The organism is Actinomycetota bacterium (genome assembly GCA_016700055.1).
Classification (GTDB): Bacteria; Actinomycetota; Acidimicrobiia; order Acidimicrobiales; family Ilumatobacteraceae; genus Kalu-18.
Genome location: CP064997.1, coordinates 2,564,690 through 2,678,250, shown reverse-complemented (window position 1 = coordinate 2,678,250; position 113,561 = coordinate 2,564,690). Strand labels below are relative to the sequence as shown.

The following is a 113,561-nucleotide window of genomic DNA, read 5'->3' as shown; positions in this document are numbered from 1 at the left end:
GAGCTGGTCACCGAGCTGTGTGAGCTCGCCACATGGGCGCCCTGCCACAAGCGGACCTGGCCGTGGCGGTTCGCGCTGTGCACCGGCGATGGCCGCGCCCGTCTCGGCCGCGTCGCCGCCGAGGCGATGGCGGCACGGGGTGACGACCCGGCCAAAGTCGACAAGACGCGCACCAAGTACCTGCGCACGCCCGCGGTGCTGGTCGTCGGATCGGCGCCTGGCGATACAACGCTGCGGACCGCCGAGAACCGCGACGCCGTCGCGGCCGGTGTGCAGAACGCGCTGCTGGCGGCCACCGCGGCCGGGCTCGCGTCGTACTGGTCGAGCTGCCCGAAGGGCGCCGGCGAGCCGGTGGCCGCGCTCTGCGGGTTCGAGGCGGGGACGGAGATCGTCGCCATCGTCTACCTCGGCTTCACGACGGGACACGTCGAAGCGCCCGCGCGGCCGGCTGTGGAGCTGACGCACCTCACCTGACGCACGCGCGCCGGCGGGCTCAGCGTCCGGGGTGGTAGGTCCCGAACACCTCCCGCAACGCGTCGCTGATCTCGCCGAGGGTGGCGTCGGCGCGCAGCGCCTCCTTCATCGGGAACAGCAGGTTCTGGCTGCCGCGAGCGGCGGCGGAGACGTCGGCGAGACGCTCCGCGAGCCGTGACGCGTCACGCGCGGACTTGTACTCGCCGAGCCGTTTGCGCTGGCCCCGCTCCAGCTCGGGGTGGATGGGGAACAGCTCGGGCTCGGGCTCGTCGTCGACGGTGAACTTGTTCAGCCCGACGATGACGCGCTCGTCGTTGTCGATCGACTTCGCGTAGTCGTAGGCGGCCTGCTCGATCTCGTCCTGCTGATAGCCGACCTCGATCGCGGCGACCGCGCCGCCCAGCTCGTCGATGCGGGCGATGTACTGCAGGGCGAGGGCCTCGACCTCGTCGGTCAGGGCTTCCAGGAAGTAGCTGCCGGCCAACGGGTCGGGAGTGTCGGCGATGCCGCTCTCGTAGCCGACGATCTGCTGGGTGCGCAGCGCGATGCGCGCCGCCCGCTCGGTGGGCAGGCTCAGCGCTTCGTCGAAGCCGTTCGTGTGCAGGCTCTGCGTGCCGCCCATCACCGCCGCCATCGTCTGCACCGCGACGCGCACGATGTTGTTCTCCGGCTGCTGCGCGGTGAGCGTCGAGCCGCCGGTCTGGGTGTGGAAGCGCAGCAGCTTGCTGGCCTCCTTCTTCGCGCCGAACCGCTCGCCCATCAGCCGGTACCAGATGCGCCGCGAGGCCCGGAACTTGGCGATCTCCTCGAAGAAGTTGTTGTGTGCGTTCCAGAAGAAGCTGAGCCGCGGCGCGAATGCGTCGACGTCGAGCCCGGCGTCGATCGCCGCTTCGACGTACGCGATCCCGTTGGCGATCGTGAACGCGATCTCCTGCGCGGCGGTGGAGCCTGCTTCGCGGATGTGGTAGCCGGAGATCGAGATCGTGTTCCACTTCGGCACGTGCTTGGAGCAGTACTCGAAGATGTCGGTGATGATCCGCATGCTCGGGCGCGGCGGGTACACGTACGTGCCGCGGGCGATGTACTCCTTCAGCAGGTCGTTCTGGATGGTGCCGGAGATCGCGTCGGCGGCCACACCCTGCTCCTCGGCGACGAGCTCGTACATCAGCAGCAGGATCGCCGCCGTGGAGTTGATCGTCATCGAGGTCGTGACCTTGTCGAGGGGCAGGTCGGCGAGCAGCAGGCGCATGTCGGCCATCGAGTCGATCGCCACGCCGACCTTGCCCACCTCACCCTCGGCGCGCGGGTGGTCGCTGTCGAAGCCCATCTGCGTCGGCAGGTCGAACGCGCAGCTCAACCCCGTCTGGCCGGCCTGGAGCAGGAACTTGAAGCGCTCGTTCGTGGCCTCGGCGGTGCCGAAACCCGCGTACTGGCGCATCGTCCAGAGCTTGCCCCGGTACATCGACGGGTAGACGCCGCGTGTGTACGGCGGCCCGCCGGGTACGCCGAGCTTCTCGCCGGCGTCCCACCCGGCGAGGTCCTCGGCGGTGTAGAGCGCCTTCACCTCGATTCCCGAGTCGGTCCACTTGCCGTCGTCACCCATGGGGGCAAGCGTACGACCACCCCGTCCGCCGGGCCTAGTGGGGGTTCACCGCGCGGCGACGATCGCGACCTCCAGCCGCCATGCGGGCCTGGCGAGCGCGGGCACCGTGACCAGCGTGCTCGCGCTCTTGTGCCCCCCGAGTGCCCGGTCGCGGGCAGCCATCACCGCCGCGAGGTCCTCGCCCACCACGACATACGTGGTCACCGACACCACGTCCGACGTCGCCAGGCCTGCCTCGGCCAGCAGCGCGGTGATGTTCGCCCACACCAAGGCCGCCTGCTCCTCCAAGGAATCCGGCACCGTGCCGTCGAGGGCGACGGGCACCACGCCGGACGTGTGCAGCCAGAGCTGGGGGCGCTCCACCACCACGGCGTGGGCGTAGGCGGCAGCCGGCGGGGCCATCCCTGCCGGGGAAATCTCGCGCGGCATCGTCATATCGTCCCACGTGAGCCGACCCCTCCGCCGTACCTCGGTCCCGACCGGGGGGGACCTTGGACCCTGCCGACTCTGCACGACCCGACCGTACGGTGCCGCCCATGAACCGGCGCCGTTCCTCCCTTTTCGCCCTCGCGTGCGCTGCGACTCTCACCGTCACGGCTTCGGCGTGTGCAGACGACGAGCCGGACGCGACCCCCACCACGTTGGCCCCGACCGACACCAGCGGCGGCGCGGCCGGCGCGACCAGCGGTCCGGCGACCACGCTCGGCCCCTACGTCGAGCCGCTCGGCGACATCGTCGGTGAGGCCGTCACGCAAAAAGGCGAGTTCACGGCCTTGGCCGGCTACCTGATCGAGGCCGGTCTGGTGCAACCGCTGCGCGGCGAGGGTCCGTTCACGGTGTTCGCACCCGTCAACGCGGCGTTCGAGGCCCTCCCCCCTGCCACGCTGAGCGCCGTCTACGAGGACAAGGAACTGCTCACCGCAGTGCTGACCTACCACGTCGTGCCCGGCGAGTACACGGCAGAGAACCTGACCGACGGCCTGGAGCTCGAGACCCTTCAGGGCCAGTCCCTGACCGTCTCCGTCGCCGGCGACACCATCTCGGTCAACGGCGTCGAGCTCGTGGCCACCGACGTCCCCGCCTCGAACGGCGTCATCCACGTCATCGGCGAGGTGCTCGTCCCCGAGTCGTGACCGCCTGAGTACCCTTCGGGAATGACCGTCACGCACCAGTCCGACCCGCACCAGTCCGACTCGGCACCGGCGGCACCGGGCGGGGCGACGATCGACGGTGTTCCGCTCACGGCGAAGCAGGTCTCGATCGCCGGGCCGCCCAGCTTCGATTCGGTCGAGGAGGAACGCGCCTACCGCAAGCAGAAGCTCGCCGGCGCTCTGCGCGTGTTCGGCCGGCTCGGCTTCGGCGAAGGGGTCGCCGGCCACATCACCGTGCGCGATCCCGAGTTCCCCGACCACTTCTGGGTGAACCCGTTCGCGATCAGCTTCCGCCACGTCCGCCAGAGCGACCTGATCCTCGTCAACCACTCCGGCGAGGTCGTCTACGGCAGCCACCCGGTGAACCGCGCCGCGTTCGTCATCCACTCGGCCATCCACCAGGCCCGTCCCGACGTCGTCGCCGCCGCCCACTCGCATTCGCCCTACGGCAAGTCGTTCAGCTCGCTCGGCATCCCCCTCGACCCGTTGACCCAGGATGCGTGCATCTTCTACGAAGACCACGTCGTCATCGCCGAGCAAGGCGGCGCCGTCGTGTTCGAGGTGGAGGCCGGCCGTGAGCTCGCCGCCCTGTTCCCCAAGGGCAAGGCCGCGATCCACCAGAACCACGGCTTGTTCACGGTCGGCCAGTCGGTCGACGAGGCCGCGTTCTGGTTCATCTCCATGGAGCGGTCGTGCCAGGCCCAGCTCATGGCGATGGCCGCCGGCACACCGCAGCGCATCCGCCACGAGTACGCGGCCTACACCGCGCAACAGACGGGCTTCCCGTTCGCCGGGTGGCTCAGCTTCCAGCCGCTCTGGCAGGAGATCTGCCGCACCGACCCGGACCTGTTCGAGTGAGCACCGGGACCGGGAGAGCATCCGGTCCCCCACCCCCTGGAAGGGTTGCCCCGGGCAACGGGCCGGTGAGCCGCTTCCTCGACACCGCGTCGCCAGAAGCGCTGTTCGTGCTCAGCGCGACGGCCCAGTACGTGGGGGCGGTGATCGCCGTCGGGCTGTTCGACGAGGTCGCGCCGCGCACCGTCGCCTGGCTGCGCGTGGTCGGTGCGGCGGCGGCGCTCACCGCCGTCTCGCACCGCCGGATCCGCGAGCGGTGGAGCCGCGCCGAGCTCGGGGCGGCCGCGCTCTTCGGCGTCGCGACGGCGCTGATGAACCTGTTCTTCTACCTCGGCATCGACCGCCTTCCGCTCGGCAAGGGGGTGGCGATCGAGTTCATCGGGCCGATCACGGTTGCCGCCGTGCGCACGCGGACCCGCCGCAACGCGGCCGCGCTCGTGCTCGCTGCCGTCGGGGTGGGTGTGCTGTCCGGTGTCGAGCTCGACGCCGAGCCGCTCGGGCTCCTGTTCATCTTCCTCGCTTCGGCGATGTGGGCGGCGTACATCGTCGTCGGAGCAAGGGTGGCGCGCCTCGATCGGGGCGTCGCCGGGCTCGGGATCGGGCTCGCCATCGGTGCGCTCGCGATCACGCCCATCGGAGCCCCTGGCAGCGGGCCGGTCTGGGGCTCGCCGAGGCTGCTCGGCGCGTGCCTCGTCGTCGGCGTGTTCTCGAACGCGATCGGCTACGGCATCGACCAGCACGTGCTGCGCCGCATTCCGGTGCGCCGCTTCAGCGTGCTGCTCGCCCTGCTCCCGGTGACCGCCACCGTGGTCGCCTTCGTCGCCTTGGACCAGCGGCCGACGGCGCTCGACCTCGTCGGACTGGTGCTCGTGCTCGGCGGCGTGGTGCTGCAAGAGCGCGAGAAGCTGGTGAGGGAGACCGGCGGCGAGCCGCCCGCGTGACTGGCCGCGTCGGACCGCCGGCTCAGGCTGTCTGCCAGACCAACACCTCGGCCCCGTCGGCGCCGGCCTCGAACCGGCGGTCGGCGCCGGCCCGGGTGAGGCGCACGGCGTCGCCGCGAGCGAGGGCCTCCTCGCCGTCGAACCAGCCCCATCCGCTGGTGACGAACAGGTGCACGCGACGGTCCTCCGGCACCGCCACCGACTCGCCGGGGCGCAGCTGGCCGACCCACAGCACGGCCTTGCGCTGGCCGATCGACACCGCACCGTCGTGGCCCTGACCGGACACCACGGGGATCAGCCCTCCGGCGATGAGCGCCGCGGTGACGTCGCGCTGCTCGTACGAAGGCTCCACTCCGCGTGTGTCGGGCAGTACCCACATCTGGATGAAGTGGACGGGCTCGTCGTTGCTCGCGTTCTTCTCCGAATGGGAGACACCGGTTCCCGCAGACATCCGCTGCACCAGACCGCGCCGCAGCACTCCGCGGTTGCCCTCCGAGTCGCGGTGCTCCAACCGGCCCGAGACCACCCACGTGACGATCTCCATGTCGTGATGGGTATGGGTGTCGAAGCCGCAGCCCGGCGCAACCGTGTCGTCGTTCAGCACCATCAGCAGCCCGTGACGCGTGTTGTCCGGGTGGTAGTGGGGACGGAAGCTGAACGAGTGCCACGAGTCGAGCCACGGCAGCTGGGTGTGGAACCGGTCTGCCGCGCGCCGGACGTCGATCACGGAAGCGCTCATGGCACCAGTGTTACAGGGAGCGACGCTCCCGCGGAGGCTCTGGTGCGTGGCGCGGCGTCAGTGGTCGAGCCACGGCGCGCACGACCCCTCGAGATCACGCACCTGGATCCGGTCTCGCGCGTCGTAGGTGACCGCGTTCGCGGGATCGGGCCTCAGCTTGAAGATGCGGAACGACATCTCGGTGGTGTCGATGGCGAGGATCCGCCCGATCAGGGGGTCGCCGAGGCCGAGCAGCAGCTTCAGCGTCTCGAGCGCCTGGATCGAACCGACGATGCCGGGCAGCACGCCGAGCACCCCGGCCTCGGCGCAACTCGGCGCGAGCTCGGCGGGCGGAGGCTCGGGCACCATGTCGCGGTACGTGGGGCCGAGCAGGGGATGAAAGACGCTGACCATGCCCTCGAAGCGGAAGATCGAGCCGTGCACCACGGGGATGCCGAGCTTGACGCTCGCGTCGTTCAGCAGATAGCGGCTGGGGAAGTTGTCCGCACCGTCGACGATCACGTCGTAGCCGGAGATGATGTCGATGATGTTCTCCGCCGACAGGCGGGTGTCGTAGGTGACCACGTCGACGTCGGGGTTCAGCAGGGTCAGGGTCTTCTTCGCCGAGTCGACCTTGCGGTCACCGATCCGGTCGATGTTGTGCAGGATCTGGCGTTGCAGGTTGCTCCCGTCCACCTCGTCCATGTCGACGATGCCGATCGTGCCGACACCGGCCGCAGCCAGGTAGAGGGCTGCGGGTGAGCCGAGACCACCGGCGCCGAGCAGCAGCACCTTGCTGGCGAGCAGCTTGGCCTGGCCCTCGACCCCGACCTCGGGCAGGAGCACGTGGCGCTGATAGCGATGGCGCTGCTCGGCGGTGAGGGTCACCGGCGTCTTCCAAGGACGGCCCTCGTCCTTCCACTTGCCAAAGCCTCCCGCCATCGAGACGACGTCGGTGTAACCGAGCTCCTGCAACGTCTTCGCCGCGAAGGCGCTGCGCACGCCGCCCGCGCAGTAGACGACGACCGGCACCGACTTGTCCGCCACACGCGCCTCGACCTGAGCCTCGAGGTGCCCCCGGGCGATGTGGAGCGCTCCGGGGATCGCCCCCTCGTCGTACTCCTCGGGCTCACGCACGTCGAGCACCACGACGCCACCGGCGTCGATGACGGCCTGCGCCCCCTCGGTGTCGATCTCTTCGATCTGGGTCTTGGTCTGCGCGAGGAGGTCCCGGAAGGTGGGCATGAGCCGAAAGTCTACCGAAATGATCGGGTTTCCATCCGGTGGCCGAAAAAGGACGCTCAGGCACCCACGAGCGTGGGGAGCAGCTCGCCGATCGGGCCGATCAGCAGCGCGTCGGCGAAGCCATCCATCGCGGTCGGCTCGCCGTTCAAGATGACCACCTTCGCCCCCGCCGCCCTGGCACAGGGCACGAGCGAGGCCGCCGGGTAGACGCTGAGGCTGGACCCGACCGCGAGCAGCACCTCACACGCCTCGGCGGCAGCGAACGCCCTCTCGATCACCTCCGGGATCAGCTGCTGGCCGAAGCTGATCGTGTCGCTCTTCAAGATCCCGCCGCAGACGAGACAGGGCGGATCCTCCTCGCCCGCCTCCAGTCTCGCCAGGGTCTCGGCCATCGGGCGGCAGTCGCCGCACTCCCAGCACCGCGTGCGGCGTACGGTGCCGTGTACCTCGACGACGCGGGCCGGGTCGTTGCCCGCTTGCTGGTGAAGCTCGTCGACGTTCTGGGTGACGAGCGCGTGCAGCTTGCCCGCCCGCTCCAGCGCCACGAGCGCGAGATGGCCACTGTTCGGGCGCGCGTTCCACACCGGGTTCGAGAGCCGCAGCCGCCACGCCATCTTGCGCACCTCGGGATCGGCCAGGTACACCCCGATCGTGGAGGCTGCCTCCGCGGCCGGGTCCTTCGTCCAGAGCCCGTTCGGGCCGCGGAAGTCGGGAATGCCCGAATCGGTCGAGATGCCGGCACCGGTCAGCACCGTCACCCGCCGCGCCGCGGCGATCCAACCGGTGGCCTCCTCGAGCGCGGAGCCCTCGACCATGCCGCCGCTGCCCACGCCGTCGTCCACGCGGTCGTCCACGGCGAGAAGTGTGCCCCAATGTGGCGCCGCCGTCTTCCGCCGCGGTGCGTCTCGCGCCCACACACCTGGTGAACGGCTTCCCCGAGGACCACGTTGCAGAGCCCACTGCCCCCCGACGGAGGCCCGATGACACCCGTCCCCCAGCCCGCCGACGCCGCGACACGAGACAGCCGTGAGGCGAGAGCGCTCACGATCATCACCTGGCGCGACGAGCTCGTCGAACGGGTCGGCTACGACGTCCACGGCGAGTATGTGGAGCGCTTCTGGCTCGGCATCATCGGCCCCACCGCCACCTGGCTGCTGCGGCACCTCGTCGCCGGCCTCGCCGCCTCACCTCAGGGATTCGAGCTCGACCTGGCCGCAACTGCCGGTGCGCTCGGCATCGGCTGGGAGCTCGGCCGGGCGAACCCGTTGAACCGCGCCGTGCAGCGCCTCGTGATCTTCGGCCTCGCGCGCTCGAGCGGCGCCACGCTCGCCGTGCGCGTGCGCGTTCCTCCCCTAGCCGGGCGGCAGCTGGCGCGGCTGCCCGAGCCGGTTCAGGCTCTGCACGCCTCGTGGTGCCGCCCGGTCACGGGCGGCTGAAGCCGAGCGCGGTCTCCAGCAGCAGGCGGGCACCGAAACCGGTGGCCCCCTTGCCGATCCATCCCTCGTCGGCCTCCGCTGCCATCGGTCCGGCGATGTCGAGGTGAGCCCAAGGGGTATCGCCCACGAACTCGTCGAGGAACAGCGCCGCCGTGATCGTGCCCCCGTAAGGCCCGCCGATGTTTCGCAGGTCGGCGACGTTCGAGTCGAGCAGCTTGCGGTACTCCTTCGCGAGCGGGAGCTGCCACACCTGCTCGTCGGTGCGTTCGGCGGCGGCCTTCAACTGGTCGACGAGCGCCTGGTTGCTGCCGAGCACCCCGGCGATCTTGGTTCCGAGCGCGACGACACAGGCCCCGGTCAGGGTGGCGATGTCGACGACGGCGTCGGGTGCCTCTTCCACCGCGAGCACCAGCCCGTCGGCCAGGGCGAGGCGCCCCTCGGCGTCGGTGTTGTGGATCTCGGCCGTCTTGCCGTTGCGGAAGCGCAGCACGTCGCCGAGCTTCATCGCGCTGCCCGAGGGCATGTTGTCGGTGCACATCAGGTAGCCGGTCACCTTCGTGCGGCAGCGCAGCTCCTTCAGCACGCTCATCGCCGCGAGCACCGCCGCGGCGCCGGACATGTCCATCTTCATGTTGACGTGCATGCCGTCGGAGGGCTTCAAGCTGATCCCGCCGGAGTCGTACATCACGCCTTTGCCGACGAGGGCCAGGTGGCCGGTCGGGTTGCGCGGCGAGTAGACCAGCTTCACCACCCGCGGCGGCTCGACAGAGCCCTGGTTGACCCCGAGGATGCCGCCACAGCCCATCACCTCGAGCTGATCGCGGTCGTACACCTCGATGCTCAGACCGCTGCCCGCCGCGATCTCGCGGGAGCGATCGGCCAGGTCACGAGCGGTGAGGTGGCCCGGGGGTGTGTTCGCGAGGTCCCGGGCGAGCACCGTGGCCGCGGCGGAGGCGATGCCGCGCTGCACCCCGGCGGTCGTCGCCGCGGCGTTCGCCTCGCTGCCGACGAGCGTGAGCGCACCGAGCCTCGGGCGCGACCCGGTGTCTGCCTTCAGCTCGGTGTAGCGGTACGACGCGAGCAGCACACCCTCGACGACGGCTTGGGCCGCGGCGCGCACGTCGGCACCGCCGAGCTCGGCGAGCGACGTCGCCAGATGGGCGCGCCGGGGGACCGCCCGCGCCATGCTCGCTGCCGCGTTGCGCAGGACGGCCGGTGTCAGCTCGCCTGGAGCACCGACGCCGACCGCGACGACGGTGGCCCCGTCGGCAGCAGGGATCACGAGCGTCTGGCCGGGCTTGCCTTCGAACCCGTGCGCGGCCAGGGCGGCGCGGCTGATCCCGAGTGAGCGGGGAACGGCGCCGACGCTCGCCACGGCCACGCCCACCGCGTCGGCGGATCGGGGGATGGTGCGGGCGACGCCGACCTCGATCGACGACAGAGACTGCACGGACTTGGGCGGCGACACGGTCGGCATGGGCGCAGAGTCTGGCCTACCCGCACGCCCTAGGCGTCACGCACCGTCAGGCTGGTGCCCTCCTGCCAGCGGGCCATGGTCCACATCAGGTCGGAGAGGCGGTTCAGGTACGGCCCCGCGTGTGAGGGCGCCGGGGCGGCAGCCAGTGCGTGGCGCTCGGCCCGGCGCACGACGGTGCGCGCGAGGTCGAGCCAGGCAGCGATCCGGTTCCCACCGGGCACGACGAACTCAGTCGGCGGGTCGAAGCGTGTGTCCAACGAGTCAATCAGCTCCTCCAGCCGGGCGACCATCTCGGCCGACACCGCGGTGGCGCCGGCGGTCAGCTTGGAGCGGTTCTCGGGCAGCGTGGCCAGCTCGGCCATCAGCACCCAGAGGTCCTTCATGATCCCGACCAGCATCTGCTCCAGCTCGTTCGCCTCGGGCGCGCCGGACACAGCGGCCTCGGCCCTCGCCAACCCGAGCACCGCCTGGGCCTCGTCGACCGTGCCGTACGCGGCGGGGAGCACGTCGTCCTTGCGCACTCTCCCGCCGTACAGCAACCCGGTGGTGCCGTCGTCGCCACGCTTGGTGTAGATCCGCTCCCTTGCCATCGCGCCGGACGCTATCCCCGACCTGTTGCCCGGTGGGGCACGGTAGCGTGGCCGATTCGATGGCCCGGCAGCCCTTCCTCGACGCGGCGAACGAGCGCGTGATCGTGTTCGACGGCGCATTCGGCACCTTCGTGCAGGAGCTCGATCTGACGGCTGACGACTTCGGCGGCGTCACGCTCGAAGGCTGCAACGAGATGCTCTGCCTCACCCGTCCCGACGTCATCGCCTCCATGCACGAGGCTTTCTTCGACGCGGGTGTCGACGTGGTGGAGACGGCCTCCTTCGGCAGCTTCTCCACGGTCCTTGCGGAGTACGACATCGCCGATCGCGCCCACGAGCTGAACGTGGCCGCGGCGCGCATCGCCCGCGACGTGGCCGACGGGTTCGAACGTGGCGACGGCCGACCCCGCTACGTCGCCGGTTCGATCGGGCCCGGCACCAAGCTGCCGAGCCTCGGCCACATCACGTTCGCCGCCCTGCGCGACGCCTACGCCGAGCAGGCCCGCGGACTGCTGGCCGGCGGCGTCGACCTCTTCCTCGTCGAGACCTGCTACGACCTGCTCCAGGTCAAGGCGGCGATGGCGGGCTGCCGCAGCGCGATGCGGGCCGAGGGGCGCGCCGTGCCGATGCAGGTACAGGTCACGATCGAGACCACCGGGCGGATGCTCGTCGGCACCGAGATCGGCGCCGCGCTCACCTCGATCCTGTCGATGAAGCCGGACGTGATCGGGATCAACTGCGCCACCGGCCCGGCCGAGATGCAGGAGCACCTGCGCTACCTCAGCCAGTACTGCCCGGTGCCGGTCAGCGTGCTGCCGAACGCCGGCCTCCCGAGCGTCGTCGACGGCCGCACCCACTACGACCTCACCCCCGAGGACCTCGCCAGGTTCCACCGGCACCACATCGCCGACCTCGGGATCACAGTCGTCGGCGGCTGCTGCGGCACCACACCCGCGCACATGCGGGCGGTGGTCGAGGCCGTGCGGGGAGTCGAACCTGCGCGGCGGTCACCCACGTACGAGCCGTCGGTGAGCAGCATCTACAGCCCGGTGACGCTCCACCAGGACAAGTCGTTCCTGATCATCGGTGAGCGCACCAACGCGAACGGATCGAAGGCGTTTCGCGACGCGATGCTGAACGCCGACTGGGACACGTGCACCAAGATGGCCGCCGACCAGGTGCGCGAAGGAGCCCACGTTCTCGACGTGTGCGTCGACTACGTCGGGCGCGACGGAGTCGCCGACATGGACGAGATCGCCAAGCGGTTCGCGACGGCCGCCACCGCACCGCTCGTGCTCGATTCCACCGAACCGCAGGTGATGGAGGCCGGTCTGCAACGTCTCGGTGGCCGGGCGATCCTCAACTCGGCGAACTTGGAAGACGGCGAGCTGCCCGGCAGCCGTCTCGATCGCGTCTTCTCCCTCGCTCGCGAGTACGGAGCCGCAGTCATCTGCCTGCTCATCGACGAGCGCGGCCAGGCCCGCGACGTGGAGTGGAAGATGGAGATCGCGCATCGGATCCACGACATCGCGTCGGAGAGGTACGGACTCGACGCGAGCGACTTGATCTTCGACGCTCTGACGTTCCCGCTGTCCACCGGCGACGACGACCTACGCGCCGACGCCAAGCACACCATCGAGGCCATCGGGCGGATCAAGTCCGAGATCCCTGGCGCGTTCACCACCCTCGGTGTCAGCAACGTCAGCTTCGGGTTGAAGCCCGCCGCCCGCCACGTGCTGAACAGCGTGTTCCTGCACGAGTGCACCACGGCCGGGCTCGACTCGGCCATCGTGCATGCCGGAAAGATCACCCCGCTCGCCCGCATCCCCGAAGAGCAGCGTCAGGTCTGCCTCGACCTGGTCTACGACCGGCGCAGTCCCGGATACGACCCGCTCACCAAGCTGCTCGAGGTGTTCGCCGACGTGCAGACCACCACTGCCGTTCGCGAGGACCGCTCGGGGTGGCCGGTCGACCAGCGGTTGAAGCAACGGATCATCGACGGCGAGCGCGACGGGCTCACCGACGACCTCGACGAGGCACTGGACGCCGGCATGCCTGCGCTCGAGATCGTGAACGACGTGCTGCTCGAGGGGATGAAGGTCGTCGGCGAGCTGTTCGGCTCGGGTGAGATGCAGCTCCCCTTCGTGCTGCAGTCCGCCGAGACGATGAAGGCCGCCGTTTCCCATCTCGAGCCGCACATGGAGCGCGTCGGCGACGCCACGTCGAAGGGCCGGCTCGTGCTCGCCACGGTCAAGGGCGATGTGCACGACATCGGCAAGAACCTGGTCGACATCTTGTGCACGAACAACGGCTACGAGGTGCACAACCTCGGGATCAAGGTCTCGATCGGCGACATGGTGGCGAAGGCGAAAGAGGTCGACGCCGACGCGATCGGCATGAGCGGGCTGCTCGTGAAGAGCACGATCGTGATGCGCGAGAACCTGGAGGAGCTGAACGCGCTCGGGCTGTCCGAGATCCCGGTGCTGCTCGGCGGCGCGGCGCTGAACCGCACGTACGTCGAACGTGACCTGCGTGAGGTGTACGAGGGCAGGCTGTTCTACGGCCGTGACGCCTTCGAGGGTCTGGCCACGCTCGAGCGGCTGCTCGCGATGAAGCGCTCCGGCGACTGGGACGCGGACTTCGGCCGCGTGCCCTCCGGCCGCCAGCTCCCCGCTCGGAACACCCCTACCTCCGCCGACGCCGAGGTGGAGCGACCCAGCCGCTCCCCTGACGTCGCGGCGGACAACCCGGTGTTCCGCCCGCCGTTCCTCGGGTCGAGAGTGGCCAAGGGCGTCGGCCTCGACGAGATCGCGGCGTTCGTCAACGAGACCGCTCTCTTCCGCAACCAGTGGCAGTACCGCCCCGAGGCAGGGGCAGACGGTCGCGTCGAGACCGACGACGAGTTCAAGGCGCGCATCCGTCCTTTGCTGCGCGAGCAGATCGCTGCCGCGAAGGCGTCGGGTGTGCTCGTGCCCCAGGTCGTATACGGCTACTTCGCCGCGAACGGCGAGGGCGACGAACTCGTCATCTGGGCCGACGAGCAACGCTCGGCCGAGCTCACGCGCTTCCAGTACCCCCGGCAGCGTTCGGCCCCCTACCTATGCATCGCGGACTTCTTCCGCCCGGTGGATTCCGGCGAGATCGACTACGCGGCGTTCCACATCGTCACCATGGGCGCGCAGGTGAGCGAGGAGACTGCGCGGCTGTTCGCGGCGAACGAGTACCAGCAGTACATGCGCCTGCACGGTCTCGGTGTGGAGATGACCGAGGCCATGGCCGAGCTGTGGCACCGCCGCATACGCGAGGAGTGGGGCTTCGCCGGCGAGGACGGCCCGACCGTGGCCGGGCTCTTCCGCCAGCAGTACCGCGGCGGCAGGTACTCGTGGGGCTATCCGGCATGCCCAGACCTAGAGGACAACGCGAAGGTGGCCGCCCTGCTCGGCGCCGACCGCCTGGGCATCGAGGTGTCCGAGGAGACGGGCTGGCAGTACCACCCTGAGCAGACCACCTCGGCGCTCATCTGCCACCACCCTCAGGCGAAGTACTTCGTCGCGCGCTGACCGTCCGCGCGGCCGACCGGTCACAGGTCGCTGTCGTTGTCTTCTCCGTCGCTGTCGTCGTTCGCTTCGTTGTTGGCTGCGTCTTCGGCGGCTTGGGCTTGTTGGTTGCGCCAGCGGATGAGGGCGCGGAGGCGGTCGAGGTCGTCGATCGTCCTGTGTGGTTGGGGTTTGACCTGGTGGTGGTCGCTGACGTCGGGGTGGCGGTTGTGGAAGGCACACAGCAGTCGTCCGTTGAACTGGCTGGTCGGTCCGCCGTCGCGGTAGGGGGTGATGTGGTCGACGTCGCAACGTTCCACGGTCTGATAGCAACCCGAGCTGTGTTGGCAGCGGCGGTCGCGGACTTCGATCGCGCGGCGTAGGGCACCGGTGAAGCGTCGTTTGTGGGTGACGGCGATGACGGTGGTCTTGTTGTCGAAGATCACCGATTCCACTAGTGCGTCGTTGACCAGTCCGGCTGCTTGGCCGGGGGTGATCACCGTGCCGTTGGACAACTCACACATGTGCCGCAACGTCTCGTCGCCGACGAGCACGGTGATCAGCGGCCTCTGCCGACCGGTCTTGGACGCCGCTGACCGCTTGGCCATCTCCACCAACGCCGCCGCCCGCCGCTGCGCAGCGGTTCTCACCACCAGTTGCGCCTTGTCAGCCAGCAGCAACTGGCGCTCCAAACGGTTGAGTTCGTTGGTGAACACCGCCCCTGATATCGCGTCGAGCTGCCCGTTGATCACCACCGTGCCGTCCAAGGTCGCGGACGCGTGCAACGTGTTGGCGCTCTCGTTGCGTTCGGCCTCGTCCTCGGCGGCGGCGGCGTCGGCGCGTTGACGCCAGTACTTGACGAGCCGTTCGGCGTCTTGGAACGGCAACCGGGCGCATTGGTCGACGAGCCATTGCTCGCTGTCGGCGAACGCGGCTTGGCAGGGTTCCTTGCGTGCCTTGGCGAACAGGTACACGTGATCCAACGACAGCTGACCGGCGGTGATCGCCGCTGCGGTCTTCGTCATCACGGCCAGATCCCGCGCCCTCGCGAGCTCCACCCGAGCGGAGTGCGTGGAGGTGTTCGTCTCTCGGGCCAGGCGGTGAGCGGGGCTGCGCGAACCGTCTGCGGCCCACACCCCCCGCGTATCCCAACGGCGGACGACAGCGGCGCGGGCCACACCCAACCGGGCGGTGCAGCGCTGCACGGCGATCGTCAACGCGTGCAATCTGTCGTCAGACAGCTCGACGAGCTCGAGCCGAGAGAGCGCATCGACCCCGGCGTTCAAAGCCGCCAGCGCCTCTTCCTCGACCCCTACAACCCCGACTACGGGTTCCATCAGACCAGTATACGAACATATGTTCGTCTCGTCAACCCGGCAAATAGGAAATCTTCCGGTGATCCCAGGCCAGAAGTGGCTACGCAGACGGCTCTGGGCGGGAACGGGCCCAGGCGTCGGCGAGCGCGGCGTAGCGCCCGCCACGGGTGACGAGCTCGTCGTGGGAGCCCAGCTCGACCAGCTCGCCGTGGTCGACGACTGCAATCCGGTCCGCGCGGCGCACCGTCGAGAGCCGGTGTGCGACCACCACCACCGTACGTCCCGCCATCAGGTGCTCCAGCGCTTGCTCCACCTCGAGCTCGGTACCCGGGTCGAGGTTCGAGGTGGCTTCGTCGAGCACCATCACCGCCGGGTCGACGAGCGCCGCCCGGGCGAGGGCGGCGAGCTGGCGCTCGCCCGCCGACAGCCGTGAACCACGTTCGCGGACGTCGGTGTCGAGCCCTTCGGGAAACGAGCGGAACCGCTCCAGCGCGCCGATGGACTCGAGCGCAGCCTCCACCTCGGCATCGGTCGCGTCGGCTCGGGCGATGCGGATGTTGTCGCGGACGGTACCGGCGAACATGAACCCCTCTTGGGGGACGACGACGATCCGCTGACGCAAGGAAGCGAGCGTCGCGAGTCGCAGGTCGGCACCGCCGAAGCTGATCGCTCCCTCGCTCGGGTCGTACAGGCGGGCGGCGAGCTTGGCCAGGGTCGACTTGCCGGCTCCGGTCGGCCCGACGAGCGCGAGACGCTCCCCCGGCGCGATGCGTAACGACACGTGTTCCAGCGCGGGGCGGTCGGCTCCGGCGTACGAGAACGAGACGTCGTCCAGGTGCAGTTCGCCCGACGCGGGGAGCTCGACCGCCCCGGGAGCCTCCGTGATGTCGGGCACCTCGTCGACGAGCGCGAACAGCTTGTGCAGCGCCGCCGCCGCCGACTGCACGGTGTTGTAGAGCTGGGAGAGCTGCTGCACGGGGTCGAACAAGTTCGCGAGCAGCAGCACGAAGGCAGCCACCGTGCCGAGCGTGACCTCGCCGCGGTGCACGAGCCAGCCGCCGACGCCGATCAACGCACCGGTGGCGGCGATGCCGACGAACTCGACCAGTCCGAAGTACCAGGTGCTCACCCGCACGGCGTGGAGGTGGGCGTCGTACAAGGCTCGGTTCGACTGCTCGAAGCGCTGCCGTTCGACCTCTTCGCGGGCATGCGCCTGGATCACCCGCACTCCGCTGATCCCCTCCTGCAGTGTCGACAGGTTGTGGCCCACCTTGTCGCGCACTTCTAGATAGGCGCGGTTGGAGAGGCGCTGGAAGCGGATCGACGCGACGAGCAGCACCGGCACGACGGCCAGCGTGACGAGGGTCAGCTTCCACGACAGCAATGAGAGCAGCACCAGCGAGAAGACGAGCAGCAGGCCCGCCTGGACGAACTGCAACAGGCCGAACTGGATCAGCTCGCCCATCGACTCGATGTCGGCCGTCATCCTCGATACGAGCACGCCGGCCTTCTCACGGTCGAAGAAGGCCATCGACTGGCGTTGCAGCCTGTCGAACACGAGCACGCGCAGGTCGCGCAAGAAGCCTTCGCCGGCGCGGTTGATGGCGAGGTATTGCTTGCGGGCGATGACGTACCCGACGACCACGACCACGAGGTAGGCGATCACCGACTTCTGGAGCGCGCCGTAGTCCCGGTCGGCGATGCCGTGGTCGATCGCGTAGCGCACGATCGTCGGCCCGGCGAGAGCGGTGAGAGTCGTCCCGACGACGTACGCGAGCGCCAGGTAGATCGTGGCGTGGTACGGCCGCGCCACTGCGAACGATCGACGCAGCACGGTCGTGGTCTGGGCGCGGCCGAGACGGTCCTCGTCGCTCAGAGCCATCTGCGCCCGCACGGCTAGGCCAGTCCTTCGTCCCGCTCGGCGTCGGGGCCTCCGGCGTGGACCACCGCCGCGTCGGCCTCGACCGGGGGCTCATCGCCGTCGCCCACCTCGTCGCGTACTGCGAGAGCGGCAAGCACGCGCCGGTACTCGGGCACCGTCGCCAGCAGTCGGTCGTGTGGCCCACGCGCGGCGACCCGGCCGCCGTCGAGCAGCACCACCTCGTCGGCCAGCGCGATGGTGCCCGGCCGGTGGGCGATGACGAGCGTCGTCCGCCCCTGCATCACCTCGGCCATCGCCTCACGGATCTCGTGCTCCTTCGCCGGGTCAACCGCCGACGTCGCGTCGTCGAGGATCAGCACGCGGGGGTCCGCCAGCACTGCACGGGCGATCGCGATGCGCTGGCGCTGGCCACCGGACAACGAGTAGCCGCGTTCGCCGAGGACGGTGCGATAGCCGTCGGGAAGCTCGCTGACGAAGTCGTGCGCTCCGGCCAGGCGGGCGGCACGCTCGACGTCGGCGATCCCCGCGTCCGGACGGGCGAACGCGATGTTCGCGGCGACCGAGTCGTGGAACAAGAACGTGTCCTCGAACACGACCGCGACGCAGCGGCGCAGCTCGTCGAGGCGGAGCCTGCGCACGTCGACGCCGTCCAGCATCACCGCACCGCGCTGCACGTCGTAGAAGCGCAGCAGCAGTCGGGCGACGGTGGACTTGCCCGAGCCGGTGGCTCCGACGAGGGCCAGCGAGCGACCCGGCTCGATCGAAAGGTCGAGACCGTCGAGCACGGGCCGCTCCGGCTCGTAGCCGAAGCTCACGTCGCGAAAGCGAACCGCACCGGTCGGCGCCGAACCGATCGCCGGCAACCGCAGCGCATCCGCCGGCGCGTACACCTCGCTGGGAGTCCCGAGCACCTCCTGCACCCGCATCAGAGCGACGGCCGCCCGTTGGCCGAGCGCGACCGTCATCCCCACCGTGCGCAAGGGCTGGATCAGCATCGTGATGTAGGCGTTGAACTTCACCAGCTCACCGACCGTCATCGAGCCGTCGATCACCTGTCGACCGCCGATCGCCAGCACCGCGATCAGGCCGAGCGCGGGCAGCAGGTCGATGCCGGGCACGAACGCGCTGCGAATGCGGGCGGCGCGCATCGACACGCTGCGGATGTCCGCAGCCTTCGCGGACACCAAGCGGGCCTGCACCGCCTCTGCCCCGAACCCCTTGATCACCCGTATTCCGGAGACCGTCTCCTCGACGACCGTCGCCAGCTCGGCCTGCTCGGCCTGGACGGCCAGCACCGCCGGGTGGATCCGGCGTGAGAAGCGGTTGGCGAGGATGTTCACGAGCGGGAGCGGGGCCAGCGCGACGAGCGCCAGCATCGGCTCGGCGCTCACCAGCAAGACGGTGACGGTCACGACGAGGGCCACGTTGGACAGCGTGAGCGGGATCATCACCACGAACGCCTGCACCTGCTGCATGTCGCTCGACGCGCGGCTCATCAGCTGGCCTGTCTGCGTGTGGTCGTGGTACCCGACGTGCAGGTGCAGCAGGTGCGCGAAGAGCTGCTCGCGCAGCCTCGTCTCGGTCCACCTGCTCTCCCGGAACGCGAAGTAGCGGCGCAACGCGGTGAACACCCCGGCGACTACGCCGGCGGCGACGATCAGGCACGACCACAGCAGCAGAGAACCATCGCCCTCGATCCCGCGGTCGATGGCTGCCTCGGTGAGCAGCGGCACAACCACCTTGCCCGCCGTCCAGGCCAAGCCGACGGCCACGCCTAGCCCGATGCCGCGACGCTGAGTGCCGAGGGTGCGCCGGAGCAGCCTCCAGCCCTCGCGAGTGGCGCGCGGCTCTTGCCCTCCCGTCACCCTCCCCCTTCCCTCACACCAGCGAACCCCAGACGGCGTCAGGGTAGCGATCCGATGCTCCGCGCCCGGGGCCGGGGCAAGGCGTACCGTGCGGGTATGAACCTCTTGGCGTGGATTGTCGTCGGTTTCATCGCCGGGGCGCTGGCGCGTTGGATCGTGAAGGACGAGCGCACGGGCTGTCTCTACACCGTGGTCGTCGGCGTGCTCGGCGCCGTCGTCGGCGGAGGGCTGATGAGCCTGGCCGGCGGTGATGGAGTCAACGACTTCTCGTTGCGCACGGTGCTCGTCGCGGCCGTCGGCGCGGTGCTGCTCTTGCTGTTGCTGCAAGCCATCGCCGGCCGACGACGCGCCTGAGATCCCCGCCGCGCGGAGCCTCGCTCCGTGCGGCTAGGGGGAGCTCAGCAGATCCTGCACGCGTTCTTTCGGCCGGCCGATGATCGCTCGATCCTTGGTGACGACGAGAGGCCGCTGCAAGAGCCGCGGGTGGCGCACCAGCACGTCGATCACCTGCTCGGGTGACTCGACGTCGGCGTCGGAGAGGCCGAGCTCCTTCCAGTGGTCGTCACGCCGGACGAGATCGGTGACCGGGTCGACGAGTCGGTCGATGATCGAACGCAAGGTCGCCGCGTCGGGAGGGGTCTTCAGGTACTGCACGATCTCGGCATCGACCCCGAGCTCGCTCGCGATGCGAACGGCATGCCCGGACGAGTTGCAGCGGGGGTTGTGGTAGATGGTCACCTTCGGGCTCATCCGAGCAGTGTCACACCCCTCGGGCATCATCGACTACATGCCCGACACCACCACCACGATCCCCACCAAGGTGGGGCCCGAGCAGATGACGTTGCTCGACGCCTCCGCACATCCACTCCAGTTCCGCATCGACGCCGCCACCCGCCGACGCGGCCTGGTCCATGTGGCCGAACTGCGTCGCGTGCTCGACGCCCAGTCCCGCCGACTCGGCCTCTACTCGTCGAGCACCATCTCGGGGCGGACGCGCGATGTCGCCGCCTGAGCCGCTCAGCCGGCCGAGGGCGACAGGTCGCGCACCGCCTGGCGCATGTCCAACTCCGGGTCCAGCGCCAAGATCGCGAGCGAACTAGTGGTCACGCCGTTGTCGAAGTACGCCTGGATGGTCGCCCGGCACTCGGCCGGTGAACCGTGCACCACGAGGTCGTCGACGACCTCGTCGGGGATCGCCGCCAGCGCAGCCTTGCGATCGCCCGCCTTCCACGCCTCCCACATCGGGGTCAACACCTCACCCCGGCCGAGCCACTCGTGGAACGCGGCGTACACAGGCACGTTCATGTAGGCGGCGATCGCGAACCGGGCAGCCTGACGCACCACCTCGGTGTTCTCGCTCGGGCACACGAATATGCGGGCGACGATCTCGCGCGGCTCCCCGCCCGCGGCCTCGTTCACCACCGCGGCCACGGTCGACACGTCGCGCGGCGACAACCAGTTGATGATCGCTCCGTCGGCCTCCCTTCCGGCCAGGCGCAGCATTCCCGGCCGCAGCGCGGCGACCAGGATCTGCGGCTTCTGCTCGGGCCGCACGCCGAGCCGGAAGCCGTTCACCTCGAACGTGTCGTATTGCTTGGACACCTTCTCGCCGCTCAACGCGTCGTTCAAGAACCGCACCACGTCACGGACCTTCTTGTACGGCTCCACGAACGGCACGCCGTTCCAGCGCTCGACGATGACGTTGCTCGACGAGCCGATGCCGATCGCGAACCGTCCCGGTGCCGCGTCGGCCATAGAAGCCACGCTCTGCGCGAGACACGCCGGCGCTCTCGTGTACGCCGGCACGATCGCCGTGCCGAGGCGCAGCCGCGGCTCCCAAGCCGCGGCCAGGGCGAGGGGGGTGAACGCATCGGCACCGTCGGATTCGGCCGACCAGATGTCGGTGTAGCCGAGGTCGGCCAACTCGTTCAGCCGCTCGCGGTGCGTGTGCAGGTGTCCTGGCAGCGGCACGGTCATGCCCGGTCGCTGCGGAAGCTCGTTGGTCACCGATTCCCCCTAATCGTCGGCGTCACGCGTAGGCGTGAGCCCCTTCCAGTAACGCACGATGCAGCTCTGGCTCGCCGTCGCGAGCAGTGTCCCATCCTCGGCGAACATGTGCACCAGGCCGTGGCCGAAACCGCGCTCGACGCCGTGCACCCGGATGTCGAGCAACAGCCACTCCGTTGGCACCAGCCGGCAGAGGCGCAGCGTGTTGTCGAGGCTGTTCCCGCCACCGCGGATGCCGAGACTCTGGCCGACCCCCATCGGCACGAAGTCGCCGAGGATGGCGAGCGCCGTCGCGTCGATGCCCTCGACCAGCTCGGGGATGCGCGCCCACAGCACCACCTGGCCGTCGCCGGGCGTGCCGTCGAGACGCTCCATCGGGCGACCCTTCACGAACCGCTGGTCCATCCGCTCGCTGATCGTGCCGGTCCAGTCGTTGTGGTGCGGCCGCGTCGGGCAATCCTCCGGGCGGGGCAGGTCGGTGGGCATCGTCTCCCACTGGCCGCGGTCGTCGAGGGGTCGATCGCCGAGCGCGGCATTGACGGTGAGGATCTCACGCTCCCCCACGTGGCACACCGCGCGGGCCTGGGACACCTGGTGGCCGTCGACGGCGACGGTGACGTCGATGTCCATGTAGGTGCCGGGCTTCGCGTAGCTCAGGTACTGCGCCGTGGCCCACACGCACTGACGCCCGCTCGTGCCCTCCATCGCCGCGATCGCCGCACCGAGCCCACACCCGCCGTACAAGAAGTGCCCGCCGGTGCATATCCCCGGCGTCACTGGCAGCACCCACCGGTACGGGTTGTGGGTGGGCTCGAGCCCGAGGAACGCGCGGCTGTCCATGTCGAGGGCGAACTCTAGGGTGAGCGGCCGATGACGTTCTCCATCAGCTACTCGAACTCGCTGAAGTGGCTCTTCTGGTTGCTCGGCCTGGGGCCGCGGTGGTCGCGCGTGGTGGTCGAGCCGGCAGTGGTGAGGGTGCGCATGGGCTGGGGCTTCAGCACCGTCGTCCCGAGAACGTCGATCGTCGCCGTCACACGCTACGAGGGCAGGGTGTTCACCTGGGGCGCCCACGGGTGGCGAGGACGCTGGCTGGTCAACGGCTCGTCCAAGGGCGTCGTCGTGGTCGACATCGCGCCCCGTGCTCGGGCCTACGTGGTCGGGATACCCGTGCGCCTTCGCCAGCTCGCCGTCAGCCTCGACGAACCGGAGACCTTCATCAACCTGCTCGCGGTGCAAGTGGGCTCGTGACGTCGAGCAGCTCGCTTCGTTCGCCCGCCGACCGCGACTCGAGGAATCGGCCGCTCGCCGCCGGTCTGGTACTCGCGGTGACCCTGGTCGCGTTCGAGACCACCGCGGTGATCACCGCTCTGCCGACGATCACCGACGAGCTCGGCGGCGACTCGCTCTACGGCGCCGCGCTCGCCTCGTACCTGCTGGCCGACCTCGTCTCGCTCGTCGCCGCAGGGGAGATGGCCGACCGCCACGGACCCCGGCGACCGTTCGTGCTGAGCGTCGTCACATTCGTCGTCGGCCTCGTGGTCGCCGCGGCCGCCTCTTCGATGCTCGTCGTGGTGCTCGGGCGCGTCCTGCAGGGCGCCGGCGCGGGTGGCCTGGCGTCGATCTCGTACGTCATCGTGCGCCGGGCGTTTCCGGAGGCGCGCCAGCCCGGCATGTACGCGCTGCTCTCGGCCGGATGGGTGCTGCCCAGCCTCGTCGCCCCCGCCGTGTCCGGCCTGCTCACCGACACCGTCGGCTGGCGGTGGGTCTTCCTCGCGCTCGTGCCTCTCGCTGTGGCGGTGGCGGCCCTGACGGCGAGAGCGATGGCGCACCTCGAGGCCGACGAAGACGCCGGGCCGCCTGCGCCCTCACGCATTCCAGCCGCGGCACTGCTCGCGGTCAGTGTCGGCGTCGTGATCGCGGGGCTGCAGACGGGCCGGCCGCTCGTCGCCCTCCCCCTCGCCATAGCCGGTTCCATCGCCGCGGCGCCGGCCTTCCGTCGCCTGACCCCGCCCGGTGTGGTGAGAGCACGGCGCGGCCTACCCGCAGTTCTGGCCGTGCGCACCCTTGCCACCGCGACGTTCCTCGGCGTCGACTCCTTCGTCCCCCTCGCCGCGGACCGCGTCCACGGCGCGCCCTCGGTGGTGCAGGGCTTCACCATCGTCGGCGCGGCGCTGATGTGGACTGTCGGCCAAGCCATCGCCGCCCGCCGGCGCGACTGGAGCGCGAGCAACGGGGCGACGATCGGGTTCGTGCTGCTGCTCGCCGGAGTCGTCATGGTGGCCCCGGTGCTGCGGGCAGGATGGCCGCTGCCTGCGGTGTTCGCCGCCTGGGCCGTCGGCGGGCTCGGGATGGGCATCCTGTTCAACCCCACGACGGTGGCGGCGATGACGTATGCCGAGGTCGGGCGCGAAGGCACCGTCGCCGGCCAGGTGCACCTCGCGGATTCGCTCGGCTTCGCGCTGATGGGCGGCATCGGCGGGGCCACCGTGGCGTTGGCCGACCGCACCACGTGGAGCCTCACCGCCGCGCTGGCCACCAACTTCGCGCTCGCCGGGGCATGCGCACTGGTCGGCCTCTTCGCCAGCCGCGGGGTGCGCGGCGCGGGCTGAGCACAGCTCGACACGCACGCCGGCGCGCCGGCAACCGGACTCAGCCGGCAAGCACCGCCCGGGCGACGAGATCGGTGCCGAACGCAGTGAGGATCGCCAGGTAGAGCAGACCCGTGGCCGCCATCACCGCCGAGTAGGCGCGCTCGCGCAGGGCGGCCTTCGTGACCCAGCACAACACGCCGGTGGCCACCGCGCAGGCCAGCCAGAACCACCCGAGCTGGCCTCCCCACCCGTCGTCGACGTCACCGCGCAGAACTGCAAGCATGCCCGTCGGCAGCAGCATCACGAGCACCTCGAGCGGCCAGATCCAGAGCACGGCGCGCACGATCTCGTTCAGCAGCTTGCGGGGAAGTCCCGGCTGCACCAGGTACCAGTGCCCGAGCAACATCGCGTTCGTGATCGAGCCCAAGAACGCGGCTCCGACCAAGGTGCGCAGCACGGCCACCGTGGTGTTGCCCCCGGCGTCGACGGCTGCGGCGATCAACCCGATCGCGCCGGGCGCCACGGGCACCAGGTCGAGCACGGGAGGGAACTCACGACCACCGCGCCCCTCCGCGGCCGCAGGCCTCTCCTCGCGTTCGATACCGGTCATCGCGGCCACCCGCTCGCTACGCCGGTCGTGTTCCACCTGCTGGCCGCTGACACCGGCGCGTCGCCGGACGACGCTGACCACCAGGGCGACGAACGTGGTGACCGCGACGCCGGCCGAGCCCGCCTCGCGCACCGGAACCGAGCCGAGCGCCATGCCCGCAGCGAACGCCCCCACGGCCATCGCCATGTAGATGCCGCGGAGCAGCCAGCCGTAGCCGAGCCCCACCTCTCGCCGGCGAGTGGTGAACCAGCAGAAGGCCATGCCTCCAGTCGCCCACTGGAGCAGCACCATCGCAGCGTCGAGGCGGATCACGGCGCCCGACCTTACGGGTGAGGCGCTCGACGCCCCAACAGCCACGCCGACCCGTACGCTGAACTGGTGCCCCGCCGACCGACTGCACGTGTGGCGCGCCCGTCAACGCGTGGTCTCTTCGCCGTCCTCCTCGCGACCTCCCTGCTGCCGGCCTGCTTCGCCGGCGAGCGCCCGTCGTTGATCGACGATCAAAGCCCCACCCTCACCGGCGACGCAGCCGTCGACGCGGTGCTCGAGCGCCTCGACACGCAGGCATCGGGCCCGCTGACCGCGAGCTACACCGTCGTCACCAAGTTCCTCGGCGCGCAGACGTCGGCCGTCGTCGCCATCGCGACGGACGCCGGTCACAGCGTGACGATCGGCGATGTCCGCTACCTGACCGGGCCGAGCGGCAGCTTCGCCCGCACCTGCGCGCTGGCCACCGAGACCTGCGTCGACGGCATCGACGAGACGAGGGTCTCCGACACGCTGCTCACCTCCACCTTCTTCGCGTCGGCACCGGCGGCACGCCTGCGACAGGACTTCGAGGTGCGTACGGGGCCGCCCGTGGCGAGCACCGAGACGATCGCCGGGCAGGCCGCGACGTGCGTCGCGGTGCCGGTCACCGGTGGCACCAAGACCTATTGCGCGCTCGACTCGGGTGTCGTCGCCCGCATGGACACCGCGGACCTGTCGATCGAGCTCACCGACTACACGTCGAGCATCGATCGGTCGTCGTTCGAGGAGAGCGCTTCCTTGCCGGGGTGAGCCGGGCGCCTCAGCGCGCGGTCACGGTGGAGGTGTCACGTCCCGAGCGCAGCAGGGAACCCGGCCGAGCGGGGAGCAGCTCCTCGCCCCGCACGCACGGCACCCCGTTCACGAGCACGTGATGGATGCCCTCGGCGCCGCCGTATACACGGCCTGCGCCTCCGGGGAGGTCGAAGCGTGTGTGCACCGGCGCCGGTCCGATCGTGTCGGGATCGAACACCACGATGTCGGCACTCCACCCCTCGCTCAGGCGGCCTCGCCCGTCGAGGCCGTACAGGCGAGCGGGCCGGTCGGACAGCAGTTGCACGGCCTCTTCCACCGACACCAGCCCGTGCTCACGTACCGCCTTCGAGATGAGCGTGGTCGCGAACGAGAACGAGTCGATCATGTCCAGGTGGGCGCCCGCGTCGGAGGCACCGACGACGGCACGTGGGTCGCGCCACACCTCCACCCGGCGCCGCCAGGTCTCGTCGTCCTGGCCGCGGTCCTGGTTGGCGATCACCGTGCGCAGCTCGTCGGCGACGACGATGTCGGCCAGCACGTCCCACGGCTCACGGCCGAGCTCCTGGGCGATGTCGCCGACGAGACGTCCCTCGTACGGCTTCCACTGCTCGCTGAACGTCTCCAGCACGTAGTACCCGGCCCAGTTGGCGAGCGCCCGCACCGGCCCTTCCACCGACTGGGCGGCGCGGTCCCACTCGGCCCGTTCTGCGGGGTCGCGCAGCTGGCGCAGCTTCTCGTCGACGGACAGCGCCATCAGCTTGTCCCAGCCCGGCAAGATGTCGAGCACGAACCCGCTCGTGAAGTTGAGTCGCATGCGGAACGAGTCGGGCAGGGTCAGAGCGAGCACCTTGCCACCCCGTGCGGCGGCGATGTCGCCACCCGTGAGCTGGTGCTGCACGATCTCCCACGACTGCGCGTACACCTGGAGCAGGTTCCAGTTCAGCGGTCGGTTCGCGGCCGCCGACATGTCGGCCATGAGCTCGAACGCGTCCTGCGAGAACTGGCCGACGGCGGGGATGAACTCGAGTGTGGTCCCCGGGTACTCACCGACGACGCTGCACAGCGAGATCATCTCGTCCCTGCTGGCGTGGCGAGACGGAACGGGCGTGCCGGTGTGGTCGTTGTGGCTCGGCGACCAGGTGGACGAGAACCCGAGCGCTCCGGCGGAGAGCCCGTCGCGCAGCAACTGCTGCATGTCGGCGATCTCGGCCGGCGTTGCCGCGCGCCGGGTGGCGTCGTCGTGCATCACCACGCGCCGCAGCGCCGAGTGCCCGACGAGGAAGCCGGCGTTCGGCATCAATGTGCCGTCGAGCAGGTCGAGGTACTCGGCGGTGGTGCGCCAGTTCCACGGCACCCCGACGGCCAAGCTCTCTAGCGGCATGCCCTCGACGCGGGCGAGCATGCGCATCAGGTAGTCGCCGTCCTCGGGTGTGAGTGGAGCGATCGTGAACCCGCAGTTGCCGCCGACGACGGTGGTGACGCCGTGCAGCGGCGAGGGACTGAGCGTCGGATCCCAGAAGGCCTGCGCGTCGTAGTGGGTGTGGATGTCGACGAAGCCGGGGGCGACGACGCAACCGCCGGCGTCGATCACCTGAGCCGCGTCGTCGTCGACCGCCCCGATGGCGACGATGCGTCCGTCGCGCACGCCGACGTCAGCCGTGCGGGCCGCTGCTCCAGTGCCGTCGACGACGATGCCACCTCTTACGACGGTGTCCAGCATGTCGATCCCCTCTCGTGACGCGGGCCAGGTCTCGCGAACCTAGTTCGCCGCCGGGCCTCCGGCCGCTGGCGGGCAGCACCTGGCAGCGGACACTGCTTGCACGAACGCGAGCTGAACGCCCACCTCGGGACCGGCTGCCGGACGGTGCCGGCGCACGTGATCGAGGGCCTCGTCGAGGGGCATGTCGAGCAGCACCATCAGCGCGACGGCGACAGTGCCGGCACGCCCGATGCCGGCTCCGCAGTGCACGACGAGGCCCTGGCCCGCCCGCAGCCTGGTCTCCAGGTCGGCCAGCAACTGCGCGCCCTCCGTCGAGTCGGGGGCGTGGAAGTCGTGGACGGGGAACCACAGCGCCCGCTGCCCCGCATTGGCGTCGAGCCAGGTGGTGTACGTCGGATAGCGACCGCTCAGCTCGTGGCGTTCGGTGAGGCACACGACCACGTCGGCGCCGACGGCCTCCAGCACGCGCTCGGGATCGGGCCCGACGACGTGCTTGCCGCAGAGCCACAGCCGTCCCGGCACGGCGTCGACGGGGATCTCGTGGATGCCGCCGTCGAGGCTCAGCGCCGCGTGCCGGCGGTGCTCACGCATCGACGGACACCAGGGCGCGGTCGGTGTCGTTCATCGTCTGCGGGCCGGCGTCGGTGGCGACGACGATGTCCTCGAGCCGCATGCCCCACCGCCCGGCGACGTAGATGCCGGGCTCGACGCTGAACGCGTGGCCGGGCTCCAGCGGCAGGCGATTGCCGCTCACGATGTACGGCTCCTCGTGGGCCTCCATGCCGATGCCGTGGCCCGTGCGATGCAGGAACTGCTCGCCCCAGCCGGCGGCGGCGATGATCCGCCGCGCCGCCGCGTCGACCTCTTCACACGGCGTGCCGACCGTGGCTGCGGCGACCGCGGCCTGCTGGGCCTCGTGCAGCACGGCATATGCGTCGGCGATCTCGCTCGTCGGCCGGCCTGTGTAGACGCAGCGGGTGGTGTCGCTGCAGTACCCGCCCATCGTGCCTCCGAAGTCGGTGAGCACGATCTCGCCCGCCCGGATCACCCGCCTGCCGGGGTGGTGGTGCGGGCTGGCCGCGTTCTCGCCGGCAGCGACGATGGCGAAGTTGACGACATCGTGGCCCTCGGCGATCAGCCGCGCCGAGATGTCGGCCGACACTTCGGCCTCCGTGCGCCCGACGAGGGGGATCTCGCCCCCGTGGAGCTGCCGGGCGACGCGGTCGGCCGCGGCGCCCGCGGCGCGCAGGGCCTCGACCTCGGCGGCGTCCTTGCGCATGCGCAGCGGGCCGACCACGTCGACCGCGCGGCGGAACTCGGTGCCGGCCATCGGTGCCAGCAGCTCCACCAGGAAGCGAGCCCACATCTGGTCACCGACCGCGGCCACCTTCGGGCGGGCGGGCTCGGCGGCGAGCGCCGCGGTGATCGCCACCGGGTCCTGCGTCTCGTCCCACGTGATCACGTCGAAGACGCCGGGCTGCTCGACCACCCTCGGCGCCTCGAGGCGGGGCACGACCAGCTTCGCATCGCCGTCGCGGGGGACGACGAGCATCGTCAGGCGCTCGAGCGGCATCGCCTCGTAGCCGCTGAGGTAGGGCATGTCGTGGCCGACCGAGACGAGCAGCACGTCGACGCCCTGGGCGGCCATCTCCGCCCTGACGCGGGCCATCCGGTTCAGATAGACGCTCGTCTCTCCCACCTGGCCCATCCCGGCAACGCTAACGCCGCCGCCCGGTAGCGTCGGCTGCCATGTCGAAGGTGCTGACCTCGCTGCCCAAGGGCGAGCGCGTGGGCATCGCGTTCTCCGGGGGGCTCGACACCTCGGCGGCGGTGGCCTGGATGCGTGAGCGGGGCGCGATCCCCTACTGCTACACCGCCGACCTCGGCCAGCACGACGAGCCCGACCTCGCCGGTGTGCGGGAGCGAGCCGCCGTCTACGGCGCCGAGCAGGCGCGCCTCGTCGACTGCCGTACCGAGCTCGTCCACGAGGGGCTCGTCGCCCTGCAGTGCGGGGCGTTCCACATCGGCACCGGCGGGAAGACGTACTTCAACACCACTCCCCTCGGCCGGGCGGTCACCGGCACCATGCTCGTCACCGCGATGCACGAGGACGGCGTCGACATCTGGGGCGACGGCAGTACGTACAAGGGCAACGACATCGAGCGCTTCTACAGGTACGGGCTGCTCGTCAACCCGCACCTGCGCGTGTACAAGCCGTGGCTCGACGAAGACTTCGTCGCCGAGCTCGGCGGTCGGGCGGAGATGAGCGAGTTCCTCCTCGCGCGGGGCCTGCCGTACCGGGCGAGCAAGGAGAAGGCGTACTCGACCGACGCGAACATCTGGGGAGCCACGCACGAGGCGAAGCTGCTCGAAGAGCTTGCGACGTCGATGGACATCGTCGAGCCGATCATGGGCGTGGCCCACTACCGCGACGACGTGTCGATCGAACCCGAGGTGGTCAGCGTCAGGTTCCACGAGGGGTGGCCGGTGGCGCTGAACGGCCGCGAGTTCGACTCACCAATCGAGCTCGTCACCGAGGCGAACGCCATCGGCGGGCGTCACGGGCTCGGGATGAGCGACCAGATCGAAAATCGGATCATCGAAGCGAAGAGCCGCGGCATCTACGAGGCGCCGGGGATGGCGCTGCTGCACGTCGCCTACGAGCGCCTCGTCACGGGCATCCACAACGAGAACACGATCGAGAACTACCGCACGATGGGCCGCCGTCTCGGCCGGTTGCTGTACGAGGGCAGGTGGTTCGACCCGCAGAGCCTGATGCTGCGTGAACCGCTGTTGCGCTGGGTGGGCTCGGCGATCACCGGTGAGGTCGTGCTGCGCCTGCGCCGCGGCGACGACTACACGATCGTGGCCACCGATAGCCCCAACCTGACGTACGCACCAGAGCGGCTGTCGATGGAGCGCGTCGACGACCAGGCGTTCGGCCCCCTCGACCGGATTGGGCAGCTGACGATGCGCAACCTCGACATCGACGACACCCGGGCGAAGCTCGACCTGTACCGCAACGTCGGCACCCTCGACCCCGGCGGAGTCCTCGCCGTCGAGCGCGGCGCCGCCGACTGAATCACCCCCCAAGCAGCAGCCTCCGCGGCTTCCGCGATCGCTTTCGCGGCTTCCAATTCGCGGCTTTCGCGGCTTCCAATTCGCGGCTTTCGCGCCAATCTGGCGCGATACCTGCGGCCAGCGCAGTTTCGTTGACAGATTGGCGCGATACCTGCGGTTTGGGGGCTACGGATTTCGGAGGTGGGTGACGATGCCGGCGACGAGGAGGGCTCGCTCGGACATCATCGCCACGTCGACCCATTCGTGGTCGGCGTGGGCGCCGCCGCCTACGGCTCCGAGGCCGTCGAGGGTCGGCACCCCGATCGCCGCGGTGAAGTTGCCGTCGGATCCGCCGCCGACCGCGACGCCGTGGATGCCGGGCAGGCCGAGCTGCTCGGCCACGCTCACCGCGACGGGCATCAGCGTGGCCGACGACGACTCGTGCATCGGCGGTCGGCTGACGGCACCGGCGACCTCCAGGTGGATCCCGGGCAGCACCGGCGACAGGGTGCGCATCAGCTCCTCGACCCGCTCCCGCTCGTCCGCTGACGTCACCCTCACGTCGACGGTGACTCGGGCCTCGGCGGGCACGACGTTCTCCGCGGTGCCGGCGGCGGCGATCGTCGGCGTGACGGTGGTGCCCACCTGGTGCCGCTCGAAGGAGACGATGCGCAACACCTGCTCGGCGGCCTCGACCAGCGCGTTGACCCCCTTCTCCGGCTCCAACCCGGCATGGGCGGCGCGCCCGTGGACGACGACCTCGAACGTGCCGGTCCCCTTGCGGGCGGTCTTCAGCGCCCCGCCGTCGGCGCTCGGCTCGAGCACCAGCACCGCGCCGCAGGCGCGCGCCCGCTCCTCGATCAGCGCCTTTGAGGTGGCCGAGCCGACCTCCTCGTCGGCAGTGAAGAGGATCTCCACCCCTGTTGGGTCGTCGAGGGCGGCGATCGCATGGATCGCCTGCACCACGCCGGCCTTCATGTCGAACACCCCCGGGCCGGTGGCGCGCCCGCCTTCCACGGCGAACGGGCGCGCGGCGAGCGTGCCGAGCGGAAAGACGGTGTCGTGATGGCCGAGGAGCAGCACTCGTGGCGCCCCGGGACCACGCCAGTGCACGTGGGTGCCGGCCGGGCCGTCGACGAGCTCGGGCCGCGAACCGAGCCGGGCCGCGAACACCCGGGCGATCGCCTCGGCGCTGCGCGCCAGCGCAACGGTGTCGTGTGACGGCGACTCGACGCCGACGAGCGCGCCGAGATCGTCGAGCATCGGTGCGAGCGCCAGTTCGATCCCAGGTCCGATCTGCATCCGTGACATCGTCGCGCGCTGCACCGCCATCGGCACCCGTCGCCGATCGCGGCCTAGCATCGGCGGGCGCGGGCTGGTCCCACGTGTTGTCGAAGAGCGGAGGAGCCGTCCATGCGGGGTCGTCGTGAGATCGGGGCCGTGGCCCTCGCATGCGTTGCCGTGGCCGTGTCGTGCTCCACCTCGTCGGACAGCGAAGACACCACGCCCGCGAGCCTCGAGAGCCTGGCGCCGACCACTACGGCCGCCGCGCCCACCACCACGGCCGCCCCACTGCCCGAGGCGACGTTCACGCTGCGGCCGGGGGTGCTGCAGCTCGCCGTCCTCGACGCGCCGGCCGGCGCCCCGATCGAGGTGGTCGGCGACGACGGCGCCGTGGTCGCCACCGGTTCGATCGACGCCGCGGGCAGCTACCTGGCCCGCAACCTGGAGCCGGGCACCTACGCGGTGCGTACGGGCGGCGATTCGGCGCAGGAATCGGCTCCTGTCGAGGTGATGGACGTCGACGAGGCGCCGCCGGCCGCCTTCTACGCCGAGCAGGTCCTGCCTGCCCCCGGCTTCGGCTACATCACCACCCGCGACGGCACGACGCTCTCCGCGAACATCGTGCTGCCCGGCCCCGCCGACGCCGGGCCGTACCCGACCGTGGTCGAGTACTCCGGCTACTCGCCGAGCAACCCCGACGACGCGACGTTCGCCCAGTTGTTCACCACGCTCGGGTACGCCTACGTGGGCGTCAACATGCGCGGCACCGGCTGCTCGGGCGGCTCCTTCCGCTACTTCGAGCCAGTGCAGTCGGTCGACGGCTACGACGTCATCGAGGCCGTCGCCGCCCAGCCGTTCGTGCAGGGCCACCGGGTGGGGATGGTCGGCATCTCCTACCCCGGCATCTCCCAGCTCTACGTCGCCGCCACCCAGCCGCCGAGCCTGGCCGCGATCACGCCGCTGTCGGTGTTCGACGATGCCTTCCGGTCCACGCTCTACCCCGGGGGGATCCTGAACACCGGGTTCGCGGTGGAGTGGACCGCGGCGCGGATGGAAGAGACCAAGCCGTTCGGCCAGGAATGGACCGGCGCGAGGGCCGACGCCGGCGACGACGTGTGCGCCGCCAACCAGGAGCTTCGGCTGCAGAACCCCGATCTCGTGGCCGAGATCCAGGCCAACCCCTACTACACCCCCGAACTCGGCGACCAGCTCGCCCCGGCCACGTTCGTCGACCGCATCGAGGTGCCGGTGTTCCTCGCCGGCGCCTGGCAGGACGAGCAGACCGGCGGCCGCTTCGCGGTGATGCTCGACCGTTTCACCAATGCCCCGCACGTCTACGTCAGTCTGCTCAACGGACTGCACACCGACTCGATCAGCCCGGCGGTGTTCCCCAGGTACGTCGAGTTCCTCGACCTCTACGTCGGCGAACGCACGCCGTCGCTCGCCGCCGCGCAAGCTGTCGCCCCCGTCTTGACGACGGGCATCTTCGGGGTGTCGACGTCCATCACCGCCGCCGACAGGTTCGCCGGGCTCTCCCACGAGCAGGCTCTGGCCGCGTTCGAGTCCGAGCCCCCCGTCCAGGTGCTGTTCGAGCAAGGCGCGGCCGACCCCGCGGTGCCCGGCGCGCCGCTCGCGCGCTCGACCGCGTCGTTCGAGAGCTGGCCGATCCCGTCCGCGGCGGCCACCAGCTGGTACCTCACGGCCGCCGGCGGGTTGAGCGCGACGGCCCCCACCGCCGAAGGGACCGCCGCTGGCACATACGTCGCCGACGCGTCGCTGCTGCCCGACACCTTCTACGAAGGAGACGGCAGCGGGATCTGGCGCGCCGACGTCGACTGGAACTGGCTGCCGCTGCCGGCGCGCTCGGGACTCACGTACACGAGCGAACCCCTGGCCGCCGACACCGTGGTCATCGGCTCGGGTTCGGCCGACCTGTGGATCAGCACGTCCACCGGCGACACCGACCTCGAGGTGACGCTCAGCGAGGTGCGCGCCGACGGCAGCGAGGTCTACGTGCAGAGCGGCTGGCTCCGCGCCAGCCAGCGCGCCCTCGACGAGGACGCCTCCACCGAGCTCCGTCCCGTCCACACCAACGCCGAGGCCGACGCCTCGCTGCTGCCAGATGGCGAGCTGACGCCCGTACGGGTGGAGATCTTCCCGTTCGCCCACCCCTTCCGCGCCGGCTCTCGGCTGCGGGTGCAGATCGACGCACCCGGCAACAGCCGTGGGGTCTGGGTGCTCGACACCATCGCTGCCGGTGAGACCGTCACCGTCGGCAACGGCGCCGAGACGCCGTCGCGGGTGGTGCTCTCGGTCGTGCCCGGAGTAGTGGTGCCCCCCGGCGCACCGGCCTGCGGGGCGCTGCGCGGCCAACCCTGCCGCTCTTCCGGCTGATCGCGATGGACCGCCGCGCGGAGCTCGCCGACTACCTGCGGGCGCGTCGCGCGGCGGTGCAGCCCGGCGACGTCGGGCTGCCGAGCTCACCGCGTCGGCGCACCAAGGGGCTGCGCCGCGAAGAGGTGGCGATGCTCGCTGGGGTTTCGGTCACCTGGTACACGTGGCTGGAGCAGGGCCGGCGGATCAACGCCTCCCGGGAGGTGCTCGAATCGCTCGGCCGGGCGCTCTGCCTCGACGCCGCGGGTCGCGACCATCTGCTCACCCTGGCCGCGCTCGGTCCGGCGCCGCTGTCACCTTCCGCGGCCGACCTCGACCCGCCCGACGCGCTCGTCGACCTGCTCGACTCGTTGACACCGGCACCGGCCTACATCCTCGGGCCGAGGTGGGAGTTCGTCGCCTGGAACCGGCCCCAGGCGCTGCTCTACCCGGCGATCGAGCAATTGGAGGCAGAAGACCGGAACCTGGCGTGGGTCGTCTACGCGCGGTCCGACACACGAGCGTTGATCGTCGACTGGGAGGCCGAGGCGCGTCTGCTACTCGCGGAGTTGCGCTCCGACCTCGGTCAGCTCGGCCACGACGAGACGGCGGCGAAACTCGTCACGCGCCTGCGCGCGGCGTCGGCGCAGTTCGACACGTGGTGGAACGAGCACGACGTCGCCCGCTTCCGAACCCGACTGCGCCGCTACCGCCACCCGCGCGCGGGCGAGCTCGTGTTCCAGTACCAGGTGCTGACCCCGGCCGAGTGGCCCCACCTGCGGGTGGCGGTGCAGCTGCCCGTGCCCGGCGACGACAGCGCCCAGCGGCTGAGCGCCTGGCACGACGTCGTCTAGCGCTCAGGCCGACGCCTTCGTGCGGCGCAGCACGGGCTCGGCCACGCCGAGCGCGCGGTCGGCAATGCGCAGCACCCGCCCCGGCGCCCCGGGGGTCGCGGAGTCCACCAGGTTGCCCATCACCTGCAGGGTCAGGTTGGCCATCCACTGGCTGGCCAGCGCCAGCCGCAACCCGCCGCGCAGGATCCACGGGTGCCCGATCAGGAACGAGAACCGCCTGCCGGTGCGCAAGAACTCGTCGAACCGCTCGCCGATCTGACGGTCGTACTCGGCTGGGGCACGAGCGGGATCGGCGAGGAAGAGGTCGGCGGCGAGCATCCCCGACTCCAGCCCGTAGTCGATCCCTTCGCCGTTCATCGGGTTGATCAGCCCGGCGGCGTCGCCCACCGCCACCCAGCCCGGGCCGTGGCGGCGCTGGCTGCTCATCGGCAGCCGCCAGGCGCGGGGCCGCTCGAGGTACTCGCCCACCTGCCACTCCTCGCGCACGAGGTCGCGGTACCGGTCGACGAGGCGGTTCAAGTTGAGCTGGCGGAAGCCCTTCATCGTGGACAGGGCCCCGACGCCGAGGTTCACCGTGCCGTCGCCGGCGGGGAACATCCAGCCGTATCCCGGGATCGGCGTGCCGTCGGGGGCGCGCATCGCGAGCGAGGCCTCCAGCAGGCGATCGGCGTGACGAGGACTCTCCACGTAGGTGCGGATGGCGATCCCGTACGGCTCGACGGGCACCCGGTCTGCCCCGAGCATCTTCGCGACCGCACCGGGCGCGCCGCACGCGACGACGACCAGGCCGGCCGACCACTTCTCCGACTCGGTCTCGACCCCGACCACCCTGTCGCCTTCGATCACCGGCAGCGCGGTGGAGTGCCAACGCACGTCTGCGCCTGCCTGTTGCGCCAGCTCGACCAGCCGCGCGTCGAGGTGCCGGCGGGGCCACACCGCGCCGTGCGCGGGGAAGCGGCCGCCCTGCGGCCAGGGCAGCTCACGCCGGGTCCCCCCGGCGATCATCCGCAACCCGTCGATGCGATGTGCGCCGTCGACGAGACCGACTTGGAGCGCGTCGAGGGCCGCGACAGCGCGCGGCGTCAGCCCGTCGCCGCAGACCTTGTCGCGCCCTTGCCCGCCGCGTTCGAGCAGCACCACCGAAGCGCCGCCGCGGGCGGCCGTGATCGCTGCTGCCGCCCCCGCCGGGCCGGCACCGATCACTGCTACGTCCACGCGCTGCATGAGCAACAGCGTGCCTGATCCACCACCAGAACCGGCCAACCGACTCGCGCCGACGCACCGCGTATGGTGGTCGTCGGGGGCAAGTAGCAGCCCAGTCTTTCGAAGGGGGGAGTCGCAGTGGCTCAGCAGGTTCGCGGTGTCGTTGCTCGTGCAAAGGGCGCGCCGGTCGAGATCGAGACGATCGTCGTGCCCGATCCGGGCCCGGGGGAGGCCGTCGTGCGCGTGCAAGCGTGCGGCGTCTGCCACACCGACCTCCACTACCGCGAAGGTGGGATCAACGACGAGTTTCCGTTCCTGCTCGGCCACGAGGCCGCCGGCGTAGTCGAGTCGGTCGGTTCCGGGGTGACCAACGTGGCACCGGGCGACTACGTGGTGCTCAACTGGCGGGCCGTCTGCGGGAACTGCCGCAGCTGCCGCCGCGGGCAGCCGCAGTACTGCTTCAGCACCGCCAACGCGACGCAGAAGATGACCCTCGAGGACGGCACGCCACTGTCGCCCGCGCTCGGGATCGGTGCCTTCGCCGACAAGACGCTCGTCGCCGCCGGCCAGTGCACGCCCGTCGCCGCTGCTGCTCCGCCGACGACGGCCGGCCTGCTCGGCTGCGGCGTGATGGCCGGTCTCGGAGCGGCGATGCTGACCGGTGGTGTGCAGCGCGGCCAAACGGTGGCGGTGTTCGGCTGCGGCGGCGTCGGTGACGCGGCGATCATGGGTGCCAAGCTCGCCGGGGCGACGACGATCGTCGCCGTCGACCTGGACGACCGCAAGCTCGCGTGGGCCCGGGAGTGCGGCGCGACGCACACCGTGAACGCGCGCGACGTCGACCCGGTTGAGGCCGTGCGGGCGGCGACGGGCGGTTTCGGCGCCGACGTGTGCATCGAGGCGGTCGGTCACCCGGCAGTGATGGAACAGGCCTTCTACGCCCGAGATCTCGCCGGGACGCTCGTCCAGGTGGGGGTGCCGACGCCGGACATGCGCATGCCCGACATCCCCATGATCGAGTTCTTCGGCCGCGGCGGCGCCCTTCGGCCGAGCTGGTACGGCGACTGCCTCCCGAGCCGCGACTTCCCGCTGCTCGTCGACCTGTACCTGCAAGGGCGGCTCGACCTCGACAAGTTCGTCTCCGAGAAGATCACTCTCGACGGCGTGGAGGACGCGTTCCACAAGATGGAGCGGGGCGAGGTCCTGCGCAGCGTCGTCGTGCTCTGAATGCGTCGTCTCGAAGTGTGATCGTCGCCGGGGTCGGGTAGGAACAACCACGGTTCGATCCAATCCATCCCACAAGGAGAAGACGATGGCCTTCAAACTGGCTCCCCTGCCCTATGCCCAGAACGCGCTTGCGCCGACGATCAGCGAACGCACGATGAGCTTCCACTACGGCAAGCACCATCAGACGTACGTCGACAAGTTGAACGAGCTGATCGAGGGCACCGAGCACCAGGGCCAGACGCTGGAGGAGATCATCTGCTCCGCCGACGGGCCGCTGTTCAACAACGCCGCCCAGGTGTGGAACCACACCTTCTTCTGGAGCTCGATGTCGCCCGACGGAGGCGGCTCCCCCGACGGTGAGCTGGCGAAGGCGATCGAGTCGAGCTTCGGTTCCTTCGACGCGATGTCAGAGGAGTTCGCCGAGACGGCGAAGACCCACTTCGGGTCGGGCTGGACATGGTTGGTGAAGGGCGCCGACGGCCTATCGGTGAAGTCCACGTCGGACGCCGATCTGCCGATGCGCCATGGCGAGACGGCGCTCTTGACGCTCGACGTCTGGGAGCACGCGTACTACCTCGATCACCAGAACGACAGGCCGGCATTCGTCGCCGCATTCCTCGAGCGCCTGGCGAACTGGGATTTCGCGGCGAAGAACTTCGCCGACGCCTGACCCCGGTTGTTTGAGCCCCGCGCCCGCGGGGTACTGCGGCTTCCACACGGTCGACGACGACCCGGACGAAAGCGAGCAATCCACATGGGTGCCCTGAGCGTTCTTCTCATCGCCGCCGGCGCAATCTTGGCCTTCGCGGTCAACACCGCCGTCGACGATGTCGACCTGACTGCAGTTGGAGTCATCCTGATGGTGGTCGGTGGCATCGGTCTCCTCGCGGCCATCGTGCAGGGTTCTTTCCTCGGTTTCCGCTCCACCAGGACCCGCCAGATCTCCGACGACGGCCGAGTGGTCGTCGACCGGGAGCACATGAGCGGCGTCTGACGACCAGACGCATTTCTTCACCCCGTCCCAGTTAGCCCGGCAAACCCCCCAGACCCCCCAATACCCGGCCCGCAGCCAGCCCGAACACGGCTGGCTGCGGGCCGGGCCGCGTCCGTCTGCACCGAAGCGCCACCGGTTAGGTTCAACCCGGCCGTACGGGAGGCAGGTGTGGCGATTCCGAGCGTTGACTACTCCGACTGCGAGGCGCGCGACGAGGGTTGGTGGCAACAAGACGTCAACGCGTGGACCTCGCTCGGCTTCGTCGCAGTGGCCGTCGTGCTGGCGCTCGCCGTGCAGCGCCGCCGTATGCCGCGTACGGTCCTTCTCCTCGCCGCCCTCGCCGCCGCTGAGGGCGTTGGCAGCCTCGTGTACCACGGCCGCTCCGGCGACGCAGGCCACCTGCTGCACGACCTCGCGCTGATCGGCCTGCTCGGCTACGTCGCCGGTTGGCACGTCGGACGACTCGGCGCGCGGCCTTGGCAGGGTGCACTCCTCGGCACGTCGACCGCTCTCGTTGCGGGCGGCGTCGCGTGGTCGTTCGCCGAGGCGGCGACGAACGTCGTCGCCGCCGTAGCGGTGGTGGTCGTCGTCGCCGCAGAGGTGCTCGCCCGACGGCGTGGGATGGCGCCGGTGTGGGGCGTCGCCCTACTGGTGCTCGGAGCGCTGGCGGTCGGCGCCTGGCTGATCGGCACCTCCGCCAGCCCGGCGTGCGACGCCCGCTCTCTGCTGCAACCACACGGCCTGTGGCACCTGATCGCCGCAGTGCTCGTTCTGGCGTGGATCGACCGCGCGGCCGGCGTCGCGGACCCGGCTCACCCGCCTCGCCTGTGGAGGCGTGGCATCGACGCCGCACTCGGGCTGCTGTGCGTCGCCCTTGCACTCGTGTTCCACCGCTCGATCGAGATGATCGGACGGCAGAGGATCCCGACCGACAAGCCGGTGCTGATCGTGGCCAATCACGCCAACGGGTTCGTCGACCCCATCCTCGTCGCGGCGCTGCTGCGCCGGCTGCCGCGGTTCCTCGGCAAGGCCGCGCTGTGGAAGGTCGTTGTCGCCCGGCCGTTCCTGGCGTTGGCCGGCGTGCTGCCGGTGTACCGCGCGTCCGACGGCGATCGCCCGACGGGCAACCGCTCGACCTTCGCGGCCAGCACCCACGAGCTGTCGCTCGGAGCGACGGTGGCGATCTTCCCGGAAGGCACGACTGGCGACCGCGGCGGGCTCGACCGCATCCGCACGGGGGCGGCCCGGATCGCGCTCGGCGCGCTCGGCGAGGTCCCCGACCTGGTGCTCGTCCCGATCGGCTTGGCCTTCGAGAGCCGCGTCGAGACCCGGCCGCGGGCGGTGGTGATGGTCGGGGAACCGATCGCCGTGAGCGACCATGCGCCGCACCTCGCCGAAGGCACCGTCGTCGATCCGGACCACCGTGACGTTCGTGCGCTGACCGAGGCGATCACGAGCGCACTCGAGTCGGTATCCCCCGACTTCGAGTCGGTCGAGCAACGCGACGTGCTGCGCGGCGCGGCGCGCACGCTGACAAGCGTTTCGGCCTCCGGGCCGGCCACCTTCGGCGAGGTCGAGGTGCTCGCCCGCCGCCTAGCCGCGACTCCGCCCGAGCGGCGAGCGGGCATCGTCTCCGCCTACCGCCGATACGCGTCCAGCCTGTACATGAGCGGGCTCGACGAGCAGGAGATGAACGAGACCAGGCCTCGGCTGGGCCGCATCGTCGCCTCGGCGGCCGCACTCGCGCTGCTCGGGTCGCTCGTGCTCACCGCCACCCTCATCCACCTGCCGGCCCTCGGCCTCGTGGTCGGCGCCACAGCGCTCGTGCGCTCCACCGCCACGAAGGGCACCGTGCGCCTGCTCACCGGGCTGGTCGCCGGGCTCGCCACGTGGGTGGTCGCCGGGATCGTGCTCGCCGACGGTGTGGCCGCGTTCGTCGCCGGTGCGGCGGTGGCCGTCGGCGGGGCGCTCGCGTTGGCGGTCTGGACGCCGCTCGTGCGCACCGCCACCGCTTTGCGGGGCCGCTGGCGAGCGCGTGACCGGGCAGGCTTGCTGCCACCGGTGCTCGCCGACCGCGCCGCGCTCGTCGACGTGGCCCAGACGGCACTCGACGAAGCTGCCGGGGCCGACCGGGTGCGGCCTAGCGTGGGCCCGTGACAGACATCCCGGCCACACCGACCACCGCATCGTCAGAGCTCTCCGACGACGGTGCCGGGTCTGCCGAGACGCTGCCACCGGCGAAGCGACCCTCGGTGTTCAAGATCGTGCTACGGGTGGTGGTCGTCGTCGTCGCCCTCGGCATCTCGGCCGTTGTGCTCATGAACGTCTTCGACGACCTCGACCTCGCCGAGATCCGCTCCGCGCTCGGTGCTCTCGACGATGCCGAGGTGCTGTCGCTGCAAAGCATGTGGCTCCTCTGGCTCGCGGCACAGGGGCTGCTCACCGCGTCGCTCATCCAGGGGCTACCGGTGCGGAGGGGGGTGCTTGCCTACCTCGGCCCGGCCGCGGTGACGTCGGTGGTGCCCGGCCCGAGCGACTTGCCAGTGCGCCACCGCATGCTCACCTCGTGGGGGCGCAGCTCCCAAGAGGCCACGCTCGCGGTGGCTGCGGGAGGCCTGTTCAGCATCGGGATCAAGCTGCTGCTACCGATCGTCGCCGGCCTCGGCCTGCTGATCTCCGACGCCCCGCTCGACGGACCGCTGCGCACCGCGGTGTACATCACGGTCGTCGTCGCCATCGTCGTAGCGGTCATCGCATTCGTGTTCAGCTCGCCCACGCGCACCGAGCGCGTCGGCAGGCTGATCGCGCCCGTTTGGCGCGGCGTGCTGCGCCTGCTGCGCAGGTCCGGCGGGCGTGAGCACACGAACGACGCGCTCGCCGACCGGCTGGTCGAAGTGAGGACCCGATCGCTCGAGACGCTGGAGGGGCGCTGGAAGACCGCCGCCTGGGCGACGCTGCTCACCGCGGCGACCCGTTTCGCGCTGCTCTTGATGTCGGTGCGCTTCGTCGACGTGGCCGAGGGCGACCTGCCCTGGACGCAGGTGTTCGTGGTCTTCGCGCTGGTGCAGGGGCTCACCGTGTTCCCGATCACCCCCGGCGACGCGGGTGTCAGCGAGGTCGCCTTCATCGGTTTGCTCACCGCCGCTGCGGGCAGCCAGTACGTCAACGAGGTGACCGCAGCCGTGGTCATCTTCCGCGTGCTCACGTGGCTCGTGATCATCCCGGTCGGTCTGGCGACGCTCGGCTTCTGGCGGTACTCGCTGCGCCGCACGGCTCGCCAGACGCAAGTGCAGCAGGTGCCGACATGACGACCCCGTTCGGTTACCTCAGCGTCGCTTCACCGCTCCACGACGAGACTGCGGTCAGTCGTGTGCTCGCCCCCACGCTCGCCGTGCTGCACGACGAGGGCGGAGTGCCCCGCAACGCCGCAGAGGACGAGCCGCGCTCACCTCTCGTGATCGTCGTCGGCACAGGCGGCACCGAAGCCGCGATTCTCGACCACGTCCGCCGGCGGCGGCTCGCCGCACCGTTCGAGCCCGTGCTCCTCGCCACACATCGGTCGCACAACAGCCTCCCGGCTGCTCTCGAGGCGATGGCGCGAGTACGCCTCGACGGTGGTCGTGGCCGCATCGTGCAGGTCGACGCCGCCGACCCCGCGCAATTGCGCACCGCGGTGGTCGACGTCGCCGCGATCCACCGGATGCACGCGGCGCGCCTCGGGCTCGTCGGCATGCCGTCCGAGTGGCTCGTGGCCAGCGTCCCCCAGGCGAAGCTCGTCCGCCAGCGCTGGGGCGTCGAGCTGGTCCCGATCGACAACGCGCTGCCGATCGCCGCCCACCCCCATGTCGACCCCGGAGCTGCGCGTGAGGTGGCGGTGCACTTCGCCGGCACCGCGGAGCCCTCCGCCGACCTGCTCAGCGCCGCCGCGCTGCACCCCGCGCTGCTCGACGTCATCGAGGGCGCCCACGTCGATGCCGTCACGGTGCGCTGCTTCGACTACCTCGGTGAGCTCGGCACGTCGGGCTGTGTCGCCCTGGCCCAGCTCAACGATGCCGGTGTCGTCGCCGGTTGTGAGGGCGACGTGGCAAGCGCGGTGGCGATGCTCCTCGTGCGCTCGCTGCTCGACCTGCCGAGTTGGATGGCGAACCCCGCTTACGTCGACGTCGACGGCAACCGTGTGCTGCTGGCCCACTGCACCGTCGCCCCTTCGCTCGTCGAAGACGTCGAGCTGCACACCCACTTCGAATCGGGCATCGGCATCGGCCTCCGGGGACGCTTCGCCCGCCAATGGGTGACCCTGCTGCGCCTCGGTGGCTCGGCGCTGGAGCGCTTCTTCGTCGCCGAGGGCGAGATCGAACAGGCGGGCGAGTCCGACGACCTCTGCCGGACCCAGGTCACCGTCCGCCTCGAGGGCGTGCGGGCCGGCTCCCTGCTGGAGGATCCGCTCGGCAACCACCTGCTCCTCGTGCCGGGGCGGCACCGGGAGCGTCTCGAACGCTGGTGGCAGCTGGCCTTCGGCTGATCCTCGTGACGCGGGTCAGGACCTGCGCAACTCCACCAGGTTGAGCAGCAGCACCGAGAGCGCGGCGAGGAGCAGTACGGCCACCACGGTGAGGCGCCATTCGGTGATCATCCCGACGATCAGGGCGACGACGACCGCTCCCCCGACGAGGAGCGCCACGAGCCCGACGAGGAAGGCGAACAGCCGGCCCCGCGCGATCGCCTCGAGTGTCGTGATGACGAGGACGCCCGCCAATCCGACTCCCGCCACCGAACGCCCGAGTGGCATGAACATGAGGGCCACCGCGACGAAGACGAGCGGCGTGCTGATCGCCGACCACACCTGCAACACCCGCTGACGGCCGTCCATCGTCGCCGGCAACGGCAGGTTGCGGTGCCGTAGATGGGCGTGGGGGTCGGCGATCGTCGGAGCCGTCGCCGAGACGCGCTGCAACCGGCGCCGCGCGTCCTCGAGCGCCACCCGTTCCGCCGTCAGGTTGCGCACACCTGCCTCGTCGACGCTCGGGTTCACGTGCCCGGCCGCGACCTCGGTGCGCAGCTTGCGCCGCAGCACCACCTGATCCTTCGCCATGACGGCGATCTGCTCGTCGATCTCCGTCACCCGCTCCTCCACCAGGCGGCGACATTCGCCCTCGTTGGGGGCGACCTTCTCGAGGCCGGCCCAGCCGACGGGGTCCGCCCACGACGCGCGAACGATCCCGCCGCGCTCGTAGCGCGGGCCGGCCGGGCCGCGCTCGCCGCCGAAGGGGTCTTCGGTGTCGTTGCCCCACAGCCCGAAGTAGCCGATGACCCAGTCGGTGTCGTCGTCGATCGGCACCGGAGTCCACGAGTGAGTGCACCCCGGCCCGATCGCGCGGCCGTCGCCGCGGGAGTAGTCGACGTACGGCACACCGAACCGCTCGGCAGCCGTACCCCGCAGCCAGGGGAGCACGAAACGCGACAGCTGCCGGCTCCAGCGCAGCGCGGCGGGCAGCGACGCGGGGTCGACCGAGATCAGGTAGTCCCCGGGGAGGTACGCGCCCGAGTGGGACCCGAGCCCGGCGAACACCACCGGATGGTCCCCCTCGCGCGTCATGTCGGGGTCGTCCCAGCGGCGCCTCAGGTCGTCGCCCACCTCGTCGTGAGCAGAGAACGCCACCCATGCCGGCCGGGCAGGGCCGTCGTCCTGCTCGGCAAGGAAGATCGTGACCTGCTCCCAGTCCCCCTCGTGGTCGTTCACGCCGTGAGCCCGCGAACGCCAGTCGTTGAAGTAGTAGAAGTACCAGTACTGGAGCACCACGTAGCCGGCCTGGTGCACGACACGGCCGTAGTAGGGGTGGTGGTCACGAGCCGACGCGTCGGCGCGGTACAACATCTCGGCGGCGGCCTCCGAGCCCGATCCGACCTTGCCGCGCACGATCAGCGACGCCCTGTTGAAGGCGTCGACCAACCTGCTGAGCACCCCCACCTGGCCGAGCCGAGTGCCGGCCCTGAACCGGGGCCGGTCGCGTCGAAGGCGCCAGCGGATCAACTCGATGCGCGAGGCCGGCTCGCCGACGAGGGCGAGGAACAGCTCACCTGACGTCTTGGCATCGAGCTCGACCAGCCCCTCGAGCGCGAGCTGACCACGCTCGGCGACGATCCGCCGCCGCCCACGCGCGCTCGTGGTCCACAACGCGCTGGATCGCACGTACGACTCCACCGGCGCGGGGAAGAAGTACTCGCCCTCGGTGAAGCGAACGATCGGCTCATACCTGCGCAGCAGCTCGAGGTCGTGGGCGTCGTCGCGAGCAGCATCCTCACGGTCGGCGTCGCGCGCGATGTTGTCCGGTTCGCTCATCTACCCGTCCGTACTCCGTTCGCGACTGGCCGCCCACCCTACCCACCGGTCGACTTGGCAAGAGCCAATCCGGCGGCGGTGACCACCTCTCGCGCCGCGCGGCGGATCTTCGCCCGCAGCACGTCGTCGATCAGCTGTTCCGCCGCCGCGCGCTCCATCTGCACCGCGAGCACACCCGGCTCCGAGCGCGACACCTCGGCACCCACCTTCGTGAACACGGCGAGCATCGGGCTGTTGTCGACGAGCACTTCAGCTTCGAAGACCTCGATGCCGGCCGGCTGGGCCGCCACCGCAAGGGCGCCGAGCAGCAGCGTGCCGAGGCCTCGTCCGTGGAACTCGTCGACCACGCCGAACGCCACCTCTGCCCGCTTCGGGTCGGCGTGCCGGCGCACGTAACGACCCGTCGCCAGTGCTGTTCCGCCGGGGTCGGTGGCGACCCGCCAGGCGAAGTGGTCGACGTAGTTGATGTTCACCAGATGGTCGATCACCCTCGCGCTCGGACGCCCCGGGGTGAAGAACCGCCTGCGCAGCGACTCCGCGGAGAGATGGTTCAGCGCCTCTTCGAATTCGCCGCGGTCGGCGGGCACGAGAGGCCGCAGCTCGACGGCCGTACCGTCGCGCAATCTGGTGTGAACGGGGCGTACGTTCTCGGCCAGGCGCCGGGCGGTGATCGCCGTGATCCGATCGTGCACCGGGGTCACCTCGAGCAAGGCCGCGAAGGCGGCCTCGTCGCCCTCCGCGACGCGGGCGTCGTCGACCGCGGTGACGCTTGCCCGCCGCACTCGGTTGGTGAGCATCGACATCTCGCCGAGGATCGAACCCGGCCCGAAGGCACCGAGCGCGTGGACTTCGCCGTCGTCGCCGAGCCGGGTGACTGCGACGGTGCCGTCGAGGACCACGAAGAAGGAAGACCCCGGCTCCCCCTCGCGGACCAGCTGCTGGCCCGCCGGCACCGACCGGGCCGACATCGCGGCCGCGACCCGGCGCAGACTCTCGGCGTCGACTCCGGCGAACAGCTCCAGGAGCCCGAGCTCGGCGTCCAACTGCCCGGTCATCGGCCCGCTCCCACCACGTTGTCCACGATCGCACGTCCGAACTCGGTGCCGCGAGTCGAGGGCGGTGGCCCGGGCGGATCGAGATCATCCGAGCCGCGCTAGGTTCCCCCTTCGTGGGGGCCAGGCCGACGGTCAACAGGCAGGTCGTGCTGCGCGAGCGGCCGCGCGGTGCCGTCAGCGAAGATTGCTTCGAGATGGTCGAGGCGCCCGTCCCGGCACTCGGTCCCGGCGAGGCACTGGCCGCGGTGCGCTACCTCGGCATCGATCCGTCGATCCGCGGCTGGCTCGACGAGCGCGGCAACTACATGGCCGGCATCGGCATCGGCGAGGTGGTGCGGTCCAACGGGCTGGCGGTGGTGATCGAGACCAACGACCCCGACAAGTATCCGCTCGGGCGGGCGTTCATGGCCCTCACCGGATGGCAGGAGTACCGCGTGCTCGCCGCGCAGGAGCCGTTCCCGGTGACGCTGATCGGCGAGGACGTCGAGCTGCTCGACGCGCTGAACGTGCTCGGTCACGTCGGGCTCACCGCTTACCTCGGCGTCACCGAGGTGGCCAGGCCCGAGCCCGGGGAGACGTTCGTCGTGTCCGCGGCGGCAAGCGGGGTCGGTGCGGTCGCGGGACAGGTCGCGAAGCTGCGCGGTGCGCACGTGATCGGCATCGCGGGTGGTCCGCAGAAGTGCGCGTGGATCGTCGACGAGCTCGGCTTCGACGCGGCGATCGACTACAAGGCCGAGGACGTCGCCGCGCGCCTGAAGGAGCTGGCGCCGCGGGGAGTCGACGTGTACTTCGACAACGTCGGAGGCGAGTTGCTCGACACCGTGCTGCGGCGGCTGGCGCAACACGGCCGTGTGGTGATGTGCGGCGACATCTCCACCTATCAGCTCGTCGGATCCCCGCCACCGCTGCACAACCTCCGCTACGTGATGGGCAAGCGGGCACGTCTGGAGGGGTTCAACACCCTCGACCACTGGGGAGCGTACGAAGCGGGCTCCGCGCAGCTGGCGGCGTGGCTCGCCGAGGGCAAGATCAAGCACCGCGAACACGTGCTGCAGGGTCTCGATCGGGCTCCAGAGGCCCTGGTCCGCCTGTTCGCCGGCGACCATGTCGGCAAGCTCGTCGTTCAGGTGGCCACCTGAAGGCGCCTGCTCAATCGGCGTTGCGGGTGACCACCGGGCACGGCGCCCGCCTGACGACGTAGTCCGACACCGAGCCGAGCATCGCCCGGCGGATTCCGCCCCGGCCTCGCGTCCCGATCACCAGCACTGATGCCGGCAACGACTCGGCGAGGTCGCACAGCGCCTGGCCCGGAGCACCGACGAGGATCTGCTGCTCGGCGTCGGCCAGGCCCAACCTGGAGCACGCTGCCTGGAGCGCCTCACGCGCCGCACCCATGCGGTCTTCTTGCAGCCGGTCCATCTCCGAGGGCGAGATCACCCCGCCGGCAAGACCGGTGCCGACGACGAGCGTCGGATCGGCAGGCTCGATGACGGTGGCGACGACGACCCGATCGGGGTGGCGCAGCACGGCCAGCCCCTCGGCAAGGGCGGCCTCGGCCAGGTCGGACCCGTCGGTGCAGAGCAACACGGTGAACGGCATGCACAGATGCTGGCAGACTTTCGTCGGCGAGCGTTGACGAACCCAGATGGCGGGTATCGGTACACCATGACGAACCGACTCGGGCGCCACTGCCTGGCGGCGGCGGTGACCTCGGCCTTCTTGGCAACCGCGTCGCCGCCTGCACCAGCAGCGGCGGCGAGTGTGGGGTTCTCCTTCGCCTCGGGCGGGACGGCCGGCACGCTCGGAACGATCGGCGTGGACGCCATCTACGGCGGCGCCGGCGGTGGCGGCGACTACGACGCCCGCTACGTATGGCGCCAGGACGGCTCCCTGAACGTGGAGCTGGCCAACTACCGCCCGGGTGCGCCGGCGACGGCGCTCCAGGTACCAGGTTCGCCCACGGCGGTGAGGATGGAGCTGTACCCGAAGCCGGAGAAGAACTGCTCCGGAGACGGCACCCAGCCCTGCTACCTGCTGCCCTACGACCCCTGGAAAGGCGACGTCGGCGGTCTGCACATCGAGCGCAGCCCGCGCGACGGCCCCGACTGGCTGTCGGTGCAGGGTGTGCACCTACCGGTGCAGGGCCGAGGCGGTGCGTTCCGCATCGAGGGTTCGATCGCTTCCAGCACCGCGGTGCCCGACGGCCGGGTGCACATCGACCTGTTCCAGTACTGCGCGGGCGGCGTAGACCCCTGCCCGAATGTCCCCCGCACCGCCAACGGCGCTTTGCAGGGTGCCTTCGCCAGTTCGCAGAGCCGGGGAACGCGCTGGACGGGGTCGATCGGCTGGCCGGGGCGCTACATCGTGTTCATCCGCGACACCACGACCGGCCGCCGCACACAGGGGTTCGTCGACATCGCCCCCGGCCGCGTCCCGACCATCGACCTCGACGCGGTGTGCTTCGGGCTCCACACGTGCAACTACCTGAGCGGTGCTCCTGCCCCGGCGATGGGCGGGTTCCACCCGGTGAACCCGACGCGGATCCTCGACACCAGGCTGCGTGTCGGCATCCCGAACGGGCCGGTCCGTACCGGCGACGGCCGGGTGCGCCCCGATCTGGCCAACTCCCTCTTCAGCCTCGACGAGCGGCTGAACCACGAGGTCCAGGTCACCGGCGCGGCCGGCATCCCTGCGTCGGGTGTGTCGGCCGTGCTGCTCAACGTCACCGCGGTCGAACCTCCCGCCGACGGCTTCTTGTCGGTCGTTCCCCGCCCACCGGCGCTGACCGGGGAGTTCTGGAACGACCAGAGCTCTTACCTCTTCCACCCGTCGACGTCGAACCTGAACGTGCGCAGGGGTGAGACGATCCCGAACCTCGTGCTGGCCCGTGTCGGCGCCGGCGGCAAGATCCGCATCTACAACAGCACCTGGCCGATGCACGTCGTCGCCGATGTCGCCGGCTGGTTCGACACCGCAGGTGCGAACGCCGGCGGGCTCGGGTTCACCGGGGTCGTCCCGACGCGCGTCGCCGACACCCGCAGCGGGGCGGGGGGCATCGGGGGTCGCTTCGCCGCCGGCGACGATCGGTCGCTGAGGGTCGCCGGGCTGGCCGGAGTGCCGAGCGACGCACGGTCGGTGGTGCTCAACATCACCGCTGCCAGCCCGGGCGGCACCGGCTATGTCACCGCCTACCCGGACGGCGCCCGGCGACCGAACGCGTCGAACCTCAACCTGGTCTTCGCGCAGGATCGACCGAACCTGGCCGTCGTGCGCGTCGGCGCGGGAGGGCGCATTCGCCTCGCGGCAGCGGAGACATCGACCCACCTGATCGTCGACGTGCTCGGCTACTACGGATCAGATGGCGGGCAGACGGTCGCCGTCGATCCGGTGCGCATCTTCGACACCCGCGGCGGTGTCGGCACCGCGGCGCGAGCGCTCGGTCCCGGCGAGACCCGGCAGGTGCAGGTGGCCGGGCGTGGCGGTGTGCCGAGCAACGCCACCGGGGTGATCGTCAACGTCACCGTGGCCGGCACCACGGCGAGCAGCTACCTCTCCCTGTGGCCAGCAGGTACGGCACGGCCGACCTCGTCGAACCTCAACTGGACGGCCGGGCGGACCATCCCCAACCTGGTGATGACACGGCTCGGTTCCGGCGGCGCACTGTCCATCGCCAACGCGTCCGGCCAGGCCCACGTCATCGTCGACGTCATGGGCTACGTCCGCTGATCGGTTTCCTCCGCGCCGCTCGCGGGTAATCGCCCCGGCAGAATCCGCGAATCGCGAGGGAGGACGGAGCGTGAGCACTGGGGCGTGGGCACTCGGGGTAGCCACCCTCTTGGCAGTTGCTTGCCTGGTGTTCCTGCTCTGGACGCTGGCCCGCAGCATCTGGGTGGGACGGTCGCGCGAGCGCGGCGTCTGGCGCGAGTTCGGGCTCGGCCTCGGGCTTGTCTTGCTGTTCTTCGGCACCTGGGTGGGCCACGCGATAGCTCAGTGGCAGACGTTCACGGACGCACAGCGATCCCTCGGCCAAGAGGTCACCGCGGGCGACTTCTTCGCCGACTTCGCGCAGTCCACGCTCGAGAACTGGCAGTCGGAGTTCCTCCAGCTCTTCGCGTTCGTGGTGATGGCGTCGCTGTACATCCACAAGGGCAGCGCCGAGTCGAAGGACGGGACCGAGAAGGTCGAGGCCTCGCTGCGCCGGATCGAAGAGCACCTCGGGACCCTTCCCCCCGATGCGCCAGACGACGAGGCGGAGAGCTGGAAGCTGCCCGACACCCCGCTTCAGCTCCAGTGAGGGTGGCGTCGGGCCAACGGTACGATCGCAGGCCTGAGGAGGCCGTGATGAGGGTGTGGATCGACCAGGACCTGTGCACCGGCGACGGACTCTGCACCGACCACTGCCCGGAGCTGTTCGTCCTCCTCGAAGACGGCATCTCCTACGTGCGTGACGAGCTCGGCGTGGGCAACGATCCCGGCGGAGCCGGCAGCGCCGTCCACGTGCCCCTCGGGTTGCAGCAACGGGCGATCGACGCGGCAGACGACTGCCCGGGCGAGTGCATCTTCATCGAGGCAGCGCCGCAGCCGCGGCAGCGAGAAGACTGAGCCGATGCTGAGCATCGGCAGCGTCGTCATGGGCGTGCACGACATCAATCGCGCAGTCGAGTTCTGGTGCGCTGCGCTGGGGTACGTGCCCAGGCGCACGCTCGCGCCGGAAGACGACTTCACCATCCTCGTACCGGCGAGCGGCGATGGGCCTCGCCTCGCGCTCGACGTCAGCGAGAGCCCGGTGCAGCAGCACCCGCGCGTCCACCTCGACCTGTGGGCCGGCACCGTGGCCGACCAGCAGCGCGAGGTCGAGCGGCTGGTCGGGCTCGGGGCGACGCGTGTGGACTGGGACCTCTACCCGGCCGACCCCGACTTCGTCGTGCTCGCCGACACCGAGGGCAACCGGTTCTGCGTCATCGGTGCCGACGACTGACCCAGCGTCGGGTTCAGCGGTGGCCGGGTGCCATGTAGAACCAGAACGGGAACGGCGCGCCCTGCTCCTTCATCGCCGCCCGGGCGGCGAGCACCACCTTGCCGGCCTCGGTGCGCTCGAAGTACCAGGCCTCGGCGGCCCGACCTCCCGGCGGGGGGCCGTCGACGAGCTCGATCGCGGCTTCTTCGTAGTACGTGCGCACGTCGTTGCAGACGGCGATGGTGTTCTTGCCGGGAATCGACACCTCGGTCCACGGCGAAGCGCCGCTCGCGATCTGGTGGAGAGCGCCCAGCGCGTCGGGCACCTGTTCGGGAGCTATCGCCGCGCCCACCGACGTTCGCCCCCGTCGGGCGCGACCGCGCTCGTACGCCTTGCGCAGGCCCTGGGCCTCGTCGACAGCCGGTGGCAGCGAGGCGTCGAAGCGCGGTGGCAGCGCGCACGCCAGCGGCTCCTCGTCGGACTCGACCACCTCGGGGTAGTCGGCCAGCGCCGGGCCGCTCGGCGCATCGAGCAGCGCGAACGCCTCGGCGAGCACGTCGAGCTGGAAGGTGGCGTCGCCGGGCTTGCCGAGCGGGCGCCCGAGCGGGAAGTCGCAGTAGAGCGCGCGGGGCGGGCGCATCCGCTCGACGACCGAGCGGTTGGAGGCGAGGACCACGGTGGCCAGCCCTGCTGCTTCGAAGACGTGGGCGAGCGTACTCACGGTACGCGTGCAGAGCGGTCAAACGGGTGTGAGCACGACCACGTCGACGCCGTCGCGGCGTAGCACGGCGGCTGCCGCGGGACCGGTGTCGAGCCTCACTGTCGCCACGTCGTCGGGCTGGTTGCCGGCGAACGCGATGTGCCGAGGTGCAACTGCACCGATCTTCCCGGTCGCGGCGAGGTCTTCCAACCGGTCGATCGGGTACACCACGTCGAGATCGATGGTGAACCCGGTGCGGTCGAAGTTCGGCGACCAGTGCCCGAGGACGAGATCGCGCTCGGCACGCTCGATCACCCGGAAGCTCGTGTCGGTGGGGGTGAAGTGCTCGTGGCCCTCGCGATGAAGCGCGGCCGAGGTGCAGATGGCCACCGTCGCCTGCGACAGGGGCGGCGGCACCGTCCACGCCGTCTCCTCGAACAGCGGCACCGGGAGCTGGTCCCCCAGCGCTCGCATGGCCTGATCGCCTCCGGACATGCGCAGCACCATAGAGTGAAACGGCTACCTTCCGGAGATCGACGCCGACCTGCCGACAGCCATCGCCGGCCCGCCGCCGCTCACGCTGCGCCGACGCTTGACGACACCGCCGTCTGTGGGCTCGTGGATCGGGGCGCTGGTGCTGTGGTGGCTCTCCCTGCGGCCATCGCTGCTGCCGCGCTCGTCGCTGATCCAGGCACTGATCAGCACCATCTGCCTGGTCGCCGGCTACGGCGTCGGCGGGCTCATCATGCGGTTGTTCGCCCGGAACCGCCCGGCCGCGCTCCAAGCCGGTGGACGCACCGCTGCTGTGCTCGGCGCTCTGACCGCGATCGCGGTGCTCGTCGGGTCGATGCGCTGGCTCGGATGGCAACGCGACCAGCGCCCGCTCGTACGGCTCGGCCCGCTGTCGTGGACGGCGGTTCCGGTGATGCTGCTGCTCACCGCGCTGCTCAGCCTGGTGCTCATCTCCGTCGCGCGCCTAGTGCGGCACGCGGTCGCGCGCGTCGATCGATGGGCGGCGACGCGGATGCGCGAGCGCACCGCGCGCTGGGCTGTGATCGCCGGGGTGACCGTGGTCGTGCTGCTGCTCGCCGGCTTCGCCGGGCGGCGCTTCGCCTACTGGGCCGACACGAACTTCGGCTTGTTCGACAATACGACCGCCGATGGGGTCGAACCACCGACGCTGCCGACGGCGTCGGGCAGTCCGGAATCACTCGTCGAGTGGGACGAGCTCGGCTTCCAGGGGCGCAACTTCGCCGCCGACGCCTCGACGGCGGAAGAGATCGAGTCGTTCGACCCGAGCGTCGCCGCACTCGATCCGATCCGGGTGTACGTCGGTTTGGACTCGGCGACGACGATGGACGAACGGATCGACCTCGCCGTCGACGAGCTGGAGCGTACGGGCGCGTTCGATCGTGAAGTCCTCGTCGCCGTGGTCCCGACCGGCACGGGTTGGGTAGACCCGGACGCGGCACGCGCCCTCGAATACATGTACGGCGGCGACACGGCGATCGTCTCCGTTCAGTACTCGTTCTTCCCGAGCTGGATCGCCTTCCTGCTCGACACGAAGAGCCCACGGGAACTGGGCTTGGCACTGCTCGACGGCATCCACGAGGCATGGGCCGAGCTGCCCGCCGACGACAGGCCGACACTGCTCGCCTTCGGGCTGAGCCTCGGGTCGATGGGCGCCGAGTCCGCGTTCTCCGAGGCGAGCATCGCGGAGTCGATCGCGTCGATCACCTCGCGCTACGACGGGGCGCTGTTCGGAGGGCCCACCCGCAACAACGCGATCTTCGGCGCGCTGGTCGACCAACGCGACACGGGAAGCATGTCGTGGAGGCCGGTGGTCGCGGCCGAACCGAACGTGCGCGTCGTGAACCAGATCGGCGATCTCGATCCCGAGGACTCGACATGGCAGTTCCCGCGGGTGCTCTGGTTCCACCATCCCTCCGACGCGATCGGGACCTGGAAGCTGTCCAACCTGTGGAGCCCACCAGGATGGGCAGACGATCCCGCGCCGTACGACGTGCCGCCCGCGGCGACATGGGTGCCGTTCGTGACGCTCGTCCAGGAGACGTTCGACCTGATGGCCGGGTTCTCGGCGACACCCGGATTCGGACACGACTACCGCACCGCCTGGGTCCACTCCTGGGCCGCGATCGCGCCACCCGAGGGTTGGACGACGGCCGACTCCGACCGCCTGCGCACCCACCTCGAGCTAGACGGCGGCCCCTGACCGCGGCGTCGCGGGCCGCCCCGCGCCGGGCAGGCGCCGCGGTGGCCCGGCGGGCCGGCGGCGGGAAGTGCGATATCTCGTGACACCCGTCTGCTCTGAGATATCGCACTTCCGGGGCCCGCGGCGGAAGTGCGATATCTCGTGACACCCGTCTGCTCTGACATATCGCACTTCCCGGGCGGAGCGACCGAGGCGTCGATCAGAGGCCCTTGAAGCGCGCGGGTCGGCGCTCGAGGAACGACGCGATGCCCTCTTGGAAGTCGTCCGTGCTCTGCACTGTCGCAGCCATCGCGGGGATCGCCGCGATCGCCGCGGGCTCGTCCTGCTCCAGCGCCAGCCGAGCGTTGGCGATGGTGTGGACGAGCGCCACCGGTGAGCACGCCAGCAGCTCGCGGGCCAACTCGACGGCCCGGTCGATCTGGCGGCCCGGTTCGACCACCTCTTGGACGAGGCCGATCCGGTAGGCCTCGGCGGCGTCGAACTCGTCCGCGCGCAGCAGGTGGTACATCGCGTTGCCCCACCCCGCGCGCTGCACGTAGCGCACCGTCGCCCCACCGAGGGGAGCAAGGCCACGCTTGGGTTCGAGCTGACAGAACCGCGTGTCCGACGCGGCGACGACGATGTCGCCGGCAAGCGCGATCTCGATGCCGATCGTCAAGGTGATCCCCTGCAGGGCGGTGATCAGCGGCTTGCGCAGCCGGCGACCGAGCCCGAACGGGTCGACGGGCTCCGACGTCTGCGCCGCCTTGCGCCGCGCCGCTTCCGCGCGCGCCTCGTCGGTGAAGAACAACGGCATCTCCAAGCCCGCAGTCGTGTTCGGCCCGGCGAAGCTGAGCACACCGGCGAACAGGTCGGGATCGTCGTCCAAGCGGGTCAACGCATCGCTCAACTCGTCGGTGATCTTCGGGGTGAAGGCGTTCTTCTTCGCCACCCGGTCGACGGTCAACACCAAGATGTGATCGTCGACGACCTCGGCACGTACCTCGCCATGTGGATGAGGTCCGCTCCCTGATGCTGCTGTTGCTGACGGTTCCATGATGCAACCGACCGTAGTTCGTCCAAGTTTTATCATGCAACCTGGCCGTCTAGGCTTTACGGTGTGAAGCGCACCGACACCTCCGCCTGGCCGTGCACGATCGCGCGCAGTGCGGCCGTGCTCGGCGACCACTGGAACCTGCTCATCGTCCGCCAGGCCTGCCTCGGCACCCGCCGCTTCGACGACTTCCAGCGTGAGCTCGGCATCGGGCGCAACATCTTGACCACCCGGCTGAACCTTCTCGTCGACGAGGGCATCCTGCGCCGCGCCGCCGTCGACGAGACCTCGCCACGCCACGAGTACCGCCTTACGCAGAAGGGCCGCGAGGTCTACCCGATCCTCGCCGCGATGGCCGCCTGGGGTGATCGCTGGCTCACCGGTCCCGAAGGGACCCCGCTGGTGCTGCACCACACCACCTGCAAACATGACATGCACGCGGTGGTCGTGTGCAGCGAATGCGATGCAGCCCTCGACGTCGGCGACATCCGGGCCACGGCGGGGCCCGGCTACCCCGGCTCGCGCAGCCCCAGCGCGAAGCGCAGGTCGTCGGCCGGGAGGTCGTGATAGACGGCGCCGATCACCCCGGTGGGATCGGCGGCGCTCACCAGCTCGCCGGACCCGTCGGCTACGTAGAAGACCGCTTGTGAGCTCAGCGGCGTGGTGTAGGGGAACTCCTCGCTGTCGCCGCTGACCAGCAGGAGGATCACGTGTTGGCCGATCTCGAGCGGGGCGACGCCGTCGACGGTGATCGGGGTCCCGTCGAGCAGGCCGGCCTCCTGTTCGACCACCACGATCGGCGGCACCTCGCCGGTCGTCTCGGCGATCAGTTGCACCTCCACCTGCGCCAGTTGCGTGCGGATCCCGGTGTTCGAGTCGGTCGAGCCGCTGATCACCCGGCCGTCCTCCACGGCGACGACCGCGCCTTCGACGATCAGGTCTGCCGCCGCGGCGAGGTCCTCGACGTTCTCGAAGCGGGTCGCGTCGGAGCGCACGCCGATCGGCTTGGGCGGCGCATCGTCCTGCGCGAAGTAGGCCACGGCGACCACGACCGCGACGACGGCCACGATCAGCAGCGGCACCCATCGGGCGAGGCGATGCACGTCAGTCCCTGACGGCCGGTTCGAGCGGCAGCACGTAAGCCGCCGACGGTGCCCATCTCGACACGGTGACGAGATCGACGGTCGGGTCGATCATCCGTTGGCGGAGCCTGCCGTTCATGGCGACGAACGAATCGGCGTACACCTGGACGCCGCGGTGACCGAGCGAGGCGAAGTGCTCGGCGACGAACTGCGCCGTCTGCAGCGCGAGCGGTGGGCGGGTCTCGGCCTCCGCGATCTGCCATTCGGCTAGCACCAGATCGGGACTCACCCGCCACCGCCGACCGGTGGCCGGCTCGACCACGTCGAACTCGAGGAACCCGGAGCGATCGGTCAGCATCACTCGCCACGACAGCTCGTAGCCATCGTCGTTCCAGCGCACGTTGCCGTCGGCGAGCCAGTGGCGCAGCGGCAGCACGACGTTCATCGCGGCGAACACGGCCAAGAACGCGGCCAACGGTCGCCCGACGCGCCCCGCATCGTGCCGCACCACCGGCCGCACAGAGGGGCGGTTCCGGCGCAGCAGTCGGGTCGGCCAATCGGGAGCGAAGAAGATCGGGGTGAGGGCGATCATCACCCACGGGAACACTCCGATCTGGAACAGCATCGCCGTGGCCAGGTGGAACACCACCAGCACCGCGTACGCGTACGGTCGGCTGCGCCGCCACAGCAGCCAACCGACGATCGTCAGGTCGAACACAGCGCCGGCCCAGCTCGCGCCGAGCGCGACCAGGGGCTCGTCGAGCAGCGGACCGATCAGCGGCCGGTCGGTGCGGGCAGCCAACCACGTGTGCAGCGGCTCGCCGTGGAAGAGCCAATCGGGGTTGAGCTTGGCGATCCCGGCGAACGTGTAGACCACGCCGAGCTGGAAGCGCAGTGCCCAAACCGTGATCGCCGGCACGGTCCGCGTCGCCGTGTCGCCACGCGGCGACGGGCCGGGAAGCACGGCGAGCAGCACCGCGGCGAGCGTGACGAACCAGTAGTGGTTCAGGTAGAGGGCGCGGTCGATCAGCTCGACGTAGGTGAAGGCGACGGCGAAGATCGCCGCCGCGACCCGCGTGCATCTACCGGACGCGATCAGCAGACCGAGCACCGCCAGGGCGGCGACGTGGAGATGCATCCACGGCGCCGGCCACGCCTGCACCCACTCGAATCCGGGGTAGGTCAGGTGGTGCTCGGCGCCGAGGTAGAACTCGTCGACCCAGCCGCGCCAGAGGAAGCGGATCGAGCTGTAGGCGACGAGCAGGCCGAACGCCACGCGGAACGCGACCGTCGAGGCCGCCGGCAGCTCGGTGCTCGCCCGGGCGAGGAGGTCTCGTCGCCAGCCAGGCCCGCGGGCGCCAGGAGACGCCGGGAGCGGTCCCGATGCGGATCGCGCGAGCGGCGGGTCAGCCGTCGCCGTCTGCATCGGAGAACTTCACGGTGATCCCCAGATCGCCGGCGACGTTGGTCTTGATCGTGCGCTCGAGGGCCATCTCGGTGTCGAAGCTCGGCTGCGCGGCGTGGGCGTCGAACTCGGTGGTGAGCTGATCGACCACCGAGGCGTCGAGCAGCGGGGCGATGCCGCGCGCACCCCCACCGTTGTCCGTCGCGCCGTCGTCGCCGAGCATCGCCCAGCGGGCGCCGGCGAGCTGACCGACCGCCATGGGGTTGTCGCTGCTCGTGAGCGGCAGCGCGAACAGGGTCTCGCTCACGATGTCGGTCAGCGCGGCGTTGGCGGCCGCGTCGTCGACGGAGAGCGTCGGACCGAACTGGTCCCAGTCGGCGGCCAGCCCGGTCGTCTCGTCGGCGACGAGAGTGGCGGCCGAGACCAGGTACTCGCACTCCCGGTCGCCGGGATCGTCGGTGGCGAGGATCTCGATCGCGCCGAGGCCGCGCTGGTCGGCTCCGACCAGCTCACGAAGCGAGTCGGGATCGACCGGGGTGTCGCTCGCGGCCAGCTCGGCGACATCTGCGGCGTCGGCCGGGTAGTCGACCAGGCTTCTCGACCGGCGATCCATCGCCGGGCCGAACCAGAACGGGCGCAGCGCCGCCCACCGGTCTCTGACGGCGGACACCTGGCCGAGCAGCGCAGCGGGATCGGATCGATCCCCCTCACAGAACGTCTCGGCGCCGGTGTGGAGCTCGGCAGCCGACACCGCGAGCTCCTCGAACCGTGTCGGCACCAACTCGTCGGTCAGCGCGCCGACCACCTCGGCCCTGCTCGGCGTGTCGTTCCCACAGGCCGGCAGCGTCGCCGCGGCGACCACCGCGCCGGCGGCGAACACCATGTTGCGCATCCGTTGGCTGGGCCGGTTCACAGTGACTCCAGGAACTCGAGCAGGTCGGCGCGCACGTCGGCCGGCGCGGTGCGGAACGCCTCGCGTGCACTCGTGGCCTCGCCACCGTGCCAGAGGATCGCTTCTTCGAGGCTGCGGGCGCGGCCGTCGTGCAGCAAGAAGCGCTCGCCGTTGACGACTTCGATCAGCCCGATCCCCCACAGCGGCGGGGTCCGCCACTCGGATCCGCTGGCCGCGAAGTCGGGACGGTCGTCGGCGAGGTCGGGCCCCATATCGTGGAGCAGCAGGTCGGTGTACGGGAAGATCTGCTGCTCGCTCAACGCGGCGACGGCGTCGGAGCCGGTCGTGTGCGCGGGCGTGTGGCACGACGAGCAGCCGAGCTCTGCGAACGCCTCGGCGCCGCGCCCGACGCCGGGCTCGTCGACGTTGCGCATCGCCGGTACGCCGAGGGTGCGCGAGTAGAAGGTGACGTTCGCCAGCCGTTCGTCGGTGACCTCGGGCTCGCCGCCATCGGGCGCCTGCCCGCACTCCGCCTGCGCCTCGGTGCATGCCTGCCCGGGTGAGAGCGAGGAGGTGATCCCGATGTCGCCGTTGAACGCTGCCGCGGCCTGCGCCTGCACGGTCGGCGCGTTCGCCTTCCACCCGAAACGGCCGAGCTCGATCTGTTCGCTGGCCGGGTTCCAGACCCGGTTCGGTCGCCCGGAGATGCCGTCGCCGTCGTCGTCGTCGGGATCGGCGGCCGCGAGCAGGTCGTCCTCGGGGATTCCTTCGAGCAGCCCCATGCCGATCACCTGCGGAGCCAGGCGCGGCGAGATCATCAAGTCGTCGGGCAGCTCCCCGTGCGCCGGCGCGACCAGGTGGTAGGTGGGGACGCGCAGCGAGTACGGCGTGCCGTCCGCGAACGTCCCTGGTTGCTCGGTGTAGCTGATCACCAGCTCCGCTTCCGCGGGCACGCCGAGGATCGAGCGGTCCTGGAGCTGGTCGCCGTACACCGGGTGACCGAGCGGACCACCGGTAGCGGACTCGCCGGGCACGGACAGCCTGATGATCAAGCCGAGCCCCCCGTCGCCCGTCGACGCCGGGATGCCGCGGCCGTCGCGCAGGTGACACGACGCGCACGCCTGGGCGTTGAAGATCGGGCCGAGACCGTCACGGGCGTCGGTCGACGCCGGCGCGATCACCCAGTTCTGGGTGAAGAAGCTGTCGCCGATCTCGAACGCGTGCCGCTCCTCGTCGGTCAGCGTCGGGGCCGGAAACGAGAACGCGTTCGGGCCGGCGACCTCTCTCGTCGTCTCCCCGCCGAGCTCCTCGGCGAAGACGGTCGACTGCTCGTCGCCGCCACACGAAGCGGCGACGACGAGCAAGCCGACGACGAACAGATGGCGTGTGTACAGGGGGTGCTCCGCTCAGGAGACGTTGATCTGCAGGCCGAGCGCCTCTGCGCCGGCCACGATCGTCGGCGTCTGGGCTTCGAGCGCTTGGATCCCGCTCAAGATGCTGGCCCGGCCGGGGTCGCTGTCGGGCACGCCCTCGCTCAGGTGCTGATCGAACGGCGCCGGGACCGCCGAGACCGCAGCGACGCTCGCGGCCACCTCGGCCCGGAGCTGCTCGGCGATGTCCTCGTCGACCGCCGCGATCGCGTCGAGCACACCTGGTCCGGTCGCTCCCGGGTACTCGCCGGTGAGCACCATCTCGATCCCCTTCGCGTTGGCCACCAGGTCGGCGGTGGTGTTGTCGGAGAAGCAGGAGTGCTCGTCTTCTTGGGAACGCTCCGAGTAGGCGACGTTCATCCGCTCACCGGCCAGCTCGCCACGGCTCAGCTCGCCGATGCCGGTGATGATCTTGGTCATCGCCTCGTCGGGGTCGAGCGCCAGGAACTCGGCGCGGTAGTTGTCGTCGGTGTCGGGCGCCCACGCGACGACGAGGCCGTTCAGATGGGACAGCAGCAGATCCGACGCCACGCCCAGGTACGTGCCACGACGATCGGCGTTCGCCGCATCGGTGTAGTCGGACGCCGGTCGTTCGCCGGGGCCGTCGGCGGACAGGTCCTGGCCCCACAGCAGGAACTCGATCGCATGCCAGCCGGTGGAGATGTTCGTCTCCCCACCTGCCTCGTTCAGCTCGGTGAGCAGCGCGGCGTCGATCGTCGGATAGGTCGCCGGATCGTTGACGATGCCTGCCTCGGGGCTCCCCTCGACGTAGTCGACGTACGCCTCGTCCATCGGCCAGGCGTTGATCAGCCCCTCCGGGCCGGTCTCCTCGTCGTCGATCGGGCCGCTGTAGAAGCGGAACGCCTCGGTCAACCCGTAGTCGTCGCGAGCATCCAGCCACGCTTGCCTCGCGGCGGCGAGGGTGTCGTCGGTCGGAGCGGCCAAGAAGGCGTCGATCGACGCGTCCATCGCCGTCGCCGACGCGGCGCTCGCCGAGTACGCAGCATGCACGCCCGTCGCGTACGCCTCCACGGCGTCGGCCACGACCTCGTCGCGACTGCCACCGGCTCCGCCGCCGTCGTCGCCACCGCAAGCGGCCACCATCGCCACCGACGCCACCGCCAGGAACCCACCGACCCGCCTGCCACGCTTGCCATGCATCATGAACGGCGAGTGTAAGGGATGCCTTACATATCTGCCAATCGGGCTATCCTGGGGGGACATGCTCGAGCACGTCTTCCGGCACCATCCGCTGCTCGGCACGCTGGTCGAGGTGCGCATCGGCTCGGCCACGGACCCCGCATCAGCGGCGCGGCTCGACGAGCTGATCGTCGCCGAGATCGCCAGGCTGGAGAAGGTCTTCAGCGCCTTCGACGCGTCGAGCGAGCTCGAACGTTGGAAGCGTGGGGAACTGGCCGAGCCGAGCCTCGACTTCTGCCGCGCGATGCAGCTCGCGCTCGAGTGGCAGCAGCGCTCGGCCGGAGCGTTCAACACCGCATCGGGAAGGGTGACCGCGCTGTGGCGCGAGGCCGAGGCGCGCGGTGAGCCGCCCTCCGCGCACGCGCTCGACGCCGCCGCCCGGGCGATCGCCGACCCGCTCTACCGTGTCGACGACGACGGCATCCCACGACTGCTGGGTGACGGCACGGGGCTGAACCTCAACGCGTTCGTCAAGGGCTGGATCGTCGACCGCGCGGTCGAGAGGTGCGTCGCCGAGGCAGAGACCGTCGAGTTGCTGGTCAATGCCGGCGGCGACCTGCGGCATCGTGGTGACCAGCCGGTCCCGGTCGGCATCGAGCACCCGTTGCGCCCGTACGACAACGAACCGCCGATCGCGACGATCGCCCTCGCCAACGCCGGCCTGGCCACCAGCGGGCGGGCTCGTCGCGGGTTCCGGATCGCCGGGCGTTGGTACGCCCACGTGATCGACCCTCGTACCGGGCGCACCGTCGACGATCTCGCCTCGATCAGTGTCGTCGCCGGGGACGCCGCCACCGCCGACGTGCTCGCCACGGTCGCCGGGCTGATGGCACCCGCCGCGGCGGTGGAGTACGCAGCCGGATTCGGTGCGGCGTGCCTGGTGATCGGCACCGCCGGCGAGCTGACCGCCAACGAACGTTGGCGGCAGCTCGAGTCGCGGGCGTGAGACGAAGATCGGGCTAAGTCAGCGTGTAGGCGACCAGCCCGACGACCACCACGGCGCCCACTGCAGCGCTGATCAGAGCCGAGCGGCGACGCTTGCGGAGGAAGAGCTGCATCACCAATCCGGTCAAGGAGATGACCACCAAGAAGCCGGCCGAGATGTCGATCACCCACTTCCAAGCCGTGCCCGTATCGCGGCCCTTGTGCAGGTCGTTCATCACGGCCACCCAACCCTGTTGCTCGATCGTCAACTCGAACTCGCCGGTTTCGACGTCGAAGAACAGATCGGCGGAGTAGCCCGGGTTCTTGTACGCGATCGAACCCTCACCGTTCGTGAGATCGAACGAGTTGACGCTTCCGGTGACGCCGAACTCCTCGCGCACGTACTCCGAGATCGTCAGGAAGTCGACGCTGCCGTCCTCCATCGTGGTGGCTACCGGCAAGATGCCTGACTCGGTGGTGAGCTCCACCTGATCGCCGAACGTCCACGTCGGGTGGTTCAGCGTGATCCCGGACACACCGAAGAAGAGCACGATCACGAGAGCGATCATGCTGCTGTAGACGTGGAGCACGCGGGCCCAGCGATGCAGGCCGCGTTTGCGCTGACCGTTGTCGGTGAGGGACTTGCGGGTGGCGGTCGCCGGCGGTTCACCGTCTACGGGGAACGGGTCGACGACGTCGGGAATCTCGCGAATCTCGGTGATGCTCATGATTGTGCTCCTGATGCTCCAGAACTGGACTCAGACCGTCAAGGTCGCGGTCAGACTGCTCAGCTCGCCCTCGTCGGCGAGCGTCACGCTGAAGGCGTCGCTGCCGAGAGTGATCGACGTGCTGGTGATCGAGTACGGACCGTGCTCTCGGGCTGCCTCGACGAACAAGACGTACTCGCCAGGGGCGACGGAGCTGCCGTCGGCATCCGTGCCGTCCCAGACGACGGCGTAGGTCCCGGCGCTGCGGGTGGCACCAGAGGTGGCGGCGTCGACGTTGCCGCCGGTCGCCGAGTACCAGCTACGCAGGTCGTCCAACCACTTCGTCCCTTCGCCGGACTGTTTGAACCACACGCTGATCGTGTCGACGAGGTTGCCCTCGGTGTCCTCGACCCACACGGCGATGTAGGGGTTGCGAACCCGTTCGGCAGAAGACGTGGCCGAGTAGGTGAACTCGACGACCATCTCGACGGTGGCAGGTACCGCGGTTTCGGGGGTAGCGGCGGCAATAGTGGTCGTTTCCGCGGTGGTGTCCGCGGTGGTGGTCGCGGCGGTGTCGGCGGTGGTGGTCGTCGCCGCGGCGTCCGGCGACGTCGTCGACGCAGATGCCGAGTCGAAGACGTCAGCCTCACCGTTGCCGCAGGCAACGGGCAGCAGCACGATCGCGCCGGCAGCGGCGAGCCTGGCCAACTGCGTCCGCCGGGCCAGGCGCAGGTAGCGGAATCCTGAGTACTTGGTGGGGAACATGGCGGCAACGTACGAAACGTTCCTGAGAGTCAGCTGAGGGCTCGCCGAGCATCCGCGCAGCATCTACGGCTTCGTCGATCGCACTGCCGAGGGCTACGCATCCTCCCGGCGGGTTCTCAGCCAACTCCCAGGTGGACGCGCGATGCTCGTCACATGTCCGGACAGCACCTCATGATCGTGGACGACGAGGACAACCTCCGTTCGATGCTCGCCGCCGCGCTCCAGCACCACGGCTTCCGCGTCACGACGGCCGAGAACGGCCGTCAAGCCCTCGACCTGATCGATCGCGAGCACCCTGACCTCGTGCTGCTCGACGTGATGATGCCCGACATCGACGGTTTCGAGGTGTGCCGCCGGTTGCGCACCGCGGGTGACCGCACGCCGGTGCTGTTCCTCACGGCACGCGATGCCACCGAGGACAAGGTCCGCGGCCTGACGCTCGGCGGCGACGACTACCTGCAGAAGCCGTTCAGCCTCGACGAGCTCGTCGCTCGTGCCGAAGCGGTGCTGCGCCGCACGGGCGATGCCGCCGGCTCGTCCACGGTCCACGAGTGCGCGGATCTGCGCATGGACGACGACGCGCACCGTGTCCAACGTGCCGGGGTCGACGTCTCGCTCTCCCCCACCGAGTACCAGCTGCTCCGCTACCTGCTCGTCAACCAGGGGCGCGTGCTGTCGAAGACGCAGATCCTCGACCACGTCTGGAAGTACGACTTCGGCGGCGACGGCGGGGTGGTCGAGACGTACATCGGCTACCTGCGCAAGAAGATCGACCACCGCGACCCCAAGCTCATCCACACGATCCGCGGCATCGGCTACACGTTGCGTGTGCAATGAGCACCCGGTCGACGATGTCGCTGCGGGCGCGGCTCGTCGCGGGAATGCTGTTCGTCGCGGTCGTGCTCGTCGTCGTGTCGGTGTTCATCACCGTCACCACCCGGCAGCAGCTGATCGACCAGGTGGATGCCAGGCTGGCGGCGTTCTCCCCCGGCGGGCGCGACGGCGACTTCGGGCGCTTCCCGGAGACGCCCGAGGGCGAGGTGCAGCTGCCCCCACCCGACGGCGGACCGGAGCGCCAGAGCGACGCCTACCAGGGCTTCGTCGACGCCGACGGGGTGCTGACCACCTTGTTCGTGCCCAACCTCGGCGACGAGGAGTACGCGGCACCCGACTTCGAGCCGAGCGATCTGCCGACCACCGGGAGCCGCTCGTTCACCACCGAGTCGGTCGACGGCGCCGTCACGTACCGGGTGCTCGCGGAGCGCGTCGGCGAGTTCACCGCGATCACCGCCCTGCCGATCGACGACGTCCAAGCGACGATCTCCCGGCTCGTGTGGTTCGAGGTGATCGGCTCGCTCGGCATCCTCGCCGCGCTGGGGCTCGTCGGCTGGTGGGTGGTGCACCTCGGCATCCGTCCGGTGAAGGAGATGACGCAGACCGCCACCCGGATCGCCGACGGTGACCTCGCCGTGCGCGTCCCGGAGACGGCGCCAGGGACCGAGTCCGGCGACCTCGCCGTCGCCCTCAACCGGATGCTCGGCCAGATCGAACAGGCACTCGACGCCCGCGCGGCGTCGGAGGATCGGCTGCGCCGCTTCGTGGCCGACGCGTCGCACGAGCTGCGCACGCCGGTGACCACCATCCGTGGGTACGCCGAGCTCTACCGCCGCGGCGGCCTCGGGGAGGGGACCGCGCTCGACGACGCGATGCGCCGCACCGAGCAGGAGGCCACCCGCATGGGCCGCCTGGTGGAGGACATGCTCGCGCTCGCCAAGCTCGACGAGCAGCGCCCACTCGAACTGCGCGAGCTGGACCTCGCAGTCGTGGCGCGTGACGCCGTCGCCGACGCTCGCGCCTCCGATCCGGACCGCCCGATCACCGCCGAGGGCTGCGACGAGCCGGCCCTGGTCGACGGGGACGAGGATCGCCTGCGCCAGGTGGTCGCCAACGTCGTCGGCAACGCGCTCGTGCACACCGACCCCGGGGTGCCGATCACCCTGCGGGTCCGTCGCGACGACGCTTCGGTGACGCTCGAGGTGGAGGACCGCGGCGCAGGCATGCCGGTAGAGGTCACCTCCCGGGTGAAGGAGCGCTTCTTCCGTGCCGATCCGGCACGCTCGCGCCATCGAGGCGGCAGCGGGCTCGGGCTCTCGATCGTCGATGCGACGATGTCCGCGCATGGCGGCAGCGTCGCGATCGACAGCGAGCCGACCATCGGCACCACCGTGCGCCTCACCCTCCCGGTCCCCCCAAGTTCTCGGTCGGATTTGTGACACATAGCGCGACTCATCCGACCGAGAACGCGAGGTTGGCGAGCAACTGGGTGTCACGCGTGGCGGGGTGGGGCGGCGTCTCACAGTTGAATGCTGGAGATCGACGAACCGACGACCGCGCCCACCATGGACGAGCTGTGGCGGGCCCACGCAGCTGAGCTGGTGGGCTTCGCGACCGTGCTGGTCGGGCCTGCCGACGCTCACGACATCGTCGTCGAAGCGTTCCTGCGCAGCTACGGGGCCGTCACCACCGGTCGGGTGACGAGACCGCGCGCCTACCTGTTCCGCGCCGTGGCGAACCACGCCAACGATCTGCGGCGAACCCGCAGCCGCCGTTGGGCCCGCGACCTCTCCGCCGTCGGGCCGGCGGCCACGGCCGGCCCGGACACGTTCCTCGACGTGCGACGTGCCGTGGCGGGCCTCAGCGTGCAGCAGCGCGCCGTCGTGTACTTCGCCTACTGGGAGGACATGCCCGAGCGGGAGATCGCCACCGTGCTCGGCGTGTCTCCCGGGACCGTTCGCCGCCACCTCGTCCGCGCCCGCCTCAACCTCCGAAAGGCTCTCCGATGAACGACATGACCGCCATGGACGACCAGCTCGACCACGCTGTCCGCAGCGCCCTCGCCGACATCATCGACACTGCGCCCGAGCCCGCCGAGCAGCCGGCACGTGTCCTCAGCCTCGCTCCACCGCGCCGATCGGGGCACGGCCTGCTGCTCGGAGCGGCCGCCGCCGCGCTCGTCGCCGTCGGCGTCGGCGCCGTGGTGCTGCTGACGAACCGCGGCGACGACGAGGCGACGATGCCGGAGGGTCAGCCCGTCGCCACCCCGGCGCCATCCCCCACCAGCGTCGCCACTCCCGAGAGCGTGCCCTCCACCGGCCCACTCGCGTGCTCCGACGACGGCTGCACCCCGTTCGATTCGATGCCCGTCGCCCAGGGCGCCACCGACTTCTACGTCGGTTCGGCCGACCTCGGCACGCCGACCATCCACCTCGACTGGTTCGACTCCCTCACCCGCTGCGTCGAGCTGAGTGAGGACTACACCACATGCGCCAAGATCGAAGGCATCGCCGGGGTCAACCTCGTCGGCTATGCGACGGCAGACGGTGAGGTCGCCATCGGCACCACTTTCACCGATCTCACCCCGACCGACTACGCCAACACCTGGGGTCCCGCACAGAGCGACCCGAGCATCGGCCAGGAGCCGGCACGAGTTCGGGGCCACGACGCCATCCGCCACCTGACCGACACCGGGCCTGCCGTCGTCTGGCAGGAGCGATTCGGCGTGCTGGTGTGGGTGGTCGTGCCCGCCGGCAGCGACCTCGACCCGGTCGTCGTCGCCGAGGGGGTCCAGCTCGCCGACGGGCCGGTGACCATCCCGCACCGGGTGATCGTCCCCGCCCTCTCCCAGCCGTGGGATGCGCAGGACAACGACGGCGACGGGCTCGTGGCGGCCACGTCCAACGGCGAGGAGTGCGTCGGCCTGAACTACGTCGAGACCTGCGGCGCAGAGATGAACGCCCGTACGATCGTCCGTGTCGGCTCGGACGGCGCCACCGCGGTCGCCGGCTCCGCCACGGCGGACGTCGCCAGAGTCCGCATCGGGATCACCGGTAGCGCGCCGATCGAGGTCGAGACCATCTCCTTCGCCAACTACCCGAGCCGCTACTACTCGACGGTCGTCGCCTCCGGTGCCGTCGAGTCGATCACCTGGCTCGCCGCCGACGGCAGCGTGGTCGCCGACATGGCCGTCACCCTCGCCCCGCCGGACACGGACGCGACCACGCTGCCCGGCGCCGCGACCATCCCGACCACGCCCCCAGTTTCTCGGTCGGATTCGTGACACATAGCGCGACGGATCCGACCGAGAACGCGAGCTTCGCGACGGATGGCGGGGGCGATCCCTAGAAGAGGACCTCGGCCTCCAGGCCACCGTTGGCGCCGACGACCACGACCATGCGGGACATGCAGGGCATGCAGTACACCTTGTCGCCGGGGCGAAGCTCTCGGGTGGAGCGGATCACCACCTTGCAGACGGGGCAGATCACCTCGTTCGGAGCGAGGGAATCGCCCGGGCCTTGCCAGTGGCGGTAGAAGCGCCGCCACTTCTTCGGCACCTCCAAGAAGCCGGTCTCGTCTAGCTCGTAGCGCCGACGGGGCGCGGCGTCGGGGCTGTCGTTCCCGGTGACCGTGTCCAGTTCGCTCATGTGAGCTGTAGCCGATCGACGGCGTCGATGTAGTCCTGCGCGAGCGGCGGGCGTTCCCCCGGCGGTACGCCGAGGTCGGCGAGGGAGCCCTCGAACACGGCAACCACCAGCGGGTCGAGCCGCCGGCGCACCTCTACCAGGTGGCTGCGCCCCTTCGGCTCCTCGGCGAGCCAACGGCCGAGGTGGTTCTCGCCGAAGCCGCTGTGGCGGCGCTCGTCAGAGATCACGCCGCGGAGCACTTCGCTGGTGATGGCGTCGGTTGCGCTGGCGTGGAAGCGGAACACCGTGTACTCGAGGGTCTCCAGCACGACGTTCTGGGCGAACACCGCGGCCGGCCAGTCGCCGGCGGCGACGAGCGAGAGCAGTTCGTCGCGGAACTCGATCAGGGCGGGATGAGCCCGCCGCGCGATCTCGCCCTCGGGATCCTCGACGCCGAGCTCACCCAGACGGTGGAGGAACACCTCGAGGTGGCGGGCCTCGTCGACCACCTGGGTCGCCAGGAAGATCTTGGCGTTGCGAGTAGGTGCCTCGCGCACCAGGCTGCTCGCCCCGTCGAGAGCGGCCGTCTCACCCATGCAGTAGTTGCACAGCGCGGTGACGAGGCGGTCGACGCGCTCCGGTGGGAGCGCAGGCTCGGCGATGTCGACCGAGCGCCCGTAAGGGCGATCGCTTAGGTAGCCCTCGACGGAATCGAACCAGAACTGGAACGAATGCACCTCGTCGAGGAACTGCTGGTCCTGCAGGTCGTGCAGGTCGGCATCGCCGAGCCCCGCGGGCATCAGGCGGGCACCTTCGGCTGGCGGTAGTTCAGCCCGATGCGCCCGAGTCGCGTCTTGAACTCCCCTAGGACCGTGTCGGCGAGCAGCGCCTCCATCTCCTCGGGCGTCGCGGTCGACAGCTGGACGCCGTGCCACTCGGTGTCGCCTGCAGCTGCGGGCTCGACCGGAGGCGGCGGCGACTGCGAGAACGAGTCGGCGAAGGCGGCGAGCATGTAGAACGCCATCTCCTCTTGCATCTTCTCGATCTCGTCCTTCTTCTCCGGATGCTCCCGGATGAGCGAGCCGATGCGGTTCTCGCCGAAGCCGACATGGCGACGCTCGTCCGCGATGGTGCCCGTCAGAGTGTGCGCGAACTTCGGGTTGAGCTGGCGGCTGCCTGCTTCCATCATCTCGAAGACGCTGAACGCCATGCCCTCGAGCACGATGTTCTGCCCCACCACGCCGGCGATGAAGTCGCCGGCCTCGACCTTGCCGAGCAGTACCTCGGCGAACTTCACCAGGTTCGGGTTGGCGTAGCGGGAGATGGTGCTCTCGAGGTTGTCCTTCTTGACGCCGAGGTCATAGAGCCGCTGCGTGAAGATCTCGACGTGGCGGGCCTCGTCGAGGGTCTGCGTGGCGAGGAAGCGCTTGCTCGGGTGATCCGGGGCGGCGTTGATCAACCCCGACGAAGCCGCCAAAGCGCAGCGCTCACCGACGACGAGCTGCACGGTCGTGCGGATGGCCGCTTCGAGCTGGACCTCGTCGGCGAGCAGCTCCTCGGGCTCGATCTGGCCGGGCAGGTGCCCGTACACCGTGTTGTCGAGATAGCCCTGCGGGCACGCTTCGAGCCACCGCTGGATCGAGTACTGCGAAAGAAACTCCGTCATGTGATCTCCCCATCGTCAACGACGCCGCCGACGAAGTCCGTCGGCGACGATCGGACGAGATTGACGTGAGAGGCACCCCACCTCGCCAGGGCCAGAGGTCCCAAAGGGCTCGACGGGCGAGTGCCCCTCGTCACACCCGTCGCGGTCGGCGGGCCAGGCGGGGGCGGAAGTGCGATATCTCAGAGCACCCGTCTGTAACGAGATATCGCACTTCCGCCTTCGTTGCCCACGCGGCACGCTCCAGCGACCAGACTCTCGCCATATGAAGATCGCCAACGTCAACGGCCGTGCCGCGCTCGTCATCGGCGACGAGATCACCGACATCGCGTCCGCATCGAACGGCCGGTTCGGCCCCGACCCGATGGCGGTCTACGCCGACTGGGACGAGTTCACGTCGTGGGCAGCAGGCACGACGGCGGGTGACGGCCCGCTCGATCGAAGCACCCTGCGCAACCCGGTGCCGAATCCCCGCCAGGTGTTCGCGATCGGGCTCAACTACCGCTCGCATGCCGAGGAATCGGGAATGCAGCTCCCCGAGGTGCCGGCGACGTTCACCAAGTTCCCCACCTCGCTCGCGAGCCCCGATGCCGACATCGAGGTGGTCGGCCCGGCCATCGACTGGGAGGTCGAACTGGTCGCGGTAATCGGCCGGCACGCCGACCGCGTCGCGGTGGAGGATGCCTGGCAGCACATCGCCGGCCTGACCATCGGCCAGGACGTCAGCGACCGCCACCTGCAGTTCGCCGCCAGCGCCCAGTTCTCGCTCGGCAAGAGCCGTCGCGGCTTCGGGCCGATGGGCCCGTGGCTGGTCACCCCCGACGAGTTCTCCGACCGCGACGATCTCGCCCTCGGCTGCTCGGTGACGGGCGAGGTGATGCAAGAAGGCCGCACCAGCGACCTCATCTTCAACGTGCCCCAGCTCGTCGCCGAGCTCTCGGCCGTGCTGGCGCTGCTGCCCGGCGACGTGATCTTCACCGGCACCCCGTCGGGCGTCGGGGCCGCCCGCAAGCCGCCACGATTCCTGCAGCCCGGCGATGTCGTCGAGTCGTGGATCGAAGGCATCGGGTCCATTCGCAATCGGTGCGTATAGGTACATTCGCCGCATGCGGATCAAGTACCTGACGGTCGCGTTCGATGCTGCCGATCTAGAGGCCGAGAGCGCGTTCTGGGCTGGGGTGCTCGGCGGCGAGGTCGACCGCGAAGAGGACTGGCACAGGGTGACCGTCGACGGCGAGCCACGCATCGGCGTGCAGCTCGCACCGAACCACGTACCACCCGACTGGCCCGACGGCGCACCACCGCAACAGGTCCATCTCGACCTCTGGGTCGACGACTTCGCCGCCGCGCACGAGCACGTGATGCGGTTGGGAGCCCGGGTCCTGAAGCCCGCTCAAGGGGCAACAGAGGGAGACGACTTCCAGGTGTACGCCGACCCCGCAGGCCACCCGTTCTGTCTGTGCTTCCTGGTCGGCGCCGGCCGGGCCTGACACCCGGCGCACCATTCAGGGAAGGTCGAGCAGCACGGCGATCGTCTCACGGATCTGCGCGAGAGCTGTGCCGCCGACGTTGCCACGGACGTCGAGGATGCGCCGGGGTGACACCGACCGGACGTGCTGACACTGCGCGGCCGACTCGACGGTCAGGCCGTTTCCCTCGTCGGGCACGAGGACGATCTCGGAGTGGAACTGCCGGATCGTGGATCTCAGCGGAACCACGTGGACCACCGACGGCGACGCGTCGAGGATGCGCTGGGCGGTCACGACGACAGCTGGGTGCCGGAAGCCCGCCTCGCGGCTTTCGGGCACACCGAGATCTAGGTCGACGACATCACCCGAGCTCGGCATCGAGCCAGGCCGCTTCGTCGTCGCGTAGCGGCGACTGGAGGTCGACGCCGATTCGCTCCTGCCGAAGAGCACGCACCGCCAGCGTCACCGTGTTGCCCACGGTCGTGTCCAGCTCAGCGGCGAGCCGCTTCAGCTCCTCGTGAGTCGATCCGTCGATTCGCACACTCGTGCTGTGCATGCGAATCAGCATACACCGACCACGGACGGTGGCCTGGGCGGGGGTGGGCAAGAATGCCGACATGCACATCGTCGGCCATCCATTCACGCCGGATCGGTGACCGTGGGCACGAGCCATGGCTTCACCCGACTCACCGCCATCTCGGTGCTGCTGGCGATGGTGCTCGCCGGCTGCGGAGACGACAGCAACGACCCGTCGGACACGACCTCGTCGACCACCGGGGAGCCGATCACGGTGCAGCAGCTCGTCGAGCGGTCGGCCGACACGCCGATCGCGGTTCGGGGACTCCTGATCGACGACGGCGGCGGCCCCCGGTTCTGCGATGCGATCCTCGAGAGCTACCCACCCCAGTGCGGCGAACCGTCGGTCGAGCTGGCCGACATCGACGTGGCGTCGGTGGAAGGTGCCACCACCGACCAGGGCGTGTCGTGGAAGGAGGCCGCGGTGCTCACCGTGCAGCGTGCCCCCGACGGCGTCTTCGTCGTCCTCTCCATGTAGTCACTGCGGTCAGCGCTTGTGGCGGCGGAATATCGCGGCCGCCTCGATCCGGTTCGCCGCTCCGAGCTTGCGCAGGATGTTCGACACGTGGACGCTCGCCGTCTTCCTGCTCACGAAGAGCTGCTCGCCGATCTCTCCGTTGGAACGGCCGTCGGCGACCAGGCGCAGCACCTCCAGCTCGCGCGCCGTCAGCCCGAACGGCAGCTCGGTGCCGACTTCTTCATGCTGGGCGTCGTCGCTGGGCAGCACCAGCCGCGCCCGCCGGGCGAGATCTGTCGCCTCGTGCAGCAGCGGTTGGGCGCCTAAACGTTCGGCGGTTCGGATCGACTCGCCGAGGAGCGCCGCGGCGGTGGCACGGTCGCCGGCGACACGGCCTCCGGTGGTGGTCAGCAAGGCGTCGGCAGCGCGGTAGCGCGCGTCGGCGGCGAAGAAGGGGCAGGCGAGCCCGTCCCAGCGCGACGCCAGGTCCGACCACGACACGGGCGAGGGTTCGCGGCGGGCGGCCGCGAGCTCGGCGCGAGCCTGGTCGAGCCAGGCGTGCAGCACCGGTGGTGCCGACACATAGTGGTCGTCGGCCGTTCGCTGCACGTGGTCGATCCAGCCCTGCACCGCCTCCACCGCCCGCTGGTGATCCGGAGCGGACAACGGAGGCACGAGGTGGCGCGCCGCGACGGCGACGAGACGCGCGGTCCACGATGCTTCGGTTGCCTCGATGGCGTGCACCCACTGGTCGACCACGTCGATCGACACCGGTGGCGCCTCGCCGGCCGCCGCCACCTCGATCAGCCCGGCACCGAGCTGAGCCAGGTCTCCGGCGTAGTAGCCCGACGACTGCAGCTCGAAGCCGCGGAGGTATCCGCGGGCGGCCGAGGAGTAGTCGCCGCGGTTGACCTCGATCTGCTGCCAACCGACGAGCGCCGAGGCCCAGCGGTGGACGCTCTCGGCGCCGTGGCGGCGGGTGATGTCGTCGACCACCCGTTCGGCGTGCTCCCATCGCCCCAGGGGCTCCAGCGCCTGGAGCCCGTTGCCCTGGGTGAGCAAGCCATGCAGCGCCATCAGGCCGTGCCGCTCGGCGATGCCCACACCGCGCTCGCACACCTCGGCGCACTCCGCATACCGGCCCATGAACACGAGCGCGTTCGTGAGGTTCACGGCGATCTTGGCGGCGATGTCACCCACATCGTGGCTCAACGCGAGGTCCCACGACGCGTACACCTCCGCAAGCGCGTGCTCGTCACCGAACACAGCGGCTTCGTACACCAGCGTCGAGCGCGCATCGGCCTCCACGCCGGCATCTCCCAGCAGGCGGCCCGCGTTGGCCGCTCGGCGAAGCAGCACGGCAGCCTCGCCCACCTCACCCCGGAGACGCAGACGGTTGGCACGCCGGATCTCCATCCGAGCCCGCTCGACCGACGGAGGGTCGACCGGGAGCACCGCGAGCGCCCGGTCGATCACGTCGTCGAGACCCGGCGCACTGGCGTTCCACATGTACTGGGCGAGCTCGTAGAGGATCGCCCCTTCGTCGTAGGGATCGTCGCCCTGCGCAGCCGCATCTGCGGCCATCCGGGCGAGCTCGACCGCTTGGTCGAAGTCCCGCGACTTGTCGGCGGCGCGCGCGGCGCGGCGCAGCAGCTGCTTGTGTGAGCACGACGTGATCTCGGCGGCCCGCTCGACGCGGTGCCAGATGTCGAGCGCCCGGCGGTAGCACTCGCTCGCCTCCGCCATCGCTCCGATCGCCTCGGCCGACTCGGCGGCCGCCATCGATGCCCGCAACGCCTCGTCGAGCTGCACCGCGGCGTGCCGCAGGCGGGCGATCTCGCCGAGCCGTCGTGGTTGATGTCGATCGAGCGCGTCCGCCGCCCGGGCGAACAGCGCCGTGCGCTCCCCCGGCAGCAACTCGTCGAGGAACACCTCCCGCACGAGGTCGTGCCGGAACCGCAAGCCCGATGGCGTGTCGACGAGGAAGCGCTCCCGGAACAGCTCGTCGAGTGCCGTGAGGTAGCGCTCGTCGTCGAGGTCGAGCGTGGAACGCAGCACGGCCGCGTCGATCGGTGCGGCCAGCGTCGAGGCGGCTTGCAGGCAGCGGGCGGCGTCGGCGCCGAGCGCCTGGCTGCGGGCCAGCACCACGTGGCGCAAGCCGGCGGACAACCCCGCGCCGCCGGCTCCGGCCGCCAGGATCTCCTCGGCGTAGAAGGGGTTGCCGCCACAGCGGCGCGACAGCTCACGACCGGCAGCTTCGGTCACCTGGTCGCCAACGATCGCCCGCGCCAACTCGGTGACCTCGCTCTCGGGGAGAGGGGTGAGGTCGATGCGCTCACAGCGGACGCTGCGCTCGATCTCGGCGAGAAGCGGAAGCAGAGGATGGCGGCGGTGCAGCTCGTCGTTGCGGTAGGTGGCGACCAGCAACACCCTTTCGAGCCCACGCGCCCGCAGCAACGACACGAGGAGCTCGCGCGTCGTCTGGTCTGCCCAGTGCAGGTCCTCGATGGCGACCGCGAGCGGCTGACGTTCCGACACGTCGCGCAGCAGCGTCCGCACCTGCCCGTCGAGGAGCGCCGGACGCTGCGACAGCGCCGTCGTCTCCCCGGCGCGCGCTCCGCTCACGAGTGGAGCGAGCTCCGGGTCGACCGAGACCCCTAGGGAGGCGGCGATCGGCACCAGCTCGGCCAGGATCTCGGCGACTGCGTTCAGCGGCCGCACCTCACCTCCGTGCTCGAGGCAACGGCCGAGCACCGCCAGCACGCCTCGCCCTCGCGCGTCTTCGAGCACTTCCTCGAGCAGGCGGCTCTTGCCGATGCCGGCCTCGCCGGTGATGAGCAGGAGCGGAGTGCGTCGCGCAGGGTCGCTGGCCAGCAGGGCGTCGACCGTCAACCGGCCCACTCTCATCTCCTCGCCCCGCCCGACGAGCCTGTCGCTCGAGACACGCCTGGCCATCACTCGCATCATCGCAGCGGATCGTGCCGACCGACAGGCCCGACCTGCATCGGGCGCCGTACCTCAGATGATCCGTGAGGTACCTCAGATCCCGATCTGAGGCAGTTGCAGGGCGGCGACGCGGCGTGAGCCCGATGACGCAGTGCTCGCGTGCCTTCACCATCGGCCCATGACCGATCACATCACCGAGCCGCCGGTCGCACCCGGCCGTGACGACGACACAAGCCGCATCAACGGCGCGCTCGTCCGGCTGGAGTCGGCGCTCGCATCGAGACCCGGCTTCGGTCGCGCCACCCAGTCGTCGGAGACGACGCTCGTCGACGGGGTGCGGTGCCGCAGCGAGGAGCACGGGTTCGCCGTGGACTGCGACCTGCCCGCCGGCCTCGGCGGCACCGGCACCGGTCCCTCACCGAGTGTGCTCATGCGGGCGGCGCTGGGCAGCTGTCTGGCGATGGGTTACCTGCTGCGCGCCGCCCGGCGAGGCGTCGCCGTGCAGTCGATCCGGGTCGTCGTCGAGACCGACTCCGCTGTCGCCGGCATGCTCCGCACCGACGCCGCCGAGCCGGCGGGGTTCCTGGCCGTCCGCTACCACGTCGAGATCGCCTCCGACGCTCCTCGTGAGGACGTCGTCGCGCTCGTCGACGAGGCCGACCGGCTGAGCCCGATGCTCGACGCGGTCAGTCGCGCCAACCACCCCGTCCGGTCGCTCTCGATCGTGGAAGGCACCCGCTGATGGACGCCCGGCAGCAACGCGTGATCCAGCGTCGAGGGTGGGACCGGGCCTCGGCCTGCTACGAGCAGTACTGGCAGCGCCAGCTTCGTCCCGCCCAGGACGCCTTGCTGGAGGACGTGTCGCTCGCCCCGGGCGACGACGTGATCGACGTCGCCTGCGGAAGCGGCGCGCTGACCATGGCGATCGCGACAGCCGTGGGTCCGGCAGGCCGCGTGCTGGCGACCGACCTCTCACCGAAGATGGCCGCCGCCACCGAGGCGCGTGCCGTCGCCGCCGGAGCCCACAACGTGGAGGCTTCCTGCGGTGACGCCGAGGATCTCGACGTCGACAGCCAGTTCGACGTGGGCCTCTGCTCGCTCGGCTTGATGTACCTCGCGAACCCCTCGGCCGCCGTCGCCGCTCTGCACCGAGCAGTGCGCCCCGGTGGGCGCGTCGGGGTCTCGGTGTGGGGCGAGCGGTCCCGGTGCGGGTGGGCCGGCCTGTTCGGCATCGTCGACGCTCGCGTCACGAGCGACGTATGCCCTCGCTTCTTCGCCCTCGGCGGACCGGGCGTGCTGTCGGGCCTCCTCGAGCGGGCCGGGTTCGTCGACGTCAACGAGACCCGACTCGACGTGCCGCTCGACTACCGCGACCACGCCGAAGCACTGGGCGCGGCGTTCCTCGGCGGACCAGTGGCACTCGCCTACGGCATGTTCGACCCCACCACTCGCCAGCAGGTGTCCGACGAGTACCTGGAGTCGATCGCCGCGTTCCGCTGTCGCGACGGCAGCTACCGCGTTCCCGGCGAGTTCGTCGTCGCCTCAGGGCGACGGATCTCCAACACCAACACCAACCAAAGGAGCAACACATGACCATCACCGACCGTCCCGTCGACAACGGCGTGAACACCGCCGCACTGCTCGGCGCCCGCACCGCGCTGACCGAGGCGCCAGAGGCTGCCGCCTTCAACTGGCGAGCGACGTGCTCGTGGGTGCACGGCACGCACAGCACCTCGATCGTCGACGGCTTCTCCGGCCTCGGCCAGGACATGCAGCACCGCACGCAGTACCGGTTCGAGGTCGACCACCCCGAGTGCTTTGCCTCCCAGGATCTGGGCGCGACGCCCGTCGAGTACGTGCTCGTGGGGCTGGCCGGCTGCCTCACGGCGGGTGTCGCGGCGGTCGCCCAGCACCGCGAGATCCAGCTGCGATCGGTCACGGCCACGATCGAGGGCAGCATGAACGTGCTCGGCATCCTGGGTGCCGACCCCGCCGTCCGCAACGGCTTCGACGACGTCCGCGTCCGGTTCGAGATCGGCGCCGACGCCCCGCGCCCCGAGATCGAGGCGATCGTTGCCCAGTCGCAGAAGCGGTCCGCGGTGTTCGACATCGTCACGAACCCGACCAACGTGACCGTCACGGTCGCCTGACCACCACTGGCCGAAGTGCACGCGACCGTCGTCGTCATCGGTGCCGGGCACTCCGGCCTAGCCGTGAGTCGCCGCCTCACCGAACGCTCGATCGACCACGTGGTCCTCGAGCGTGGTGAGGTGGCGAACTCGTGGCGCACCGAGCGCTGGGACTCGCTGCGACTGCTCACGCCGAACTGGCTGACCCGGCTGCCCGGGAAGCCCTACGCCGGCAGCCAGCCCGACGGGTTCATGAGCTCCCGCGAGGTGGCGGCGTTCGTCGACGAGTACGCCGGCGAGATCGTCGCTCCCGTGCACACGTCGACGGCGGTCACCCGCGTGCGGTTGGACGCGGGCGGGTTCGAGGTGTCGACCGACCGCGACCGGTGGACGTGCGCCGCCGTCGTGATCGCCACCGGGCCGTGCAGCGTGGCGAGCGTGCCGGCATCGGCGGCGACCGTGCCACCCTCGGTCTGCGTGCACACGGCGATGAGCTACCGCTCGCCCGATTGGCTACCCGACGCCGGGGTGCTCGTCGTCGGCGCGTCGGCTACGGGTGTGCAGCTCGCCGACGAGATCCGTCGGTCCGGACGACCCGTGACGCTCGCCGCCGGCGAACACGTGCGCCTGCCGCGCACCTACCGAGGGCGCGACATCTTCTGGTGGACCGACACCGGCGGCATCCTCGACGAGCGCCACGACGAGGTCGACGATCTCGTGCGCGCCCGGCACCTGCCGTCGCCGCAGCTGATCGGTTCGCCCGAGCGGCGCTCGCTCGACGTCAACGCGCTCGTCCAGCAGGGCGTTGCGGTTGTAGGCAGGTTCGCCGGCGTCGTGGACGGCGTCGCTCGGTTCTCCGGGGCGTTGGCCAACACGTGCGCGCTGGCCGATCTGAAGATGGACCGTCTGCTCGACCGGCTCGACGAGTGGGCACGCCGCACCGGCGCCGACGTCGGCCCGCCGGAGCGCTTCCGCCCCACGGAGGTAGGGAGGCCGGCGCTCGAGATCGACCTGGCCCGGGCCGGCATCGGCACCGTCGTCTTCGCCACCGGGTACCGGCCCGACTACCCGTGGCTCGACCTCCCGGTGCTCGACCGCCGTGGGCGGATCGTGCACGACGGCGGCGCGGTCACCGCCGCGCCCGGCTGCTTCGTGGTCGGCCTCAACCTCCTCCGCCGCCGCCGCTCGAGCTACATCAACGGGGCCGACGCCGACAGCGCCGACATCGCCTCGATGCTCCACCGCCACCTCGACACTGCCGCGAAGTCGTACCCGTCGCGCGCAAACTGAGCGCACGTCGGCGGTCGGGCACGCGACACTGACGTCGTGGAGATCGCGATGACCCCCATCGGTGTGGTTCGCAACGAGCGGGCGGGGGCGGTGGACGACGACTGGGACCGCGTCGACAGCCGCATCGAGCTCGATCCCGCCGTGCTCGGCCCCGATGCCACGCGCGACCTGCGGTCGTTCTCGCACGTCGAGGTGGTGTTCGTCTTCGACCGCGTGAATCCCGACGGCGTCGAGCGCAACGCTCGCCACCCTCGCGGCAACCCGTCGTGGCCGGAGGTCGGCATCCTCGCCCAGCGAGCCAAGGATCGCCCGAACCGGATCGGGACCACGGTGTGCGAGCTGATGGCCGTGCGTCCCAACGGCGTGGTGGAGGTACGCGGCCTCGACGCCATCGACGGCACCCCCGTGCTCGACATCAAGCCCTACATCGCCGAGTTCGCCCCACGCGGCGACGTCGTGCAACCGGCGTGGGCCTCAGAGCTGATGACCAGCTATTGGCGAGCCGGCGACGACGCCCACCCGACGCCCGACGCGGAAGCCTGGCTAACCGAAGTGCGCCGCTCCCCAGCCGACCACGGTCGCCTCGAGCTGATCGTGCGGCGGCCGAAGGCGAACGAGCGCGAGGTGCTCGACGTCGGCGAGCTCGACGTGGAGAAGGGCCTGCTCGGCGACAACTGGCTCGTACGGGGCAGTTCCAGCGCGAAGGACGGCAAGGCCGATCCCGAGGCCCAGCTCAACATCATGAACATGCGCTGCGCCCGTCTGGTCGCCGGAGTCGACGAGCGCGTGCCGCTCGCCGGCGACCAGCTCTTCGTCGATCTCGACCTGTCGCCGGACAACCTGCCGGCCGGCACGCGGCTCCAGATCGGCACGGCGGTCATCGAGGTGACGGCCAAGCCCCACACCGGCTGCTCCAAGTTCACGAAGCGCTTCGGCCTCGCCGCGCATCGGTGGATCAACGGCAAGGTCGGCAGAGGCGAGCGGCTGCGCGGGATCTGCGCCAAGGTCGTGCTCCCCGGCACCATCTGCCAGGGCGACGAGATCGTGAAGCTGGTTCAGGGGTGCGATGGCGACGGAGGTGCGTCGTCGATCTCGAAGAACAGTTCGTCGGGGTAGCACCACCACCAGTTCTCGCCCGGTTCGTATGAGCGGATCAGCGGGTGGTCCGGGTGGTCGTGCCAGTGGGCGGTGGCGTGCCGGTTCGGCGAGTTGTCGCAGCAGCCGACGTGCCCGCAGGCCATGCACAGCCGGAGGTGGACCCATCGGCCGCCGATGCGCTCACAGTCCTCGCACCCGCTGCTGGATGGGGAGACGTCGGTGATGGTGTCGAGGTGGGTGCAGGTGTCAGCCATGGAGATCAGTTCCATTCGGTCGGTCGAGCGCTATCCGGTCCCAGGCTGCGGTCGTGGCCGCGGCGTCGTAGGTGGACTGCAGGAAGGCGAGCAGGGTCGCGTCGGGGTCATCGGCGGTCCGCACGAGCTCGTAGGGCAGGATGAACTCGGCGAGATCATCGTCCCAACGCGCACCGGCTGGTTCGACGACGGTGTCGCGGTAGCCGGGGGGCTCGGGGTACGCGTAGGCGTAGAAGATGCCTTCCTCGCCGGGTGGTCCGGGCCAGTAGCCACAGCTGCTGACCTCGTGCGAGTAGGCCTCCCACATCACGTGGGGTCCGCAGTTCGGCACGCCGCCCGGATGCGCTGGCGCGGTGCGGCCGGAGAAGCGGGTGTACGCGAGGTCGAGCGCTCCCCAGAACAGGTGCACAGGGCTGGCCTTGCCGACGAACCGCCTCCGGAACGCGGCGAACACCCGCTGCATGTCGACCAGCGCGAGCCAGAAGCGGTGCACGGCGTCGGGGTCGTAGCGGACGTGGGTGCGGTCGTCGGCGAACGGGATCGCGTCGGCGATCTCGACCGGCACCGGCCAGATCGGTGTCGCCAGCCCGAGCTCGTCGAGCATCGACATCACCGCCTGGTAGAAGTCGGCTACCGGTCGATCCTCGAGCGGCAGTGACCGTCGGCCGCCGTCGACGGTCACGATGTCGAGACGGTGGGCGCAGAAGTCGAAGTCGATCTGGAACGCGGGCCCGGTCGGGTGCGGCATCAGCGACGTGGTGAGACCGGTGGCGCTCACGTACAGGGTCGTGTTCCACCAGTGATTGAGGAGTGGTTCGTCGGCGAGGCGGATCTTGCCGACGACCTGGGTGTACAGGTGAAGGGTGTCTCGGGTGTCCTGCCAACCGGCGACTGGGATCGAAGGCCATCGCGGCGAGTCACGTTCGGTCATCGGATCCTCCCATCGCTGGGCGATCGTGTCGTCGAAGTGCCCTGGAGTCGCGAACGACCCGAAGGCTCGACCAGATCACACACGCAAGCAAGACCTTCTCACATTCATATTGACAGATGTCGATCTAGGGGTAGGATCGTCTCATCGACGAACGTCAATCTATCAACCAGGAGCACCCCATGTCCCGAGTCCAGCTTGCCCTCAACGTGAACGACCTCGACAGCGCGATCGAGTTCTACTCGAAGCTGTTCGCCACCGAACCCGCCAAGATCCGCGATGGCTATGCCAACTTCGCCATCGTCGAGCCGCCGCTCAAGCTGGTCCTCATCCAGAACCCTGGCCAGGGCGGCACCCTCAACCACCTCGGCGTCGAGGTGGAGAGCACCGATCTCGTCACCGCCGCCACCACCCGTCTGCGTGGCGAGGGGCTTGTCACCGATGTCGAGGAGAACACCACGTGTTGCTTCGCGGTGCAGGACAAGGTGTGGGTCCACGGCCCCGACGCCGAGCCGTGGGAGGTCTACACCGTGCTCGCGGACGCCCCCGTGATGCACGATGTCCCGGACGTCGCCGGCGGCACCACGTGCTGCAGCTCGACCCGGGTCGAGGTGCCCGCTGCTGCGTCGAGCTGCTGCTGACCCCGAGTGGACTTCCAGCCCGGCGACGTCACGTTCCACCCGAACCGACCATGACCCACACCGACCAGACCACTGAACCCACCGCCGCGACCCCCGGTCGGCTCTCCACGCTCGACCGCCTGTTGCCGCTGTGGATCGGGCTCGCCATGGTCGCCGGCCTCGCGCTCGGCCGGATCTTCCCCGACCTCGACGACGCCCTCGACGAGATCAAGATCGACACCGTCAGCCTCCCGATCGCGCTCGGGCTGCTGCTGATGATGTACCCGGTGCTCGCCAAGGTGAAGTACTCGCGCATCGGTCACGTCGTCGCCGACCGCCGATCGCTCACCCTGTCCCTCGTGCTGAACTGGATCGTCGGCCCGGCGGTCATGTTCACCCTCGCGTGGTTGATGCTGCCCGACCTGGCGGAGTATCGGACCGGGCTGATCATCGTGGGGCTCGCCCGCTGCATCGCCATGGTGCTCGTCTGGAACGACCTCGCGTGCGGCAACCGCGAGCTCGCCGCCGTGCTCGTGGCGATCAATTCCATCTTCCAGATCGTGGCGTTCTCGATCCTCGGCTGGTTCTACCTGGAACTCCTCCCGGACTGGCTCGGCCTCGACAGCGACGGCATCGACATCACCGTCTGGGAGATCGCGAAGAGCGTGCTGATCTTCCTCGGCATCCCGCTCCTCGCCGGGTTCCTCACCCGCACCTTCGGCGAGCGAGCCAAAGGCACCGAGTGGTACGAAGAGCGATTCATCCCACGTATCGCACCCGTCGCCCTCTACGGGCTGTTGTTCACCATCGTCATCCTCTTCGCACTCCAGGGCGAACGGATCACCGACCAACCCCTCGACGTCGCCCGCATCGCCCTCCCACTGCTCGCCTACTTCGCGATCATGTGGTTCGGCGCCTTCGCTCTTGGCCTTCGCCTCCGCATGCCCTACGACCGCAACGCGTCGATCGCATTCACCGCAGCCGGCAACAACTTCGAGCTCGCGATCGCCGTCGCGATCAGCGTCTTCGGCATATCTAGCGGCCAGGCTCTCGCCGGGGTCGTCGGACCGCTCATCGAAGTCCCCGTGCTGGTCGGCCTCGTGTACGTCTCGCTCGCCGCCCGTCGCCGTTACTACCCGCACGAGGGCTGACACGTGATCAAGACGAAGGGGCGCGCGACGGGCCCTCGGCCTCTTGTCACCCACTAGGTCAGGCGCGCATGCTCATGTCATGCGCGCGACAGACTGCCAGGATGTCGAGCCGGCCGATGCCGAGCCGGCCGAATGCGGATGCGGATGCGAACCAGGTTGCAGTGACGCAAGTCGGGATGACGCGGCTGGCCGCCTGCTGCCGATCGAGTGGCAGCGGCTGGTCAGCGACGGCACGACATGCCCTCGCTGCGCAGGAACCGCCGACGAAGTGGCACGCGCAGTCATGCTTCTCTCCGAGGTGCTGCGTCCATTGGGGATCCAGCCGTCACTGGAAACGTTCGAGATCGACCGAGCGGCCTTCGACGCCGCTCCCGGCGAGTCGAATCGGATTCTCATCGCAGGCAAGCCGCTGGAGGAGTGGATCGGCGCGACGTCAGGCGCGAGTGCGTGTTGCTCGGTCTGCGGCACCAGCCCATGTCGGACCGTCGAACTGGAAGGCAACACTTTCGAGATCATCCCGGCGACCTTGATCGTCAAGGCCGGGCTCGTCGCAGCGGCCGCGCTACCGGACCGATGACTGCGGCAGGAAAGGCCTCCACCCTCGACCGCGCAGGGTTGATTCGCACCCACCGCTGACCACGCTGCGGCACGTAGCTACACTCGCCGACATGAAGGTAGCTACATCAACACGGATCGAGGTCGGGGTTCGCGATCTCAAGAACAACCTCAGTCGCTACCTCGATCAGGTCGAGGCAGGCATCGAAGTCGTCGTGACCGACCGCGGTCGACCCATCGCCCGACTCAACGGCATCGCCGAAAAGCCGACAGACAAGCTCGCGGCGTTGATCGAGGCCGGTCTGGTTCGACCGCCGACGTCGAGAGTGCGCCAGCGTCCGGTGCCCCTGCGTGCATCTGGCTCGGTCAGCGAATTGGTGGCCGAGCAACGCCAGTGATCACCTACATCGACACGTCCACGCTCATCAAGTTGCTCATCGACGAGGTCGGCACACCGGAGGCCGCTGCGATCTGGGACGAGCCCGACGTCCTCGTCACGGTCAGGGTTGCGCACGTCGAGGCTCGTGCCGCGCTCGCTGCTGCACGACGACAGCGTCGGATCACCGCCGCTGTGTTGCGCAGCGCAGTAGCGGGTCTGGAGGTGCTGTGGTCGCAGTTGTCCGTGGTCGAGGTCGACGAAGATCTGATGCGACTGGCCGGCGATCTGGCCACGACACACAGCTTGCGCGGCTACGACGCCGTGCATCTCGCGGCGGCGCACCTCGTCGGTGCCGACGTGTTAAGTAGCGCCGATCGTCGCCTGTGCGAAATAGCGAGTTCAACGGGCTTCCACGTCGCCAATCCCGTCGATGCAGCCCGCCCCGGATCGAAGTAGGGCCGCCGGCCTCACGACGGGCCTGGGTGAATGGTGCGATCGTGCGCTCTCAGGCTGGGGCAGTCGCGACGAAGACGTGGAACCGGTCAAGCGCGGTCGGTGCGCCGCCGTGGTAGCCGCCGAGCACACGCACATCGGTGAAGCCGACCATGCCGAGCAGCGTCACGATCCCGCTCGATGAGTACACATTCGCGACGAGGGCATGGGTCTCATGCGCCATGAGCTCATCTCCCTGCCACTGCCACGCCTGCAGTTCGCGGGTCACCGAACCCTCGACCACATCGACGGCAGTGATCCGGTGACGCAGCGCGTAGGAGAACCCATCGGGTCCGAGTCGTCGGGCATTGCTCAGTGGAGGCGTGTCATCGACCGGCCGCGGTCGCCACCGTCGCCACCGATCGTCGTCGAACTCGACGACCTCGTAGTCGAGGACGAGCAGGCCGCCGGGCTGCAGGTGGGCGCGAAGACGTCGCAGGCCCTCCGCGTCGTCGGCGCGGGTGCCACCGAGCCCGAACGCCCCACAGTTGACAATCGAGCGATACCGGCGAGGCAGATCGAGACGATGGGTCGGCTGCACGTATAGGACGGGCTCGCATCCCGCGGCCCGGGCAGCGACCCGGCAGGCCTCGATCATGTCGGCCGACGCATCGACTCCGTCGACATCGAGGCCTTCGGCAGCCCACGGCACGAGCAGCCGCCCACTCCCGCACCCGACGTCGAGCGTCGGCTGACGGGATACGACGAAGGTTCGGAAGAACTCGATCTCGGGTCCGTCGAGGTTGAAGTTGGCCCACCAGCGGGCAACCAGACCGTGATGCCAGGTCGTCGCCGCGAGCGGATCTCGCTTCTGATCGTCGTGCATGTCGATGGCGACCGTCGATCTGGTCAGCGCTGCGGCGCTCTGACGATGATGAGGATGACCCGCGACAAAGTAGCCAACGATGTCGTCGACATAGCCGACGTTGTCGGACGGGGCGACCCTGAACCAGGGTCACGGCGTCAGAGGAGTCGGGCGAGGCGGCGAGGCGTACGAGTGAGTCGGCGGCGAGGCTGGCGCCATCTCCGCGCAGGATGTTCGCCTCTGCGTATGCACCACGTCCTCACCGGGTCGATCGTCTCGCGGCCGGCAGACTCGCGCAGTGGACCACGGACCTCTGACCGACGGCGTAGTGACATTGCGGCCGTCAACGCCCGAAGACGCCCCGTTGATCATCGCCGGTCGTGACACGGCGTTCCGCCGCTTCATCGGTGAGGGATCCGCCGTCCCGAACCCCGAGTTCTGCATCGTCGTCGACGGATCGGTGGTCGGCTGGGTCGATCACGATCGCGACGATGACCGGTGGTGGCTGGCGCCCGAGGAGGTGAACATCGGCTATCACGTCTTCCCGGCGTACCGCGGCCGCCGCTACGCGACCCGAGCGGTCCGCCTCATGCTCGCCCACCTCGAGGACGACACCGACTACAGCGTGGCGACGCTGCTGATCCACCACGACAACGCGCCGTCGCTCGCCATCGCGGAGCGGAACGGCTTCGAGCGCGCTGACGACGTGGAGGGCCGGGCCTTCTGGAGGCGACGGGTGGCCGAGGATCGCTGAGCCCGCACTGACCGACTGAGCGAGTCGCGTCCGCGTCAGGAATCACCCGGAAGACTTGCGCGGATCGACGTCGCGCATCTTCAGAAGAAGAGCGCCGAGTTCCTCGAGTTCGTGGGCGACAGAGCTGAGTGTGATGGTGCCCGGCAATTGGATTCGGGCACCAAACATGCATTCACCGGTGATTTTCGTCTGAGCGTCACCAAAGCCCACACCCAGGTAGCGAGGTCCGCCCAAGGCCACCATTGCCGCGTGAAGGTCCCTGTCCACCCCACGCGGCCGCGCCGGATTGGTCACCCAGTCAGATCTGGCAACCGACATCGCCTCCCTCCATAGCTGCGCCAGGTAGCTCCAGTCGAAATCCGCTGACGTAGACACCCCACGTTGAAGAAGGCCAACCCACGCCGACGGACCGATCGGTGGACGGTCGGAAGACGCATACTTCGGGATGGACCGCACTCCCATCCGTTCCTCCATTTCCGCCTGGAGTACGTAACCATCGACTGGCGCGTCGACTCGCAATCCGACCACTGAACTCGCACCAGCGCTCGACGAGACCAGCAGCTTGCGCAAAGGCGGACCGACCGTCAGGTTCGAGTAGACCCACGAGACTCGAGCTCTCATCGCGTTCACGAAGCCCTCGCCGTCACGAAGCTGATTCCACACCGTCGCTGCGCCAACCGCGGGAAGCTGGGCTTCGATGTGATTCAGCCATGCTCGTGCGGTATCAGCGACCCACAGACTCGCTGATTGCGCATAACCCGTGAGAAGTGCCTCCCAGGTGACCGTGCGCCACCGTGGCCGGTCAGCAGTGTCAACGACCAGACTCTGTGGGAACACGATCGCGAAGATGTCAACGGTCGGGGCCGACTCCTCATAGCGAGCAAGCTGTCGCCCACCGAGCCCGCTGAGTACCTTCACCTCGATGACGGCCGCCGCGTGACCATCGACCTCTAGCACGATGTCATGTCGATCGGTAATGCTTGCCTTCACTTCGCGCCGAACTGACACGAGCGTTGGATCCACCTCGAGCGCGAGTGCGGCCAACATCGGCGCCGGGTCGGTGGCGATGAGAACAGCCAGCATGTCGGACCATCGGTTCTCTGACTGCAACGGCAACGCGTGCCCGATGGCTATCCCCACTCCTCGAGCATGCACCACAACCTCGCGCTCGACGACACAATGTCGACCCGAGACACGCTCGTGGGCGGCTTCCGGCAACGTCACGCGCTGGGTGGGCTCGAAGGTGGAGGGCATGGGCCGGGTGGTTGGCCCGAAGGTGGAGGCCATGGGCTGGGTGGGCTCGAAGGTGGAGGCAATGGGCTGGGGGCTGGCGTCGTACTGAGGCCAAGGCGGCGGCGCTCCCATTCGAGGATCGCGGCTTCGGCGTAGGCTTCGTCCACGACGCGTTCGACGTCGGCGAGATCGGACACGTCGATGGCGGTGTAGCTGGCGTCCTTGATCGCGCTGTCGCGGACGTACTGCTCGATGAGGTCTTGCTTGCCGGCCAACACCTCCAGCATTCGCTGATCGACCGTCTCCTCGAGCAGCAGGCGGTGGACCTGCACGCGTCGCACCTGTCCCATCCGATGGCAGCGGGCGATGGCTTGCGCCTCGACGGTCGGCTTCCACTGGGGTTCACAGAGCACGACCACAGACGCCGCCTGGATGTTGAGCCCCACGCCTCCAGCTTCGATCTGGGCGACGAGCGCGGCGCCACCGTCGTAATGAGTGAGGTCGTCGACCATTCGCTGTCGCTCCGGCGGCGAGACGCTTCCGTTGAGCGGCCCGAACACGGCGCCTGGCAGCGCTAGCGAGAGCGCTCGCGCGACCGTGTCGAGCACGTCACGGAAGTACGAGAAGACGAGGAGCTTCAGACCCTCTGCCGCGGCCTCCTCGGCGATGTCGACAAGGCGGGCGAGCTTCGCTGAGCTGTCGATGTCGGAGAGGGAGTAGAGCTGCTCGGCGTCGACGCTGGCGTATGCGGCGCGCCTCATGGACATGAACGAGCCCGATGCGACTGCGCTGCGGTACGCGACGGCATCCTCGGTGGTGCTGTCCGACCAGTCGAGTGATTGGATCAAGTCGGGAAGTTCGGCGAGCACATCGAGTTGGTTGCGGCGAAGGTAGGCAGGCGCCACCGCTGCTTGGAATGCCAATGGTCCGGCGAGTGCTGTGGTAGCCGTGATCCGCTCCGCCACGTCCGGCTGAAGTTGGCGGACGAGCGCCTGGAACTCCGTGACGCAGTTCTCCATCGGTGTGCCCGTGAGGAACAGCACTCGTTCGGTGACCGCTCCCCACTGCGCGACAGCGCGGGAGCGGAGGGCAGCGGGGTTCTTGACGTAGTGGGCTTCGTCAACGATCAGCATTGCCAACTTGCGTTCGGCGGGGAGGTCGGACGGGTCAAGTCGGCGCAGCCCGTCGAAGGTGGTGATCGCGACGCCACCGTGTCGTTGCCACATCCGCTGGCCCGAGCTGCGATCTGGACCGTGTATGACGTGCGTGGAGAGCTTGGTATGGCGATGCGCCTCGCTTCTCCAGTTCGACACGACGCCCGCCGGGCAGACCACAAGCGCGGTGTCTTCTCCCCCGGCGCGGAGATGGCACAGCGCAGCTAGCGCTTCGACGGTCTTGCCGAGGCCCATCTCGTCGCCGAGGATCGTCCGGCGTTGCACCAGCGCATACTTCGCTCCGAACGCCTGGTACCCGCGCAGGCTGGCCTTGAGCAGAGATAGGTCAAGAGTCATGGCTTCGACCTTCTCCACGATCTCGGCTGGGAGGAAGCCACGGGTCGCCGGGTCATCGTGTGTGCCGGTGACTTCGGCGAGCACGCCGAGCAGTTGTGCGGCATTCGCCTCGTAGTCCCGCCAGACCTCGGCCGACGGTCGAGTCCCACCGACTGCGGCTGCCGTGACTGCCATCAGTTGGTCAAGGCTGCGCGCGTCGTGATGGCTGAGGAGCGCGTCCAGCCGGGTCACGGCGTCCAACGCGGCGCTCTTGGTGTTGGGGCTCAGGAACAGCCGACCTGCCCAGGACTTCGTCGCAGGCTGCGCCGCCTGCGGAAGCCACCCAACCGCATCGCGCACTCGCTGAATCGCCGGCCCGGCGTCGTCGGCGGCTCGCCGACAAGTGTCGTACGCACGAAGGAGAGCCAACAGTTCGGTCTGCGCGGTCGCACGGTGGTCAACGTTGAATCGGATGACGGTTGTCTCTTCGGTAACCGCGAGAACCTGGCGTGCCGCAGCGATGACTCGACGCGCCGTCTCGTCGCCGACGCCAGGGATCGACGTGAGCCGGGATGCATCGGCGAAGGCGATCGCGCCGACGGTGGTGAAGCCGGCGCGCTCGATCGGCTCCAGCCGAAGGCCCTTTGTCGTCTCCTTCAGACGGGATACCGGCACTGCGTTCATCTGCTCGATCGCAGCCGCCCGGCGGATTTCGGTTGCCTTCGCCCGTGCTGCAAGTAGCACGCGCTGCGGTTGCGCTTCGAACCCGCGCAGCGCGCCCTCGAACCTGTGGTAGCGAGCGAGAGTCGCCTTGGGTTGGACCGCTGGTGTCATCGTGCGTTCCCTAGAACGTCCGGACCCTGAACGGCCGAGCAGAGATCTGACACAGGCCGCTGGCACCTACGAATAGGGCAGCGTTCGCGAACTCAATCGCGCTCGAAACCATGCGAGTCAACCTTCAGCGTTCGAGCGTTCTCGCTGACTGTCCGAATGACGCTGTCGATGAAGCCGTCTTCGTTGCGGGCGTGGATCTCGACAGTGACTTCGACGTCGGTGCCGAGCTGCGCCGCGAGGTTGGTGATGATCTCACTCGCGATCTTGCCGAAGTCTCGTTGGTAGCGCTCGGGATCGAGCCTGGCCACCGCGTAGAAGCGGCGGAAGGCAGTGTCCGGTACGTCGGGCGGCTGAGGTGGAAGCGGGTCTGTTCCGCCCGGCGTCGAGTCGGTACCGCCAGGCTGAACAGTGGGCGGCGGTCGTTGTCCGTCGATCTGCGCCCTCGCCAGCTCGGGCTGGACGACCAACGATGTGCCGACGACGGGCACGGGCTCCGCGCCGGTCACGAGTCCGGCGTACCGACCGTTGGAGTCACGTGCCTCAGCGACTGCGAACCCGTGCTGTTCCCACGTGAGCGACGCCGGCCCGCGCGCGACCGTGTCGAGGAGTACGTCGATGCGTTGAAGACGAGGCAGATAGGGATAGCGGGCGAACACGTCCCAGAGCGTGTTGGCCTGGACGTGACCGTCCTTCCAGAGCGAGGCAAGCGTCCCACCGGGCGAGAGCAGACCGCGGAGGAGCTCGGGTGAGTAGGCGAGGCCGAGCGAGCCCGCGTTCACCAGCTTCCGAGCAGCCCGCACCGCAAGCCCACCTTGGCCGTCGGCCTTGATCGCTTCCCATTCGATCGGTCCGGTGGGCTCAGGCTGATGAGGCACGAGGAGCCAGTGGTACGTCTCGCCGAGCCGCAGCTCGACAGCGCGTTCGGCGTCGCGCTTCTTCTGGTCTGCCTGGTTCCGCTGGAAAGCGTCGAGGCCGAGATCCTCCCAGCGCCCGTGGATGTCGCTCCAGGCGAGCAGCTCGGCAACGCCGCGCTCGAGCTCGTCGAGGCGCTTCACGTCCGGGGCGAGGAACACGAGCATGTTGCGGAACTGGCGATCGCCACTGCCGCGCTGCTCGAGCAGCGTCTTCGCCGCCGTCATCGCCGCAGATGCGGAGTCCCGGTTGGCGTGCGGCGCAGTCGGTGGCAGCACGACGAGCCGGCATTCGGGATCGTCGGGCACCTCCGCCGGTGAGGCGGGGCAGACATGGACAGCGACGAAGTCGCCGCGGTCGCGCCGTGCCGGTTCGAGGCCGTCACGGATGTGGACGTGTACCTCGTCCAGCCGGGTCGAAAGGAGCTGATCGACCAGATCACGTGCCCGTCGTGCCACGGAAGCTTGTGTCCCGTACCAGTACCGAGCACCCTCGACGTACAGGAACGACGAGCGGTCGGTGAGCCGGTTGAGCGCGTCGCCATAGGTGGCGACCGCCTCTCCGGGCAGCGTGCAGGCGAGCTTGACGCGCTGTAGCTCGACACCGCGGTTGGCCGACGACGAACCCTTCGGCGCAGTCGCCAGGAACACCGCCCGTGCTGCTCGTCGAGCAGCGCCGTAGCGGCCAAGGTTCGGGAAGTCGGTGTCGACCTTGCGTGGTACCGAGGATGCACCATCGATGTCGGTGTCGAGGATCGGCTGCCACGCATGATCGAGGTTGCGGATCAGCTCGGTCTGCACCGCCGGATCGTCGAGGGGCACGTTCGCGGGCAGGATCAACGGCGACTGGTCCCCCGCCGTCCACAGCGCCGAGATCACCGCGGCCATGAGACGCAACACGCCGCGGGTGCGCTGGAAGCCCTCGAGCGTCGACCAGTCCTCGTACAGACGAGCGAACAGCTCCGGGTGGATCGGGTACGCGGCCTTGATCCGCTCGACGTAGCCCGGTTCACGCACCTCGGCCGGGAACTCCGCCGACTGCGTCCGGTACATCTCCCCGAACGTGCGAGCGGTGGCGTCACGGAACTTCACCCCGTCCGTCGCCAACGGCTGGAACAGCCGTCGACGCACGATCTCGAAGCTCTCCTCCGCCGAAGCCGGTCGCCACGCCGCCTCGGTCCGCCCGATCACATTGCCCAGCCGACGCGCCGACTCCTGGCCGGCGTAACCGCCGACCTCGGCCTCGGACCCGATCGGCGTCACTCCGGGTCGGGCAGGGTCATCGGACACGGGCAGCGAGATGACCAGCAAGGTGCCGGGCACTGCGATCACTGCGTCCGCGAGGGTCTGGGCGAACGAGAACTGCGTCTCGAACAAGCCACCGGGGAGCAGCTCCTGGGTTTCGAACAGCTGGCGCGCGTAGGCGACCCATTCGTCGATGAGCACCAGGCATGGACCGCACAGCGTGAACACGTCCTGCATCGCCTTGCCGGGGTTCGTGCCGGTCCGGTCGGCCTCGGCGACGAGTTCGAACGCTGCCTCGCCACCGAGCTGCCAGGCGATCTCACCCCACAACGTGTTGACGACCGTGCCATCTGGCTTGGTCTCCGGCTGCCCCGGCGACAGCTCGGTACCGACCAGCACCGCCCGCTGCACCGACGGGAGCTCCGTCACTCCGGCCCCGGCGAGCAATTCCTGGAGCTCCTGCGGGAACTCCGTCACCTTCAACCCTGAGCACAGGTGGTAGAGCGCGATTAACGAGTGCGTCTTGCCGCCGCCGAAGTTGGTCTGCAGATCCACCACCGGTGCGCCGCCCTGGCCCGTCAACCGCTGCGCCGCCTGAGTGAGCATCTGGCGGAGACCCGCCGTCAGATAGGTGCGGCGGTAGAACTCGACAGGGTCGGTGTACTCGGCCAGCCCCTTGCCCGCCGCCACCTGGTACAGGTTCGCGGCGAACTCGGCGACGTTGTACTTCCCCCTGGCGACGTCGTCATGTGGCTGCACAACCTCGCGCCACGGCTGCAGCCCCGCCACAGGCTCACCGAACAACGACTCTGCCTTCGGTGTCACCTTCTTCGTCTCCGCCTCCAGCCGGGCACGCATCAGCTCGGTCTTGGCTGTGCCGACCTCCGTCGCCTCCGGGGCGTCGATCAGCACGAGGAACTCCTCGATCCGATCCAACGCCTTGTACGCGGCATCCACGCTGAACGACTGATTGTGAGCGAAGTCGTTGCGCGCGGCGCGAACGAGGTCGAGCAGGCTGCGACCCTTCGACCCGATCTCTGCCTTGAAGACGTCCTGGTAGCTGTCGAACACCACCGTGATCAGCGCCGACGGATCGGAGTCGAGGTTCTGTCCCGCGTAGGCCGCCTTCCAGTTGCCGCCGGCCGGCGACTTGCGGGACATCTTTCGGTCGACCCAGATCGCCATTGCAGGGCCGAGCAGCTCGAGCGCCCGTCCAACTCGTTCCCGGTTGCTTGCCGCCATCAGTCCGCCTCTCTCATAGCAGTGTCCCCTGTCCCGCCGGTCCCGCCGACGCGACCCGTGTCAGCTCCAGCCACTCCGCCGCGAGCGCGTTGTACGGCCCGGCCTCTTTCGCCCACTTCTTCGACTCAGCGATCTGGAACAGGCGGTACGCCAAGTCCCGCGCGGCGTCGCCCAGGCCGCCGACACGCACCAGCAGCTCGCCCGCCGACTCGGCTCCGTCGTCGAGACGACGGATCAGGTGTTGGCACACCTCCCACACCGTCACCCGAATGTCAGACGACGGATCCCACGCTGGGTCGAGCTCATCGCGGTTGAGCAGCCGGACCTTGCCCGCGCCCGACTTCACAATGCCAGCACGCACCAAACCGTCGACGCTTACGTTCTTTGCGCGTGCAAGATCGTCCGCACGGCCGTACGGACCATCGTCATGGCCGTACTCCGAGTACCAGGCGATCGCCCATCGAGTGTCCTCATCGAATTCACCCTCTTGCTCGGCCGACACCTCATCCAAGACCTGATTGATGAGCGCCAATGCCGTGCGAACTGTCATCGATTCACCGGTCGGCTCCACCACCTTTGCGTACGAGGAGAACACCGCCATGCCGGGGCCAATCGCCGCTTGAGCGAGGTCGACAGGAGCAACACCGCCTGACTGGAGCACGCGAAGATCATGGCCCAGCCGAGCCTTCAATGACTGAAGGAAGCCACGACGATCCGTTACGCCCGCGCTCACCGGCCGCGAGCGGCACACGAGGAGGATTGACGAAGCGAGCGCGTTGGTACCGATGCCGACACTGCGAACCTCCCGCTCAGTTCGCATCGGCCAGGTGCCGGTCACGACGAGTCCATTGTCGACAAGTCCCTGGAGAAACTTCTCCCAGCCAGTCGAGACAAGAATCTTCGAACTGACGTCGTCGTCGGACTCGCTCTGCTTGAAGGCATAGAAGATCGTTGTCGGCGTGTCCGGCCTTCCCTGCTCTGCGGCGTGCCGGAAGACCGTCCGAAAGCCGGCCTCGAAATGCTGGTCAGCTCTCTCCTTGCTGCCATCGAAGCGGTAGGGCGATGCGATCAGCTCACTCGACTTGGGCGTGAGCATCGTGCCTAGAAGCTCCGGATGTGACTTGCGAAGTGCACGCCGAAGCCAAACGTAGAAGAAGTCCGACAGGTCCGCGTAACCGATGTTGTCGTAGTAGGGAGGATCGGTGGCGACAACCAGTCCATCGAAACTGCGAGACCGCGCATCCAGATTCTGCACCTTCCCCAGTCCAATCGGGAGGCTGGCGATCGCTCGCGCCGCGGATTCGACGCTGATGCCAAGATCTCCTGCCGACTCCGAGAACGGGTAGACCTCGGTGAAATCCCACGCCATGGGTATGGCCTGTCTCGCGAACAGATTGCGAGCCTGGTCGCGACTGGACGACCACGTCACGATGGTGTTGTTGAGATCTGCAGTCCGGCTGAATGCCAACCCCAGATACGTCGCAACGGCATCGGCGTAGTCGACGTCGCCGCCGGAGTCGGTGATGACCTCGTCGCGGGCTTCGGTGACGATCTCGCTTAACGTGTACAAGGCAGTGAGCTGACGGTTGGTGAAGAGGTCGGCATGGTGCGTCATGCCGTACATCGGCGGCGAGAACCAACGTGGATTGTTCGGCATCTCGGTGTCGGGCACGTCCTCGGGCCGGGGCACCTCTGCCGCTGTCTCATGCTCGGCGCTGGGGGGCAGGTATGTGCGCTGCCGATTGCCCTCGGCCACGATCGCCATCAGCTGCGCCCCGATGCGACCGGCGCGACCTTCGTCCCAGAGATGCTGACGCGGGACCGGACTCGCGCATACGAGGCAGGTTGCGCCAGTACGGCCGACGGTGCCGTCGACGGGTGGCCCGCTCTCGCCGTGGCCGATCGCGAACCGGACACGCTTGGTTTCAAGCTCGGGAATGGCTATGACCCAGGCCTCCTTGCCCTTCTTCTTGCCGAGCCAGAACGAGCGGACTAGCGGCATGGTCGCGCGGCAGGCAGGGTTGGGGCAGGTGACAGTACGGGCCCAGATCCAGGCGATGACGGTCGCCTTCGTGCCATCCGGCAGCGTGGCCTTGGGGTAGAGATGGCCGATTCGTCGCTCGGCCTCATCACGCATCCAACGGCCGTACCAGCGAACGTCCTCAGCTAGACCCTGTGCGCCTGACCAGGTACGCGTGCCCTTCAACTCGCGGCCGTCGTCCGGATGGACCGGTGGCCGGCCGGCGAACTTCGGGGGCAGTTCGATGAGCGCTTTCGTGATCAGGACTGCGACCGGGTTGAGGTCGCTCGCGTGCGCTTCGAGGCCGAGGCGTTGGGCTTCGAGGGGGATCGAGCCACCACCGCAGAACGGGTCGACAATCGCCGGTGGGCCGTCCGGATAGCAGCGACGGATCTCGGCACGGGCTTCCTCGAGCACCTTCTCGTCGTTGGAGGCCTCCCACGGAACGAGGCGACGGATGATGTCGAACAACCGCTCCCGCTCAACCTCTTGCGCTTCGGGCGTCGGGAACTGATCCGGATGTGCCGACGGGTCGTCGACGAGCTGGGCGAAGAGAACAGCGCGGCATGCGGCGAGAGGCCGACGCGCCCACCACAGGTGGAGGGTCGAGGGATGGCCGTGGCGGATCGACTTCTCGCGTGCCGCTTCGCGGTTGATCACGTCGAGCGGAAGGGCGACCTCGATGAGCTTGGTGGGTCCGGGGGTGGCGGTCATCGGGTCGGTCGATTCTGTTGGTTCATGTCGGTGGCTGGGCGCGGTGCCAGTAGGCGTGCCAGCCGAGTGTCGTGGCTGTGGTGTCGAAGGGCAGACGAAGGTCGGGGCCGTACGGTTGATTGAGGTAGCGGACGGTGTCGTGATCGGGCCCGTCGGCGCTGACCTCGACGAGGGCGAGGACGTAGCTGTCAGGGACGTTGGCGGCGAAGCGAAGCTCGTTCTGGGTGACGACGAAGGCATCGGCGCCGACGACACGGCCCTTGACCTCGATGAAGGTCAGCTCCCCGCCGCCGTGAACAGAGCGGATGTCGTAGCCCGGGTGATTGTGTGGCATCTCGTGGGGGATGCGACCTAGCCGGCGTTCGGTGGCGAGCACGGCGTCGACGGCCCGCCGCTCGACGACTGTCGTGTCGACTGCGTAGGCAGGCGGCGCGGGTGCATCTCCCACGCCGGCGCCGATGAAAGCAGCGGGCACCACAAGGGCGGCCCCGGCGATCACCGGAGGTTGCGAAGCGAGTTGAGCTTCGCGCTCGAGTTCCGTGAGCCGTGTGTGCAGCCGTCGCTGCAGATCGTCGGCGCGGGCTGCGGCACGGTCCGGGTTCATCCGGGGCGACTTACCGGCGTCGGCCTGCAGCTGCAGCTCGGTGGCCCGGTGATCCCAGTAGTTGATCTCTCGGGTGAGTCGACTGTTGACCGCGGCCTTTACCTTGGCGACGCGTGCGAGTGTGCGCGCGCGAACTTCGGCGAGGTGTTCGGCGGCGAGCACGTCGATGCCGTAGTCGAGCGCTCGAGATTCGAGCTGATCGTTGAGCCAGCGCATGGACTGGATCTTCGGTGCAAGTACCGCAAGCTCGTCAGTCGTGATGGGGCGGGCATCGAGATAGGGCGCGTAGCCACCCGGGCGTGGTTCGCCGTGCTCCATCAGTTCAACGAACTCGAACCGTCGTGAAACGGTACGACGGTTACCGCCCGCGTCGGTCCGAGCGTCGTTGACCGCGTGTTCGAGCAGAACCAGCACCCTTGGCTCAGCAACTCGATTGGTTGGGTCGACGAGAACTGCACCGGTCCGGAGAACGTCGCGGTGGCGCTCCAGGGTTATGTCGAGCACTGACTCCAGCAGCGGGTGACCCGGCGCGATCAGTTCAGCGAGCGGCGTGCCATCAACGCGGAGCAGATGCTTGTCGAACGTGACGCGCTGGTACTTCGGCAGCACCGGCGCGCCGGCGCCGACCACCCGGTCGCGGTTCCGGACCTCCGCTGGGACGAACGTGATCTCGTAGCGGCCTGACTCGCGCTCGGCCATCCGGCCTCCGAGGCGGGAAAACGCGTCGGCGAACCAGGCGTACACGTAGCCGGGTTGGAGCTTGCGTGCTTCAGCTTCGAGCATGTCGGCCCTGATCCGCTCGAGATCGGCGCTCGACAGCACCTCTGATGAGAGGGCGTGTTCGCGGACGAGATCGGCGAGGCCGTCACCGACCTTGGCGTCGATCACGTGATCGAGCTGGGCGCGGACTTCGGGTTGGTCGCCGTAACGGATCGCCTGGATGAGCAGGTTGCGCAACTCATGGCCCGGGAGGGCGTCGCCGAGGACGTCGAAGACCTGATCCTTGCCGAGCGAGTCGCGCATCTCGGCGAGCTTGTCGAGCAACCGCCGGTACACCTGGCCCTCACGCGTTTCGTCGGCGACGAGGTTCCACATGTGGCACACCTCGGTCTGCCCGATGCGATGCACCCGGCCGAAGCGCTGTTCGATGCGGTTTGGGTTCCACGGAAGGTCGTAGTTGACCACCAGATGCGCTCGCTGCAGGTTGAGGCCTTCGCCGGCGGCATCTGTGGCGACGAGCACCACACAGTCGTTGATTTGGGTGAACCGCTCCTGGATCACTTTGCGTTCCTCGCGCGCCACGCCGCCGTGGATCGCCACGACCGCTTCGCTTCGACCGAGGAATGTGCGGAGCTTGCCGACGAGGTAGTTGAGCGTGTCGCGGTGCTCGGTGAACACGATCAGCTTGCGTCGCGTGCCGTCGGCTTCGAAGAACTCCGGGGCGTCTCCGAGCAGACCGAGCAGCTCGGTCCACTTCTTGTCGACCCCGCTCGCCCGGACGCGGTCGGCCTGCTCCTCCAGGCGCTGCAGCGTCGCGATCTCCAGCTCGAGCTCCGCCAACGTGCGGGCGCTCGATGCCTCATCGACGAGCTGCTCCTCCACCGCTTCGAGCTCGGCATCATCCAGGTCGTCGATGTCCTCGTCGAAGTCCTCGATGTCGACGCTCAGGGGACGCTCCAGCTGAAGGATCTGCGCGGCACGGGCCTGGGCTCGCACGTCACGGCAACGTTCCTCGAGCCGCTTCCGGCGGCGGGACAGCGATTGATAGATGGCCTCGGGGCTCGAGGCCAATCGGCGCTGCAAGACCGTGACGGCGAAGCCGACACGGTTTCCTCGTCGGCCCTCTCCCTCGGCAGCGAGGCGTTCGGCGCGGCCCATCTCGGTGGCGACGTACTCGGTGACGTCCGCGTACAACACCATCTCTGCCGGCGAGAGCTCGTACGCAACTGTCGTGGCGCGTCGCTCCGGGAACAGTGGTCGGCCGTCGAAGCGGAGCAACTGCTCCTTGACCATCCGCCGCATCATGTCGGTGACGTCGACCGTGTGGACGCCGTCGCGTGCTTTGCCCTCGAAGCGGTCAGCATCGAGCAGCGCCATGAACAGCTGGAAGTCCTCCTCTTTACCGGCATGCGGGGTCGCCGTCATCAGCAGTAGGTGTCGCGCCGTCGCTCCGAGCGCCTTGCCAAGTCGGTAACGCTTGGTCTCCTTCACCTCGTTGCCGAAGTAGTGGGCCGCCATCCGGTGTGCCTCGTCCACGACAACCAGATCCCACTCCTGCCCGCCGAGCCGGGCGACGAGATCCTCGTTGCGGGACAGATGGTCCAGCCGGGCGATCATCAGGTTGCGCTCGCCGAACGGGTCGCCGGTGCGTGACGCCTCGATCAGCTCACGGGTCAGGATCGAGAACTCGAGAGAGAACTTCTCGGACAGCTCGTCCTGCCACTGGGCGACAAGGCCGCCGGGCGCCACGATCAGGCAACGCTGCAGGTCTCCCCGCAGCATCAGCTCCTTGATGTAGAGCCCCGCCATGATGGTCTTGCCTGCGCCAGGGTCGTCGGCCAGGCAGAACCGCAGCGGCTGGCGAGGCAACATGTCGTTGTACACGGCCAGGATCTGATGCGGCAGCGGCTCGATCAGGCTCAAGTGCACCGCCAGCCGCGGGTCGAACAAGTAAGCCAACCGAATGCGCCGCGCCTCAGCGGTCAGGCGAAACAGACCGCCGTCACCATCGAACGACCACGCACGGCCAGCCTCGCCGATCGACAGCGACGACTCGGCCGCTCGATAGACGACCTGCTCGTCCACCCGCCCCGAGGCGGTGCGGTAGGTGAGCACCACGCTTCGAGACCCAGCCCAACGGGCAGCAATGACCTCGACAACCTCGCCAGGGACCAGACCAGTGACGCGGGCGCCCGGAGTCAAGTCTTCGAGGTGAGACATAGCTCTCATGTTGGTCTATCCAGAAGGCGTGCACGCGCCTGCGATGGCCGACGCGAGCGCCGAGCCGCTGCCGGCACTTCCAGGTGGCGATGCGAGCCCATATCACCAAGATCGCCCGCGCCGCCCGAGCACGACTCGGCGTCGAACGAGTATGACCCGGCTCCGCGAGCCATGTGCGTTGTGATGATCGTGGCTGGAGTGCCGTGCACAGGCTGACTAGTCGGCGAGGGATTGCAGGGTGCCGTCGCCGAGTGTGTTGAGCTCGGTCCAGAGGCTGAGCTCGGCGGTCGACGGCGGGCGCCACGTGGCCGTGGCAGGATCGAACACAGAGGTCGGCTCGGTCGGCGGTAATCCATCACTGGAGAACCCGATCATGATGAGTCGTCCGTCGGTTCGTAGCTCTCGTCGGCTGGCCACCAAGGTGGAAGCCCCGAGGTCAGCCAGTGGCGTAGTGGACCATTGCCCGCTGGTGGTGTCGAGTGCACCGATGTGGGCGACGGCAGTCAGGTCGAGACCGATCACCGGCTGCGGGGCGACAACGACCACGTCACCCAACGTGGCTGTGGCCGGGCCTTGCAGGGCAAATGGAGCAGCCCCCATCTGGCGCCAGCTCTCACTTGCCGGCGAGTAGAGGCCGATGGTTCCGTCGGGGAGCATCTTGATCAACGAGTCGTCGAGTGCAACCTCCAGGGAGACGTCGCCGTACTCATGTGGTGCCCCCCAGGTGCAGTTCGGGCTGCAGTCGAGCCACGGTGGCGACGGCAGCAGGGACCACTCGTTGGTCGATGCGTCGAATTGCCATGGCTCAGTGAGCGGAGCGACTCCTCCACCGCCTATGTCTCGTCCGAGCACGAATGCGCTGCTTCCCACCGTCGCGGTGAAGCCCATGAACAGCCCGGGAGGGGGTGCGGTCATCGCAGTGAGCACGAGGTCGGGAGCGACGATCACGCCCTCTTGCCGGTCGGGTACATAGGAGCCCGTGCCGTCGTCTCGAACGGTTTCGTTGGCGATGAAGAGGCGCCCATCGAGATCGAAGACAGTCGGGACGGCCTGGTTGTCGGCGAGAACACCGAGCGCGATCGCATCCGACCAACTGCCGGTCGATGCGTCGAGCACCCACATCTCGAGATGGTCGTCGACTCGGCCGACCAACGCAGGCCGGCCGCCGATCCCAGCGACGTACGGCGTGGTAGGTCCTCTCGGCAGGCCGGCCGGCAATTCGATCAGCGTGCCGTCAACCAACTCCATGATCGCGGCGACGTCGGTGAAGGCACCCCTGTACGCGATGACAAGTCGAGCGTCCGTTCCCTCGCCGGTCAACTCGTAGCCCTGGGTGCGGCCTGCTTCGATCTGGCCGTCGATCCAGCGTTGCAGTGCATCGCCAGTCTCTGGCGCGCTGGTTGTCGGCGAATCTGTCGACGTGGTCTGCGGCGCTGGCGGCTCAGTTGATTCAGATGATGTCGTCGGCGCGCCCGACCCCGCGTTCGATTGGGTCGTCGCGTCCGTCGGCGTCGTTGTGTTCGTCGCGGTCGGCTCCTTCCCGTCGACGCAACCTGTCCCCAATGCCATGAGCGCAGCGATCACGCGACTGAGAGACCGCCAACGCACAACCGAATCGTGTGCCTCGATGGGTCAGGTGACCAGAGCCGTTGGACCTCCTGTCGTGTCACCCGAACCATCGGCCATGACCATGCGCAGCCCGTCGGCGGCCTGGTACACGATGGTTCCCTTCGTGGAAGTCGGAGGATTCGTGGTGTCGGGTGCAGTGGTCGACGCGGGGCTCGCCTCCGTCAGGAGCGAAGTGTCGACGGTGGAATCGTTGACTTCATTCCAGCTCTATCTCTATGACGCGGTGGCCGCTCGCTCTTGCCGGTTCGCCAGCACGTCACGAGCTGGGCCGTAGCCGCGCGTAATCGCCGTTGGCGTCCGGGAGGGCGGTGATCGCCCCCGTGACCGGATCGACCACCACCCCGTGCTGACCACCCGGCTCCCCCGGCGTGGTGTCGAGGGTCGCTGCGATCAGCGACCCGTCGGACGACCACATCGGCAGCAGCAGGCGCCGTTGACCAATGTCGGTGATCGCCCGCCTGCCGGACCCGTCGGGCTGGATCTCGAACAGGTCCCACGGCGACACCTTCTGTTCGGGCGAGGCGTACTCCTGGGCCTCGACGCTGAAGACCAACGCTCCCGCCACCCAGTTCCAGTCCGCGGCGTAGGCGTAATCCTCGAACGGCAGCAGCGGCTCGACCGTGTCGGCCCCCGTAGCCGAGACGACGCCGAACGACGAGCCTGTCTCGTTCCCCGTGTCGTCGAAGCGGTCGATCGAGACCACGAGCGACGTTCCGTCCGGCGACCACCGGGGGATGTCGATGAGCTGTCCGGGTGCCGAGCTCACGATCACGGTCCGCTCGCCGGTCGCCGGATCGAACACGGCGATACGCGACGCCGCGGGCGGGCCCTCGCCGATGGGCGCGTCGTACTCCACGTACGCCACCCGATCACCCGAAGGGGACCACGCCGGATTGTTGAGGTCCCAGCAGTCACACGTGATCAGCGGCTGAGCGTTGTCGCCCGTCGGGTCAACGGTCCACACCTCACTGCCACGAACGACAGCTCCTGTGGTGGCGTCCCACTCGCCTTCCGCGACGAAGGCGAGCTGCGACCCGTCCGCTGTCCACACGGGGTGCTTGTGGCGGGTACCGGGCGCGGCCTCGTCCACCCGCAGCACCTCGCCTTCCACGCTCACGAAGACACCGAAACCGTCGTCGACACGGGCCTGGTATAGGAAGTCCAACGCTTCGACAGCCGGCGACGACGGCGACGGGCCATCGCTACATCCAGCAACCACCATCGCAAGTCCGACGGCCACCACAGTCCAATCCGTCACGGCTGGAGCGATGGCATCGCACCCGACGTGGCGCTCTCGGTGATCGCTCCCGTCGCAGGATCGACATAACCGATCTTCACGTCGACGACTCGACCGTCGGCAACCACGCCGAGGGAGGTGATGATTCGGCTTCCGTCTGGCGTCCAGTCCGCTTCGCCGGGGCGTCGTGCAGTCGCGACGTGGTCGACGTTCGTGATCCGCGTCAGGTGCGAACCGTCCGACGCCACCGTGTACAGCTGCGAGGGCTCGTCACCCTGAAAGGCATCGAGGTCCCACGAAGCGAACAGGATTCGGTCGTCCGCAGGATGCCATCTCGGATAACCGGCGAACAGACCGGGATCGGTTATCGACATCGGCGGGTCAGGCGTGGTCGGGTCGGTGTCGACGACGAGGATCTCGCTCCCCGACATTCTCGCTTGGGTCTCGTCGACGTAGGTCTCGAGCGCAACCGCCACCATTGATCCGTCCGGCGACATGCTCGACGAATAGAACGAGGTGGTCCCGTCACGGGTCGAAGCGATCACCGTCTGCTCTCCGGTGGAGACGTCGACCAGCACGAGGTGCGACGGTCCCCATCGACCGTCCAGCGTGACGTCGTAGCGCGTCACCAACAGGTTGCGGTCGTCCGGCGAGAACGACGGGTACGACATCTCGACACACGGCGGGGCCTCGCACACCACACGTTCGACCGGGTGCGACCCGTCGGCCTCGGCGGTCCACACGCTCGACGTGTCGTCGTCCATCAGCACCTCCCAGGCGAAGGCAGACCCGTCGTTGGACCAGCTGGCGTGTACCGCAGCGCCGTCACTCTCGGGCACGACCCGTTCCGGCGGCACCGACAGGGTCACATCTGACATGAAGATCGACTTGACGTTCTCGCCGTCGGGGAACCATTCGAAGAGCACGCGCGGTTCGGAGGGGGCATCCACGCTCGGGAGGCTGATCCGCGGTGAGGTCGCGACGGACGGTCCAGCGACCGTGTCAGCCGGCGCCCGGGTAGGCACCGCTGACACGGTCTCGTCCGTCGGCTGCGCGGAACCGCCGACGGTCGCACGTTCGGCGGTTCCGCAGGCGGTGCACAGGCTCGCCAGGACGATCGCTGCCCGGATGCGCACGGGTGTCACGGCTGGGCCAGCAAGATACACAGGGCGACCCGGTGCTCCATTGCGTCGGGAGTTGCACTGGCACGCCGCATGCAGCCGACATACGCAGGGTCCGCGTACAGGATTTCCGTGCGCAGCCGGCACTCCGCGGCGCGGGCGTCGATCCGATCCGGGGTCATCGATCCGGCTCGCAGGCAGGCGTTGTACGGGTCAGTGGGTGGGCGAACTTCCTGCGGGGTCGTCCGCATCGGGTCGATCGGATTCTCGCTCGCCACGGCCATCGTCCCGACGGCAAGCGTCGCCGCGGCGGCCAGAACGATCGCTCCCCAGCGGATCCGCCCGCTGATCTCCGAAGTGTGATCTTGCATGGTCTGCTCCTCGTGTCGCACCGCCACGTCGGCGGTGATGGCGCGAGGATGAGATCCACCTGTGGCGTCGGCGCGGCCCCGGCGTGGCACTCACGTGGCAGTGGTCAGCAGGTGTCTCGATGAAGGAACTGCCGGCATTCGACGCCCGTCAGACGACGCGTGAGACGCTGCTCGGCGATGCCGATCAAGTCGTCGAGGTCGAGCGCCCACACCCGCAGCATGCCGTCGGCGTCGACGCTGGCGAGTCGTCGACCGTCGTGCGAGTAAGCCAGCGAGATCGCCACGTCATGGCCGCGCAGGGTCGCTTCGAGGGTTCCGTCCTCGGCATCCCACAGGTTGACGTCTCCATCGACACTCGTCGCCGCGACCTCGGAGCCATCCGGGCTGAATCGCACATCGGTGAAGCCGCTCGTGCCGGCGAAGGACGTGATCCGCTCGCCCGTGCCAACCGCCCAGACCTCGCCGACGGACTCGAGTTCGGACACCGTCACGATCCGCTGCCCCGTAGGGTCCCAGTCCGCCGCGAGTGTCTGCGTGTCGATCCGCCCAACCATCCGCTCGGCCGACCAGTCCCACAGCCAGAGTCCCTGTTGATCGGGCACCCCCTGCCGAAGTGGTCGACGTGGGATCGCAAGCACGGTTCCGTCCGGCGAGAAGTAGCTGTTGCGCAGGTAGACCCCGGGCTCCTCGACGAAGCGGGCCACGACGGCGCCCGCGCGATCCACCACGACGATGCTGCTCGAGTCGCCATCGCCGCCCGACACCGCGAGGTGCTCACCGTCCGGTGACCAGGCCAGGCCGGTGACGAACTCATCGAAGTCGGGTGGCGTGAACGAGACGATCTCGGCACCCGTCACGGCGTCCCAGATTCGAACCGGTGCGGAAGGTGTTCCGTCCGCCGTCGCCACGATCGAGCCGGCCGGGTCGACGGCGAAGCGGGGTCCCACTTCGATCCGTGAGTCGATGATCTGCCGCTTGGTCCCGTCCTCCATCGAGTAGGTCACCACGTTGCCGTCGATGTCGCTGACGACCACCTCGTCGGAGGCGGTGACGGCCAGCGGCACGTACTGGATGGTCTCGGTGTTCGCGCTTTGCCCACTCGCGATCCGCCAACGGGGCGATGTCCCACACGATGATCGAGGCGATTCCGAGGTCGCCGGTGGCCAGCCGTGTGCCGTCAGGCGAGAAGGCGACACCCTGCACACCATTCTGGGTGTCCTGGGCGGTCAGAGTGAGCGTCGGTCGAGCCTCGTCGCCGCCGACCTCGATGATATGCGTTGAACCGTCCGCCGATCCGACGGCGAGCATCCGACTGTCCCAACTCCACGACAACGCAGCCTGGGCCGCTCCGGGCTCGCCGACGGTCAGCGCGCGAGCTCCGGTTGCCGCATCCCAGACCCGCGTGATCCCATCACCTCCGGTGGCGGCGATCTGCCGGTCATCGGGGCTGAATCGCACGATTCGCATCCAGCCCGCATCGGGTGCCTCGAGCGTGTGAACGATCTTGTTGGAGCCGACTTCCGCCACGTACGCGGTTCCTTCCCCGGCGCCCACCGCGATCAGGCTCCCGTCGCTGTTGAGCGACGTGGCGATCACGCGCTCGGCATCGCCCTCCCCGACGAGTTGACCGCTGGTGGCGTCGAATGCGCGAACGACACCCTCGTCGAGCCACGACGCCGCCACCGTGCTGCCGTCGGCACTGAACGACGGTCCCCACACGCCTCCACCGTCGGGCACCCGATGTTCGAATTGCAGCTCTCCGGTGCCGGGGTCCCACACGCGCATCGCTCCGTCGTCGCCGGTGGTCGCCAGTAGCGAGCCATCGCTGCTGAAGGCCACGTCGTTGATGTCGACGTCGTCAGCGATCCACGTTCGCACGGACTCACCCGAGACAGGGTCGCGGAGGTCCACCACGCCAGAGTCTTCGGGGCCTTCCGACACCAGGTACTCGTCGGTCGGACTCCACGCCACCGTCCCACCCACGCCCTCGATGCGCTGCTCGATCCTGGACCCGACCACGGCGGCGTGGAGCGCCGTGACCGCCTCTGGCAACACGGCCTGCCCGTTGCCGCGCGTGACATCGATCGCCTCCAGCGCCAGCAGCATGCTCCGTTCCGGGTCGACGTCGAGGCTGGCCTGGGCGGCCGCGGCGAGCTCGCGCCCGGTCGCGATCCGTCGCGCCTGATCGGCTGTCCGCCGTTGGTCGAGCGCGACGAGCCCGACCACGAGCGCTGAGATCAACAAGCAGCCGAGCGCTACCAGTTGCCATCGCAGTCGTCGGTTCGAGCGCTGCTCTCGGGCGAGCCGGATGGCTTGTTCCGCAGCAGCCGCCTCGCGGGCGCGGCGGCTGGAGTCGACGAACTCGTGCTCGAGCGGGGACAGGTCGAGGCCGTGGCCGCCGTCTGCGGCCTCTGCCGCGGCCTCGAGCAGCAAGCCTCTCGCCAGAGACTCGGGATCGCGCTCCGCAGCGGCCCAGGCCAACGCCGCGTCGTGGATTCGTGCCGTCAAGGCGATCGCCTCACGATCTTCGGCGATCCAGCGTTGAAGACGCGGCCACTCGCGGACGAGTGCTTCGTGCGCGACCTCGACTGTCGGCGCTCGCGACCGTGGGTCTCGATCGCGAGTCAGGAGCCGTGCCACCACCCATCGCTCGATCACGGCGTCGATCGCGGCGCCGTCAGGACCACTCGCGACATCGGAGATCGGAAGTCTGCGACGCATCGCTTCTCCGTCCCGCACGACGATCATGCGCTCGAACAGCCGGCGGATCAGCAGCTGTTCACCCGCGCCAACGCTGCGATAGAGCTGGTCCGCGCGCTTGGCGACTGCACCTGACAGCCCGCCGAGCTCTCGGTACGCCTCCAACGTGAGCGTCGAGTTGCAGCGCTCAGCGAGCTCGTAGAGCGTGAACTGCAGCGCCGGAAGCGCCGCCGCGTCGTTGACGACAGCGCTCACCAACTCCGCGATCAACCGTCCTTCGACGTGACGCCCGACGCGCCGAGCGGGCTCCACGATCGCGGCCTCGAGCTCAGCGGGCGTCATCGCTGGGATCGGGACCGTCGACTCGCTCAAGAGGTGACCGATCGACGCCACCGCCAATGGGCGATCGAAGAAGTCCGCTCGAAGCGTGGCGACCACTCTGAGCCGGGAGTCGGACACATCCACCGCCTCGACGAGCTCGTCGAGGAACCGACGTTGCGTGTCGAAGTCCGCCAATGTGAACAGTTCTTCGAGTTGGTCGAGGACGATGACGATCTCGGCATCGCCGGCAACACGGCGCACGACGCGGTCGATCGCACCCGGGCGATCGAGTCCCTCACGAGGCACAGGTTCGTCGACGGACAGTCGGGTCAACGCCTCACCGAGCCGCTGGAACGGAGATCCGCCGGGGGTGATCGTGGTGATGAGCCACTGCGCCGACCCCGGAACCGCGCCCGCTCTGAGCCTGGGGAGCAGACCGGCTCGCACGACGCTCGACTTGCCGGTGCCCGAACCGCCGACGACGAGAACCAGACGACCACGCGCGTCCGCCTCGTGCAGGCGTTTGACGATGTCGTCCACCACCACCTCACGACCGAAGAACTCGGCGGTGTCGACCTCGTCGAACGCCTCGAGGCCCTTGTACGGATTGGCCGGCTTCACCGGCGAGGCGTCGAGCACGACGAGCACCGCGCCGACCAGGCTCGCCATCGACGTCGACGAGTCGCGTTCGGCGCGATCGAGATGGAGGCGCATGGCATCCGAGGTCGTGCACCTCTCGAGCAATGCGGCGAAGGCCGCCGTGTCCGCGGCCACCGACGCCTGCTCGTCGCCGAGCCCGAAGTCGGTGAGATACGGCAACTGGTGGTCGTCGAAGAGCACGTTCAGGGGGCTGATTCGTCCGTGGGCGAGCCCGGCGGCCGACGTATCGACCAAGGCACTGCCGATCCGTGCGACGAGCGAGGAGAACTCGTGTTCGGCGAGCGGGCCCCGGCGCAGCCGGTCGTCGAGCGTTCCGCCTCGCATGCGGCTCGTCACGAGGTAGGCCTCGTGGGGGCCGCGCCAGTAGTCGTGAACTGGCACGATCGCTGGGTGCCGCAGTGAGGCCAACCGGTGGGCGTCGGATTCGAAGGTTCGAACGAAATGCGGATCGTCGGCAACCTCCGAACGGAACGACCGCATGACGAAGTCACGTTCGACGCCCGGGATCCGCGCCGCGAACAGGGCTCCGTCGCGTCCTGCTCCGAGGCGATCGCCGAGGCGGTAGCCGTGCAGGGATCGGCCTCCGTCTTCGGCGACCAGTGACGCATCATGGGCCAGGATGCGCGCCTCGAGGTCGGCCAGTTGTGGGGAAGGCTCGAGCCCGAGCTCGTCGACGAGGAAGGCGCGGAAGTCCTGATACGCCCGCAGCGCGTCGGCCTGACGCCCCGAGCGATACAGGGCCAACATCAGTTGCGATCGGAATCCCTCGCGAACTGGATGTCCTCGCACCATCCGCTCGATCTCCGAGACAACGTCACTCGCTCGGCCACATCCGAGTTCGGCCTCGAAGTAGCGGTCGGCGGCGACGAGTCGAAGTTCCTGCAACCGCTGGGCCTCGGGCTGCACCCAGGCCTCGTCGTCGAACTCCGGATACGGGTCGCCGGTCCACTGTTCGATCGCCTGGCGGGCGGACGCCCCTGCCGCTTCGGGATCGCCTCGCAGCAGAGAACGCCCGGCATCGCCGACAAGAGCCTCGAACGTCGCTGCGTCGAACAACTCATCGGGGACACGCAGGCAATAGCCGGGTGGCTGAGTGAACACTCCGACACGGTCGTCGTGGCCTTCGACGACGCGCCGGACCCGGGCGATGTAACTCCGAAGCGTGGTCGCCGCCGCATCGGTGGGTTCACCGGCGAACACGGCGTCGGCGAGCCGATCGACCGACACCACGGTGTTGCGGTGGATCAGCAGCATGGCCACCAGCCGCCGCAGACGAGCACCGCCCATTGCAGACCGTTGACCGTCGACGACCACGGCCACCTCTCCGAGCACCCTGAATTGGATCAACAGCCACCCCCCTCCCCCTACGCCGTGCGACTCGGTTCCACGTTGTTCTACGGCCGTGGCAAACCCGTGGCAAGCGGCTGTGAGCTCACGTTCCGGCCCACAACACGCAGTTCGCGACGGATGCCCGGACCTTCCGTCCGTCCCGTCCGTCGAGTGCGCTCCCGTGTTACGCCGTGTCGTCCAGTACTGCGCACATCGTGTGCACACGTCAACCGCTGGCTACCCACCGAGGCGGCACCGACATCCTGGGGTCAGGGCGGGTCTGTCGCACCGGGCTCCGCGTCCGGGATGGCACGGACGGCTGCGAGGAATCGGCCGATGTCGTCTCGGGCGGTCGTCACGAGGATGTCGAGATCGATCGACCAATAGCCGTGCACGATGCGGTTCCGCATCCGGACGGGTGAGGCCCAGCCGACCTCGGGATGGTCGTGCTTGATCTCGTCCGACAGCTGACCCACCGACTCGCCGAGGACCGTGAAGTTCCACAGTAGAGCGTCGCGTCGATCGGGGTCACCCTCGAAGTCGACCGACGAGCGATGCGCGACGAGCGCCACGATCCGCTCACCGGCCTCGATGATCTCGGTGAGCAGAACGCCGTCACGCCGCATAGACGATCCGTGCTTGCTCCTCGATCGTCGGGCGCAGCATCGGATGCACTGCCTTCCTTGCCACGAGGTCGACGCAACGACCGAACAAGTCAGCGAGCTCGTCCTCCAGATCATCGATCGCAAATCCGAGGCTGGTATCGGGACGCAACACGTACAACACGTCGACATCGCTGGCCGGTGTCGCGTCACCCCGAGCGACCGAGCCGAACACGGCGAGCTCGGCGATCCCGTAGCGGGCACAAATGTCCTCCAGGCGCGCCGCGTCGATCGTCCGTCCCCCGATCTCCAATGCGGCGACGTTCATGTCCACATTCTCGCACGCAGGTCCCCGGGCGGCGAGAGATCCGACCGATTCGCGGGGCGCCCTGGTGCCTGCCGAGCCCAGTCCATCGGCGGGAGAATGCGCCGTGCTCATTCTTCGATCCCGGATGGGACGTTCTCGGGTCATCGAGGGTCTTGGAGGGTGATGGACCAACAACTTCGGGACGAGCACCTCGCAGGGTTCGACGGCCTGATCGAGGACATCCGGTCGCGGCTGCTGCCAGCGCTCGTGGCGAAGTGGGGTGTCGAGGTCGGTAGCGATGTCTGCTCCGAGGTCGAGGAGTACGCCTGGTCAAACCAGGATCGGCTGGTCCGGATGGAGAACCCGATCGGGTACCTGTATCGGGTCGCTGCCGTGAAGTCGTCGTCGGCGCTGACTCGTACCCGAGCGCCGCTGGGCACGCGAAGCTCGGCGGGTCGAAGGTGGTGATGCTCACGCGTACCAGCGTGATGTCAGGGGCTACTACCCGATCGGCCGTCGCCGGTTACAGGCGGCCCGCGGCCGCTTCGGCGGCGTCGTGAACGTCGTCGAAGGCGCTGCGGGCGTCCGCCCAGACGGGGCTGTCATGCACGATCGCCTTGGCTTCACCGAGCGATACATGCAATACGGCCCTGGTGACCTTGATCGAATCGACCGGGCTGAACCCGTCAGCGCGGAGCTGACTCAGAACCGCGTTCCAATCATCTCGGTCGATGGTCGAACTGTTGGTGGTCAAGGCTTCGCTCATGGTTAGTGCCTCGGGAGCCGGATGACAACATCCAATGTAGGCGCTTGCCGACGACCGCGATTTCTGCAAGCACATCGACCAGGCCTGCCGGGGTCTCGAACGATCGCTCATACAGCCCCGAGCGATCAGTTGTTCGCGCTCGGGGAAGCCGCGGGCTGATTCGGCCGAGCCCTGGCAAGGGTGCCGATGCGCTCGAGGTCACGTGTGAGTGCCGCTGTCCGTTCGCGATGGGCTGGCAGGAGCCGTGCGTAGACGGCCTCGAGCCAGGTTCCCTTGACGACGTGGAATGACTGCTCGATGCGCGTCCCTGCGGCGACTCGGACTGCTCGGAGCGCCCATTCGGTGCTGTCGGGGTAGAGCCTCGTGGGAACGGTGCGCCAGACGAGCTCGCCCGGATCGATGCTGACGATCTCGCAGAGTCGTCCCCATCGGAACATCCCCTGTCGGTTGCGGCCTCGGAATATGGCTCCGGGTCGCGCCTCGGTCGTGTCGCCGACCCACTCGGCGGCCACGCACTCGTGGCTCCATTCGCCGACACGGGTGGGGTCGCGGATGATGTCCCACACCGCATCAAGATCCGCATCGACCACGACGGAGGTCGAGCCATCGTTTTGCAGGCCGCGTAGCCGTGGGTTCCAGCAGGCGCGCTGGCGGCGTCGATATGAGGGACCGAAGCCGTACAGGAGCACGTAGCGCGGCACCACTGGAACGAGTTCGAGAACCCGGGCCCGGTCCGCGTGCGTCGCACCGTCGATCAGCCAATGTCCCTCTCGGCCGAGCTGTGCTGTCGACTTGCCGGCGATGTTGTGGGCCTGTTCGATCGAGTTCCACTCGGCGATCTTGACGACCCTGGAGACGATGGGCATCAGCTCGTCCTCCTCGCGCTGCAGGTGCGGCAGCAGGACCTCCTGCAAGCGCTCGATCGCGACGATCAGCGGCTCGCGCTCATTACCTGCCCCGTACTGGGCGGCGCGCGCCTCCACGATCGCAACGGCATCGGCGACTGCTGCGTGGTCCGCTGCCATGTCATCGAGCAACGCTGCCGCGTCGGCGGCTCGCTCGCGAACCACCGGGTACAAGCCGAGGTCCTCGGACCGGTGATGGGCTTCGAGGAATCCCATCATCCACTCGAGGTGACCGGCGATGGCGATGCGCTGACGGTCGTTCGGCGGCGGGATCGCAGTGAGGGCTGCTTGTGCTCGCTCGAGATCGCGCCGCAGCGCCGAGTGCACGATTCGCATCATGTTCGTGTCTGCGGGTGCACCCGGATCAATAGCCACGATGTCTCTCCTCTCATCTCACGAGCGAGGCAGCACGCTCGTCAGCGTCTCGGCCACCCACGATCGGTACTCGTCGTTCGACCAGCCGGACTCGCCAACGAGGAGCAGGTACACCTCAGGGCTCAGCAACGCCCACACACCGTCTCGTTCGCGGGCCACCGGGTTCCGCCCGATGACGAGCGCCACACCTGCTTCGACATCACGCCGCTGCCGCTCCCGCGTCGCCCGTAACACCTCTTCGACCTCGGCGTCGGCGCTTGCCGCCTCGCGGAGCAGTCGCGCGAATGGAGCAGTCCGTTCGTGGATGCCAGTCACGAGTGACGCTGCTGCGGCGACGCGTACGGCACGCCGACCGCTGCCGAGGGCGAGGAATTCGGCGCGCTGGGCGACCGGGATCGGTTCGGCATCGCCCACCACTGCACGATCGACGACCGCGTCGAGCAGCACTCGCTTCGACGAGAAGTGCGAGTAGAGCGTCTCGACGGCAACACCTGCGAGCTGGGCGATGTCCCGCATCCCAGTCTTGGCCCAGCCCTGCGACGTGAACAGCGTCGTCGCGGCTTCCAGGAGTGCCGTCCTCGTCTCCTGTGCCCGCTTGGCGCGCAATGGCGAGTCGTAGCTGCGCCCATCCTGCGTCGCGGATGAGCCCGACCCGCTTCCGTTCGAGCTCCACTCATGACCCACACTATAGAACAGGACTGTATTCAGTACAAGTCTGTTCCGACAAACTGGATCACGCGCGACGCCGGGCTGGCTGAGCGGGCCTGTCAGCTGGCGGCTCGGACGACGGCGTGACCGTCGCGGACGAGCTTGGCGATCGAGCGGTTCTCGCTCAGGCTGTCACCGACCCCGACGACGAGTTCCTTGCCAACAGCGGCGGCGAGTCGCTCGAGGGTGTCCAACGATGGCCGAGCGCCTCCCCCTTCGATGCGGGCGATCGCCGACTGCGTGGTACCCATGCGCCGGGCGAGTTCGGCCTGCGTGAGGCCGGCTTCGGTCCGCAGCCGGAATACCAGCTTGCGGAACTGGGAGATGCGCGCCTCGTCCTCTGCCGCTGCCCGCGCCAGGTCCGAGTCAGGTCGGTTGATCGCGGTCCACTTTGTTCGGGTGCTCATCACTCGTCTCCTGTCGCGTTCGACCCAGGCGGTCCACCTGGGATTCGACTTGCTCCTCCTCGGTGAGCGAACCGAACCATTCGACGACCTCGGGCTCCATTTCGACTTCACTCCAGGACATAGCGCGAACGCTATATCCAACGAAACCGGATCGCAATGAGCGGTGGTCCGAGCTTTCCTGTGACGCGAAACGGCCTGCAGAGGCATGAACACATGTCGCGGTGAGCACACCGTGTTGGCGCTCCCATGCGGCGACACCCTGGCGGCTGGCCTCGAGACGGAGCCGGTGGGCGGCGGTGGCGGCGATCCACGCCGACACGGTGGTGCCGTCACGCTTGGCGGCTTCCTCGATGGCGTCGGCGAAATCGGGCGGAAGTGAGCGGCTGGCCCTGATGAGCGTTGCCGCGTTGATGCCGGTGACTTGTTCAGCGAGGTACCAGAACTCGGCGAGACTGAGGTACCGAGTCACTTCGCCAGGCGGTCGAGGATCTCGCGGTCGCGTTCGAGCAGCTGCTTGGCACGTGCGGTGAAGTCGTCGTCAGCGCGGACTCGTTCGATCTCGGCGGCGAGCGAGTCGATGATCAGTTGGTTGACGCTGTCGCCGCGGACTCGCGCCACGGCCTCTGCGTCGGCTGCGAGGTCGTCAGGCAGTCGAACCGTTGTCTGCTTCGTCACGACATCATGATATCGCGATGCGTCCCGGCCACCGCCTGCACTTCCACGTTCACGTCATCCCCCGGTTCAAGAACCAGCCCGCCACGGACCGATCCATACGTCTGCCGTGGGATCCGGCGCCCGGCGACCTGGATGAGATCGTCCGAATCGGAACTCGCCTCTCTTGACCCCACGTTCTGGTCGCCGAGGCGGCGGTAGGAGTCGGTTCGGTGGTCCTGGGGACGTTCGGTCACAACCAAAGGCGACCGTCCGTCGCGCGGCGGCCCGAGATTCCCGGTGACGCGAGGAGGCATGAACACATGTCGGGGCCGAGTCGCACGCAATCCCCGCACAAACTCTGTGCACCCTTCGTGCACATCGACCAAAGGTCGGAGCCGGTCTCCAGCCGGCCGAGATCACACACCACCAGCTCACCGTCGGTGCCCGGGGCGGGGATCGAACCCGCACTCCACTTGCGTGGAAGGGGGGTTTAAGCCCCCTGCGTCTGCCAATTCCGCCACCCGGGCCGGCCGCCGAAGCCTACGGCGCGGCCAAAGCGCCGATCAGGCAACGCGGGTGGGGGCGTGTTGGGTGGGGGCCTCGGCACCGAGCGCCTCCCAAAGCTCGGTGCGTACCCTGTCGGCTTGGGGAGGGCTCAGCCGGTTGACGGCGATGACACCCTCGATCATGTCGGCGAGCACGGCCACCCACGGCCTGCCCCGGAAGCGCACCGCGACGACGCCCCCGCGTTCGTACCTGCGCAGCGAGCGGTCGACCCCGACGAGCCGGGGTGGGCACCGGTAACCGGGTGCCACCAGGCCCAGCCGGCGAGCCTCGTGGGCGAGGACTCGGGCGGCTTCGGCGAATAGGACGGTCGTTGGCTCCATGCACCTTCGATGATGACACCGGGGTGTTACACGCCCAGCCCTACCATCGGCGGCGTGGAGCTGAACCCCGCCCAGCAATCGGTGATCGCTCTGCTGGGCAAGGATGCCGCCCGCGCGGCGCTGCCGGACGGTCTCGCGGAGGCGCTGCGCGAAGAGCTGGAGGCGGCGCTGACGGAGATCGCCACCGACATCCCCGAGGGCCAGCTGCTCGTCGTCAGCAAGCATCCGCTGAAGACCATCCACCAATGCGAGGCCCACCACTTGGCCGGTGACGGCGACTTCGAGTGGTCCCCGGCGACGGCCGCCGGCGTCGTCGCTCATCGGGCGATCGAGCTGATGGTCTCCTGGCGGGGACAGCCCGTGCCGGGCGACCTCGTCGACGAGACGCTCGCCCGCATCGCCGACGACGACCGCGCGCCCGTGTCCCGCTACCTCCAGGGGATCACCGAGTACGACCGCGCCGACCTGCGCAACCGCGCCGTCAACCGCGTCACCCAGTTCCAGGACTGCTTCCCGCCGATCAAGT

107 protein-coding genes, 1 tRNA gene and 1 pseudogene (2 of these 109 running past the window's edge) are annotated in these 113,561 nt (G+C 69.2%); 47 read left to right on the top strand and 62 right to left on the bottom strand.

What is annotated here, in order from left to right; translation table 11 throughout:
• A protein-coding gene (locus IPM43_12950) for a nitroreductase family protein (protein QQS24302.1) crosses the window boundary here: on the top strand, positions 1–474 show its 3' portion. The gene continues 105 nt to the left of window position 1, outside the view; 474 of the gene's 579 nt are visible here — the last part of the coding sequence; the start codon falls outside the window, past its left edge; it ends in the stop codon at positions 472–474.
• 19 nt (positions 475–493) lie between these two features.
• Here IPM43_12950 and IPM43_12945 read toward each other — a convergent pair whose 3' ends face one another.
• Complete coding sequence (locus tag IPM43_12945; protein QQS24301.1) at positions 494–2,077, bottom strand: methylmalonyl-CoA mutase; 1,584 nt, start codon at positions 2,075–2,077, stop codon at positions 494–496.
• Between the two features lie 45 nt (positions 2,078–2,122).
• On the bottom strand, positions 2,123–2,512 hold the full coding sequence (locus tag IPM43_12940) for a RidA family protein (protein ID QQS24300.1): 390 nt from the start codon (positions 2,510–2,512) through the stop codon (positions 2,123–2,125).
• A 101-nt stretch (positions 2,513–2,613) separates the two neighbouring features.
• On the opposite strand from IPM43_12940, the gene IPM43_12935 reads away from it, so the two are divergent.
• The 3 genes from IPM43_12935 to IPM43_12925 all read left to right on the top strand — a co-directional run bounded on the left by IPM43_12935 (position 2,614) and on the right by IPM43_12925 (position 5,024).
• A complete protein-coding gene (locus IPM43_12935) occupies positions 2,614–3,210 on the top strand; it encodes a fasciclin domain-containing protein (GenBank protein QQS24299.1) in 597 nt (198 codons plus the stop codon).
• A gap of 21 nt (positions 3,211–3,231) precedes the next feature.
• Positions 3,232–4,086 carry a class II aldolase/adducin family protein gene (locus IPM43_12930; protein QQS24298.1) on the top strand — a complete coding sequence of 285 codons (855 nt, stop codon included), beginning with the start codon at positions 3,232–3,234 and terminating at the stop codon, positions 4,084–4,086.
• Between the two features lie 101 nt (positions 4,087–4,187).
• Positions 4,188–5,024, top strand: a complete 837-nt coding sequence (locus tag IPM43_12925; GenBank protein ID QQS26462.1) for an EamA family transporter — start codon at positions 4,188–4,190, stop codon at positions 5,022–5,024.
• 22 nt (positions 5,025–5,046) lie between these two features.
• Here the strand turns inward: IPM43_12925 and IPM43_12920 are convergent, their stop codons facing one another.
• The 3 genes from IPM43_12920 to IPM43_12910 are packed head-to-tail and all read right to left on the bottom strand — an operon-like array spanning position 5,047 to position 7,802.
• Positions 5,047–5,763: a pirin family protein gene (locus tag IPM43_12920; protein QQS24297.1), complete on the bottom strand. Its 717-nt coding sequence runs from the start codon at positions 5,761–5,763 to the stop codon at positions 5,047–5,049.
• 57 nt (positions 5,764–5,820) lie between these two features.
• Positions 5,821–6,987 carry a molybdopterin-synthase adenylyltransferase MoeB gene (gene moeB / locus IPM43_12915; protein ID QQS24296.1) on the bottom strand — a complete coding sequence of 389 codons (1,167 nt, stop codon included), beginning with the start codon at positions 6,985–6,987 and terminating at the stop codon, positions 5,821–5,823.
• Between the two features lie 56 nt (positions 6,988–7,043).
• Positions 7,044–7,802, bottom strand: a complete 759-nt coding sequence (locus IPM43_12910; protein ID QQS26461.1) for an NAD-dependent deacetylase — start codon at positions 7,800–7,802, stop codon at positions 7,044–7,046.
• A gap of 165 nt (positions 7,803–7,967) precedes the next feature.
• Here IPM43_12910 and IPM43_12905 point away from each other — a divergent pair, with 165 nt between their 5' ends.
• Entirely contained in the window at positions 7,968–8,423 is a 456-nt protein-coding gene (locus tag IPM43_12905) for a hypothetical protein (protein ID QQS24295.1), read from the top strand.
• On the opposite strand, the gene IPM43_12900 is transcribed toward IPM43_12905, so the two are convergent.
• Both IPM43_12900 and IPM43_12895 read right to left on the bottom strand, forming a co-directional pair.
• Positions 8,410–9,900 (bottom strand): leucyl aminopeptidase, encoded by a 1,491-nt coding sequence (locus IPM43_12900; GenBank protein ID QQS24294.1) that lies wholly within the window; start codon positions 9,898–9,900, stop codon positions 8,410–8,412. The two genes, IPM43_12905 and IPM43_12900, sit on opposite strands and share 14 nt — an antisense overlap.
• 29 nt (positions 9,901–9,929) lie before the next feature.
• A complete protein-coding gene (locus tag IPM43_12895; protein QQS24293.1) occupies positions 9,930–10,490 on the bottom strand; it encodes a cob(I)yrinic acid a,c-diamide adenosyltransferase in 561 nt (186 codons plus the stop codon).
• Positions 10,491–10,549: 59 nt separating this feature from the next.
• Here IPM43_12895 and metH point away from each other — a divergent pair, with 59 nt between their 5' ends.
• Positions 10,550–14,050, top strand: a complete 3,501-nt coding sequence (gene metH / locus IPM43_12890) for a methionine synthase (GenBank protein ID QQS24292.1) — start codon at positions 10,550–10,552, stop codon at positions 14,048–14,050.
• Positions 14,051–14,070: 20 nt separating this feature from the next.
• On the opposite strand, the gene IPM43_12885 is transcribed toward metH, so the two are convergent.
• The 3 genes from IPM43_12885 to IPM43_12875 all read right to left on the bottom strand — a co-directional run bounded on the left by IPM43_12885 (position 14,071) and on the right by IPM43_12875 (position 19,089).
• Positions 14,071–15,363 (bottom strand): DUF222 domain-containing protein, encoded by a 1,293-nt coding sequence (locus IPM43_12885; protein ID QQS24291.1) that lies wholly within the window; start codon positions 15,361–15,363, stop codon positions 14,071–14,073.
• Between the two features lie 79 nt (positions 15,364–15,442).
• The gene (locus IPM43_12880; protein QQS24290.1) at positions 15,443–17,224 is read right to left on the bottom strand and encodes an ABC transporter ATP-binding protein; all 1,782 of its coding nucleotides are present in this window, start codon (positions 17,222–17,224) and stop codon (positions 15,443–15,445) included.
• Positions 17,225–17,238: 14 nt separating this feature from the next.
• Positions 17,239–19,089, bottom strand: coding sequence for an ABC transporter ATP-binding protein (locus IPM43_12875; protein QQS24289.1), 1,851 nt, complete (start codon positions 19,087–19,089; stop codon positions 17,239–17,241).
• 96 nt (positions 19,090–19,185) lie between these two features.
• Here IPM43_12875 and IPM43_12870 point away from each other — a divergent pair, with 96 nt between their 5' ends.
• Positions 19,186–19,443 (top strand): GlsB/YeaQ/YmgE family stress response membrane protein, encoded by a 258-nt coding sequence (locus IPM43_12870; protein QQS24288.1) that lies wholly within the window; start codon positions 19,186–19,188, stop codon positions 19,441–19,443.
• A gap of 33 nt (positions 19,444–19,476) precedes the next feature.
• Here IPM43_12870 and arsC read toward each other — a convergent pair whose 3' ends face one another.
• Positions 19,477–19,839, bottom strand: a complete 363-nt coding sequence (gene arsC / locus IPM43_12865; GenBank protein ID QQS24287.1) for an arsenate reductase (glutaredoxin) — start codon at positions 19,837–19,839, stop codon at positions 19,477–19,479.
• A 37-nt stretch (positions 19,840–19,876) separates the two neighbouring features.
• Between arsC and IPM43_12860 the strand changes: the two genes are divergently transcribed.
• Positions 19,877–20,101: a hypothetical protein gene (locus IPM43_12860; protein ID QQS24286.1), complete on the top strand. Its 225-nt coding sequence runs from the start codon at positions 19,877–19,879 to the stop codon at positions 20,099–20,101.
• A 5-nt stretch (positions 20,102–20,106) separates the two neighbouring features.
• Here the strand turns inward: IPM43_12860 and IPM43_12855 are convergent, their stop codons facing one another.
• Positions 20,107–21,066, bottom strand: coding sequence for an LLM class F420-dependent oxidoreductase (locus tag IPM43_12855; protein ID QQS26460.1), 960 nt, complete (start codon positions 21,064–21,066; stop codon positions 20,107–20,109).
• 39 nt (positions 21,067–21,105) lie between these two features.
• Positions 21,106–21,936 (bottom strand): thioesterase family protein, encoded by an 831-nt coding sequence (locus tag IPM43_12850; GenBank protein ID QQS24285.1) that lies wholly within the window; start codon positions 21,934–21,936, stop codon positions 21,106–21,108.
• Positions 21,937–21,966: 30 nt separating this feature from the next.
• On the opposite strand from IPM43_12850, the gene IPM43_12845 reads away from it, so the two are divergent.
• Together IPM43_12845 and IPM43_12840 are read left to right on the top strand one after the other, a co-directional pair.
• A complete protein-coding gene (locus tag IPM43_12845) occupies positions 21,967–22,344 on the top strand; it encodes a hypothetical protein (GenBank protein QQS24284.1) in 378 nt (125 codons plus the stop codon).
• Positions 22,341–23,705, top strand: coding sequence for an MFS transporter (locus tag IPM43_12840; GenBank protein ID QQS24283.1), 1,365 nt, complete (start codon positions 22,341–22,343; stop codon positions 23,703–23,705). The genes IPM43_12845 and IPM43_12840 overlap by 4 nt, the downstream gene beginning before the upstream one ends.
• A 40-nt stretch (positions 23,706–23,745) precedes the next feature.
• Here IPM43_12840 and IPM43_12835 read toward each other — a convergent pair whose 3' ends face one another.
• Complete coding sequence (locus tag IPM43_12835; GenBank protein ID QQS24282.1) at positions 23,746–24,609, bottom strand: hypothetical protein; 864 nt, start codon at positions 24,607–24,609, stop codon at positions 23,746–23,748.
• A 66-nt stretch (positions 24,610–24,675) separates the two neighbouring features.
• On the opposite strand from IPM43_12835, the gene IPM43_12830 reads away from it, so the two are divergent.
• Positions 24,676–25,356 carry a hypothetical protein gene (locus tag IPM43_12830; protein QQS24281.1) on the top strand — a complete coding sequence of 227 codons (681 nt, stop codon included), beginning with the start codon at positions 24,676–24,678 and terminating at the stop codon, positions 25,354–25,356.
• A gap of 10 nt (positions 25,357–25,366) precedes the next feature.
• On the opposite strand, the gene IPM43_12825 is transcribed toward IPM43_12830, so the two are convergent.
• From IPM43_12825 to IPM43_12815, 3 genes are read right to left on the bottom strand one after another with little or no spacing between them, the layout of a single operon-like run.
• Entirely contained in the window at positions 25,367–27,079 is a 1,713-nt protein-coding gene (locus IPM43_12825; protein ID QQS24280.1) for an amidohydrolase family protein, read from the bottom strand.
• Positions 27,080–27,118: 39 nt separating this feature from the next.
• Entirely contained in the window at positions 27,119–27,670 is a 552-nt protein-coding gene (locus tag IPM43_12820) for a dual specificity protein phosphatase family protein (protein ID QQS24279.1), read from the bottom strand.
• Entirely contained in the window at positions 27,663–28,787 is a 1,125-nt protein-coding gene (locus tag IPM43_12815; protein QQS24278.1) for an aminopeptidase P family protein, read from the bottom strand. The genes IPM43_12820 and IPM43_12815 overlap by 8 nt, the downstream gene beginning before the upstream one ends.
• A gap of 41 nt (positions 28,788–28,828) precedes the next feature.
• On the opposite strand from IPM43_12815, the gene argG reads away from it, so the two are divergent.
• Complete coding sequence (gene argG, locus IPM43_12810; GenBank protein QQS24277.1) at positions 28,829–30,160, top strand: argininosuccinate synthase; 1,332 nt, start codon at positions 28,829–28,831, stop codon at positions 30,158–30,160.
• Positions 30,161–30,325: 165 nt separating this feature from the next.
• On the opposite strand, the gene IPM43_12805 is transcribed toward argG, so the two are convergent.
• A complete protein-coding gene (locus tag IPM43_12805; GenBank protein QQS24276.1) occupies positions 30,326–31,441 on the bottom strand; it encodes a M20 family metallopeptidase in 1,116 nt (371 codons plus the stop codon).
• Between the two features lie 111 nt (positions 31,442–31,552).
• Between IPM43_12805 and IPM43_12800 the strand changes: the two genes are divergently transcribed.
• Both IPM43_12800 and IPM43_12795 read left to right on the top strand, forming a co-directional pair.
• The gene (locus tag IPM43_12800; protein QQS24275.1) at positions 31,553–33,817 is read left to right on the top strand and encodes a CocE/NonD family hydrolase; all 2,265 of its coding nucleotides are present in this window, start codon (positions 31,553–31,555) and stop codon (positions 33,815–33,817) included.
• A 5-nt stretch (positions 33,818–33,822) separates the two neighbouring features.
• Complete coding sequence (locus tag IPM43_12795) at positions 33,823–34,650, top strand: helix-turn-helix domain-containing protein (protein QQS24274.1); 828 nt, start codon at positions 33,823–33,825, stop codon at positions 34,648–34,650.
• Between the two features lie 3 nt (positions 34,651–34,653).
• Here the strand turns inward: IPM43_12795 and IPM43_12790 are convergent, their stop codons facing one another.
• The gene (locus tag IPM43_12790) at positions 34,654–35,874 is read right to left on the bottom strand and encodes a geranylgeranyl reductase family protein (GenBank protein ID QQS24273.1); all 1,221 of its coding nucleotides are present in this window, start codon (positions 35,872–35,874) and stop codon (positions 34,654–34,656) included.
• A 117-nt stretch (positions 35,875–35,991) separates the two neighbouring features.
• Here IPM43_12790 and IPM43_12785 point away from each other — a divergent pair, with 117 nt between their 5' ends.
• The 6 genes from IPM43_12785 (at position 35,992) to IPM43_12760 (ending at position 42,596) form a co-directional block, all read left to right on the top strand.
• Positions 35,992–37,080 (top strand): S-(hydroxymethyl)mycothiol dehydrogenase, encoded by a 1,089-nt coding sequence (locus IPM43_12785; GenBank protein ID QQS24272.1) that lies wholly within the window; start codon positions 35,992–35,994, stop codon positions 37,078–37,080.
• 85 nt (positions 37,081–37,165) lie between these two features.
• Positions 37,166–37,750, top strand: a complete 585-nt coding sequence (locus IPM43_12780; GenBank protein QQS24271.1) for a superoxide dismutase — start codon at positions 37,166–37,168, stop codon at positions 37,748–37,750.
• 84 nt (positions 37,751–37,834) lie between these two features.
• The gene (locus tag IPM43_12775) at positions 37,835–38,074 is read left to right on the top strand and encodes a hypothetical protein (GenBank protein QQS24270.1); all 240 of its coding nucleotides are present in this window, start codon (positions 37,835–37,837) and stop codon (positions 38,072–38,074) included.
• A 168-nt stretch (positions 38,075–38,242) separates the two neighbouring features.
• Positions 38,243–40,231 carry a 1-acyl-sn-glycerol-3-phosphate acyltransferase gene (locus IPM43_12770; protein ID QQS24269.1) on the top strand — a complete coding sequence of 663 codons (1,989 nt, stop codon included), beginning with the start codon at positions 38,243–38,245 and terminating at the stop codon, positions 40,229–40,231.
• The gene (locus tag IPM43_12765) at positions 40,228–41,382 is read left to right on the top strand and encodes a flippase-like domain-containing protein (protein ID QQS24268.1); all 1,155 of its coding nucleotides are present in this window, start codon (positions 40,228–40,230) and stop codon (positions 41,380–41,382) included. Before IPM43_12770 ends, IPM43_12765 begins: the two co-directional genes overlap by 4 nt.
• Positions 41,379–42,596 carry a hypothetical protein gene (locus tag IPM43_12760; protein QQS24267.1) on the top strand — a complete coding sequence of 406 codons (1,218 nt, stop codon included), beginning with the start codon at positions 41,379–41,381 and terminating at the stop codon, positions 42,594–42,596. Before IPM43_12765 ends, IPM43_12760 begins: the two co-directional genes overlap by 4 nt.
• 15 nt (positions 42,597–42,611) lie before the next feature.
• On the opposite strand, the gene IPM43_12755 is transcribed toward IPM43_12760, so the two are convergent.
• Together IPM43_12755 and IPM43_12750 are read right to left on the bottom strand one after the other, a co-directional pair.
• Positions 42,612–44,414: a hypothetical protein gene (locus IPM43_12755; protein QQS24266.1), complete on the bottom strand. Its 1,803-nt coding sequence runs from the start codon at positions 44,412–44,414 to the stop codon at positions 42,612–42,614.
• 38 nt (positions 44,415–44,452) lie between these two features.
• Positions 44,453–45,469: a cyclic nucleotide-binding domain-containing protein gene (locus IPM43_12750; GenBank protein ID QQS24265.1), complete on the bottom strand. Its 1,017-nt coding sequence runs from the start codon at positions 45,467–45,469 to the stop codon at positions 44,453–44,455.
• Positions 45,470–45,582: 113 nt separating this feature from the next.
• On the opposite strand from IPM43_12750, the gene IPM43_12745 reads away from it, so the two are divergent.
• The gene (locus IPM43_12745; protein ID QQS24264.1) at positions 45,583–46,608 is read left to right on the top strand and encodes an NADP-dependent oxidoreductase; all 1,026 of its coding nucleotides are present in this window, start codon (positions 45,583–45,585) and stop codon (positions 46,606–46,608) included.
• Positions 46,609–46,618: 10 nt separating this feature from the next.
• On the opposite strand, the gene IPM43_12740 is transcribed toward IPM43_12745, so the two are convergent.
• Complete coding sequence (locus IPM43_12740; protein QQS24263.1) at positions 46,619–47,068, bottom strand: universal stress protein; 450 nt, start codon at positions 47,066–47,068, stop codon at positions 46,619–46,621.
• A gap of 66 nt (positions 47,069–47,134) precedes the next feature.
• Here IPM43_12740 and IPM43_12735 point away from each other — a divergent pair, with 66 nt between their 5' ends.
• From IPM43_12735 to IPM43_12720, 4 genes are all read left to right on the top strand, one after another.
• On the top strand, positions 47,135–49,195 hold the full coding sequence (locus tag IPM43_12735) for a hypothetical protein (GenBank protein ID QQS24262.1): 2,061 nt from the start codon (positions 47,135–47,137) through the stop codon (positions 49,193–49,195).
• Between the two features lie 70 nt (positions 49,196–49,265).
• Positions 49,266–49,763, top strand: coding sequence for a hypothetical protein (locus tag IPM43_12730; protein QQS24261.1), 498 nt, complete (start codon positions 49,266–49,268; stop codon positions 49,761–49,763).
• A 47-nt stretch (positions 49,764–49,810) separates the two neighbouring features.
• Entirely contained in the window at positions 49,811–50,071 is a 261-nt protein-coding gene (locus tag IPM43_12725; protein QQS24260.1) for a ferredoxin, read from the top strand.
• Positions 50,072–50,075: 4 nt separating this feature from the next.
• Positions 50,076–50,447 (top strand): VOC family protein, encoded by a 372-nt coding sequence (locus IPM43_12720; GenBank protein ID QQS24259.1) that lies wholly within the window; start codon positions 50,076–50,078, stop codon positions 50,445–50,447.
• Positions 50,448–50,460: 13 nt separating this feature from the next.
• Here the strand turns inward: IPM43_12720 and IPM43_12715 are convergent, their stop codons facing one another.
• Together IPM43_12715 and IPM43_12710 are read right to left on the bottom strand one after the other, a co-directional pair.
• Complete coding sequence (locus tag IPM43_12715; protein ID QQS24258.1) at positions 50,461–51,147, bottom strand: hypothetical protein; 687 nt, start codon at positions 51,145–51,147, stop codon at positions 50,461–50,463.
• 18 nt (positions 51,148–51,165) lie between these two features.
• Positions 51,166–51,600 (bottom strand): selenoprotein B glycine/betaine/sarcosine/D-proline reductase, encoded by a 435-nt coding sequence (locus IPM43_12710; protein QQS24257.1) that lies wholly within the window; start codon positions 51,598–51,600, stop codon positions 51,166–51,168.
• Positions 51,601–51,736: 136 nt separating this feature from the next.
• On the opposite strand from IPM43_12710, the gene IPM43_12705 reads away from it, so the two are divergent.
• Positions 51,737–53,359: an alpha/beta-hydrolase family protein gene (locus IPM43_12705; GenBank protein QQS24256.1), complete on the top strand. Its 1,623-nt coding sequence runs from the start codon at positions 51,737–51,739 to the stop codon at positions 53,357–53,359.
• Between the two features lie 199 nt (positions 53,360–53,558).
• On the opposite strand, the gene IPM43_12700 is transcribed toward IPM43_12705, so the two are convergent.
• Positions 53,559–54,395, bottom strand: coding sequence for a crotonase/enoyl-CoA hydratase family protein (locus IPM43_12700; GenBank protein QQS24255.1), 837 nt, complete (start codon positions 54,393–54,395; stop codon positions 53,559–53,561).
• Between the two features lie 63 nt (positions 54,396–54,458).
• On the opposite strand from IPM43_12700, the gene IPM43_12695 reads away from it, so the two are divergent.
• Positions 54,459–54,959, top strand: a complete 501-nt coding sequence (locus IPM43_12695) for a helix-turn-helix transcriptional regulator (protein QQS24254.1) — start codon at positions 54,459–54,461, stop codon at positions 54,957–54,959.
• On the opposite strand, the gene IPM43_12690 is transcribed toward IPM43_12695, so the two are convergent.
• The 5 genes from IPM43_12690 to IPM43_12670 are packed head-to-tail and all read right to left on the bottom strand — an operon-like array spanning position 54,902 to position 60,362.
• Complete coding sequence (locus IPM43_12690; GenBank protein QQS24253.1) at positions 54,902–55,474, bottom strand: hypothetical protein; 573 nt, start codon at positions 55,472–55,474, stop codon at positions 54,902–54,904. The two genes, IPM43_12695 and IPM43_12690, sit on opposite strands and share 58 nt — an antisense overlap.
• Positions 55,475–55,496: 22 nt before the next feature.
• A complete protein-coding gene (locus tag IPM43_12685) occupies positions 55,497–56,900 on the bottom strand; it encodes an HTTM domain-containing protein (protein QQS24252.1) in 1,404 nt (467 codons plus the stop codon).
• Complete coding sequence (locus IPM43_12680; GenBank protein ID QQS24251.1) at positions 56,881–57,792, bottom strand: hypothetical protein; 912 nt, start codon at positions 57,790–57,792, stop codon at positions 56,881–56,883. Before IPM43_12680 ends, IPM43_12685 begins: the two co-directional genes overlap by 20 nt.
• Entirely contained in the window at positions 57,789–59,165 is a 1,377-nt protein-coding gene (locus IPM43_12675) for a thiol oxidoreductase (GenBank protein QQS26459.1), read from the bottom strand. Before IPM43_12675 ends, IPM43_12680 begins: the two co-directional genes overlap by 4 nt.
• A gap of 12 nt (positions 59,166–59,177) precedes the next feature.
• Positions 59,178–60,362, bottom strand: a complete 1,185-nt coding sequence (locus IPM43_12670) for an iron-regulated protein (GenBank protein ID QQS26458.1) — start codon at positions 60,360–60,362, stop codon at positions 59,178–59,180.
• 61 nt (positions 60,363–60,423) lie between these two features.
• Between IPM43_12670 and IPM43_12665 the strand changes: the two genes are divergently transcribed.
• Positions 60,424–61,347: an FAD:protein FMN transferase gene (locus IPM43_12665; GenBank protein QQS24250.1), complete on the top strand. Its 924-nt coding sequence runs from the start codon at positions 60,424–60,426 to the stop codon at positions 61,345–61,347.
• A gap of 13 nt (positions 61,348–61,360) precedes the next feature.
• Here IPM43_12665 and IPM43_12660 read toward each other — a convergent pair whose 3' ends face one another.
• Entirely contained in the window at positions 61,361–62,053 is a 693-nt protein-coding gene (locus IPM43_12660; GenBank protein ID QQS24249.1) for a PepSY-associated TM helix domain-containing protein, read from the bottom strand.
• A gap of 30 nt (positions 62,054–62,083) precedes the next feature.
• Entirely contained in the window at positions 62,084–62,797 is a 714-nt protein-coding gene (locus tag IPM43_12655; protein ID QQS24248.1) for a DUF2271 domain-containing protein, read from the bottom strand.
• A 153-nt stretch (positions 62,798–62,950) separates the two neighbouring features.
• Between IPM43_12655 and IPM43_12650 the strand changes: the two genes are divergently transcribed.
• From IPM43_12650 to IPM43_12635, 4 genes are all read left to right on the top strand, one after another.
• On the top strand, positions 62,951–63,634 hold the full coding sequence (locus IPM43_12650) for a response regulator transcription factor (protein QQS24247.1): 684 nt from the start codon (positions 62,951–62,953) through the stop codon (positions 63,632–63,634).
• A complete protein-coding gene (locus tag IPM43_12645; protein ID QQS24246.1) occupies positions 63,631–65,070 on the top strand; it encodes a HAMP domain-containing histidine kinase in 1,440 nt (479 codons plus the stop codon). The genes IPM43_12650 and IPM43_12645 overlap by 4 nt, the downstream gene beginning before the upstream one ends.
• Before the next feature lie 90 nt (positions 65,071–65,160).
• Positions 65,161–65,640 carry a sigma-70 family RNA polymerase sigma factor gene (locus IPM43_12640; protein ID QQS24245.1) on the top strand — a complete coding sequence of 160 codons (480 nt, stop codon included), beginning with the start codon at positions 65,161–65,163 and terminating at the stop codon, positions 65,638–65,640.
• Positions 65,637–66,914 carry a hypothetical protein gene (locus IPM43_12635; protein ID QQS24244.1) on the top strand — a complete coding sequence of 426 codons (1,278 nt, stop codon included), beginning with the start codon at positions 65,637–65,639 and terminating at the stop codon, positions 66,912–66,914. The genes IPM43_12640 and IPM43_12635 overlap by 4 nt, the downstream gene beginning before the upstream one ends.
• Positions 66,915–66,975: 61 nt before the next feature.
• On the opposite strand, the gene IPM43_12630 is transcribed toward IPM43_12635, so the two are convergent.
• The 3 genes from IPM43_12630 to IPM43_12620 are packed head-to-tail and all read right to left on the bottom strand — an operon-like array spanning position 66,976 to position 68,923.
• Positions 66,976–67,278 carry a hypothetical protein gene (locus tag IPM43_12630; GenBank protein ID QQS24243.1) on the bottom strand — a complete coding sequence of 101 codons (303 nt, stop codon included), beginning with the start codon at positions 67,276–67,278 and terminating at the stop codon, positions 66,976–66,978.
• Positions 67,275–68,057, bottom strand: a complete 783-nt coding sequence (locus IPM43_12625; GenBank protein ID QQS24242.1) for a ferritin-like domain-containing protein — start codon at positions 68,055–68,057, stop codon at positions 67,275–67,277. The genes IPM43_12630 and IPM43_12625 overlap by 4 nt, the downstream gene beginning before the upstream one ends.
• Positions 68,057–68,923 (bottom strand): ferritin-like domain-containing protein, encoded by an 867-nt coding sequence (locus IPM43_12620; GenBank protein ID QQS24241.1) that lies wholly within the window; start codon positions 68,921–68,923, stop codon positions 68,057–68,059. Before IPM43_12620 ends, IPM43_12625 begins: the two co-directional genes overlap by 1 nt.
• 262 nt (positions 68,924–69,185) lie before the next feature.
• Here IPM43_12620 and IPM43_12615 point away from each other — a divergent pair, with 262 nt between their 5' ends.
• Complete coding sequence (locus tag IPM43_12615) at positions 69,186–70,013, top strand: fumarylacetoacetate hydrolase family protein (protein QQS24240.1); 828 nt, start codon at positions 69,186–69,188, stop codon at positions 70,011–70,013.
• A gap of 13 nt (positions 70,014–70,026) precedes the next feature.
• Positions 70,027–70,410: a VOC family protein gene (locus tag IPM43_12610; protein QQS24239.1), complete on the top strand. Its 384-nt coding sequence runs from the start codon at positions 70,027–70,029 to the stop codon at positions 70,408–70,410.
• A 15-nt stretch (positions 70,411–70,425) separates the two neighbouring features.
• Here the strand turns inward: IPM43_12610 and IPM43_12605 are convergent, their stop codons facing one another.
• Positions 70,426–70,767: a type II toxin-antitoxin system PemK/MazF family toxin gene (locus IPM43_12605; GenBank protein QQS24238.1), complete on the bottom strand. Its 342-nt coding sequence runs from the start codon at positions 70,765–70,767 to the stop codon at positions 70,426–70,428.
• Positions 70,751–70,957, bottom strand: coding sequence for a hypothetical protein (locus tag IPM43_12600; GenBank protein ID QQS26457.1), 207 nt, complete (start codon positions 70,955–70,957; stop codon positions 70,751–70,753). The genes IPM43_12605 and IPM43_12600 overlap by 17 nt, the downstream gene beginning before the upstream one ends.
• 90 nt (positions 70,958–71,047) lie before the next feature.
• Here IPM43_12600 and IPM43_12595 point away from each other — a divergent pair, with 90 nt between their 5' ends.
• Positions 71,048–71,443 (top strand): hypothetical protein, encoded by a 396-nt coding sequence (locus tag IPM43_12595; protein ID QQS24237.1) that lies wholly within the window; start codon positions 71,048–71,050, stop codon positions 71,441–71,443.
• A gap of 9 nt (positions 71,444–71,452) precedes the next feature.
• On the opposite strand, the gene IPM43_12590 is transcribed toward IPM43_12595, so the two are convergent.
• On the bottom strand, positions 71,453–74,377 hold the full coding sequence (locus IPM43_12590; GenBank protein ID QQS24236.1) for an AAA family ATPase: 2,925 nt from the start codon (positions 74,375–74,377) through the stop codon (positions 71,453–71,455).
• A gap of 169 nt (positions 74,378–74,546) precedes the next feature.
• On the opposite strand from IPM43_12590, the gene IPM43_12585 reads away from it, so the two are divergent.
• The 5 genes and pseudogenes from IPM43_12585 (at position 74,547) to IPM43_12565 (ending at position 78,285) form a co-directional block, all read left to right on the top strand.
• Positions 74,547–75,110, top strand: coding sequence for an OsmC family protein (locus IPM43_12585; protein QQS24235.1), 564 nt, complete (start codon positions 74,547–74,549; stop codon positions 75,108–75,110).
• Complete coding sequence (locus IPM43_12580; protein QQS24234.1) at positions 75,110–75,961, top strand: methyltransferase domain-containing protein; 852 nt, start codon at positions 75,110–75,112, stop codon at positions 75,959–75,961. Before IPM43_12585 ends, IPM43_12580 begins: the two co-directional genes overlap by 1 nt.
• A complete protein-coding gene (locus IPM43_12575; GenBank protein ID QQS24233.1) occupies positions 75,958–76,518 on the top strand; it encodes an OsmC family protein in 561 nt (186 codons plus the stop codon). The genes IPM43_12580 and IPM43_12575 overlap by 4 nt, the downstream gene beginning before the upstream one ends.
• Before the next feature lie 15 nt (positions 76,519–76,533).
• A complete protein-coding gene (locus IPM43_12570; GenBank protein QQS24232.1) occupies positions 76,534–77,787 on the top strand; it encodes an NAD(P)-binding domain-containing protein in 1,254 nt (417 codons plus the stop codon).
• Between the two features lie 36 nt (positions 77,788–77,823).
• Positions 77,824–78,285, top strand: a pseudogene (locus IPM43_12565) (SAM-dependent methyltransferase).
• Between the two features lie 557 nt (positions 78,286–78,842).
• Here the strand turns inward: IPM43_12565 and IPM43_12560 are convergent.
• Both IPM43_12560 and IPM43_12555 read right to left on the bottom strand, forming a co-directional pair.
• Positions 78,843–79,139: a UBP-type zinc finger domain-containing protein gene (locus IPM43_12560; GenBank protein QQS24231.1), complete on the bottom strand. Its 297-nt coding sequence runs from the start codon at positions 79,137–79,139 to the stop codon at positions 78,843–78,845.
• Complete coding sequence (locus tag IPM43_12555; GenBank protein QQS24230.1) at positions 79,132–80,070, bottom strand: hypothetical protein; 939 nt, start codon at positions 80,068–80,070, stop codon at positions 79,132–79,134. The genes IPM43_12560 and IPM43_12555 overlap by 8 nt, the downstream gene beginning before the upstream one ends.
• A 179-nt stretch (positions 80,071–80,249) precedes the next feature.
• Here IPM43_12555 and IPM43_12550 point away from each other — a divergent pair, with 179 nt between their 5' ends.
• From IPM43_12550 to IPM43_12530, 5 genes are all read left to right on the top strand, one after another.
• Positions 80,250–80,708 carry a VOC family protein gene (locus tag IPM43_12550; GenBank protein ID QQS24229.1) on the top strand — a complete coding sequence of 153 codons (459 nt, stop codon included), beginning with the start codon at positions 80,250–80,252 and terminating at the stop codon, positions 80,706–80,708.
• Positions 80,709–80,758: 50 nt separating this feature from the next.
• Complete coding sequence (gene arsB, locus IPM43_12545) at positions 80,759–81,838, top strand: ACR3 family arsenite efflux transporter (GenBank protein QQS24228.1); 1,080 nt, start codon at positions 80,759–80,761, stop codon at positions 81,836–81,838.
• A 79-nt stretch (positions 81,839–81,917) separates the two neighbouring features.
• The gene (locus tag IPM43_12540) at positions 81,918–82,415 is read left to right on the top strand and encodes a DUF2703 domain-containing protein (protein ID QQS24227.1); all 498 of its coding nucleotides are present in this window, start codon (positions 81,918–81,920) and stop codon (positions 82,413–82,415) included.
• Positions 82,416–82,506: 91 nt separating this feature from the next.
• A complete protein-coding gene (locus IPM43_12535) occupies positions 82,507–82,791 on the top strand; it encodes a type II toxin-antitoxin system prevent-host-death family antitoxin (GenBank protein QQS24226.1) in 285 nt (94 codons plus the stop codon).
• Entirely contained in the window at positions 82,788–83,228 is a 441-nt protein-coding gene (locus IPM43_12530) for a type II toxin-antitoxin system VapC family toxin (GenBank protein QQS24225.1), read from the top strand. Before IPM43_12535 ends, IPM43_12530 begins: the two co-directional genes overlap by 4 nt.
• A gap of 49 nt (positions 83,229–83,277) precedes the next feature.
• On the opposite strand, the gene IPM43_12525 is transcribed toward IPM43_12530, so the two are convergent.
• The gene (locus IPM43_12525) at positions 83,278–84,090 is read right to left on the bottom strand and encodes a class I SAM-dependent methyltransferase (protein QQS24224.1); all 813 of its coding nucleotides are present in this window, start codon (positions 84,088–84,090) and stop codon (positions 83,278–83,280) included.
• 277 nt (positions 84,091–84,367) lie between these two features.
• Between IPM43_12525 and IPM43_12520 the strand changes: the two genes are divergently transcribed.
• Positions 84,368–84,823: a GNAT family N-acetyltransferase gene (locus IPM43_12520; GenBank protein QQS24223.1), complete on the top strand. Its 456-nt coding sequence runs from the start codon at positions 84,368–84,370 to the stop codon at positions 84,821–84,823.
• 42 nt (positions 84,824–84,865) lie between these two features.
• Here IPM43_12520 and IPM43_12515 read toward each other — a convergent pair whose 3' ends face one another.
• From IPM43_12515 to IPM43_12415, 21 genes are all read right to left on the bottom strand, one after another.
• Positions 84,866–86,077, bottom strand: a complete 1,212-nt coding sequence (locus IPM43_12515) for a hypothetical protein (GenBank protein QQS24222.1) — start codon at positions 86,075–86,077, stop codon at positions 84,866–84,868.
• Complete coding sequence (locus IPM43_12510) at positions 86,044–88,380, bottom strand: ATP-dependent helicase (protein ID QQS24221.1); 2,337 nt, start codon at positions 88,378–88,380, stop codon at positions 86,044–86,046. Before IPM43_12510 ends, IPM43_12515 begins: the two co-directional genes overlap by 34 nt.
• A gap of 92 nt (positions 88,381–88,472) precedes the next feature.
• Positions 88,473–91,778 (bottom strand): DUF499 domain-containing protein, encoded by a 3,306-nt coding sequence (locus IPM43_12505; GenBank protein QQS24220.1) that lies wholly within the window; start codon positions 91,776–91,778, stop codon positions 88,473–88,475.
• A 13-nt stretch (positions 91,779–91,791) separates the two neighbouring features.
• The gene (locus IPM43_12500) at positions 91,792–94,512 is read right to left on the bottom strand and encodes a DUF1156 domain-containing protein (GenBank protein QQS24219.1); all 2,721 of its coding nucleotides are present in this window, start codon (positions 94,510–94,512) and stop codon (positions 91,792–91,794) included.
• A gap of 22 nt (positions 94,513–94,534) precedes the next feature.
• Positions 94,535–97,954, bottom strand: a complete 3,420-nt coding sequence (locus IPM43_12495) for a DUF3883 domain-containing protein (GenBank protein ID QQS24218.1) — start codon at positions 97,952–97,954, stop codon at positions 94,535–94,537.
• Positions 97,955–98,272: 318 nt separating this feature from the next.
• Positions 98,273–99,640: a hypothetical protein gene (locus IPM43_12490; protein ID QQS24217.1), complete on the bottom strand. Its 1,368-nt coding sequence runs from the start codon at positions 99,638–99,640 to the stop codon at positions 98,273–98,275.
• Positions 99,641–99,941: 301 nt separating this feature from the next.
• Positions 99,942–100,925: a PD40 domain-containing protein gene (locus tag IPM43_12485; protein QQS24216.1), complete on the bottom strand. Its 984-nt coding sequence runs from the start codon at positions 100,923–100,925 to the stop codon at positions 99,942–99,944.
• A 14-nt stretch (positions 100,926–100,939) separates the two neighbouring features.
• The gene (locus tag IPM43_12480; protein ID QQS24215.1) at positions 100,940–101,872 is read right to left on the bottom strand and encodes a hypothetical protein; all 933 of its coding nucleotides are present in this window, start codon (positions 101,870–101,872) and stop codon (positions 100,940–100,942) included.
• A 191-nt stretch (positions 101,873–102,063) separates the two neighbouring features.
• Entirely contained in the window at positions 102,064–102,441 is a 378-nt protein-coding gene (locus IPM43_12475; GenBank protein ID QQS24214.1) for a hypothetical protein, read from the bottom strand.
• Positions 102,442–102,518: 77 nt separating this feature from the next.
• Positions 102,519–103,322, bottom strand: a complete 804-nt coding sequence (locus IPM43_12470) for a hypothetical protein (protein ID QQS24213.1) — start codon at positions 103,320–103,322, stop codon at positions 102,519–102,521.
• Positions 103,225–107,442: a protein kinase gene (locus IPM43_12465; GenBank protein QQS24212.1), complete on the bottom strand. Its 4,218-nt coding sequence runs from the start codon at positions 107,440–107,442 to the stop codon at positions 103,225–103,227. The genes IPM43_12470 and IPM43_12465 overlap by 98 nt, the downstream gene beginning before the upstream one ends.
• A 251-nt stretch (positions 107,443–107,693) precedes the next feature.
• On the bottom strand, positions 107,694–108,050 hold the full coding sequence (locus IPM43_12460; GenBank protein QQS24211.1) for a DUF86 domain-containing protein: 357 nt from the start codon (positions 108,048–108,050) through the stop codon (positions 107,694–107,696).
• Positions 108,040–108,354 carry a nucleotidyltransferase family protein gene (locus IPM43_12455; GenBank protein ID QQS24210.1) on the bottom strand — a complete coding sequence of 105 codons (315 nt, stop codon included), beginning with the start codon at positions 108,352–108,354 and terminating at the stop codon, positions 108,040–108,042. Before IPM43_12455 ends, IPM43_12460 begins: the two co-directional genes overlap by 11 nt.
• A gap of 502 nt (positions 108,355–108,856) precedes the next feature.
• Positions 108,857–109,099: a hypothetical protein gene (locus IPM43_12450; GenBank protein ID QQS24209.1), complete on the bottom strand. Its 243-nt coding sequence runs from the start codon at positions 109,097–109,099 to the stop codon at positions 108,857–108,859.
• A gap of 125 nt (positions 109,100–109,224) precedes the next feature.
• Positions 109,225–110,379 (bottom strand): hemerythrin domain-containing protein, encoded by a 1,155-nt coding sequence (locus IPM43_12445; protein QQS24208.1) that lies wholly within the window; start codon positions 110,377–110,379, stop codon positions 109,225–109,227.
• Positions 110,380–110,397: 18 nt separating this feature from the next.
• Positions 110,398–110,985: a TetR/AcrR family transcriptional regulator gene (locus IPM43_12440; GenBank protein ID QQS24207.1), complete on the bottom strand. Its 588-nt coding sequence runs from the start codon at positions 110,983–110,985 to the stop codon at positions 110,398–110,400.
• Between the two features lie 161 nt (positions 110,986–111,146).
• Positions 111,147–111,494, bottom strand: a complete 348-nt coding sequence (locus IPM43_12435; protein QQS24206.1) for a helix-turn-helix transcriptional regulator — start codon at positions 111,492–111,494, stop codon at positions 111,147–111,149.
• Positions 111,454–111,963: a hypothetical protein gene (locus tag IPM43_12430; GenBank protein QQS24205.1), complete on the bottom strand. Its 510-nt coding sequence runs from the start codon at positions 111,961–111,963 to the stop codon at positions 111,454–111,456. The genes IPM43_12435 and IPM43_12430 overlap by 41 nt, the downstream gene beginning before the upstream one ends.
• Positions 111,960–112,169 carry a hypothetical protein gene (locus IPM43_12425; protein ID QQS24204.1) on the bottom strand — a complete coding sequence of 70 codons (210 nt, stop codon included), beginning with the start codon at positions 112,167–112,169 and terminating at the stop codon, positions 111,960–111,962. The genes IPM43_12430 and IPM43_12425 overlap by 4 nt, the downstream gene beginning before the upstream one ends.
• A gap of 420 nt (positions 112,170–112,589) precedes the next feature.
• A tRNA-Leu gene (locus IPM43_12420) sits at positions 112,590–112,675 on the bottom strand.
• 36 nt (positions 112,676–112,711) lie between these two features.
• Complete coding sequence (locus IPM43_12415) at positions 112,712–113,035, bottom strand: hypothetical protein (protein QQS24203.1); 324 nt, start codon at positions 113,033–113,035, stop codon at positions 112,712–112,714.
• Positions 113,036–113,089: 54 nt separating this feature from the next.
• Here IPM43_12415 and IPM43_12410 point away from each other — a divergent pair, with 54 nt between their 5' ends.
• On the top strand, positions 113,090–113,561 hold the 5' portion of the coding sequence (locus IPM43_12410) for a PD-(D/E)XK nuclease family protein (protein QQS24202.1). It continues 449 nt past the right edge of the window; the window shows 472 of its 921 coding nt (coding positions 1–472); the start codon lies at positions 113,090–113,092; its stop codon lies off the right edge, out of view.

What these genes read in the sequence shown, in the direction of transcription:
- IPM43_12750 (QQS24265.1), bottom strand. Translation starts at nt 45,469, where the DNA reads ATGACCGGGCAGTTGGACGCCGAGCTCGGGCTCCTGGAGCTGTTCGCC.
- IPM43_12720 (QQS24259.1), top strand. Translation starts at nt 50,076, where the DNA reads ATGCTGAGCATCGGCAGCGTCGTCATGGGCGTGCACGACATCAATCGC.
- IPM43_12805 (QQS24276.1), bottom strand. Translation starts at nt 31,441, where the DNA reads ATGCAGATCGGACCTGGGATCGAACTGGCGCTCGCACCGATGCTCGAC.
- IPM43_12870 (QQS24288.1), top strand. Translation starts at nt 19,186, where the DNA reads ATGAACCTCTTGGCGTGGATTGTCGTCGGTTTCATCGCCGGGGCGCTG.
- IPM43_12605 (QQS24238.1), bottom strand. Translation starts at nt 70,767, where the DNA reads ATGCCGAGCTCGGGTGATGTCGTCGACCTAGATCTCGGTGTGCCCGAA.
- IPM43_12855 (QQS26460.1), bottom strand. Translation starts at nt 21,066, where the DNA reads ATGACCGTGCCGCTGCCAGGACACCTGCACACGCACCGCGAGCGGCTG.
- IPM43_12910 (QQS26461.1), bottom strand. Translation starts at nt 7,802, where the DNA reads ATGGTCGAGGGCTCCGCGCTCGAGGAGGCCACCGGTTGGATCGCCGCG.
- IPM43_12620 (QQS24241.1), bottom strand. Translation starts at nt 68,923, where the DNA reads ATGACGGAGTTTCTTTCGCAGTACTCGATCCAGCGGTGGCTCGAAGCG.
- IPM43_12740 (QQS24263.1), bottom strand. Translation starts at nt 47,068, where the DNA reads ATGCCGTTCACCGTGTTGCTCTGCACCGACGGGTCCGACCTGGCCGAG.
- IPM43_12590 (QQS24236.1), bottom strand. Translation starts at nt 74,377, where the DNA reads ATGGCCAGGCGTGTCTCGAGCGACAGGCTCGTCGGGCGGGGCGAGGAG.
- IPM43_12665 (QQS24250.1), top strand. Translation starts at nt 60,424, where the DNA reads ATGCTCGAGCACGTCTTCCGGCACCATCCGCTGCTCGGCACGCTGGTC.
- IPM43_12795 (QQS24274.1), top strand. Translation starts at nt 33,823, where the DNA reads ATGGACCGCCGCGCGGAGCTCGCCGACTACCTGCGGGCGCGTCGCGCG.
- IPM43_12640 (QQS24245.1), top strand. Translation starts at nt 65,161, where the DNA reads ATGCTGGAGATCGACGAACCGACGACCGCGCCCACCATGGACGAGCTG.
- IPM43_12935 (QQS24299.1), top strand. Translation starts at nt 2,614, where the DNA reads ATGAACCGGCGCCGTTCCTCCCTTTTCGCCCTCGCGTGCGCTGCGACT.
- IPM43_12850 (QQS24285.1), bottom strand. Translation starts at nt 21,936, where the DNA reads ATGGACAGCCGCGCGTTCCTCGGGCTCGAGCCCACCCACAACCCGTAC.
- IPM43_12815 (QQS24278.1), bottom strand. Translation starts at nt 28,787, where the DNA reads ATGGGCCAGGTGGGAGAGACGAGCGTCTATCTGAACCGGATGGCCCGC.
- IPM43_12635 (QQS24244.1), top strand. Translation starts at nt 65,637, where the DNA reads ATGAACGACATGACCGCCATGGACGACCAGCTCGACCACGCTGTCCGC.
- IPM43_12525 (QQS24224.1), bottom strand. Translation starts at nt 84,090, where the DNA reads ATGCACGACGATCAGAAGCGAGATCCGCTCGCGGCGACGACCTGGCAT.
- IPM43_12700 (QQS24255.1), bottom strand. Translation starts at nt 54,395, where the DNA reads ATGGAACCGTCAGCAACAGCAGCATCAGGGAGCGGACCTCATCCACAT.
- IPM43_12930 (QQS24298.1), top strand. Translation starts at nt 3,232, where the DNA reads ATGACCGTCACGCACCAGTCCGACCCGCACCAGTCCGACTCGGCACCG.
- IPM43_12510 (QQS24221.1), bottom strand. Translation starts at nt 88,380, where the DNA reads ATGACACCAGCGGTCCAACCCAAGGCGACTCTCGCTCGCTACCACAGG.
- IPM43_12790 (QQS24273.1), bottom strand. Translation starts at nt 35,874, where the DNA reads ATGCAGCGCGTGGACGTAGCAGTGATCGGTGCCGGCCCGGCGGGGGCG.
- IPM43_12775 (QQS24270.1), top strand. Translation starts at nt 37,835, where the DNA reads ATGGGTGCCCTGAGCGTTCTTCTCATCGCCGCCGGCGCAATCTTGGCC.
- moeB (QQS24296.1), bottom strand. Translation starts at nt 6,987, where the DNA reads ATGCCCACCTTCCGGGACCTCCTCGCGCAGACCAAGACCCAGATCGAA.
- IPM43_12645 (QQS24246.1), top strand. Translation starts at nt 63,631, where the DNA reads ATGAGCACCCGGTCGACGATGTCGCTGCGGGCGCGGCTCGTCGCGGGA.
- IPM43_12670 (QQS26458.1), bottom strand. Translation starts at nt 60,362, where the DNA reads ATGCATGGCAAGCGTGGCAGGCGGGTCGGTGGGTTCCTGGCGGTGGCG.
- IPM43_12630 (QQS24243.1), bottom strand. Translation starts at nt 67,278, where the DNA reads ATGAGCGAACTGGACACGGTCACCGGGAACGACAGCCCCGACGCCGCG.
- IPM43_12880 (QQS24290.1), bottom strand. Translation starts at nt 17,224, where the DNA reads ATGGCTCTGAGCGACGAGGACCGTCTCGGCCGCGCCCAGACCACGACC.
- IPM43_12415 (QQS24203.1), bottom strand. Translation starts at nt 113,035, where the DNA reads ATGGAGCCAACGACCGTCCTATTCGCCGAAGCCGCCCGAGTCCTCGCC.
- IPM43_12655 (QQS24248.1), bottom strand. Translation starts at nt 62,797, where the DNA reads ATGTTCCCCACCAAGTACTCAGGATTCCGCTACCTGCGCCTGGCCCGG.
- IPM43_12825 (QQS24280.1), bottom strand. Translation starts at nt 27,079, where the DNA reads ATGCTGGACACCGTCGTAAGAGGTGGCATCGTCGTCGACGGCACTGGA.
- IPM43_12710 (QQS24257.1), bottom strand. Translation starts at nt 51,600, where the DNA reads ATGCGAGCGCTGGGGGACCAGCTCCCGGTGCCGCTGTTCGAGGAGACG.
- IPM43_12585 (QQS24235.1), top strand. Translation starts at nt 74,547, where the DNA reads ATGACCGATCACATCACCGAGCCGCCGGTCGCACCCGGCCGTGACGAC.
- IPM43_12500 (QQS24219.1), bottom strand. Translation starts at nt 94,512, where the DNA reads ATGACCGCCACCCCCGGACCCACCAAGCTCATCGAGGTCGCCCTTCCG.
- IPM43_12610 (QQS24239.1), top strand. Translation starts at nt 70,027, where the DNA reads ATGCGGATCAAGTACCTGACGGTCGCGTTCGATGCTGCCGATCTAGAG.
- IPM43_12435 (QQS24206.1), bottom strand. Translation starts at nt 111,494, where the DNA reads ATGAGCACCCGAACAAAGTGGACCGCGATCAACCGACCTGACTCGGAC.
- IPM43_12940 (QQS24300.1), bottom strand. Translation starts at nt 2,512, where the DNA reads ATGACGATGCCGCGCGAGATTTCCCCGGCAGGGATGGCCCCGCCGGCT.
- IPM43_12625 (QQS24242.1), bottom strand. Translation starts at nt 68,057, where the DNA reads ATGCCCGCGGGGCTCGGCGATGCCGACCTGCACGACCTGCAGGACCAG.
- IPM43_12615 (QQS24240.1), top strand. Translation starts at nt 69,186, where the DNA reads ATGAAGATCGCCAACGTCAACGGCCGTGCCGCGCTCGTCATCGGCGAC.
- arsB (QQS24228.1), top strand. Translation starts at nt 80,759, where the DNA reads ATGACCCACACCGACCAGACCACTGAACCCACCGCCGCGACCCCCGGT.
- IPM43_12735 (QQS24262.1), top strand. Translation starts at nt 47,135, where the DNA reads ATGACGAACCGACTCGGGCGCCACTGCCTGGCGGCGGCGGTGACCTCG.
- arsC (QQS24287.1), bottom strand. Translation starts at nt 19,839, where the DNA reads ATGAGCCCGAAGGTGACCATCTACCACAACCCCCGCTGCAACTCGTCC.
- IPM43_12845 (QQS24284.1), top strand. Translation starts at nt 21,967, where the DNA reads ATGACGTTCTCCATCAGCTACTCGAACTCGCTGAAGTGGCTCTTCTGG.
- IPM43_12450 (QQS24209.1), bottom strand. Translation starts at nt 109,099, where the DNA reads ATGAGCGAAGCCTTGACCACCAACAGTTCGACCATCGACCGAGATGAT.
- IPM43_12905 (QQS24295.1), top strand. Translation starts at nt 7,968, where the DNA reads ATGACACCCGTCCCCCAGCCCGCCGACGCCGCGACACGAGACAGCCGT.
- IPM43_12685 (QQS24252.1), bottom strand. Translation starts at nt 56,900, where the DNA reads ATGCAGACGGCGACGGCTGACCCGCCGCTCGCGCGATCCGCATCGGGA.
- IPM43_12535 (QQS24226.1), top strand. Translation starts at nt 82,507, where the DNA reads ATGAAGGTAGCTACATCAACACGGATCGAGGTCGGGGTTCGCGATCTC.
- IPM43_12885 (QQS24291.1), bottom strand. Translation starts at nt 15,363, where the DNA reads ATGGAACCCGTAGTCGGGGTTGTAGGGGTCGAGGAAGAGGCGCTGGCG.
- IPM43_12895 (QQS24293.1), bottom strand. Translation starts at nt 10,490, where the DNA reads ATGGCAAGGGAGCGGATCTACACCAAGCGTGGCGACGACGGCACCACC.
- IPM43_12860 (QQS24286.1), top strand. Translation starts at nt 19,877, where the DNA reads ATGCCCGACACCACCACCACGATCCCCACCAAGGTGGGGCCCGAGCAG.
- IPM43_12555 (QQS24230.1), bottom strand. Translation starts at nt 80,070, where the DNA reads ATGACCGAACGTGACTCGCCGCGATGGCCTTCGATCCCAGTCGCCGGT.
- IPM43_12820 (QQS24279.1), bottom strand. Translation starts at nt 27,670, where the DNA reads ATGCGTGAGCACCGCCGGCACGCGGCGCTGAGCCTCGACGGCGGCATC.
- IPM43_12515 (QQS24222.1), bottom strand. Translation starts at nt 86,077, where the DNA reads ATGCCCTCCACCTTCGAGCCCACCCAGCGCGTGACGTTGCCGGAAGCC.
- IPM43_12460 (QQS24211.1), bottom strand. Translation starts at nt 108,050, where the DNA reads ATGCGGCGTGACGGCGTTCTGCTCACCGAGATCATCGAGGCCGGTGAG.
- IPM43_12580 (QQS24234.1), top strand. Translation starts at nt 75,110, where the DNA reads ATGGACGCCCGGCAGCAACGCGTGATCCAGCGTCGAGGGTGGGACCGG.
- IPM43_12540 (QQS24227.1), top strand. Translation starts at nt 81,918, where the DNA reads ATGCGCGCGACAGACTGCCAGGATGTCGAGCCGGCCGATGCCGAGCCG.
- IPM43_12650 (QQS24247.1), top strand. Translation starts at nt 62,951, where the DNA reads ATGTCCGGACAGCACCTCATGATCGTGGACGACGAGGACAACCTCCGT.
- IPM43_12780 (QQS24271.1), top strand. Translation starts at nt 37,166, where the DNA reads ATGGCCTTCAAACTGGCTCCCCTGCCCTATGCCCAGAACGCGCTTGCG.
- IPM43_12725 (QQS24260.1), top strand. Translation starts at nt 49,811, where the DNA reads ATGAGGGTGTGGATCGACCAGGACCTGTGCACCGGCGACGGACTCTGC.
- IPM43_12760 (QQS24267.1), top strand. Translation starts at nt 41,379, where the DNA reads ATGACGACCCCGTTCGGTTACCTCAGCGTCGCTTCACCGCTCCACGAC.
- IPM43_12600 (QQS26457.1), bottom strand. Translation starts at nt 70,957, where the DNA reads ATGCTGATTCGCATGCACAGCACGAGTGTGCGAATCGACGGATCGACT.
- IPM43_12900 (QQS24294.1), bottom strand. Translation starts at nt 9,900, where the DNA reads ATGCCGACCGTGTCGCCGCCCAAGTCCGTGCAGTCTCTGTCGTCGATC.
- IPM43_12920 (QQS24297.1), bottom strand. Translation starts at nt 5,763, where the DNA reads ATGAGCGCTTCCGTGATCGACGTCCGGCGCGCGGCAGACCGGTTCCAC.
- IPM43_12505 (QQS24220.1), bottom strand. Translation starts at nt 91,778, where the DNA reads ATGGCGGCAAGCAACCGGGAACGAGTTGGACGGGCGCTCGAGCTGCTC.
- IPM43_12755 (QQS24266.1), bottom strand. Translation starts at nt 44,414, where the DNA reads ATGAGCGAACCGGACAACATCGCGCGCGACGCCGACCGTGAGGATGCT.
- IPM43_12550 (QQS24229.1), top strand. Translation starts at nt 80,250, where the DNA reads ATGTCCCGAGTCCAGCTTGCCCTCAACGTGAACGACCTCGACAGCGCG.
- IPM43_12800 (QQS24275.1), top strand. Translation starts at nt 31,553, where the DNA reads ATGCGGGGTCGTCGTGAGATCGGGGCCGTGGCCCTCGCATGCGTTGCC.
- IPM43_12945 (QQS24301.1), bottom strand. Translation starts at nt 2,077, where the DNA reads ATGGGTGACGACGGCAAGTGGACCGACTCGGGAATCGAGGTGAAGGCG.
- IPM43_12575 (QQS24233.1), top strand. Translation starts at nt 75,958, where the DNA reads ATGACCATCACCGACCGTCCCGTCGACAACGGCGTGAACACCGCCGCA.
- IPM43_12660 (QQS24249.1), bottom strand. Translation starts at nt 62,053, where the DNA reads ATGAGCATCACCGAGATTCGCGAGATTCCCGACGTCGTCGACCCGTTC.
- metH (QQS24292.1), top strand. Translation starts at nt 10,550, where the DNA reads ATGGCCCGGCAGCCCTTCCTCGACGCGGCGAACGAGCGCGTGATCGTG.
- IPM43_12560 (QQS24231.1), bottom strand. Translation starts at nt 79,139, where the DNA reads ATGGCTGACACCTGCACCCACCTCGACACCATCACCGACGTCTCCCCA.
- argG (QQS24277.1), top strand. Translation starts at nt 28,829, where the DNA reads ATGTCGAAGGTGCTGACCTCGCTGCCCAAGGGCGAGCGCGTGGGCATC.
- IPM43_12455 (QQS24210.1), bottom strand. Translation starts at nt 108,354, where the DNA reads ATGAACGTCGCCGCATTGGAGATCGGGGGACGGACGATCGACGCGGCG.